This window comes from Streptomyces geranii (assembly GCF_002954775.1).
GTDB classification, from domain to species: domain Bacteria; phylum Actinomycetota; class Actinomycetes; order Streptomycetales; family Streptomycetaceae; genus Streptomyces; species Streptomyces geranii.
The window spans coordinates 1-115343 of record NZ_PJME01000029.1; the positions used below are offsets into that span (position 1 = coordinate 1).

Genomic DNA, 115343 nt, shown 5'->3' on the forward strand with positions numbered 1-115343 from the left:
CTACGAGATCGTCCGCCGCGACACCACCCGCCGCGAACACCACGTGACCACTGAGAACGGCATCGGCCGAATCGCGAGCGACCTCATCATCTGGCTCGCCGCCCGCGACTTCCAAAACACGGCCTAGGCCCGTACGCCTCGGACCGGACCGCCGCCCCGAACCGCCTCGCCGAGCAAAGGACCCACCGCTCTTGCATGAACTCGCAATACCCCCTGCCCTCAACGCCTCTCAGCGCACCGCGACGGCGGTGACCGCACATGGCTGACCGCCTCCTGACCGTCGCCGAGGCCGGCGAAATGCTCGGCACGGGCGAGCGCTTCGTCCGCCGTCTGATCGCCGAACGCCGTATCCGCTACGTCAAACTCGGCCGCCTGGTCCGCATCCCCGAGAGCGCGGTCGCCGAGTACGTAGAGTCGAGCACCGTCGAGCCGGTCCGCCGTGTCCGTGTCCGCTACGGGAAGGCTGCCTGATGGCGGGGCGCAAGCCGCAGCGGCGGCGCGAGTTCGGCACGGTGCGCAGGCTCGCCTCCGGCCGGTGGCAGGCCCGCTACCTCGGACCGGACGGAGAGCGGCACACCGCGCCGGAAACGTTCGAGACCAGGTCCGAGGCCCAGGACTGGCTCAACCTCGTCCGTGCCGACATCGAGCGCAACCACTGGCACGATCCTGACACCGGTACGGTGAACTTCGAGAAGTACGCGCTCCGTTGGATGGAGGAGCGCGGCCTGGCCCCGACCACGCTCGACCGTTACGACGGTCTGCTGCGCCTGCACATCCTGCCGGCCTTCGGTGGCAAGGATCTGGACGAGATCACCCCGTCCTCCGTCCGCACATGGCGAGCCGAGCGGCTGAAGGCGACCGGCGCCACCACGGTCGCCAAGTCGTACCGCCTGCTGAAGGCCATCCTGCAGACGGCGGTCGACGACGACCTCCTGCGCAGCAACCCGTGCCGTATCAAGGGCGCCGGCAAGGAGGAGGCCGACGAGCGCCCCACCGCCACCATCGAGCAGGTCTTCGACCTCGCCGACGCCATGGGTCCGCGCTGGCGCCTGATGGTCCTGCTCGGTGCCTTCGCCTCCCTCCGCCCGGAGGAACTGGCCGAACTGCGCCGTCACAGTGTCGATATCGACGAATGCTCGCTGCGCGTCACGCAGGCTTCCCCAGAGCTGACCAATGGCAGGCGCGTCACGGGCGACCCCAAGACCCGGGCGGGCAAGCGCACCGTCTATCTGCCCGACTTCATGCTCCCGGAGTTGCGCCGCCACCTCCAGTGGTTCGCGGAGAAGGAGCCTGGCGGCCTCCTCTTCGTCGGCGAGAAGGGCGCCCCCTTCCGCCGCTCGACCTTCGGCCGCAAATGGCGCAAGGCGCGTACCAAGGTCGGCATGCCGAAGAACTTCCGTTTCTACGACCTCCGCCACACCGGCAACACCCTCGCTGCCGACACCGGCGCCAAGCTGAAGGACCTCATGGTCCGCGCCGGCCAGTCCTCGGAGCGGGCCCAGCTGATCTACCAGCACTCGACGGCGAAGCATCAGCGCAGGCTCGCCCAGGGCATTGACGCCGAGGTGCGTGCCCAGCTGCGCGAAGCAGAGGCAGTCGAGAGCGTCCGTCAGGTGTAGTGCTCCGCTTTCATCACTGGAACCGGCCGCTCGGCTCGGCCGGTTCCGAGTGTTGACCGAGCGGCTGATTTCAGGGCAATGGGTCCGCTGGCGCCCCGCGCTAAGACGTGAGAGTCCCTGACCAGCCTTATTTCTTGATTTCCAACCTCATATGAGGGAGGATTTCCGGAAGTCGAGGTGGCTCGTCGAGAGGCTGGACATGACTGTCGTGCATGCGGAGGATCTGCGGGCCCGTAACCGACTTGCCGAGCTTGGACTGTCGGTCGAAGGGATCGAAGACGTGCTGCGGCGTGCCGAGGCCGAGCGTAACTTCTGCACGCCGTTGGACCCCGTCTCGTTGCCTGGCAACATCTTCTGGGGCCGGACAATCCGCTTCTTGCGCGAGACGTACATCCCGGACGGATGGACCAGCGCCAGCCCCAGCAACGTACCGCTGCTCGTCGCGCCGTCCGGTGACTTCGCGATCACGGCTTCCAGCGGCAGCCCGGAGACCGGGTACGCAGCGCTCACTCCTTCCACCCGCTACCCGAAGGGCAACGCGGTGATGAAGCGGGTGGAGACCAACCGGCAGCTGTTGCTGTTCGGCGAGCCTGAGGTGCCGCGTGAGCAGCAAGATGCCGGCGACGGTATCCCTACCTGGTTCCTGCTCTACCACCACGCGAAGACTGACCAGGGAACCCGGCTCCACGCGGAGTTGTCCTTCCCGAACGATCCCGGAAACCGTGGCAAGATCAGTAGCTGGCACGAGCGGATCATTCTCCCCTGGATCGACTTCGAGGGCTTCACTCCCTTCGTCGACGACGCCGACGACCAGGGCGGCATCGACATCCCCATCGAACGTCGGGCCTGACCGGCCCGCCCTAACCTCCCCATTGGCTCCTCCCATGACCACCGCATCTCGGCTCGTCCTGGCGCGAAAGCGCCGAGGACTCACCGTCACTCGCCTCGCCCAGCTCGTCAGCCTGACCCCGCGCAGGTTGTCCGACTACGAGAACGGGCGGGCTGCCCCCAGCCAGCCGTCGCTGGATGCGATTGCGGCGGCGCTGGAGTTCCCTCCTTCCTTCTTCAGCGCCGAAGAGGTCGCCGACCTGACGGTCGACTCGGTGAGCTTCCGAGCCCTGAGCAAGATGACCGCATCCCAGCGGGACATCGCCCTCAGTTCTGGGCGGCTGGCGCGTGTGCTGCAGGACTGGATTGGCGCACACTTCCGCCTGCCGACTCCCGACATTCCGTCGCTGACTTCATTCAGTCGGCTCGGCCCGGACGAGGACCAGATCCCGCATCCAGGGGAGGCGGCAGGTACAGACTGGCCCGCGGAGGAAGCCGCCGCACTGGTGCGAGCCCGTTGGGGACTGGGAAACGCCCCCATGCCGAATGTTGTGCACCAGCTTGAGGCACATGGCGTTCGTGTCTTCTCGCTCTCACGGGCCTGCCCGGAGGTCGACGCGTTCTCCTTCTGGGACCGAGGGATCCCCTTCGTGCTGTTGAGCACGGAAAAGACTGCGGAACGCGGGCGCTTCGACGCTGCCCATGAACTCGGGCACTTGGTCCTGCACGGCGAAGAACAGATGCCACACGGGCCCCAGGCCGAAGCCGAGGCCCACAGATTTGCGGCCGCGTTCCTTATGCCGCGTGCCGACGTTCTCGCCTACGCACCACGGGGGGCGAGCACCAACTGGATCCTGCAGGCCAAGCGACGCTGGAAAGTCGCCGCCATGGCCCTTGCCCACCGGTTGCACGAGCTAGGTCTGACCACCGAGTGGCAGTACCGAACCCACTGCGTGGAACTCGGCCGGCTCGGCTACCGCAAGTCGGAGCCCCGGAGTGGGGTTGCCCGCGAGACCTCGCAAGTTTTGGGCAAGGTGTTCACCGCCCTACGCAGCGAAGGCACACGTCCTGTGGACGTGGCCCGACAGCTACATCTACACGCTGCCGATCTCAATGATCTGATCTTCGGCTTGGTGGTCACTGCGCAGGAAGGTGAGGGGCAGCGGGGTACCGAGTCCGAGGTCAGGCCGAGACTCTCTGTAGTCCGCTGACAATTAGCAGCATTGCTGGACGATCTCAACTACGTGGCGCCATAAGGGAAATGGGGTCAGACTTGGGCGGTGCAGACCCCTGAGGCCACAAACGGCGCCGCAATACGCATCAGCCCCGTCAGCCCCCAGAACACCGAGCTTCTGGCTTCCATAGTCGCGCTGGGCGACCGGTTCAGGAGCAAGCTCGGCTTCCTGCCTCCAGCGGTCTACGAACAGGCCGCTGGAGGAGACACTCTGTTGGCTGCCGTAGCAGGCTCAGACCTCGTCGGCTATGCCCTGTACGGGCTCCCAGGACAGCGCATCCGCCTGACTCACCTCTGCGTCGACCCCGGTATGCAGCGCGGCGGAGTGGCCCGACTTCTTGTCGACGAGATCACTCGCCGTCACCAAGACCGTCTCGGCATCATCCTGAGGTGCCGTAAGGACTACGGCTACGAGCAGATGTGGACGCGGCTAGGCTTCGAGCCCCGCGATGAGGTCGACGGCCGCGGCAAGAACCCCAAGCCACTCGTGGTGTGGTGGCGTGACCACGGCCACGCGGATCTGTTCACCGACTTGGAGTCGACGGCCCTCCTGACCGTCGCTATGGACTGCAATGTGTTCGCCGACCTTCACGCGTCGAATAACCGGACTGGTTCGCAGGAGACCCAGGCTCTTGGGGCGGAGTGGCTGACCGGGCTAGTCGATTTGGTCGTCATGCCTGAGCTTGTGGCCGAGATCAACCAGATTCCGCAGCAGACCGAGCGGCGCAGTCAGTTGCGCGTTTCCAGCACATACAAACGACCTAGACCCGACAGACAGCTGGCAGACCAGCTCGTACCCAAATTGATCGCTGCTGCCAAGGAGAAGCTGGGCATCACGCTGCCCGCCAAGCCGAATGATCTCTCGGACCTGAGGTATGTGGCGGAGGCTGGCGCGGCCGGCGTTCCGTACGTTGTCACCCGCGACGACGATTTCCTGCGACTTTCCGAGGTCGCCCAGGCGGTCTGCAACGTCCGCGTCCTGCGGCCCTCAGACGTCGTTTTGCACCTCGACGAGTTGAGGCGTGCGCAGCTGTATCAGCCCGGCCGCCTCCTCGGCACCTCCTACACGACGAGGGCTGTTGCGGCAGGCAGGGAGCAGGAGCAGCTGATTTTTCTGAACAAGCCTGGCGGCGAGCGCCTGAATACCTTCAGAGCGCGACTACGTGAGCTTGCGGCCCAGCCGGGTAGGTGGGATCGCCAGCAGATTGTGGACGACCAGGGACAACTCTTCGCCACGTACTGTCATGGGCAAGGAGAGGAGCAGCTCCAAGTCCCGCTGCTACGCGTCGTCGACGGACATGCGCTGAGCGAGACCATCGCCCGGCAAATCCTTTTCCTGCTGCGTCAACACTGTCGGGCCGTCGGCGCCCAGGTGTTGCGACTGACTGACCCACATCTGCCGTCCACGGTACGTGCCGCGGCACAGGAGGACGGGTTTCAGCCCCTCGGAGACGACCTGATCGCCTTCGTTCTGGACATGGTCACGGACACGGAGAGCGTCGATGAGCATGCGGCTGCCCTTGCTGGCCAACTCGGTCTTGAGCTGCCCCGCCTGCAAGCCCCTCTGCCTGCGGCTGCGGCATCCGCTGTCGAGCGGGCCTGGTGGCCACTGAAGATCACTGACGCGGAGCTGCCGACCTTCCTCGTGCCGATCAAGCCGAAATATGCGTACGACCTCTTCGGCGTTCCTGAGGGACTGCTGGCCCGCAACGACGAGCTAGGACTGAGTCGCGAGCACGTCTACTACCGCGCTGCTCGCTCCAGCGGTGAGAAGGTCCCGTCCCGCATCCTGTGGTACGCCAGCGCCGACCCGACACTCACTCTGTCGTCGGTCATCGCTTGCTCACGGTTCGATGCCACCGTCGTTGATGACATCCCCGAACTCCACCAGCGCTTCAAACACTTGGGCGTGTGGAACCTCGCGGACGTCCTCAAGCATTGCGAAGGCCACGACCAAGCTCGGGCGATTCGCTTCTCCGACACGGAGGTCTTTTCGAACTTCGTTCCGTATAAGCGACTTAAACAGCTAGCCCGCCGCCAGAGTCACACCCTCAACGTACAGTCGGTCTTCAAGATCTCGTCCACCCTGTTCCAAGCCATCTACGAGGAAGGTCGATCCGCACGGTGACCGACTCAGAACGTGCCCTCCTGCTATCCCTGCACCCACGCTTCGCGACCTCCATCCTCGATGGGCGCAAGTCGGTGGAGCTCCGTCGTCAGAGAGTGGCAGTCCCGCCTGGCACGCCGGTCGTCCTCTACGCCACTTCGCCGGTCATGGCGCTGGTCGGTACTGCTCGTGTCGCTCGCGTGGATACCGCCTCGCCTGCCGAGGTGTGGAAGCAGCACCGTGCTGAAACAGGGATCAGTCGCGCTGAGTACGACACCTACATGGACGGCGCAGCCCAGGCATCAGCCCTTTTGCTGGAGTCTCCTGAACGGCTTCAGGAACCGGTGCCGCTGGCCCATCTGCGGGCCGGCGGCACTTTCCACCCACCGCAGAGCTACCGCTACATCGCCGAGGACGTTCTCAGGGACCTGGTCGCTGGGCATGCCATGGCCAACGCACTACTTGATCAACTCTCCGGAACAGCGCCGAGCGCTTCTGCTGCTCCCACGCCACCTGTCGTGGGTGGCGCCGTGCGAGGTTCTCTGCGGTCGACCTCGGGCGGCCCGAATGGACACTCGGTACTCCGCTCCTCTGCACTCCTGGTCGGGCCGGCGTCGTAGAGCGCGGGCTGTCGGGCCCGCGAACTGGGCTTTTGCGTATGCGACTTCACCCGGGGGGTGCCACCCTGTGGCTCAGGTCACATTAAATGCGTCTCGCTATTTGAGATGTTCAGGGTTTGAGGTGCCCAGAGTGGCACCCGGGCGCCCCTGGCGTGGTCGCCCAACTGCGACTTAGGGCACGCGGAGGGCACGACACTCTCGGATTGGACTAGACAACAAGCAAACCCCAGGTCGCTGACCTGGGGTTTCATTCTGGAGCGGGTGACGAGAATCGAACTCGCACTCTCAGCTTGGGAAGCTGATGTTCTACCACTAAACTACACCCGCGTAAGACGCTGCTCTGAATGTCGGCGTCGGAACGCTCAGTCACTCTACCCCATGCCAGGCCCCCGGCGCCGAGCCGTGGGGCCCGCCCCCGTTTCCGGGGGATTCCGGGTGGGTTCCGAGTGTGGGGCGGGTGGGTTTTCGCGGGTCGACCCGGCTGCGGGCGGCCCGAGTTGGGGCGTACGGTGGGGGCGCGGAAGAGGGGTCGGGCGGGATCGGAGTGCCGCCTGGAGAGCCGCCCTTTTCGTCCCGTAATGTGGCGTTCCTCGTTGGTCTCGACAGTGACCGGCGACGGCTCTTGGGGAAGGGACTCTGAGGACTTGATCGAGCGCACCGTCGTCCGTTGTGCCGAAGGGCACGTGTTCAGCACCGCTTCGTTCCCGATGCAGCAGGCCGAGCGGCTCGGCCCCGGTCGGCTGGTCCGGTGTCCCCGCTGCGCGCGGTTGCGCAGTGTGGTGCCGGTGGCGTTGGAGCAGCACCAGCAGCAGCGGAGCGGCAGCAGTCAGTAACTGAAGTACGGGCAGTAGGCGAAGCCGACGCGGAAGCAGTCGCGGGCACGCGGAACCGGCCGATGGTGTCGGGTTCGCGTGCCTTGCGTATCCTCGGGGCGTGCTTCTCTCAGACAAGGACATCCGGGCCGAGATCGATTCCGGGCGAGTACGGATCGATCCCTACGACGAATCCATGGTGCAGCCGTCGAGCGTGGACGTGCGTCTCGACCGCTTCTTCCGGGTGTTCGAGAACCACCGGTATCCGCACATCGATCCGTCGATCGAGCAGGCGGATCTCACCCGGCTCGTCGAGCCCGAGGGGGACGAGCCGTTCATCCTGCATCCCGGGGAGTTTGTGCTCGCCTCCACCTATGAGGTCGTCTCGTTGCCCGACGACCTCGCCTCCCGGCTCGAAGGCAAGAGTTCGCTCGGGCGGCTCGGGCTCGTCACGCACTCCACCGCCGGGTTCATCGACCCGGGGTTCAGCGGGCACGTGACGCTGGAGCTCTCCAACCTTGCCACCCTCCCCATCAAGCTCTGGCCCGGTATGAAGATCGGTCAGCTGTGTCTCTTCCGGCTCAGCTCGCCCGCCGAGTTCCCCTACGGCAGTGACCGGTACGGCTCCCGGTATCAGGGGCAGCGTGGGCCCACCGCCTCCCGGTCCTTCCTCAACTTCCACCGCACGCAGGTCTGAGCGCCATGAGTGACATAGACGTACGGGAGAACCTGACCTACGAGGCGTTCGGCGTCGCCGTTCGTCAGCTCGCGCAGGCCGTCGCCGACGACGGGTACGAGCCCGACGTCGTCCTCAGCATCGCGCGCGGGGGTGTCTTCGTCGCCGGGGGGCTTGCTTATGCCCTTGACTGCAAGAACATTCATCTTGTCAACGTCGAGTTCTATACCGGCGTAGGGACCACCCTCCCCATGCCCGTCATGCTCGCGCCCGTCCCGAACGCCATCGACTTCTCCGAGAAGAAGGTCCTCATCACCGACGACGTCGCCGACACCGGCAAGACGCTCAAGCTGGTGCGGGACTTCTGTCTGGGTGCCGTCGCCGAGGTGCGTTCCGCCGTCATCTACGAGAAGACCCAGTCCCTCGTGAAGTGCGAATACGTGTGGAAGCGCACCGACGACTGGATCAACTTCCCCTGGTCCGTCGAGCCCCCGGTCGTCCGTCGCGCGGGCCAGGTTCTCGACGCCTGACAGCGGACGCAGGTCGGGGGTACGAGGGCTCACGCACGCCCTCGTACCCCCGACCCCACTACTGCTCCTCCTAGAACGTCCCCAGCTTCACGATCGACAGCAGCGCGATCAGCTGGATCGCCGAAGCCCCCAGCGCCTTCGGCCACGGCAGGTCGTGGGAGCGGCGGATCATCAGGGTCAGCAGGACGCCCGCCGCCACCCAGGTCGCCCAGCCCAGGATCTGTACGAAGGGGGCGTCGCCGCCCGCGAACATCGCGACCAGGAGGCGGGGGGCGTCCGTGATGGACATGATCAGCATGGACAGGCCCACCGTCGGCTGCCAGGCGCCGTCGCCGCCCAGTTGGCGGGCCAGGGTGTGGGTGACCACGCCCAGGACGAAGGCGCTCAGGACCATCGCCACGCCCGTCGTCAGCACGATCGGGATCGCGTTATTGAGGGTGGCGTTTATCGTGTCCTCGCGGGTGTCGTCGAACCCGAAGACGGCGATCAGGCCGTACAGGAACGTCACGACGAGGGCGGGCACCCACACCTGGTAGTCGCGCATCTGGAGGAACGTGCGGTCGGGCGATGTGACGATGCCCTTCAGCAGTTCCTTCCAGCGCAGGCGCCGACCGGACGGCGGGGCCGCGGCGGAACCGGCGCGGTAGGTGTCGCCCTGGTTGTACGGGTCGTCGCCGGTCGTGAACGCCTGTGTGTGACCGGGGTTGTTGGCCGCGTACGGGTCCACGGGGCCGGTCGGACGACCCTGGGGGCCGTGTCCGTATCCGTGCCCGTGCTGACCGCCGTGTCCGCCGTGTCCGTCGTCGCCGAAGTACTCCGGCTCGCCGTGTCCCCCGGGTCCGTTGTAACCGCCGCTCGCGGTCGCCTGCGGCGGCCACTGCCGTCCCGCGCCGCCCGGGCCGCCGTACGACGGCTGTCCGCCACCGTACGGCTGCTGCTGAGGCGCGGACGGGTAGCCGTAGGACGGGGCGGAGCCCTGTGGGGGCTGCCCGTCGTACCGCTGCGGGTCTTGTTGCGGTCGCGCTTGCGGGGGGCGGTTGTCCCGGCCGCCGCGTCCGATCCTGAATCCAGCCACGTCATCGAACGTACCTGGTCCTGGCGAGCGGCGTGGGGGGCCCGGGGTTCCGGGCCCCCCTTTGCTGCCGACCTGTGACATCCCCTAGGGGGACCGGAACGGCCTCCCCTACGGGAGCATGCCGTCGATCAGGGTCTCCGGCACCGACGTCACGCCGGTCGTCCTGAGTCCCGTCGCCGAGCCCAGCAGCCGCACCGAACCGTTGCCGCCGGACACGTACAGGTCGGCCTTGCCGTCGCCGTTCCCGTCGCGCAGGCGGAGCTTCGCGCCGAACATGTCGCCGTCGGTGACATTGCCCGGGATGCCCGTCGAGCTGCGGGCCAGCCACTGCGAGCCCGCCGTGGAGAGGCCCCCGGCGCGGCCGTACAGGACGTGGAAGCCGCCCGCGTACGGCTGGCCCGCGATCCGTTCGCCGTACGAGCCGATCGCGAGGTCGCGGTAGCCGTCGCCGTTGATGTCGCCGGCCGCGATGCTCGCGCCGAAGCGGTCGTCCGTCTCCGCGGTGTCCGCGATGCCCGCCGTGTTCTGGGTGAAGCGGGCGGACTTGGCGGGGCCGGCCGCCGCGCCGTACCAGACGCTGACCTCGCCCCGGTAGGACGAGAAGAGGGGCGTGCCGATGGCGATGTCGCCCTTGCCGTCCTTGTCGAAGTCGGCGATGACGCCGTCGCCGCCGCGCTGGCTCTCGCCGCCCGCGCTGTTCTTGCCCTCCAGGCGGAGCGTGCGGCCGGGGACCATCTTGCTGCCGCCCTTGAGGAACCAGGCGTCCGAGCCGATGGAGTTCTCGCCCACGACATCGCCGATGGCGACCAGGTCGGTCTTGTTGTCGCCGGTCACATTGCCCGCGACCAGCGAGGTGACCTCGAAGTAGATGTTGTCCCGGTCGTAGGAGGTGATCGAACCGGCCACGCCCGTACGGGAGATGGTGCCCAGGTAGACCCACGCCTTGCCGCTCGCGACGAGCGCCAGGTCCTTCTTGCCGTCCCCGTTGAAGTCGCCGACCGCGAGGTCCGCGCCCATCCGGCCGTACGAGGTGTGTGTGCGCGAGGGGAGGTCCGTACCGCCGGAGAGGCCGGTGCGGCTGCCCCACAGGATGGTGACCGTGCCCGCGTTGAGGCGGCCGGCCAGGTCCTCGCCGGTGGCGGCGACGGCCAGGTCGCCGTAGCCGTCCGCGTTGAAGTCGGCGGCGGCTCTGACCTCGCCGAAGTTGTCGTCGGCCTCGTCGGAGCCGGGGACGCCGGCGGTGTTCTGGCTGACGTACTGGACCCTCGTGCCCGGCCCGTTCGCCGTGCCGAAGGTGATCTTGACCGCGCCGCCCGGGGCCTCGTACTCGGCGCCGTAGGAGTACTCGGCGTAGTCGCGGTAGCCGTCGCCGTTGAAGTCGTCGGCGTACTTGGCGGCGGCGGCCGTGGCGGGGGTGCTCAGGGCGAGCGGCGCCAGGCCGGTGGCGAGCAGGGCGGTGGCGACGGCCGCGGTCGTGGTGATGCGTCTGCGCATGGGTGAACTCCCCGTTTGGATTGATTTGCCTGGTTCATTTACGCGGTGGTCAGTCCGCGAGTACGGGGGAGACCCGCGGTGATGACCGAAGGTTGTACGGCGGTCACGGAGCTGTTACATGGCCTCAGAGCTGTTACACGACCGAGGAGTTGTCACAGGAACTCCGAGGTGGAGAACGTCACCGACGGCTTCGCCGCCACCAGGCCGCCGTCCTTCGTCCCGGGGTACACGGCCACCTCGTCCCAGGTCTCGCCCCGGTACGTCCGCACCGCCAGGTCCGCCCGTCCGTCGCCGTCGAAGTCGCCGACCGTCAGGACGCGGGTCGTGCCGTGGGTGGGCGGGGCGACGGTGATCATGCCCTTCGCCGTGATGCCCGCCGCCGCGCTCGGTGCGCGGAACACCCTCAACCGCGAGCCGCTGGACACGAGTTCGTCGCGGCCGTCGCCGTCGAAGTCGCCGGTGTCGAGCATCGAGCCGGGGGAGGCGAGGGTGCCGGAGGTCGCGTCGGGGAGGTCGTAGCGCAGTGACGTTTCGCCCATCGCGCCGACCGCCGCGTCCAGGTCCCGTCCCTTGCCGAACCGGCCGAGGGCGACGTCGATGCCCTCGGGCAGCGCCGTCCCGGTGCGGGTCGGGCCGTCCGGGCCGCCGAGGACCACCGCCGACTCGGCGGTGCCGTCCACCGTACGGACGACCAGGTCGTCGTATCCGTCGTGGTTGACGTCGGCCGCCGGGCCCGTCGGGACGTTGCCGGGGGCGGCGATCGGGGCACCGGCCCTGCTCGGGGTGCCCTTGCGGGTGAACGGGCCCCGCAGATAGCTGAGTTGCACGTCGGAGGCGTGCACGACCAGGTCCTGGGCGCCGTCGCCGTCGAAGTCGCCGCACACCGGCTGGTCGGGCCAGTCGTTCCCGGCGCGGGACCCCGCCGGGATCACGAGGGCGACCGCGCGGCCGGTGAGGCCCTGCGGGGAGCCGAAGAGGAGTTGGAGGGGTACCGGGGGCTGCCCCTGGCCGTCGTAGGGCGGGTCGGTCGACACGACCAGGTCGGTGAAGCCGTCGCCGTCGAGGTCGCAGGTCGCCTCCGCGTCGAAGACCGCCGGCAACTGGCCCTTCGTACGCGCCGCTTGGCGGGCCGGGGACAGCAACTGGCGGGCGCCTGGGACGAGTCCGGTCGGGGAGCCGTAGACGATGCCGATACCGGCGTCGTCGGTGTGGAGCTGGTCCTTGACCAGGTCGCCCAGGACCAGGTCGCGGTGGCCGTCGCCGTTGAAGTCGTCGGGGACCTTGCTGCCGTCGCCCTGCGGTATCGGGCGCTGGGCGGGGGCCTGGGCGACCTGGACGGGGGTCGGGTCGGCGGCTCCGCCGTCACTGGAGAGGGGGCCGCAGGCGGTGAGGGCCAGCAGGACGGCGCCGATGGCCGCCGACCCGGCGGTGACCGTCGTACCCGGACCGGCTCTTCGCACCCGCACCCGCACCCGCATCCGCACCCTGCACCTCGTCCGGATCATTGACCCCATCGGCAACGACTGATCAATGATGCACGTGTTCGAGATGCGAAGACACCCCCGTGCCGGTGCGGAACGCGACACAGGGGTGTTCGAGGAGTGCGGTGGCCGGTACGGCGGTCAGTCGGCCAGTTCGGCTGCCATGAACGCCCTTGCGCCCAGGCCCAGTTGGGGGACCGTGAGGGTGCGGGAGCCGGTGCCCGTGGGGCCGGCCGAGGTGCCGGGGAGGAGGTGGAGGCGGCCACCCTCGTTGGCGGTGGCGATCAGCTCGGCGCGGCCGTCGCCGTTGAAGTCGCGCAGGAGGAGGGAGGCGCCGAGCCAGGCGTTGTCGGGGGAGACGTTCGGCAGGCCGGGGGTGGTGCGGTCGTACTGGCGGGAGTTGCGGCCGGTGAGGCCGGTGGAGCCGCCGCGCAGGACGGTGATCGAGCCGTCGGCCCAGTAGCTGGTGCCGATCGCCTCGGTGGGGGCGCCGACGGCCAGGTCGGGGTAGCCGTCGCCGTTGGTGTCGGCCGCCGAGACGTCGTACCCGAAGTTGTCGTTGTCCTCCACGCTGCCGGGGACGCCCGCCGTGTTCTGGGTGAGCGCGAGGAGCCTGCCCGAGGGTCCGGTGGCCGTGCCGGGCAGGACGCGGACCGTGCCGCCCCGGCCCGAGCGGGAGACGCCGATCGCGAGGTCGCCGTAGCCGTCGCGGTTGAAGTCGGCGATCACGGCGCTGGAGCCGCTGAGGTCGGGGGTGGCGGGCAGGGTGCGCTTCCACGGCTTGGCGGGGCCGTTCCTGCCGCCCTTGTAGAACCAGACGCGGTTGCTGTTGGTGTCAACGTCGTAGCCGATGAGCGCGAAGTCGGCGGTGGCGTCCTTGGTGACCTTGCCCGCCACCACCAGCTCGGCCTTGATGTTCTCGCCGTCCCACGGGTCGAGGTTGGTGGCCTTGCCGCGCCCGCCCGCCTTGGTGAACGGGCCGCGCAGGAACCAGACGAAGTCGCCGTCCACGGACACGATGTCCAGTTGGCCGTCGGCGTTGAAGTCGCCGATCGCGGAGTCCAGGCCGAAGGTCTCTGCCTTGCTGCCCGGGGACGCGTAGATGCTGCCCTTCGTCAGGCCCGTCCTGGAGCCCCACAGGACGGTGAGCGTGCCGTGGCGGCCGGCGTGCAGTTCGCCGGGGGAACTGGCGACGATGTCGGCGTAGCCGTCCTTGTTCAGGTCGGCCGAGGTGACCTTCGTGCCGAAGCGGTCGTTCGCCTCGGCCACGCCGTCGATGCCGGGGCTGTTCTGGGTGATCACCGAGCGCTTGGCGGGGTTCGGTCCCGTCGCCGAGCCCCAGATGACGACGACGGCGCCCGCGTTCCGCTTCCCGGCCACGGTGGCGCTCTGGTCGCCGATGAGCAGGTCGGGGTGGCCGTCGCCGTTGAAGTCGTCCACGTACTTCGCCGGTGCGGCCGTGGCCGGGGCGCCGAGGGCGATCGGGCTCAGGGCGGCGGCGAGGAGGGCGGTGGTCAGGAGAGTGGCACGGGAACGCAAGGGGGCTCCAAGGTCGCGGCGATCACCGGGGCGATGAGGAGACTTACGGCAAGTGGCAATGGTTGTACGGGGGTTCGATGAATGTGCGGGTGATGTGCGGTTGATGTGCGGGCGAACGTGAGCGGGGCCGACGCTTTCGGCGCCGGCCCCGCTTCAACAACCTCGCTTCAACAGCCCTGGCCGAGCAGCCCTGTTTGAACAGCTCTGCTCGAACAGCCCCGCTCTCGGGGCTACTTCACCGGCTGCGGCTCCGGCGCGCTCTCCGCCTCGGCCTCGCCCGCCGGGGGCTCGTCCTCGTCCGGGACCGGCGTCTTCACCGACTCCAGGAGCAGCTGGGCGACGTCCACCACCGTGATGGACTCCTTCGCCTTGCCCTCGTTCTTCTTGCCGTTGACCGAGTCGGTCAGCATGACCAGGCAGAAGGGGCAGGCCGTCGACACGATGTCGGGGTTGAGGGAGAGGGCTTCGTCGACACGCTCGTTGTTGATGCGCTTGCCGATCCGCTCCTCCATCCACATCCGCGCGCCACCCGCGCCGCAGCAGAAGCCGCGTTCCTTGTGGCGGTGCATCTCCTGCTGGCGCAGGCCCGGGACGGCCGACATGATCTCGCGCGGGGGCGTGTAGATCTTGTTGTGGCGGCCCAGGTAGCAGGGGTCGTGGTAGGTGATGAGGCCCTCGACCGGGGTCACCGGGAGCAGCCTGCCCTCGTCGATGAGGCGCTGGAGCAGCTGGGTGTGGTGGACGGTCTCGTAGTCGCCGCCGAGCTGCGGGTACTCGTTGCCGATGGTGTTGAGGCAGTGCGGGCAGGTGGCGACGATCTTCTTGGCCGCCCGGGGCTTCTTGGTCGACTCGTCCTCGTCGTCCTCGCCGAAGGCCAGGTTCAGCGCGGCCACGTTCTCCATGCCCAGTTCCTGGAACAGCGGCTCGTTGCCGAGGCGGCGGGCCGAGTCGCCGGTGCACTTCTCGTCGCCGCCCATGATCGCGAACTTGACGCCCGCGATGTGGAGCAGCTCGGCGAACGCCTTGGTCGTCTTCTTCGCGCGGTCCTCCAGGGAGCCCGCGCAGCCGACCCAGTACAGGTACTCGACCTCGCTGAGGTCCTCGATGTCCCTGCCGACGACCGGCACCTCGAAGTCCAGCTCCTTGAGCCACTCCAGGCGCTGCTTCTTCGCCAGGCCCCAGGGGTTGCCCTTCTTCTCCAGGTTCTTGAGCATCGTCCCGGCCTCCGACGGGAACGCGCTCTCGATCATCACCTGGTAGCGCCGCATGTCGACGATGTGGTCGACGTGCTCGATGTCCACCGGGCACTGCTCGACGCAGGCACCGCAGGTGGTGCAGGACCACAGGACGTCCGGGTCGATGACACCGTTCTCTTCGAGGGTGCCGATGAGGGGGCGCTCGGCCTCGGCGAGGGCGGCGGCCGGTACGTCCTTCAGCTGCTCCTCGGACGCCTTCTCGTTGCCCTCCATGTCCTTGCCGCCGCCCGCCAGCAGGTACGGCGCCTTGGCGTGGGCGTGGTCGCGCAGGGACATCATCAGCAGCTTGGGGGAGAGGGGCTTGCCGGTGTTCCAGGCGGGGCACTGCGACTGGCAGCGACCGCACTCCGTACAGGTCGAGAAGTCGAGCAGGCCCTTCCAGGAGAACTGCTCCACCTGGCTGACGCCGAACACGTCGTCGTCGCCCGGGTCGGTGAAGTCGATCGGCTTGCCGCCGGACGTCATCGGCTGCAGGGCGCCCAGGGCGGTGCCGCCGGTGGCCTCGCGCTTGAACCAGATGTTCGGGAAGGCGAGGAAGCGGTGCCAGGCGACACCCATGTTGGTGTTCAGCGAGACGACGATCATCCACACGAACGACGTGCTGATCTTCACCATCGCGGTGAGGTAGATCAGGTTCTGCAGCGTGCCGGTGCTCAGGCCCTTGAAGGCCAGGACGAGCGGGTACGAGGCGAAGTACGCGGCCTCGTAGTGCTCGACGTGGTGGATCGCGCCCTCCAGGCCGCGCAGGGTGTAGATCGCGAGGCCGATGGTGAGGATGACGTACTCGACGAAGTACGCCTGGCCCGCCTTGGAGCCCGCGAACCGGGACTTGCGGCCGGGGCGCGAGGGCAGGTTCAGCAGGCGGATCACGATGAGCACGGCGATGCCGAGGATCGTCATCACGCCGATGAACTCGATGTACAGCTCGAACGGCAGGAAGCCGCCGATGACCGGCAGCGTCCAGTCGGCGGAGAAGAGCTGGCCGAAGGCCTGGGCGAGGGTCGGCGGCAGCGTCAGGAAGCCGACCGCGACGAACCAGTGCGCGAAGCCGACGATGCCCCAGCGGTTCATCCGCGTATGGCCGAGGAACTCCTTCACCAGCGTCACACTGCGCTGGTAGGGGTTGTCCGTCCGGAGGCCGGCCGGGACCGGCTGGCCGAGTTTGAAGTACCGGACGAACTGACCGATGGCGCGTGCGAGCAGCGCGACGCCGATCACGGTCAGGACCAGCGACACGATGATCGCGGCGAGTTGCATGTCGGGGCTCCTCAGGCCTGCGAGCAGTATTACTAAGCGGTAACTTAGGCAGTCTGTCAGAGACTACCCACATCTTCGCTCGCACTGTAGTCAGCGGCGGAGTGATCTGGATCGCTGAGGCTTACCTGAGTCGCAGATCAAATCCCATCATGGCAAATCGTGTTATTCGTACAGAATTGTTACCGTTCCATCTAACGTGAGCCCGTGCTCTACGGGATCCTCGCCGCCGCGTCCGCCCTGCTCCTCGCCGCCGTCCTCACCGCCCTCGCCCGCACCCTCGCCCTGCGCCTCGGCGTCCTCGACCGGCGCCGGGCCCGCCCGACGCCCCTGCTCGGCGGGCTCGCCGTCGTCCTCGCGACCGGGCTGGTCGCGGGGGCGGGCGAGTGGACCGGATACGCCCCTCTGGGGGACGGGGTCGGCGCGCTGCTCCTCGCCGGCGCGGGCGTCGGGGCGCTCGGGCTCGTCGCCGACGCGGGGCGGGTGAAGGCGCGGGTCCTGGTCGCCGGTACGGCCGTCGCCGCCGCGTTCGTCGTGCCGTACGGGGAACTGGGGTTCGGGGCCGGGGCGCTCGCGCTGCTGTGGATCGTGTTCGTCGCCGTGGCCTTTCGGGCCCTCGATCACGCCGACGGGCTGGTGGGGACCGTCGGCGTGCTGACCGCCTTCGGGGTGAGCGCCTGTGCCGCCGTCGAGCTGATGGACGGGCTCGCGGTGCTGCTGAGCGTGCTGGCCGCCGCGCTGACCGGGTTCCTGATGCACAACTGGCATCCCGCGCGGATCGCCCTCGGCGCCTGCGGGTCCCTGTTCACCGGGTTCGTGCTGGCCGCGTCGGCGGTGGTCGTGCGGAGCGGGCACGAACTGGCGCCGAGTGCCGGGGTGTTGTTCGCGCTCACCGCCGTGGCCGGCGCCGATGTGCTGCTCGTGGTCGTGTCGCGGCGGATGGCCGGGCGGCCCCTTTCGCGCGGGGGTCCGGACCATCTCGCGCACCGGCTGCGGCGGTTGGGGCTCACCGCGCGCGGGGCGGCCGTGCTGCTCGGGGCGGGGGCCTTCGGGGCGGTGCTGGTGGGGGTGCTCGCGCACGGCGGATGGGTCGCCGGAGCGGGGCTGTGGTGGGTGGCGGGGGTGGCCCTGATGGTCGTACTGGGACTGCTGAGGGTTCCCGTGTACGGGCCGCGGCGGGCGGCGACCGTACAGTCGGCGCAGGTCAGAGCCGCGTTGCGTGTAAGGAACGGATAAGAGTTGAGTGGGGTCGACTCAGCTCTGTTGACCGGGCGGCGGGAGTGATGCACACTTGAGCCTGTTCCACTCAAGTCGTCGTTGGCATTGCTCCTGGAGGAATTGAAATGGCACGTGCGGTCGGCATCGACCTGGGCACGACTAACTCCGTCGTCAGCGTTCTGGAGGGCGGCGAGCCCACCGTCATCACCAACGCCGAGGGTGCCAGGACCACGCCGTCCGTCGTCGCCTTCGCGAAGAACGGTGAGGTGCTGGTCGGCGAGGTCGCGAAGCGCCAGGCGGTCACCAACGTCGACAGGACCATCCGGTCGGTCAAGCGCCACATGGGCACCGACTGGAAGATCGAGCTCGACGGGAAGAACTTCAACCCGCAGCAGATGAGCGCCTTCATCCTGCAGAAGCTGAAGCGCGACGCCGAGGCTTACCTGGGCGAGAAGGTCACGGACGCGGTCATCACCGTCCCGGCCTACTTCAACGACTCCGAGCGCCAGGCGACGAAGGAGGCCGGCGAGATCGCGGGCCTGAACGTCCTGCGCATCGTGAACGAGCCGACGGCCGCCGCGCTGGCGTACGGCCTCGACAAGGACGACCAGACGATCCTCGTCTTCGACCTCGGTGGCGGCACCTTCGACGTGTCCCTCCTGGAGATCGGCGACGGCGTCGTCGAGGTGAAGGCCACCAACGGTGACAACCACCTCGGTGGTGACGACTGGGACCAGCGCGTCATGGACTACCTGGTGCAGCAGTTCCGCACCGGCCACGGCGTGGACCTCGGCAAGGACAAGATGGCCCTCCAGCGCCTTCGCGAGGCCGCCGAGAAGGCCAAGATCGAGCTGTCCTCGTCCACCGAGACCTCGATCAACCTGCCCTACATCACGGCTTCCGCCGAGGGCCCGCTGCACCTGGACGAGAAGCTCACGCGCGCCCAGTTCCAGCAGCTGACGGCCGACCTCCTTGAGCGCTGCAAGACGCCGTTCCACAACGTCATCAAGGACGCGGGCATCGCGCTGAGCGAGATCGACCACGTCGTCCTCGTCGGTGGCTCGACCCGTATGCCCGCCGTCGCCGAGCTGGTCAAGGAGCTGACCGGCGGCCGGGACGCCAACAAGGGCGTCAACCCGGACGAGGTCGTCGCCATCGGCGCCGCGCTCCAGGCCGGTGTCCTCAAGGGCGAGGTCAAGGACGTACTGCTCCTCGACGTCACCCCGCTGTCCCTCGGCATCGAGACCAAGGGAGGGATCATGACGAAGCTCATCGAGCGCAACACCACGATCCCGACCAAGCGTTCCGAGATCTTCACGACGGCCGAGGACAACCAGCCGTCCGTCCAGATCCAGGTCTACCAGGGCGAGCGCGAGATCGCGGCGTACAACAAGAAGCTCGGGATGTTCGAGCTGACGGGCCTGCCCCCGGCCCCGCGTGGTGTCCCGCAGATCGAGGTCGCCTTCGACATCGACGCCAACGGCATCATGCACGTGACCGCGAAGGACCTGGGCACGGGCAAGGAACAGAAGATGACCGTCACCGGTGGCTCCTCGCTGCCGAAGGACGAGGTCGACCGTATGCGCCAGGAGGCCGAGCAGTACGCGGACGAGGACCACCGTCGCCGCGAGGCCGCCGAGACCCGCAACCAGGGCGAGCAGCTCGTCTACCAGACGGAGAAGTTCCTCAAGGACAACGAGGACAAGGTCCCCGGCGACATCAAGACCGAGGTCGAGGCCTCGATCGAGGAGCTGAAGGCCGCGCTCAAGGGCGAGGACATCGCCGAGATCCGCACCTCCACGGAGAAGGTCGCCGCCGTCTCGCAGAAGCTCGGCCAGGCCATGTACGCGGACGCCCAGGCCGGTCAGGCGGCCGGCGCCGGTGACGCGGCGCCCGGCGCCGACGCCCCGAAGGCCGACGACGACGTCGTCGACGCCGAGATCGTCGACGACGAGCGCACCGACCGCAAGGACGGTGCCGCGTGACGGAGGAGACTCCGGGCTTCGACAAGGAGCCCGACGTCCCTTCCGGCGCCACCCCCGACGACGCCGAGCCGAAGGGAGCCCCCTCCGCGGAGGGGGCGTCCCCGGCCGGGGACGCAGCAGCACAGGTCGCCGGTCTGACGGCACAGCTGGACCAGGTTCGTACGGCCCTCGGTGAGCGCACCGCGGACCTCCAGCGGCTCCAGGCCGAGTATCAGAACTACCGCCGCCGGGTCGAGCGGGACCGGATCACGGTCAAGGAGATCGCCATCGCGAGCCTCCTGTCCGAACTCCTGCCCGTGCTCGACGACATCGGCCGCGCGAGGGAACACGGCGAACTGGTCGGCGGGTTCAAGTCCGTCGCCGAGTCGCTGGAGACCGTCGCCGCGAAGATGGGCCTGCAGCAGTTCGGCAAGGAGGGCGAGCCCTTCGACCCGACGATCCACGAGGCCCTGATGCACTCGTACGCGCCGGACGTCACCGAGACGACCTGCGTGGCGATCCTGCAGCCCGGCTACCGCTTCGGCGAGCGCAACCTGCGCCCCGCCAGGGTCGCGGTGGCCGAGCCCCAGCCCGGGGCGACGCAGACCGGCAACGGCGACTCCCCGGAGTCGGCGGACGGCAAGGAGAACGGTGGCCCGGAAGAGGGCTGACGTGAGCACTGAGGTGGGGAACTCCGGAAAGGAGGGACGTCGGGGATGAGCACCAAGGACTTCATCGAGAAGGACTTCTACAAGGTCCTCGGCGTCCCGAAGGACGCCACCGAGGCCGAGATCAAGAAGGCGTACCGGAAACTCGCCCGCGAGTTCCACCCGGACGCCAACAAGGGCAACGCCAAGGCGGAGGAGCGCTTCAAGGAGATCTCCGAGGCGAACGACGTCCTCGGCGACCCCAAGAAGCGCAAGGAGTACGACGAGGCCCGCGCCCTCTTCGGCAACGGCGGTTTCCGTCCGGGGCCGGGCGCGGGCGGCGGCTCCTTCAACTTCGACCTGGGTGACCTCTTCGGCGGCGGCCCCCAGGGCGGGGCCGGGGCCGGCGGCGGTGCGGGCGGCTTCGGCGGCGGCATCGGGGACGTGTTCGGCGGCCTGTTCAACCGGGGCGGCGGTACGACCCGTACGCAGCCCCGGCGCGGCCAGGACATCGACACCGAGGTCACGCTGAGCTTCACGGAGGCGGTGGACGGCGCGACGGTCCCGTTGCGCATGACCTCGCAGTCCCCGTGCAAGGCGTGCTCAGGGACGGGCGACAAGAACGGCACACCGCGCGTGTGCCCGACGTGCGTGGGCACCGGCCAGGTGGCGAGGGGTTCGGGCGGCGGTTTCTCGCTCACCGACCCCTGCCCGGACTGCAAGGGCCGGGGCCTGATCGCGGAACACGCGTGCCTGGTGTGCAGCGGCAGCGGACGGGCGAAGTCGTCCCGGACGATGCAGGTGCGCATCCCGGCGGGGGTCGCGGACAACCAGCGCATCCGCCTCCGGGGCAAGGGCGCCCCTGGCGAACGGGGCGGCCCGGCAGGCGACCTGTACGTCACCGTCCATGTGGACTCCCACCCGGTCTTCGGCCGCAAGGACGACAACCTGACGGTGACGGTGCCGGTGACGTTCGTCGAGGCGGCACTGGGCGGCGAGGTCAGGGTCCCGACCCTGGGCGGACCGCCGGTCACCCTGAAGCTGCCCCCGGGCACGCCCAACGGGCGCACCATGCGCGCGCGGGGCAAGGGCGCGGTCCGCAAGGACGGCACCCGGGGCGATCTGCTGGTCACCGTCGAGGTGAGTGTCCCGACGGAGCTGACGGGGAAGGCTCGTGAAGCGCTGGAGGCGTATCGCGAGGCGACCGCGGACGAGGATCCGCGGGCGGAGCTGTTCGAGGCAGCGAAGGGAGCTTGACCGAGATGGACGGCCGTCGACGAAACCCGTATGAACTGACCGAGGAGACCCCGGTCTACGTCATCTCGGTGGCGGCCCAGCTCTCGGGCCTGCACCCCCAGACCCTGCGTCAGTACGACCGCCTGGGCCTGGTCTCCCCCGACCGCACCGCCGGCCGGGGTCGCCGCTACTCGGCCCGCGACATCGACCTGCTCCGCACGGTGCAGGCCCTGTCGCAGGACGAGGGCATCAACCTGGCCGGCATCAAGCGGATCATCGAGCTGGAGAACCAGGTGGTGGCGCTGCAGTCCCGGGTCGCGGAGATGGAGGCGGCACTGGACGGCGCCGCGGCTGCGATGCAGCAGCGGGAGGCGGCGGTGCACGCTTCCTATCGGCGGGACTTGGTGCCGTATCAGGAAGTGCAGCAGACGAGTGCGTTGGTGGTCTGGCGGCCTAAGAAGGCGAAGGACTAGCTGGACGCGCGGGTGTGTGAAGGGGCCCGGAGGTTCGTTGAACCTCCGGGCCCCTTTCGTGTGCCCGGGTGTGCTCAGGGCGCCAGTGCCACCCACGCGTCGCCGGGGGCGGACTCGGTGCCGTCGGCGTGCACGGCCGTCACCCAGTAGAAGTGGGTGGTGCCGACGGCGGCCGTGGCGTCGGTGTACGACGTGCCGGTGACCGGGTCGGCGGTCAGGGGCTCGTACGCCGCGGTGGCCGGGTTCCAGCGGGAGACCCGGTACCCGGTGATGTCCGTCCCGTGGTACGAGTTGGACAGGGTCCATGTGAGATCGACCCCGATCGCGCCGTCGGCGACCTGGGCGCTCACACTGACCAGCCAGTCCGCGGGGGTTTCCACGGTGGGCCGCAGGTCGTGCTCGGTGACGGTGGCGGACACCATGGCTTCGGCCGACGAATCATTCGCGTTGCCCGAGGTGTCCACGGCGATCACGTAGTACGTGTGGGTCTCGCCGTCCTGGAGGTTCGCCGAGTCGACGATCCGGGTGGTGCCCGCCTCGGTTCGGCCCACATAGGTGTACTGGGTGCCGTCGTCGACCGTGCTCAGCCGGACGACGTGGTACTCGGCGAGGTCGGCCGCCGGGTTGTCGTCCCAGTCCAGGACCGTGCCGTACTCGGTCGCGGTGGCCGTGAACCCGGTGACGAGGGGCGGGGCGGTGGCGTCCGTGTAGAACCTGCCCATGCTCTGGGAGGGCTTCGACTCGCGTCCGAGGGCGTCGACGGTGGTCACCCAGTACGAGTAATCCGTATTGGGCACCGGGGTGGTGTCGGTGCACAAGTAGGTGTGGCGGAGTCCGTAAGTGGTGTCGATCAGCTCGGGGTCGCAGGACACGAGCTGCGTCCCGGTGGTGTCGTCATGGCGGTACACCCGGAAATCCGCCGGTGCCAACGGCGACATCCACCAGGTCAGATCGACACCACCGCCGTCCTCCGGGCGATTGACGCCGTTGACGAGATAGGGGACAGCGAGTGGCCTGGCGAACGACACCACCGACGAGTACCCGGTGTTGCCTGCCGTGTCGGTCGCCGAGACCTTGTAGTACGAGGTCTCCCCGTACGGGGCGGTCTCATCGAGCGCCGAGTTGCTCGCGCTCTTGAGCACCGTGAACGGCCCGTCGGGCGAACTGGCCCTCATCAGGTGGTACTCCAGCGATCCCTCGCCGGACAACCACGAGAGGAACACCCCGTCCAGGGCGTTCTCCTGGTAGACCTCAAGATCGGTGACGGTCGGCGGGGTCCGGTCGACGGTGGTGACCGTTTGGTCGGCGCTGCCCGCCGACTCGTTGCCCGCCTTGTCCACGGCTCGCACCTCGAAGAGGAAGGTGGTGCCGGACGCACCCACCCACTGAGTGAACGAGGTCCCGGAGAGATCCGCGACACCGCTGATCTTGTGCCAGCCGGTTCCGCCCTTCACCTGCCGGTAGACGCGGTAGCCAGAGAGGTCCATCTCCTTGTTCTTCGCCCAGCTGATCGTCACCTTGTCGGCTGCCTGGTCGTACGTCGCGGACGCTCCCGTGGGCGCGAGCGGCTTGACCTTGTCGACGGTCGCCGAAGTGCGGGGCGTGTAGGTGAAGTTGACGTTGGCGTTGCCGGTGAAGTTGGCGTAGTCGACGCGGAGGGTGTGTTTGCCGGAGGGGATGGTGAGGTTGACGGTCTTCTTCGCCGTCGACGTCACGTTTTTCCACACGTCGACCTTGATCTTGCCGTCGAGGTAGACGCGTATGCCGTCCTGGGCGGCGACGGTGAGGGCGAAGGGCCCGCCGGAGCCGAAGTCGCGGGTCACGGTCCACCGCACGCCGAAGTTGTCTTTCGGAAGACCGGTGGCCGGGGCCTTCGCACCCCAGTTCTCGGCGACGGCGGCGTCGCAGTCCGTCCGCTTCGGCGTACCGGAGAAACCGGTGTTCGCGAAGAACTGCCGTTTGTAGACAGGGGAGTTGCAGGTGGTCGCGGCGGAGGCGGCCGGGGTCGCGGTGCCGAGCAGGGCGCCGGTGGTGGCGAGCACGAGGGCGGTGGCGGCGGTGGCCGTGGCTGTCGTGCGTCTGGCTGGGTTCAATGCGGTCCTTCGGGTCCTGATCGTCAACGGCGAGAAAAGGGCCGTCGACGATCAGGACTCGTGAGGGTGGGGCTTGGTTGTACGGGTGGGGCGAGAGACTCCCGTTGTCGCCGGTCCATGCCCGGAACCAGTCGGTTGTCTCATCGGCGTTCCTCGTTCGATGTCACAGGAACACAGGCTGGCGGCGCGATCTCCCGTAGCTGCCAGGACAGTTGTTCATCGGCCCGGCGCCGGTGGCGCTACGCTGCCCTGTCGTGCGGCAGACGCGTCTCGACCTCGGGCGGATCCGGGCGGCCCGGCAGGTGATCGACCCGGTGTTTCTCGGCAGCCCCCTCTATCGGTGCGAGGCGCTGGAGGCCGTGCTCGGGTGTGCGGTGAGCGTCAAGCTGGAGACGGCCAACCCCGTTCGTAGTTTCAAGGGGCGGGGTACCGAGGTCGTCGTCGCGGGGCTGCCCGGTGGAGTGGGGGCGCGGGCCGTCGTCTGTGCGAGTGCCGGGAATCTGGGGCAGGCTCTCGCGTGGTCCGGGCGTGGGCGAGGGGTCGACGTCACCGTCGTGGCGTCGCGTTTCGCGACCCCGGTCAAGCTGGAGCGGATTCGTGCGCTGGGCGCCGGGCTCGAACTGGTCGACGGCGACCATGAGTTGGCGCGTGCGCGGGCCGCGGAGATCGCGCGGTACGACGGGATCCGGCTGGTCGAGGACAGTCTGGACGTCGAGACCTGCGAGGGAGCCGCGACCATCGGTCTGGAACTGGTCGACGGCGGAGCGGAGTTCGATGTCGTCCTGGTCGCCCTTGGCGGTGGGGCGCTGGCCACCGGGGTCGGGCAGGTGCTGAAGGCCCTGGCGCCCGGGGTCGAGGTGATCTGCGTCCAGCCGCTGGGCGCACCCGCGCTGACGCTCTCCTGGCGTGCGCGGCGCGTCGTCACCACCGAGTCGGCCGACACCATCGCCGACGGAGTCGCCGGCCGCTTTCCCATCCCGGCCGTGCTGGACGACCTGCTCCTGGTCGCCGACGACGCCGTCCTGGTCGAGGAGGCGTCGATCGTCACCGGGATGCGGATGCTCCTCGACCACGCCGGTCTCGTCGTCGAACCCTCCGCCGCGCTCGGCATCGCGGCCGTCCTCGAAGACCGCGAGCGCTTCGCCGGACGGCATGTCGTCACCGTCGTGTGCGGCAGCAATGTCGATCCGGGCCTCTACCGCCGCTGGGTCGGTCGGGGCGGGACACGGTGAAGGGGCCGGGGGTGCATGTCCCCCGGCCCCTTGCGGTCGCGGCCGTCGGTCAGTTCACGGGAGCGTTGACCGCCCAGCCGCCCGCCGGGAGGGACTCCGTGCCGTCGGCCGTCACCGCCCGCACCCAGTAGTAGGACGTCGTGTCGGGCTTCGCGGTCGTGTCGGCGTACGTGGACGCCGTGTTCGCGACGGTGGCGATCCGCTCGTACGCCGAAGTCGTCGCGTTCCACCGGTAGACACGGTAACCACCCGCGGCCTGCGGGGAGTTGGCGTCCAGGCCGGTCCAGAAGAGCTGGTTGGCCCGGCCGCCCTCGGGTGCCGGGGCCGCCGTCAGGTGGAGGGGGGAGCCGGTCGGGGTCGGCACGCTCGGGGTGGTGTTCAGCTCCGTCGCCACGACCGTCGGGGCGGTGCCGGTCTCCGTGTACACGGAGTTGCGGGCCCGGTCGAGGGCGTCGACGAGGAAGCACACCTGCTCGCCGTTCGGGCGGGCCGCGTAGGAGTACGCGGCCTTGTCGGCCTGCACGTACTTCACGACGCTCGCCGAGCACACCTTGCCGCCGGCCTTGTCGTCGACCAACTCGCCCGCGTACACCGCGTACCACGCGATGTCGGCGGCCGGGCTCGCGTCCCAGCGCAGCCGGAAGCCGTACTCGGTCGGGGTGGCCGCGAGGCCGGTCACGGCCGGCGGTGCCGTGGAGTCGTCGTACGCGCTGTCGACGACGGCCGAACCCGCGGACTCGTTGCCCGCCGCGTCGAGCGCCGAGACGCGGTAGCGGTAGGCGATCTGCTCGACGACCGAGGTGTCCAGGAAGGAGACCTGGTTCGTGCGGCCCATCTCGAAGAACCTGCCCTGCGCCCCGATCGCCCGGTACACCCGGTACGACACCGCGCCCTCGACCGCGCCCCAGTTGACCCGCAGCCCGTTCGCCGCCGACTCGTTGACGACCGTCGGCGCCTGCGGCGCGGCCGGCGCCGTGCGGTCGACGGTGACGACGCCCTTGTCCGCCGTACCGCCGGACTCGTTGCCCGCCTTGTCGTAGGCGCGCACCTCGTAGTAGTAACTCGCGCCCGTGAGCGGGAGGTTGGTGTCCGTGTACGACGTCGATGCGGTCGTCGCCAGAGGCGTGCCCGGGAACGAACTCCCGTTCAGGCGGCGGTAGACGCGGTAGCCCGCGAGGTCCAGCTCCTTGTTCTTCGCCCAGCTGAGCTTGGCCTGGCCGGTGGACTTGTCGTACGCCACCGAGGGCGCCGTCGGGACCAGCGGCTTGACCTTGTCCACCGCCGCCGAAGTGCGGGGCGCGTAGGAGAAGTTGACGTTCGCGTTGCCGGTGAAGTTGGCGTAGTCGACGCGCAGGGTGTGCTTGCCGGACGGGATCGTCACGTTGACCGTCTTGGTGCGCGTCGCCGTGACGTTCTTCCACAGGTCGATCTTGCGCTTGCCGTCGAGGTAGACCCGTAGACCGTCCTGGGCGGCTGCCGTGAAGGCGAAGGGGCCGCCGGAGCCGAAGTCGCGGGTCACCGTCCAGCGGACGCCGAAGTTGTCCTTCGGGAGGCCGGGGGCGGGGGCGTTGGCGCCCCAGTTCTCGGCGATCGTGCCGTCGCAGTCGGTCTTCTTCGGGGTGCCGGACAGGGCCGTGTTCGTGAAGAACTGGCGCTTGAAGGAAGGGGAGTTGCACGTCACCGCCGTCGCCGTGGCCGCCGCTGCGGCCGGGGCGGTGACGACGGTGAGGAGACCGCCGGCGGTGGCGAGGACAACGGCCGTCGCGGCCGACGTGGTCGTGCGTCTGGCGAGGTTCATACGCTTCTTCGTCTGCTCTCTCAGTGTCTCGTGCGTCGTCGGTTCACGGGTTCGGTGAGGGTGTGATGTCCAGCTCGGTGGCGACCACGACGTTGGGCGAACGGGTCCACTTGTAGTGCGAGTTCCAGCTCGTATCGACGGCGTCGACGAAGAAGCACCGCTCCTCGCCGTCCGGTTCGGTGGTGTAGGCGAACGACGTGGTGTCGGGGCCCAGCCACTCGAACTCGGAGGCGTAGCAGACCTGTTCCTCCTCGTCGCGCAGGAGTTCGCCGACGTAGACGACGTACCGGTGGAGGTCGGGGGCGGGGTTCGCGTCCCAGGCCAGCTGGAAGCCGTACTCGGTCGGGGTGGCCGTCAGGCCGGTGACGGCGGGCGGCGGGGTGAGGTCCTCGCGCTCGCCGGAGGTGGCCGTGGAACGGGCGGACTCGTTGCCCGCCGGGTCGAGACTCGTCACCCGGTAGTAGTAGGTGACGCGGTCGGCCGCGGAGGCGTCCAGATAGAGGAGTTTGTCCGTGCTGCCCACCCGGGTGTACGTGCCGTTCTCGCTCGCCGCGCGGTAGACGCGGTAGGACGCCGCTCCCGGCACCCCGTTCCAGTCGAGTCGTAGCCCCTCGTAGGTGGAGGCGGCGATCAGGCCCTTGGGCGCGGCCAGGGGGGTCCTGTCGACCGTCGCCACGGTCAGATCGGCGGTACCCGCGGATTCGTTGCCGGCCTTGTCGTGGGCGCGGACCTCGTAGGCGTACGTGTCACCGGTGTTGGGGACCGTCGAGTCCGTGTACGTGGTGGCGGTGGTCGTCGCGAGGGGCGTGCCCGGGAACGAACTCCCGTTCAGGCGGCGGTAGACGCGGTAGCCCGCGAGGTCCAGCTCCTTGTTCTTCGCCCAGGTCAGCTTCGCCTTGCCCGTCGCCTTGTCGTACGTCACCGAGGGCGCCGTCGGGACGAGCGGCTTGACCTTGTCGACGGTCGCCGAAGTCCTGGGCGTATAGGCGAAGTTGACGTTCGCGTTGCCTGTCCAGGACGCGTAGTCGACGCGGAGGGTGTGCTTGCCGGACGGGATCGTGAGGTTGACGGTCTTCTTCGCCGTCGACGTCACGTTCTTCCAGATGTCGACCTTGACCTTGCCGTCGACGTAGACGCGTATCCCGTCCTGGACGGCGACGGTGAGGGCGAAGGGCCCACCGGAGCCGAAGTCGCGGGCCACGGTCCACCGCACGCCGAAGTTGTCCTTCGGAAGACCGGCGGCGGGGGCCTTCGCACCCCAGTTCTCGGCGACGGCGGCGTCGCAGTCCGTCCGCTTCGGCGTACCGGAGAAGCCGGTGTTCGCGAAGAACTGCCGCTGGTAGACGGGCGAGACGCACGTCGTCGCGGCGGAGGCGGCCGGGGTGGCGGTGCCGAGCAGGGCGCCGGTGGTGGCGAGCACGAGGGCGGTGGCGGTGGTGGCCGTGGCTGTCGTGCGTCTGGCTGGGTTCAATGCGGTCCTTCGGGTCCTGATCGTCAACGGCGAGAAAAGGGCCGTTGACGATCAGGACTCGCAAGGATGTGGATTGGTTGTACAAGTCTTGTGATTAATTTTGATTTCTGAGGTGTCAGCCCACCTTGAACCGGATCGTGGCCGACGCCCCCGTCCGGCCCCCGTAGTAGTCCACCGTCCGCACCTCGAAGGTGTACGTCCCCGATGCGGGCGGCGTCCACGTCACCGTCGGGTCCGGCGTCCGCGTGTAGCCCGTGTCGCCGCTGAACCGGTACTCGTACCCCCAGACCAGCCGGTCCGTCGCCGGGGTCAGTGTCACCTTCAGCGCGGTGCCCGAACCGCCGTGCGCCGCACAGTCGTTGGCGGTGCAGGGCGTGTACGGGGCGGACAGCGCGATCGTCGGCGGCAGCGGCGCGGTCGGCGTCGCCGGGGTCCCCCGGTCCACCGTGACCACGCCCGTGGGCGCCGACTCGTTGCCGTACTGGTCGTTCACCGTCACGTAGTACGAGGCGGGTCCTGCCGGGGCCGAGGTGTCGTCGAACGCGAGCGAGGTGTAGTCGTCCTCGCTGATCCTGGTCCAGGCGTCGGACGTACCGATCCGGCGGTAGATCCGGTAGCCGTAGCGGCTGTTGTCGGCCGAGTAGTCCCAGGTCAGCCGGGTGTCGCTGTCACGCAGCGTGCCCGTCAGACCGGTGGGCGCCGCCGACTCGCCGGGCGCGGGCCGGGTCGCCGTGACCGTCTCCGACACCGGCGAGATGTTCCCGTACGCGTCGATCGCCTGGACGCGGTACGCGACCGCCGCGCCCACCTCCGCCGCCATGTCGTTGTACGAGGTCCCCGTCACCAGGTCCGGGCCGTCGGGGTCGGAGGACTGGCCGGTCGGGACCGCCCACACCTCGTAGACCTCGACATCGGCCGAAGAGGCCTGCCAGCGGACCGCGTTGCCCGCCGTGGTGCCCTTCGCCGTCAGGCCCGTGACCTGGTCGGGCGCGGTGGTGTCCGGTTCGCCGGGGTCGACGGTCGCGGACGGCACGGACTCGTTGTCGTACTTGTCGACGGCCGTGACGCGGTAGTACGCGCGCTGCTTGATGTTCGCCGTGACGTCCGTGTAGTAGGTGTCGCCGACCGCCCACACGATCCGGGTGTACGGACCCTGCGGCGCGCTCGCGCGATAGACGCTGTACGAGAACGCGTCGCCGACCGCGTTCCAGTCGAGCCGCAGAGTGGAGGCGCCCACGGTCACCTTGACGCCGGTGACCTGAGCGGGCGGCGTCTTGTCGGCGGTGGTGACGGTGACGTCGGCACTGCCCGCCGACTGGTTTCCGGCCTTGTCGTGGGCGCGGACCTCGTAGGCGTACGTGTCACCGGTGTTGGGGATCGCCGAGTCGGTGTAGGTGGTGGCGGTGGTCGTGGCGAGGGGGGTGCCCGGGAACGAACTCCCGTTCAGGCGGCGGTAGATGCGGTACCCGGCGAGGTCCAGCTCCTGGTTCTTCGCCCAAGTCAGCTTGGCCCGCCCGGTGTTCTTGTCGTACGTCACCGAGGGGGCCGTCGGGACGAGTGGCTTGACCTTGTCGACGCTCGCCGAAGTGCGGGGTGTGTAGGCGAAGTTGACGTTGGCGGAGCCCGTCCAGTTGGCGTAGTCGACGCGGAGGGTGTGCTTGCCGGAGGGGATGGTGAGGTTGACGGTCTTCTTCTGGGTGGTGGTGACGTTCTTCCAGAGGTTGACCTTGGCCTTGCCGTCGAGGTAGACGCGTATGCCGTCCTGGGCGGCGACGGTGAGGGCGAAGGGCCCGCCGGAGCCGAAGTCGCGGGTCACTGTCCACCGCACCCCGAAGTTGTCCTTCGGGAGACCGGTGGCGGGGGCCTTGGCGCCCCAGTTCTCGGCGACGGCGGCATCGCAGTCCGTCTTCTTCGGCGTACCGGAGAAGGCGGTGTTGCCGAAGAACTGCCGCTTGTAGGTGGGGGAGGCGCACGTCACAGTGGCGGCCGAGGCGGGGGTGGCGGCGACCGAGCTGAGCAGTCCACCGGCGGTGGCGAGTACGACGGCGGTCGCCGTGGCGGTCGTACGTCTGGCTGAGATCATGCGGTCCTTCGCATCCGGAGAGGGGCGGAGAGGGGCAGAGGGAGGCGGGGAGGGGCGGAGAGGGCGGAGAAGGGGTCGAGAGGGGCGGAATCGGGCCGCCGATGATCAAGACCCGTGACGCGCGCGCTTGGTTGTACGGGATACTGGTGAAGGATGAGTGACGGCTGTCTGTGCGGGAGTTCTCGACTTCTCCACGTGATCAGCGGAGCGTGATGTTTTGATCTCATTAAGTGATTCCGCTTGACGTCCGGGTGTTCGTCCACGTTGGCTTTCAGCCACATGGGTCGCACTGATGCGGCCCCGTCCGGAAACGCCTGAAGTGAGCACCGAATGCCCAGAACGTCCCGATCGCGCCGCATATCCGTAGCCGTGGCAGCCTCCACGGCGATGGTCTCCCTCGCGGCGGGCTGCGGGGTGCTCGAGTCCGGCGGCGGGGCGACCGAGGCGACGCCGGCCAAGGGCAACGACATCACGGTCGGGCTGCTGCTTCCGGAGACGGAGAACACGCGCTACGACAAGTTCGACTACCCGATCATCAAGAACAAGGTGCGGTCGCTCACCAACGGCCAGGGCCGGGTCGAGTACGCCAACGCGGGGGCCGACGCGGCCAAGCAGGCCAGGCAGCTGCAGCAGATGATCGACGACAAGGTCGACGTCCTCCTCCTCGACGCGGTGGACGCGCACGCCATCGCGAGCGGGGTCAAGAAGGCCAAGGAGGCGGGGATTCCCGTCATCGCGTACGACAGGCTGGCCGAGGGCCCCATCGACGCGTACATCTCCTTCGACAACGAGCTGGTCGGCGAGGTGCAGGGACGTTCCCTCCTGGAGGCGCTCGGCGGTGACGTCGACACCGCCGCGAAGATCGTCATGATGAACGGCTCGGTGACCGACCCGAACGCGGCCCAGTTCAAGGAGGGTGCGCTCTCCGAGCTGAAGGGCAAGGTGACGATCGCGCAGTCCTTCGACACGAAGGACTGGAAGCCGGAGAACGCCAAGTCGAACATGACGAAGGCCATCGCGGCCATCGGCAAGGACAACATCGCCGGTGTCTACTCCGCCAACGACGGCATGGCGGGCGGCATCATCGAGGCCCTGGAGGCGGCGGGCGTCACCAAGCTGCCCCCGATCACCGGCCAGGACGCCGAACTGGCGGCCGTGCAGCGGATCATCTCCGGCGAGCAGTACATGAGCGTCTACAAGTCGTACCCCCAGGAGGCGGAGACGGCGGCGGAGATGGCGGTCTCCCGCATCCAGGGCCGCGACATCCAGTTCGACGCCCTGACCCGCGACAAGGTGGACAGCCCCACCAACGAGGACATCCCGGCCCAGTTGGTGAGCGTGGTCGCGCTGACGACGGCGAACATCAAGAGCACGGTGATCGAGGACGGCATCTACAAGGTGTCGGACATCTGCACGACGAAGTACGAGGCTCAGTGCGAGGCGCTGGGCCTCAAGTAGGCGGGACGGGGCTCGCCTGAGCGGGCGGGCGTGGTCTCTGACTGCTTGCGTCGGCGGGCGGACCGGCTGCCTGCGCGTGGTGGGGGACCTGGGTCGGTTGCTCGGGTAGGGGCGACCTGCTCCGGCGTCCTTTTCTGGCCGCCGGGGCAGGTCGCCTCCTCCTTGGGAGAGACCGAGGCCCTCTCGGGGACTCCGGCCCGCTCGCCCCGGCGCTTCCGCCCGCTCCGGCGGACCCGCGTGCCTCAGCGTGCCGCGTCCGCCCGCGCCGGAGTATCGCCCTGCTCGCCCTGGCGTACCTGCCCGCCTACCCCGGCGGACCGGTGCTCCGAGGGTGCCGGTTCCGCTCGCCCCCGGAGTACGCACCCGCCCCCCGGAACCCCCTGATGGCGGAGCCCCCCTTTCAAGCCACCCTCGTAAACTCCACAGTCACCTCCGGCGGCCCCCCGGCCACCCCCCGGTACACCCCCTTGTGCGGTGTCACGTCGTCGTAGTCGCGTCCCCGGCCCACCACCACGTGGGACTCGTCCGCGCGGGTTCGGTTCGTCGGGTCGTAGCCGCACCAGTCGCCTGCCCAGTACTCCACCCAGGCGTGGGACTGGCCCGCCACCGGGCGGTGCAGTTCCGCCTCCCGCTCCGGGTGCAGGTAGCCGGAGACGTAGCGGGTCGGCAGGCCCAGGCCCCGCAGCAAGGCGATCGTCACGTGGGCTATGTCCTGGCAGACGCCCGCCCCCTGCTCCCACGCCTCCGCCGCCGACGTGTTCACGCCGGTGGCGCCCGGCAGGTACGCCACCCGGTCGGCGACCAGCGACGACACCGCGCTCGCCGTCCCGTGCGGGTCGAGGCCCGCCGCCACCTCCCTCGCCCGGTCCAGCAACTCGGCCGGGATCGTCGTACGGGCCGTCGTGGCCGTGTACTCCAGCAGGCGGGACGTGGCCGTGCGTTCGGTCAGTTCCAGCCATGGTGGCGCCTCCGGCAGCGGGCCCGGCGGCTGTGTCTCGACCAGGCTCGACGCCGTGATCGTCAGGTGGGCGTGCGGGTCCATCAGGTCGAAGCCGGTGACCTGGGTGCCCCAGTAGTCCCAGTACGACCAGGTGGGCGTCGTCGGGTTCACGGTGACCCGCGCGTCCAGCGTCGTCTGGCCGGGCAGCGTCAGCGGGGTCATCCTGACCTCGTTGTGCGAGGACGCGGCGGGCTGGGCGTACGCCACGCTCGTCACGTGCCTGATGCGGAGGCGGCGAATTCCCTTGGTGTTCATGGTGGTTGTGTCGATTGTCGTCATGACTGGTACCTCACGCCCCTTCCCGGGCCCACTCGATCGGTCCCTGGTACGGGAAGAACTTCTCCGCCACCGCCTCCGCCGAGGCCATGCACGCCGTCTGCAAGTCCCTCAGGAGAGAAGGGAGTTGGTCTTCCATCGCCTGTGAGTCCAGGTACTCCAACCTGGTCCGCAGGCGTCCTATCGGGCGGCGGGCCGGGTCCTGGCGCGGGCGGCCCAGCGCCGCGAGGCACTCCTCCGCCGTCGTCAGGGCGTGCAGTGCCGAGCGCGGGAAGTCCCGGTCCAGCAGCAGGAATTCGGCCACTCTCGGGGTGTCGCCGAAACCGCCGTACACCCTCGCGTACGCCTCGTCCGCGCCGGACGCGCTCAGCAGCGTCGGCCAGTCCGGCGCGTGGGCCGCGTCCAACACCCGTACCGACAGCAGCCGTACCGTCATGTCCACCCGCTCCAGGCTCCGCCCCAGCACGACGAACCGCCAGCTGTCGTCCCGGCTCATCGTGGAGTCCGCCAGGCCGAAGAAGAGGGCCGCCCGGCGCCGAACCAGCTCCAAGTAGGCGTACGGGCCCGTGCGTCGGGCCGCGAGGCGCTGGTCGGCGAGGGCGTGCCAGGTGGAGTTGAGGCACTCCCACATCTCCGACGACACCGCCTCGCGGGCGCTGCGGGCGTTCAGCCGCGCCGCACCCAGCGCACCCTCGATCGAGCACGTCGAACGCGCGTCGAAGGCCAGCTGGTCCAACACCTGCTGCATGTCCACGGGTTGGGCACCCGCGTCCACGCCCAGGATGGCGTACAGCGACCGGCACGCCACGTCCTCGTCGCGCCAGGGGTCTTCGAGCAGGCGGTGCAGATAGGCGTCCAGGATGCGGCCCGTGGCATCGGCCCGCTCCACGTAACGGCCCGTCCAGGTCAGGGCCTCGGCTATCCGGGAGAGGATCACGTCGTTCACTGCTGCTGCGCCCCTTCCTGTACGAGCTTGAGGTTGCCGTCGGGGCCGTGCTGGCGCGGGGCGACCTCGGGCGGTGCGCCGGCCGGTCGTACGGGGGCCGGGGTCTCGGCGGGCCCCTCCGCGAGCACCCAGGTGTCCTTCGAGCCGCCGCCCTGGCTGGAGTTGACGATCAGGTTGCCCTCCTGGAGGGCGACCCGGGTCAGCCCGCCCGGCAGGACCCAGACGTCGTTGCCGTCGTTCACCGCGAAGGGGCGCAGGTCGATGTGGCGCGGCGCCATCCGCTCACCGGCGAGGGTGGGGGAGGTGGACAGCGCCACCGGGCGCTGCGCGATCCAGCCCCGGGGATCGGCCGCCACGGCCGCCCGGCACTGCTCCAGGGTCTCCCGGTCCGCCTTGGGCCCGATGACGATGCCCTGGCCGCCGGCGCCGTCGACGGGCTTGATGACCAGCTGGTCGATCTGGTCGAGCACCGCCTCCAACTGCCCCGGCTCGTCCGGACGGAAGGATTCCACGTTCGGAAGAATCGGTTCCTCGGAGAGGTAGTACCGGATCAGATCGGGTACGTACGTGTACAGGAGCTTGTCGTCGGCGATGCCGTTCCCGACCGCGTTCGCGAGCGTGACCGTGCCCGCCTGGGCGGCGCTCAGGATGCCGGGGCAGCCGATCACCGAGTCGGGCCGGAAGTGGAGCGGGTCGAGGAAGTCGTCGTCCAGCCGTCGGTATACGACATGGACGGGTACCTCACCGCGCGTGGTCCGCATCCACACCCGGTTCTTGCGGCACACCAGATCGTGCCCCTCGACCAGCTGCACGCCCATCAGCCGGGCCAGCAGGGCGTGTTCGAAGTAGGCGGCGTTGCTCGGCCCGGGGGTCAGGACGACCACCCGCGGATCGGCGGTCCCGTCGGGCGCGGCGGCGCGCAGGGCGGCCAGCAGGCGTCCCGCGTAGCCGTCGACGGGTACGACGTGCTGCTCGGCGAAGAGCGAGGGGAAGATCCGGGTCATCGCCCGCCGGTTCTCGATGACGTACGACACCCCGGACGGCACCCGGACGTTGTCCTCAAGCACCCTGAAGTCCCCGGCCTCGTCCCGGACGAGGTCGATGCCGGCGACGTGGATGCGTACGCCGCCCGGTGGCTCGATGCCGTGGGCGGCCCGATGGAAATGAGCCGAACTCAGCAGCAGCCGCCAGGGCACGACACCGTCCTCGAAGGCCCGGCAGTGGCCGTAGGCGTCCGCGAGGTAGGCCTCCAGGGCCCGCACCCGCTGGGCCACCCCGCGCTGGATCAGATCCCACTCCAGCGCGTCCAGGATTCGCGGCACGAGGTCCAGTGGCCAGGGCCGTTCCTCGCCCGCGAAGGCGTAGGTCACCCCGCGGTCGGTGAACGCCCGGGCCATCTGGTCGGCGCGGAACCGCAGTTCGGTCGGCTCGATGGGCTGGAGCGCCGCCAGTACCGGCTCATAGGCGGCCCTGACCTCACCCGGCCGCACAAACATCTCGTCCCACGCGTCGGCCAACGCGTACGCGTCAAATATGTCCGCCATGACCTGACGGTAGGGGCGGGACGTAACGGGACGATCTCCGAGTGGTTTCCGGCAGCTTGCGCGAAAGCCGTGGCACGCGCTTTCCCGGCGGTCGCATGGTGCGGGACGGTACGGGGCATGCTGTTGGCCCCGGCCGGATGGGGGCATCCCGCCGGGGCCGCTTCAGGCGTTCCCCCGTGCGCCCCGAGGCGCCCCCGTGTACGCCTGTGGAAGCGCCTTCCACAATGCCCTCTTCGGCAACGCCCCACCACCATCAGCTTGTTGCAGGGACAAGGGCGGAGGAGGGGCGAAAGTCGGACATTGGGGGGAGATCGGAGGCGCGCGGCCTGTCAAGCCGTGTTGCGGACCACGTCCGGGCCGCGCATAGTTGCGCTGCAAACAGGGCTGGACACAGGGGTGGGATGGGCGATGGCCGGGCACGGGACGGACGAGCATCCACACGGTGCTGACCGACTGTGCGGGGCCGGGGATCGCGTGTACTCCGGGGCCGTACGGCGGGGCCGTGTGCGGCGTCGCGACGCCGAGGCGGTGCCCTGCCTGCTCGAACTCGGCCTGCTGCACCCCGATCCCGACGACATGGCCTGGCTGGTGCCGACCTCTCCGCAGGAGGTCATGACCCGGCTGCTGCGCGGTGTGTACGACGAGGTCAGCGTGAGCCAGCGGCGCGTGGGCTCGGCCGTCGCGGCCTTCGAGTGGTACGCCGCCCTGGGCGAGGAGAGCCCCTTCCCGGGCGCCGGGTCCGCGGCCGGCGGCCCCGGCACGGGCGGCGGCGAGGGCACCGCCCTGCGCGTCCTGGACGGCCTCTCCCGCATCCAGACCGCGATGGACGAGGCGACCCAGGCCTGTACGACGGAGGTGCTGACCGTCCAGCCCGGCGGCATCCGGCGCGAGTACGAACTCTCCGAGGGCCTGCACCGGGCGCTGGAGCTGCGAGCCCGGGGCGTACGGATGCGCGGCCTGTACAACCACGTGGCCCGGCACGGCCAGGGCCTGCTCAACTACCTCGACCTGGTCGGCGACGCGGCCGAGGCCCGCACCCTCGACGAGGTGATCGAACGCCTGATCCTCTTCGACCGCACGGTCGCCTTCATCCCCGCGAACGCGGACCGGACGATCGCCCTGGAGATCCGCCACCCGGCCCTGGTGGGCTACCTGGGCACGGTCTTCGACCGCATGTGGCGCCTGGCGATCCCGCTCACGGCCCAGCTCCCCGACACCGGCATCGAGGGCATCTCGCACCGCGAACGCTCGATCGCCGCACTCCTCGCCGAAGGCCACCAGGACGCGGTGGTCGCGGAACGCCTGGGCATCAGCGTACGAACCTGCCGCGCCCACATCGCCCGCCTCGCGGAGACCCTGGGCGCGGCGAGCAGGACCCAGCTGGGCGTACGGATCGCCCAGGCGGGCCTGGACGGCCCCCGGGGCCCGGCGGAGCAGCCAGGCCCCCCGGTCACCCTCCCGGCCCCGCAGCCGCCCCGGGAGCCTGTCCCGACCCCGCCTCCGGCGCCCGCTCAGGCTCCAGAATCCCCGACTGTCCGATGAGATAGCCGAGTTGAGCCCGGCTCTCGCTGCCGAGGGTGGCGGCGAGCTTGGCGATGTGGACCCGGGCGGTACGGATGTTCAGGCCGAGGCGGGTCGCGATGACGGCGTCGGTGTGGCCCTCGACCAGGAGAGTCGCGATGGCTCGCTGGCGGGGGGTGACGCCGTTGAGGGTGGGGGGCTGGACCGCCTCGGGGTACATGGGGGTGGCCAGGCGCCACAGACGGTCGAAGGTGGTGGCGAAGTAGTGCACCAGGACCGGGTGCCGGACCTCCAGGGCGAGGGAACGGTCCTGGCTGGCCGGGATGAAGGCGACGGCCCGGTCGATGACGATGAGCCGGTCGGTGATCTCGTCCAGCGTGCGGGCCTCGGTGTCGCCCCTGAGCTGTTCGTAGCGGGCCCGGACGGCGGGGGAGTGGCGGACCGTGTGCTGGTAGAGGGTGCGGATACGGGCGCCCCGGTCGAGGAGGGCCTGGTCGCGGTCCAGGGTGGTCAGTGTCTTGGTGAGGAGGCCCGCGTGGGGCTGGACGGCCAGGAGTTCACCGGCGGCGTCGGCCATCGTCCGGGAGATGGCCTCGTTGATCCGGTCGAAGCCACTGAGGAGCCTGATCATGGGCGAGTCGGCCACCGTGTCCGGCGCGTCGGCGTCCAGCAGCGGTACGAACGCCTCGGCCAGCAGTGCCTCCCGCCGGCGCAGCCCGGCGACGGCCTCCGCGCTGTCGCGCAGCAGCAGGGGCAGGGCCACCGCCGGGGCCAGCGGGCGCAGCTGGTGCGGGGCCTCCAGGTCGGGCCGGAGCAGCCCGGTGTCGAGCAGACAGGGCACGGTGGCGGCCGTGTCCGCCGGCACCTCGCCCTCGCGCAGGGCGCGGACGTACAGGCCCATGCCCGCCTCGCACAGCTCACCGGAGGCGTGCGGGTGCCCTGCCGCGCTCAACGGTCCTGGTCCAGGAGCCCCGACTGAGCGATGAGATAGCCCAGCTGAGCGCGGCTGCCGCTGCCGAGGGCGGTGGCCAGCTTGGCGATGTGGGCGCGGCAGGTACGGACGTTCATCCCGAGGCGCCGGGCGATGGCCTCGTCGACGTGGCCTTCGATCAGGAGCTTGGCGATGGAGTGCTGGATGTCGGTGATGCCGTCCGGGTCGGTGTCGTACGGGGTGCCCGCCCGCAGGGGTACGGCGCGGCCCCACATGAACTCGAAGACCTTGACCAGGTAGCGGACGAGGCCGGGGTGGCGAAGTTCCAGGGCGACCTGGCGGTCGTCGCTGACGGGGATGAAGGCCACGGTCTCGTCGCAGATGATGAGGCGCTCGACGATTTCGTCGATGGTGCGGTACTCGGCCTTGCTGTCCGCGAACCGGTCCACGTAGGCCAGCCGCTCGGGGCTGTAGCGGGCCGTGTGCTGGTAGAGGGTCCGGATCCGCACTCCGCGTTCGCTCAGCGGTCGGTCGCGGTCCAGCGCCTCCACGAGCCGGTTCTCGGCGCTGCGGTGGCTGATCGGCTGGACTGTGAGCATCTCGGCCTGACACTGGGCGGTCGCCAGGTCGAGTGCCGAATTGATGCGGTCGAGGCCTTCCAACACCGTGATCGAGTGCGTCGGGGAGGTTTCCTGAGCGCTCAGGGCCATGAACGGTTCGAAGAGCTCGGAGAGCGCGATCGACTGCCGCCGCTGCTCGGTGATCTCGCGTTCCAGCGGGTTGAGCCGCTGGGCGAGCGCGATCGATGGTGGAACCGGACGCAACCAGTTGGCGTCGTCGGGGTCGGGGTGCAGGAGGGCGAACTCCAGCAGGCAGGGCGCGGACGCGATGTCCGCGCGCGAGATGCGTCCCGTACGCAGGGCGTTTGCGTAAAGGCGGGTTCCCTCGCCACACAGTTCGGTCACCGCGTGAGGATGTGCCACTTTGGTCCCATTTGATGTCAAATCTTCACCCCCCAGGGTCCTGAACATGCAGGAACATGATGCACCGATCGTGTGGCCATGACGTGCCTGAATGAGCCATGGTCTTATCAGACGGGGGAAGAAGGGGACCTTCAAGTGAGGACGAAGCCGACTATGCGTAACAGAATGCTTCGCTCGGTGCTTGTCGCCGCCTTCTCCGCCGTTGTGGCCTTCGGAGCAGTGGCTGGCCTCTCCGGTGTGAGCAGTGACGCGCACAAGGCGGACGGCATCCAGTATGTGGCCGACGATGCCCTGAGCGACGCGTTGGTCACTCCTGCGGACAGTAAGTGGGACTGATCGCGATGACCACCCCACCCGACGATCGCTCGTTCCGTCGCGAAATGGCCACGGCCTACCGCTCCGGCTGGCACTTCATCGACCTGGTCACCGCCATCCCCCACAGCGGCGACTCGCTGATGGTGACCGTGTTCGGAGAGCCGGTTGTCGTGACGCGGGACGACGACGAGGACGTACGGGCGTACCGGTGTCTGCGGCGGCCTCGGGGGGCGCCGCAGCCCGTGCGGTGTGCCATCCGGTACGGAATGATCTTTGTGAACCTGGACCAGCGCGACCACCGGCTGGACCACCCTGACATCCCGGAGATCCCCGATTTCCAGGACGTGCAGACCATCTCAGCCACCCCCCGCAGTGCCTGACGCGATTCCCCCGTCGCAGTAGATCGCTCAGGTACTTCCCCCCGCAGCGGCGTCACCGTGACCTGAACACGGTGACGCCGCTGCTATTTCCGGTGAAATTTCAGCGTTTACCGTGATCCCTCCGGGCGCCGCGTCCCCCTCGCGCCCCTCCCGCACCCCACGCCTGCTTGGCTGAAAACCGCCCCTCCCGCACCTGCTCCCCGCCGCCCGTCCGTGATTCAGGACGGGCGGTTTTTCCGTCTGTCCGGTCCCCGTCCGCACCTTGAGTGGAATAGACTCAACTTTGTGTACGTTGGCTGTGTCAGTCAGGGAGTGGAGAGGAGACAGCGACCGTGGACGCCGAGCTGACCAACAGGAGCCGGGACGCGATCAACGCGGCCACCAGCAAAGCCGTGGCCGGAGGGCACGCGGATCTCACGCCCGCGCATCTGCTGCTGGCGCTGCTCAGCGGGCAGGACAACGAGAACATCACCGACCTGCTGGCCGCCGTCGAGGCCGACCAGGTCGCCGTGCGGGCGGGAGCCGAGCGCGTACTCGCCTCGCTGCCCAGCGTGACCGGCTCGACTGTCGCTCCCCCACAGCCCAACCGGGAACTTCTTTCGGTCATCGCCGATGCGGCCGAACGGGCGAAGGAGCTGGGTGACGAGTACCTCTCCACCGAGCACCTCCTCGTCGGCATCGCCGCGAAGGGCGGCCCCGCCGGGGACGTACTCTCCCAGCAGGGCGCCGGCGCGAAGAAGCTGCTGGACGCGTTCCAGAAGAGCAGGGGAGGGCGTCGCGTGACCACAGCCGACCCCGAGGGCCAGTACAAGGCCCTGGAGAAGTTCGGTACGGATTTCACGGCCGCCGCGCGGGACGGCAAGCTCGACCCGGTCATCGGCCGCGACCAGGAGATCCGCCGGGTCGTGCAGGTGCTGTCCCGGCGTACGAAGAACAATCCCGTCCTCATCGGTGAGCCGGGCGTCGGCAAGACGGCCGTCGTCGAAGGGCTCGCCCAGCGGATCGTCAAGGGCGATGTGCCCGAGTCCCTGAAGAACAAGCGGCTCGTCTCCCTCGACCTCGGTGCGATGGTCGCGGGCGCGAAGTACCGGGGTGAGTTCGAGGAGCGGCTCAAGACCGTCCTCGCGGAGATCAAGGACTCCGACGGCCAGATCATCACCTTCATCGACGAACTCCACACGGTCGTCGGCGCGGGCGCGGGCGGCGACTCCTCCATGGACGCCGGCAACATGCTGAAGCCGATGCTGGCGCGCGGCGAACTGCGCATGGTCGGCGCGACGACCCTCGACGAGTACCGGGAGCGGATCGAGAAGGACCCGGCGCTGGAGCGCCGCTTCCAGCAGGTTCTCGTCGCGGAGCCGAGTGTCGAGGACACGATCGCCATCCTGCGCGGGCTCAAGGGGCGTTACGAGGCCCATCACAAGGTCGTCATCGCCGACAGTGCGCTGGTCGCCGCCGCCACCCTCTCCGACCGGTACATCACCTCCCGTTTCCTCCCCGACAAGGCGATCGACCTCGTCGACGAGGCGGCGTCGAGGCTCCGGATGGAGATCGACAGCTCTCCGCTCGAGATCGACGAACTCCAGCGCGCCGTGGACCGGTTGAAGATGGAGGAGCTGGCGCTGGAGAAGGAGACCGACCCCGCCTCGCGCGAGCGGCTGGAGCGGCTGCGCCGTGATCTCGCCGACAAGGAGGAGGAGTTGCGCGGGCTGACCGCCCGTTGGGAGAAGGAGAAGCAGTCCCTCAACCGGGTCGGCGAGCTGAAGGAGAAGCTCGACGAACTGCGCGGCCAGGCCGAACGGGCCCAGCGCGACGGCGACTTCGACACCGCCTCCAAGCTCCTCTACGGCGAGATCCCCACCCTGGAACGGGACTTGGAGGAAGCCTCGGAGGAAGAGGAGGAGGCCTCCCGGGACACCATGGTCAAGGAGGAGGTCGGCCCCGACGACATCGCGGACGTCGTCGGCGCGTGGACCGGTATCCCGGCCGGCCGTCTCCTGGAGGGCGAGACCCAGAAACTCCTGCGCATGGAGGAGGAGTTGGGCCGCCGTCTCATCGGCCAGAGCGAGGCCGTACAGGCGGTCTCCGACGCCGTACGGAGGACGAGGGCCGGCATCGCGGACCCGGACCGGCCGACGGGTTCGTTCCTGTTCCTGGGGCCCACGGGCGTCGGCAAGACGGAGTTGGCCAAGGCCCTCGCCGACTTCCTCTTCGACGACGAGCGGGCGATGGTCCGCATCGACATGTCGGAGTACGGCGAGAAGCACAGCGTGGCGCGACTGGTCGGCGCGCCGCCCGGCTACGTCGGCTACGAGGAGGGCGGCCAGCTGACGGAGGCGGTGCGCAGGCGCCCGTACAGCGTGGTGCTGCTCGACGAGGTCGAGAAGGCCCACCCGGAGGTCTTCGACGTCCTCCTCCAGGTGCTGGACGACGGCCGTCTCACGGACGGCCAGGGCCGGACCGTCGACTTCCGCAACGCCATCCTCATCCTCACCTCGAACCTGGGCAGCCAGTTCCTGGTCGAGCCGCTGACGTCGGAGGAGGAGAAGAAGCAGCAGGTGCTGGAGGTGGTGAGGGCGTCCTTCAAGCCGGAGTTCCTGAACCGGCTGGACGACCTGGTGGTCTTCTCGGCGCTCAACAGGGCGGAGCTGGAGCGCATCGCCGCCCTGCAGATCGGCCGCCTGGCCAAGCGCCTGGCCGAGCGCCGCCTCACCCTGGACATCACCCCGGCCGCCCTGGCCTGGCTGGCGGACGAGGGCAACGACCCCGCGTACGGCGCCCGGCCACTGCGTCGCCTGATCCAGACGGCGATCGGCGACCGGCTCGCCAAGGAGATCCTGGCGGGCGAGGTCAAGGACGGCGACACGGTCCGGGTGGACGCGTTCGGGGACGGGCTGATCGTCGGGCCGGCTACCGGGGAAACGGGACCCGGGGCGAGCGGAAAGACGCTCTGAGCTGAATTACGCCAACCATCGGTTAACCGTCGGGGGCGGGGGTTGCCACGCCCCGCCCCGCATGGGAGAGGATGGCGGAATCCGTACGAAGGGAAATTCACGGTGACCATCGACCCGTCCTCGATTCCGAACTTCGGGGGCCAGCCCGAGCCGCAGCCGCAAGGACCGGCGGGCCCCGTCGTCCCGGATCAGGACCTTGTGAAGCAGCTCCTCGAACAGATGGAGCTGAAGTACGTCGTCGACGACGAGGGTGACCTCGCGGCGCCGTGGGAGCAGTTCCGTACGTACTTCATGTTCCGTGGAGAGGGCGACCAGCAGGTCTTCTCGGTGCGGACGTTCTACGACCGCCCCCACCAGATCGAGGCGAAGCCCGCGCTGCTCGAGGCGATCGACGACTGGAACCGCCGGACCCTGTGGCCCAAGGTCTACAGCCACACGCACGACGACGGCACCGTCCGCCTGATCGGCGAGGCGCAGATGCTCATCGGTACGGGCGTCAGCCTGGAGCACTTCGTGTCGTCGACGGTGAGCTGGGTGCGGGCCGCGATCGAGTTCGACAAGTGGCTTGTCGAGCAGCTCGGTCTGGAGGAGGAGATCGACGAGGCGGAGAAGCCCGAGGACGACGAAGAGTAGTCCTGCCGCTACGCCTGTACGCAGAGGAGCCCGGCCGGGAGGCCGGGCTCTCGCCGTTTACGGCCGCTGCCGGGACTGGATCCGGAGCGTCCGGGCGCCCTGTCGCCCGAGTCAGAGGCTGAAGTCCAGGACCCGCACCGGCTGTTCCTTCCAGCTGTGTCGACGATCGCGATGCCGGGCGGGGCCGCGAGATGCTCCGCAGTGCCTGGCCGGGCCCGGTCGGCCTCGACCAGGGCACAGACGGTGGCGTACAGGAACCAACCCGACTCGGCATGGGCGCGATGGATCAGCCGGGAGACCAGGGCGTTGCCTCGTCCAGCGGCCACCATCGCGCTCTCGTCGAGGAGCACATGTACGTCAGGGGTCACGTGACACCCGCCTCGGTCATACGACGGTCGAGCTCGGCGTCCAACTCGGCCTGCTCGTGCTCGTCGGGGTCGTGGCCGTTCCACTCCCGCAGCACTGCCCGTGCCGTCGCAGCCCGCTCGACCCGCTCCGCCGGGGTGACCGGACCCCGGTCGCCGTCCGTCCTACGGGCCACCGGGTCCTTGTCCGCGAGGGTCCGGCGGGCCGCTGACCTCCCCAAAGAACCGGGGGAAAGAACTACCCACCCACCCACCCTCCCCGGCTGGCAGGCCCGCGTCACTCGTACGAGTGACCGGCTTGCGGGCGCGGGATGCAGGCGGTTACGTTCGCCGAAACAACCGCAGACAGATACGGCCCCCGGCCGGGACTGCAATCCCGAACGAGGGCCTGACCAACCAGGAAGAAGCAAGCTTCCCGATGGCTGACCCGCAGTCTAACGCGCGCCTGCGCGCCGACGCCGGAGCTCCCACCTCCGGCGTGATCCACGTACGCACCCGCCTCACCGCCGACTTCACCGTGATCACCAACGCCCTCGCCCAGCGACGCGGCAGCGCGGTCACGATCGGCGTCGCCGCGTACATCTCCTCCCTGCCGGACGGCTCCCCGGTGAGCATCAGTGCCCTGTGCGGCCACTTCGACGAGGGCGAGATCCTCATCTCGCGGGCGCTGCGGGAACTCGAGGACGCCGGATACCTGGAGCGTCGTCGCGAGCGGCTGTCCACCGGGCAGATCCGCACTCGGACGTACTTCTACGACGTCCCGGGCGGGGAGGCCCCTCCGGGTCCACGCCCGGACCCGGAAGGGCCTCCCGGGCCACCGAAGCTGCGGCGTCCCCGAAAGCAGCGCGCCGCTGCAGCGGTCGTGCCCACGTCCGTGCCCATGGAAGAGACCGCCAGCACCGCCACCGTGCCTGTACAGGAGCAGGCGGAGGCACCGGTCCCGCTCGCCGAGGCAGACCCGCAGGCCGTCGCCGTACTCGCCGCCCTGCGCCGGATCGACCCCCGCCTCGTCCTCACCGAACCGGAAGCCGCCCGTCTTGCCCCCGGCGTCACCCGCTGGCTCAAGGCAGGCATTCTGCCCACCCACATCACGGACCACCTCACCGCACGCCTCCCGGACCACTTCCTGACCCGCCCGGCGGGCATCCTCGCCTACCGGCTCAAGGAGACGCCTCTTCCGCTGCCCGCACTGTCCGCAAGCGCGGAGTCCCGCGTACGTCCGACGGTCGCGCGCATGCAGAACTGCGACGGCTGTGACCGGGGATTTCGGGCGGCGGAACCGGGTCGTTGCAGGGACTGCCGGTCCGGGAACCGTCTTCGTGCCGTCGGCTGAGCAGGAGAACCGCGCCGCCTCAGGTGCCACAACCCACAAGCGTCGCCAGGCCGGAGGGGTGCGACAGAGGCAGGGCGCAAGCGGTGGGACCAGCAGGGTCCAGGTGCGGCTGCGCCCGGATGAACTGGCGGACCTGCAACAGGTGGTGCGGACCCTCCAGTTGCACTCGCTCTCCGACGCCTTGCGCGAAGGACTTCGGCTGCTTTCCCGCGAGGCGACCGAGGTTGCCGCCTCGCAGGAGATTCGCGAATTTCACCAATGCGCCCAGGCACCGACTACCGCAGGTGTGCCGGCCGCGACGGAGGCCGAGCTGGCGGCAGCGGACGAGACGGAATGGTGAACATCGCCTCCCAGCGCCTCGATCTTGAGCCCTGTCAGCTCTCGTAGTGGTAGCGGCACTGCGCGATCAGGACACTGTCCTCGGTGGCCTTGTAGATCAGTCGGTGCTCGTCGTTGATGCGGCGCGACCAGTAGCCCTGGAACCCGTGCTTGAGCGGTTCCGGTTTGCCGATGCCCTCGTTGCCGTTCCGGGCGATGTCCGCGATGAGCGTGTTGATGCGCTTCAGGATCTTCCGGTCCTGAAGCTGCCACCACAGGTAGTCCTCCCAGGCGCGGGAGGAGAAGGTGATCTTCAACTCGCGGCCCTCACGCGTCGGAGGCAAGCTCGCGTACGGTACCGCCGCCGTTCTCCAGCTCGTCGATGGACGCGAGCAGGCGCCGGGCGTTGGCCGGGCTTCGCAGCAGGTACGCCGTCTCCTTGAGGGACTCGTAGTCCTCAAGGGAGACGATGACGACCGGCTCGTGCCCGGCCCGGGTGATGACGACCTCTTCGCGGTCGTCGGTGACGGAGTTGAGCACCTCGGCGTACCGGGCGCGCGACTCGGAATACGTCATGGTCTTCACGATCACCCCTCCTTCAACGTACAAGAAACTGTACGTCGCTCTCCGTGGTGCGGCAAGCGCCAGGATCAGCCGACCTTGACCGTCCAGGACGCGGAGTACGTGTTCACCAGCTCGGTGGTGGCCGGGCGGTATACGCGGAGCGTCCAGGTGCCCTTGCGCGGGAAGGTGATCTTCGTCGTGGCGCTGCCGCCCGTGGTGAGGGTGGCCCTGGTGAGGGTCTTCCAGGTGCCGTCCTGCTGGCGGGCCTGGAAGAGCAGCCCGGTCCCCTGGACGTAGGGGGCGCTGAGCGCGGTGTAGGACACGGGCTTGCCGTGGACCGCGGTGGTGGCCGGCTTCCTGACCGTGAGTACGGCCTTGACGCTCGACGTGAGGGTCGGGCTGGTCGAGGACGCCCAGGTCAGGCTCTTCTCCGCGGTCACGGCACGCCAGACGCCGTTGTACCTGGCGGTCGCGGTGTAGGTGGCCTTGCCCGCGCTGTCCGCGGTGACGGTCGCCTGGGTCTTCCAGGCGGTGGTGCCCGTGCGCTTGTACTGGAAGGCGACCTTGGCACCGGCCGCGGCCTTGGCACCGGTCTGGGTCACGGTGGCGGTGAAGGCCGCCTTGCCGCCGTAGACGGTGGTGGCCGGACCGGCCAGCCGGGTCGTCGTGGCGGCCACGACGCGGAGCGACTGGGTGCTGACGGTGGTGTCGCCGTACTGGGAGACGATCGTCAGCGTGACGTCGTGCACCCCGGTGGTCGTGGACTTCCAGGTGCCGGCGGGCCGCGCGGGGTAGCTGCCGGTGGCGAACGTCGTGCCGTCGACGTCGAGGGTCCAGTGCTCGGCGCGACTGTCGCCGTCGGCCGCGGCGGTCGTGGCGGCGAACTTCCTGCTGCCGCCCGCCACGACGAAGTCCTCGAAGCCGGCCGTCCAGGTCGGCGTGACCTCGGACACCACCCTGACCGGCAGGTCCGCCCGGCCGTGCGCGCCGCGGTTGTCGACGGAGTCGAACGTCAGCGTGTGGGCGCCGTACGGGAGCTTGCCGAGGTCGGCGTAGAAGCCGCCGGTGTTGCCCTCGTAGACATAGGCGCCGACCGGTGTCGTCGCCTGCGCCTTGCCGTCGAGCGACACGGTGGTGCCGACCGGGTAGGCGTAGTTCAGGTTCGCCGGGAACGCCTTGTTCAGCGCCGACGGGTAGGCGTACGTCACGTGCACCGGCGTCTCGTACGGGCGGATGACGGTGTCGAGCTTCGGCGTGATCGTGAAGCCGTGGTCGACCAGGGTGTCGGCCCGGACCGGGGAACCCGCGCGGCCGTCCTGGTCGTAGGCCACGACGTAGACGCCGCCCGCGTACAGCCCGGCCGGGACCGCGCTGGTGTCCAGCGTGGTGGTCCAGGTCGCGCCGCTCGCCGGGGCGGTCAGGTCGACGGGGGCGGGCCAGGTGCTGCCGGAGCTGAAGTACCGTACGCGCGAGACGCCGGCGGTGCCGGTCGCGGTGGCGCGCAGGGCCAGTTCGGCGTCGGCGGTCAGGCCCACGGGCTTGTGGTCCGTCCAGGCGTCCGCGCCGGGCAGGTCGGGCAGGGTGACGAACGGCCGGCCGTTGTCGACGGTGACGGCGCTGTCGGCCGTGACGAGCCGCGGGCGGGGGCTGTTCACCTCGACGTGCACGGCGTTCGCGCCGTCGTTCACCAGCGGCGCGGCCACCCCGTTCGCGCCGCCGAACTGCCGGGTGGCGGCGGTGTCCAGGGTCGCGTGCAGGGTGCAGGAGGGCAGGCAGTCGCCCGGCTTCAGGTCGAAGCGCTGTCCGACCGTGCCGGTGCCCTGGTACACACCGCTGCCGGTGATGCTGACGACGGCCGAGGTCGGCTCGTCGGCCGGGTCCGCGTGCACCGTGAAGGTGACATCGGTGGAGCCGGTGACCGTCTGCCCGGCGCTGACCGTGCCGTCGCCCGCGGCGGCCGAGGAGATGCCGTCGAAGGTGACCACGGCACCGGTGTCGTCGGCGACGGCGGCCGACGCGGGTACGACGGCGCACAGCACGACGGCACTCACGGCGACGGCGAGCGATCTGACGGATCGGGATATACCCACGTCTCTCCTTCTGAGCCTGCTCCCTGGCTCAGGAGGAGATGGGGAGTGGGTGGCCGCCGGGGGCGGCGGTGTGAAGATCTTGGACGGGCCCCGATGGGGTGTCAAGAATCTCACCACTTGTCCCAAGGGGTGGAAGTTCGCGGGGGGATGGAGACCCCAAGGGGTGGTACGGGCCTACGGGCCTACCGGCCGACGAACGCCTTGCGGAGCCGCTCCGTCGCGTCCGTGAGCACCTCGGTCCGCTTGCAGAAAGCGAACCGCACGAACGGCGCCCCCTCCTCGCGGTGGTCGTAGAAGACCGCGTTCGGGATCGCCACCACGCCTGCCCGTTCCGGCAGGGAGCGGCAGAAGGCGAAGCCGTCCGTCTCGCCCAGGGGGCGGATGTCCGTGGTGACGAAGTACGTGCCGGCGGGCTTGAAGACCTTGAACCCCGCGTCCGCGAGGCCCGCGGCGAGGAGGTCGCGCTTGGCCCGCATGTCCGCGCGGAACGTCTCGAAGTAGCTGTCGGGCAGGTTCAGGGCCTCCGCCACCGCGTACTGGAACGGGCCCGATGCCACATACGTCAGGAACTGCTTCGCCGAGCGGACCGCCGTCACCAGCTCCGGGGTCGATGTGACCCAGCCCACCTTCCAGCCGGTGAACGAAAACGTCTTCCCGGCGCTCCCGATAGAGACCGTCCGTTCGCGCATGCCAGGGAAGGAGGCCAGCGGCAGATGCCCGGCGTCGTCGAAGACCAGGTGTTCGTACACCTCGTCGGCCACCACCAGCAGGTCGCGCTCCACGGCGAGCTGCGCGATGGCGGTCAGTTCGGCGTGGGTCAGGACCGTGCCGGTGGGGTTGTGCGGGGTGTTGATCAGGAGGAGGCGCGTGCGGGGGGTGACCGCCGACCTCAGCTCGTCCAGGTCCAGGCGGAACGAGCCGTCGTGGGGGCGCAGTGTGACCGGCACGCGCGTGCCGCCCGCCATCGCGATGCAGGCCGCGTAGGAGTCGTAGTAGGGCTCGAAGGCGATCACCTCGTCACCCGGCTCCACAAGCGCCAGCAGGGCCGCCGCGATGGCCTCCGTCGCGCCCGCCGTCACCAGGACCTCGCGGTCGGGGTCGTACGACAGTCCGTACCGCCGCTCCTGGTGCGCGGTGATCGCCGTACGCAGCTCGGGGACGCCCGGGCCCGGCGGGTACTGGTTGCCGCGGCCGTCGCGCAGCGCCTGTACGGCCGCCTCGCGGATCTCCTCCGGACCGTCGGTGTCCGGGAAGCCCTGGCCGAGGTTGATCGAACCGGTGGCGACGGCGAGCGCCGACATCTCGGCGAAGATCGTCGTCCCGAACTCGGCGAGCCGGCGGTTGAGGAGGGGGCGTGCGCTGCTGGTCATGGACGTCATCCTGCGCCGAAGCTCTGGACTTCCTCAACTCTGCTTTGGCAGGTGAGACAGGCGGGCATCCCCACGTCACGCAAGACGACGGGGCGCCCACGGGGGGCCGTCCCGGGGGAACGAAAGGAGGGTGACGTCATGGCCGTAGCCATCATCGCCCTTGTTGCCGTGGTCATCCTGGTGGGCTTCTTCATCGTCGTGGCCGCCACGGCCCGGGCCGCGCGGCGGGCCCGGTATGTCGGCCTGGGCCGGAACCACCGGAACAACCGGAACAGCTGGTGGGCCGGGGGCGCGGCGGGCTCCAGCGGTTCCCACGACTCCGGGAGCAGCGTGTCGTGCGGTACGGGTTCCTCCTGCTCGGGGGGCTCGTCCTGCGGCGGCGGGTCGTCCTGCGGGGGAGGCGGGGGCGGATGCGGTGGAGGCAGCTGACACGGGGCAGCTGAGCTCCGGAAGGGGGAATCGCATCCGGACCGCGGGGTGAGCGCCCGCCGGGACGACGTGGCACATCACGTCGTCCCGGCGGGCGCTCGTACGTTCTGTACGTCACCCTGCTTGTGGGGTTCCTTCGCACGCTCGGGCGTACGCCGCGGTTGAACAGTTGAGCTGTGCAGCCCTCTGAGGGATGGAAACCCCACGAAGTTGGGTAAAAACGCTGTGACGGCGCCACCGTTCATGATTCCCTCTAAAACACCAACACAGCCCCTCGGACCTCCCGGGATACCCCAGGATGTCCCACCTTTACTGGGCTGACCGGGCCGATCTCCCGGTGTCGACCCGTGTCGACCGGAGCGCGCCGGACCCACACCTTGCTCACACTTCTGTTCGTCCACACCTTGTTCGTCCACACCCTCCCTTTGCGTGCTAGCGGAGCCGATCCATGCTCACGACCCTGAACACCGCCTACACCGACACGCGCGCGGCCGACCTCGCCTGGACCCTGGGCCGGGAGCCGCTGCCCGCCCTCGCCACCCTCGATCTCGAACTCGCTGACGCGAAGCTTCAGTTGAGACTCCTCGGCGCCTCCCACCAGGTGCTTCTGGAGGAGGAACAGGGCACCTGTTCGGAGACGGTCGCGTGCATCCCGGGTTCCAGTACCCCCCTCCCGCTCGGCGTGGCCAAACGGGTCGGGGACTGGGAGTACGAGTTCGCGGCCCGGGTGGAGGTCCTGTCGCCCGGTTCGTTCGCCGGACGGGCCCAGGAACTGCTGGCCCTGGTCGCCGACCACCCGAACGGCCTCGCCGGGGTCTTCCCCGGCAGCCCGCACGCCTTCACCGCGATGCTGGCCCAGCGGCACGAGGGGCAGGTGCACTGGCGGACCTGGCACGCCTATCCGCAGGACGGGCAGCTGGTGGCGACCAGGACGCGGGTGGGGGTGCGGGTGGCGGCGGCCCTGTGAGGGGCTGTGGGCGGCCCGGGTGGGCTTCACACCGACTTCCTCCCCGTAAACAAGGACCACACGTGTGGGTGACGAAGCGCACGCGGAGTGTGACGTAGCGTTCCCAGCGTGATCGAACCGCACGTGCCGGCCCCGCCGGGCAGCCCCCCGCCGTGGGCCGCGCCCGCGCGGCTGCCCGTCCGGCCCGGCACCGGCCGGTTCCTGGTCCTCGCCTGTGTCTTCGTCTGTGCGGCCTGCGGACTGGTGTACGAACTCGAACTGGTCGCGCTCGCCTCGTATCTGATCGGCGACTCGGTCACCCAGGCGTCCGTCGTGCTCTCCGTGATGGTCTTCGCGATGGGCATCGGCTCGCTCGCCGCGAAACGCCTGCGCTGCCGGGCCGCCGCCGGCTTCGGCGCGGTCGAGGCGGCGCTCGCGCTGGTCGGCGGCTGCAGCGCGATGGCGCTGTACGCGGTGTTCGCGTGGACCGGCGACTGGGGCGGCCTGTGGGCGCACGGCCCGCGTGTGCTGCTGGTGGCCTTCTCCCTCGCCATCGGCCTGTTGATCGGCGCCGAGGTGCCGCTGCTCATGGAGCTGATCCAGCGCATCCGCCGCCAGGACGCGGGCGGCGCGGTGGCCGACCTGTTCGCCGCGGACTACGTGGGCGCGCTGGTCGGCGGCCTGGCGTTCCCCTTCCTCCTCCTCCCCTGGCTGGGGCAGCTCACGGGCGCGCTGCTCACCGGCACGGTCAACGCGCTGGTCGGCGGGGCCCTCGTCCTCGGCCTGTTCCGCCGGGACCTGACCCGGCGCGGGCGGTGGCTTCTGGTGGTGGCGAACGTGACCGTGATCGGGCTGCTGGCGGCAGCGGCCGTACTCGTCGACGACTTCGAGCGGGCGGCCAGGCAGGCGGTGTACGGCAACGACGTACGGGTGGCGCTGCGGACGGACGTACAGGAGGTCGTACTGACCGGCGGCACGCACGGCCGCCCGCTCGACCTCTTCCTGGACGGCCGGCTCCGGGTCGGCGGACGGGACGAACGGCGCTACCACGAGGCACTCGTCCACCCCGCGATGAACGGCCCGCACGCGCGCGTACTCGTCCTCGGCGGCGGCGACGGGCTGGCGGCGCGGGAGGTGCTGCGGTACCCGGGCGTACGGCGGGTGGACGTCGTCGACCTCGACGCCGGGTTGGTACGGCTGGCCCGCACGGACCCGGCGCTGTCGGCCCTGAACGCGCACGCGTTCGACGACCCGCGCGTCCATGTGACGACGGCGGACCCGTTCGGGCTGCTGCGGGGGGCGCGGGCGGCGTACGACGTGGTGATCTCGGATCTGCCCGATCCGGGGATGACGGCGAGTACGAAGCTGTATTCGCAGGAGTTCTACGGGCTGGCCCGGCAGGTGCTGACGGACGGGGGCCGGCTGGTCGTGCACGGGGGTCCGGTGGCCTCCCGGCCGCGGGTGTTCTGGACGGTCGAGGCGACTGTGCGGGCGGCGGGGTTGCGGGCGGTGCCGTATCGCGTGGGTGGTGGGCGGGATGCGGGGGCGGGGGACTGGGGGTTCGTGCTGGCGACGGCCGGGGGGTCCGCGCCCGAGTTGCGGGTGATCGGGGACGGTGGGCCTCGGTTGCGGACGCTCAGTCAGGCGGAGCTGGAGGCCGATGCGCGGGCCGCTGAGCGCATGCGGGTGGTGGGGTTGCGGGCTTCGACCCTGGTGCATCCGCGGTACTGAGGGCGGGGCATGGGGGGTGGGCCGCGTGGGTGTGGATCGCGGGGGAATCCCCGGATGCGGGGGTGCGGGCGCGGTCGTGCTGGGTACCCTCGGCTGTCATGGAGCATGAGGTGTTCGTTCCGGTTGCGGCAGAACGGCTGAGGGACGTACTCGCCGACCCCGCGCGCGTGGCCCGGGCGGTTCCCGGACTCCAGCAGGACGCCGGCGCCGAGCCCGCCGCGTCCGGGGTCGCGGGGCGGCTGAAGGTGCGGGTCGGGGGGCACACGATCACGTATCGCGGGTCTCTGCGGGTCGTCGCGGGCGACGACGGGCAGCCCGAAGGGGAGTACGCGTACGCCGTGGAGGGCGCGGCCGTCGAGGTGCGGGGCGGCGGAGCCGTGAAGCTGGCGTTGACCCTGCGGGTGCGGGGCGTTGAGGGCGGGGCCGGTTCGGCGTTGGTGTTCGGGGGGACGGTGACGGCGGACGGGCGGGTGGCCGAGCTGCCTGTCGACGCGGTGGCGGGGGCCGGGGTGCGGTTGTTGCAGCGGTTCGGGGAGAACCTGGGGGAGGTCGCGGGGGAGGAGGACGAGGAGGAAGAGGGGGAGAGCGCGGCTGAGGGGCCCGGGGACACCGAGGAGGCGCCGGACGTGCCTGTGGCGCCTGTGATGCCTGTGATGCCTGTGATGCTGGATGTTCCGGTCTCCGACGAGGCGGCCGGTGCGCTGGACGACGACGACATCGTCGACGCGGCCGACCTTGTTCCCGAGGTTGTTCCAGAGCTTGTTCCCGAGGGGTTCGTGGAGTCCCTGGAGTCCGGGGAGCCTCCCGCGGAGGCGGCTCATGCCCGGCGGACGATGATCGGGCGCAGCGCGGAGGAGGTCGACCACGCACCGCCCCGGGGGCGGTACGCGCCGGTGCCGCCGCCCGAGCAGGTGGCGGGGAGCGTGACCTTGCGGTGGGCCGCGCCGGCTGCGGCGTTGGTGGTGGCTTCGGTGATTGTGGTGGGGCGGGTTCTGCGTAAGCGGAGGTGAGGGGGCGGCGGCGGGGGCGACGAAGGGCCGGTGGCCGTGGCCGGTAGGGTCGGGGCGTGAGTAGCGATGACATCACGTTGGCCGTGGGTGACGCGGAAGTAGACGTGCGGCCGGGGAACGGTGGGCGGATCGGCGGGCTGCGGGTCGGGGGTGTCGAGCTGTTGCGGCAGGGGGAGCGGTTCGGGTGCTTCCCGATGGTCCCCTGGTGCGGCCGGACCAGGGACGGGCGTTTCCTCGACGGCGGCACCGTACGCCAACTCCCCCTCAACTCCCCGCCCCACGCCATCCACGGCACCGCCCGCGACGGCGCCTGGCGCGTCGCCCGCACGACCGCCGACGAGGCCGTCATCACGTACGACCTCGTCGAGCCCTGGCCCTATGCCGGGCGCGTTTCGCAGGTCGTCAGGCTGGCCCCGGACAGCCTCACCCTCTCCATGTCCGTGGAGACGTACGCCGACTCGTTCCCCGCCCAGATCGGCTGGCACCCCTGGTTCAACCGGAACCTCGGCGGGGCGGACGTACGCCTCGATTTCGCGGCCGGCTGGCAGGAGGAGCGGGGGGCGGACCACCTGCCCACCGGGGAGCGGACCGACCCGCGGCCCGGGCCCTGGGACGACTGCTTCGGGATGCCCGGCGGCGTCGATGTCACCCTCACCTGGCCGGAGTTCCTGGAGCTGAAGGTGACCAGCCCGGAGGAATGGGTCGTCGTGTACGACGAGCAGGACGCCGCCGTGTGCGTGGAGCCGCAGACCGGGCCGCCCAACGGGCTCAACACCCTCCCGCGCCTCGTCACGCCCATCGAGCCGCTCGAAGCCACCACGACCTGGACCTGGCGCGCGCTCTGAGCCCGTCTAGGCTGACCGGCATGAGTGATGTGGACGTACGCGGCGCGCTGCTGCGGCAGATCAAGGACAAGGCCGTCGTGCACGGCAAGGTGACCCTGTCTTCGGGGATCGAGGCCGACTACTACATCGACCTCCGCCTCGTCACCCTCGACGGCGAGGCCGCGCCGCTGGTCGGGCAGGTGCTGCTCGATCTGGCCGCCGAGGCGGGGTTGGAGTTCGACTCCGTGGGCGGGCTCACCATGGGCGCCGACCCCGTCGGGACGGCCATGCTGCACGCCGCCGCGGCTCGCGGGCGGCACCTCGACTCGTTCGTCGTGCGCAAGACCGCCAAGGCCCACGGGATGCAGAAGCGCGTGGAGGGGCCTTCCATCGCCGGGCGGCGGGTGCTCGTCGTCGAGGACACCTCCACCACCGGTGAGTCGCCGCTCACCGCCGTGGCCGCCGTGCGCGAGGCCGGTGCCGAGGTGGTGGGCGTGGCGACCATCGTCGACCGGGCGACCGGCGCCGCCGAGAAGATCGCGGACGGGGCCGGGGTCCCGTACCTCTTCGCGTACTCGAAGAGCGACCTCGGCCTGGACTGACCACTGCACCGACCACTGCACCGGCCACCGAACTCAGTACCGGGCGAAACGTCTGGAAAGATGAGGGCGACGATGACGTCGCTTCCCAGGTCTCGCAGCCAGGTCTAGGTCAGGGCCGTAGGTACGCAGTACGCCAGATCTCCAGATCGCCAACCCGCACATCACGAGGAGCGGACACATGCCCATCGCAACCCCTGAGGTCTACAGCGAGATGCTCGACCGGGCCAAGGCGGCCAGGTTCGCCTACCCGGCCATCAACGTGACCTCGACCCAGACCCTGCACGCTGCGCTGCGCGGCTTCGCGGAGGCGGAGAGCGACGGGATCATCCAGATCTCGACGGGTGGTGCGGAGTTCCTCGGCGGTCAGTACAGCAAGGACATGGTCACCGGTGCCGTCGCGCTGGCCGAGTTCGCGCACATCGTCGCCGAGAAGTACCCGGTCACCGTCGCCCTGCACACCGACCACTGCCCCAAGGACAAGCTCGACGGGTACGTACGGCCGCTGATCGCCGTCTCCGAGGAGCGCGTGAAGGCCGGGCGCAACCCGCTCTTCCAGTCCCACATGTGGGACGGCTCCGCCGAGACCCTCGCCGACAACCTCTCCATCGCGCAGGAGCTGCTCGCCCGCGCCGTCGCCGCGAAGATCATCCTTGAGGTCGAGATCACGCCGACCGGTGGGGAAGAGGACGGGGTCTCGCACGAGATCAACGACTCCCTCTACACCACCGTCGACGACGCGGTCCGTACGGTCGAGGCGCTCGGCCTCGGCGAGAAGGGGCGTTACCTGCTGGCCGCCTCCTTCGGCAACGTCCACGGCGTCTACAAGCCGGGCAACGTCGTGCTGCGCCCCGACCTCCTCAAGGAGCTGAACGAGGGCGTCGCCGCCAAGTACGGCAAGCCGGCCGGCTCCCAGCCGTTCGACTTCGTCTTCCACGGCGGCTCCGGCTCCTCGGAGGAGGAGATCGCGACCGCGCTGGAGAACGGCGTCGTCAAGATGAACCTCGACACGGACACGCAGTACGCCTTCACGCGTCCCGTCGCCGACCACATGTTCCGCAACTACGACGGCGTCCTCAAGGTCGACGGCGAGGTCGGTTCGAAGTCGACGTACGACCCGCGTACGTGGGGCAAGCTGGCCGAGAAGAGCATGGCCGCGCGTGTCGTCGAGGCCACGCAGAACCTGCGGTCGGCCGGTACGAAGATCAAGTAACCCGTACGGTTCTCCCCGCGAGCCCGGTGTCCGTCCACTGTCGACGGCGCCGGGCTCGCTGTATACCTGGGCCATGGCCGACGTCCGGATCGCCTCACCCCAGGGCAAGTGGATCCTGCTGACCACCGTCCTCGGTTCCAGCATGGCCCTGCTCGACTCGACCGTCGTGAACGTCGCGCTGCCGCGCATCGGCCGCGACCTCGGCGCCGATCTGACCGCCCTGCAGTGGACGGTCAACGCGTACACGCTGACGCTGGCCGGGCTGATCCTGCTGGGCGGTTCGCTCGGCGACCGGTACGGCCGACGGTGGATCTTCGTGATCGGCGTGGTGTGGTTCGCCGTCGCCTCGCTGCTCTGCGGCCTCGCCCTGACCACGGGGGCCCTGGTCGCCTCCCGCGCGCTCCAGGGCATCGGCGGCGCCCTTCTGGTGCCCGGCTCCCTCGCCCTCATCCAGGCCTCCTTCCACCCCGACGACCGGGGACGGGCGGTCGGGCTGTGGTCCGGCTACGGGGGCATCGGCGCGGCCGTGGGGCCGTTTCTCGGCGGCTGGCTCGTGGACGGGCCCGGGTGGCGGTGGGTGTTCCTGCTCAACGTCCCGCTGGCGCTGCTGTGCGCAACCATCGCGGTACGGCACGTCCCCGAATCCGGCGACGGCCGCGCGAAGCACGGGCGCTTCGACGTCCTGGGCGCGGCGCTGGGCGCACTGGCGCTCGCCTTCGTGACGTACGCGCTGATCGAGGCGAGGTCCGGCTCGGTGACCGTCGTGGTGTCGGCGGTGGTCGGGGTCGCGGCGGGGGTGGCCTTCGTGTACGTCGAGCGGCGGCGGGCCGAGGACGCGATGATGCCGCTGGACATCTTCGCCTCACGCCAGTTCACGGCCGTCAACCTGGTCACCCTGTGCGTCTACGCGGCCTTCGGCGGCTTCTTCTTCCTCTCCGCCCTCCAGCTCCAGGTGGTCGCCGGTTACTCGGCCCTCGGCGCCGGTACGGCCCTGCTGCCGACCACCGCCCTGATGCTGCTGCTGTCGGCCCGCTCCGGAGAACTGGCCGAGCGGATCGGACCGCGCCTGCCCCTGACGGTCGGCCCGCTGGTGTGCGCGGCCGGGATGCTGCTGATGCTGCGGGTGGGCGCCGGGGCGTCGTACGTCACGGACGTACTGCCCGCCGTCCTGGTGCTCGGGGTGGGCATGGTGACCCTCGTCGCACCGCTCACGGCGACCGTGCTGGCGTCGGTGGGGACGGAACGGGCGGGACTGGCGAGCGGCGTCAACAACGCGGCGGCACGGGCGGCGGGGCTGGTGGCGGTGGCGGCGTTGCCGCTGGTGACGGGGATGGGGGAGGAGGCGTACCGGTCGGGGGCGGTGTTCGACGGGGCGTTTCGGCGGGCGATGGTGGTGTGTGCGGGGGTGTTGGTGGCGGGGGCGGTGGTCGCGTTCGCGACGGTGCGGAGGCCGGTGCCGGGGTGCCGGCGCCCGGAGTGCCGTACGCACGGCTCGGTGATGTCTCCGCCGCTGGAGGGTGAGCGCCTTTGATCTCGCCCCCACCCGTCCCTCCCCCAGACCCCCGCCGCGGCCCTGAACGGGCCTCGTCCTCAAACTCCCCCAGAGGGGGCACCCCCAACGGGCTGAAGGACCAGGGAGCGGGGGTTCGGCGGCGATGCAGCAGACTGGCAGCATGACCCTTCACGAAAACCTCCTCGGCGGCCCGCCCCCCACCCACCTCCCCGACTACCCCGAGCCCCGCGACCTCCTCGCGGACGGCACCGCCCCCGCCGAAGTCGCCGCGAAGTACCCCACCTCCTCCCTCGCCTGGGCCCAGCTCGCCGACGACGCGTTCGAGCGCGGGAGCGTCGTCGAGTCGTACGCCTACGCCCGCACCGGATACCACCGCGGACTCGACTCGCTGCGCCGCGCCGGGTGGAAGGGGCACGGGCCGGTGCCGTGGGAGCACGAGCCGAACCGTGGGTTCCTGCGGGCGCTGCACGCCCTCGCCCGGGCCGCAGGCTCGATCGGGGAGAAGGAGGAGTACGAGCGCTGCACCCAGTTCCTCCAGGACTCCTCCCCGACGGCCGCCCAGACTCTCGGCTAGTCCCTCCCGTGTCACCGGGGTCCGCCTGTCACTGTGATCAGGCGGGCCTTGCGGATTCGGGGCACGATTGTGTTGAATGCCCCGGGGACCGGGGCCCCCGTGTCGGAATTCGGCAGGGGCGGACCGCTACCCGGAGCACAACAGGAGACAGCGATGTCCCTCCAGGCTCAGCCCCCCGAGGCTTCGGAGCCCGAGACCCCGCATCTCGACTTCGCCGGTACGACCCCCTACGAGGACTACGTCCAGGCAGACGTCCTCACCCACCTCCAGCACACCCTCTCCGACGACCCCGGAGAGATGGTCTTCCTGGTCACCACCCAGGTCATGGAGTTGTGGTTCACCGTCATCGTGCACGAATGGGAGACCGCCGCCGGTGCGCTGCGCGGGGATGACGTTCCCACCGCCGTCGCCGCCCTCAAGCGGTCCGTGCGGGAGTTGGACGCCCTCAACGCGTCCTGGCGGCCCCTCGCACAGCTCACCCCCGCCCAGTTCAACTCCTACCGTGCCGCCCTCGGTGAGGGCTCCGGGTTCCAGTCCGCGATGTACCGGCGGATGGAGTTCCTGCTCGGTGAGAAGTCCGCGTCCATGCTCGTGCCCCATCGCGCCGCACCCCGCGTGCACGCCGAGCTGGAGAAGGCCCTGCACGAACCCAGCCTGTACGACGAGGTGTTGAGGCTTCTAGCGCGGCGCGGGTATGCCGTCCCGGACGCCGTTCTGTCGCGTGACGTCTCCCTTCGTTATGAGCCCTCCGCCGAGGTCGAGGCCGCCTGGACCCTCCTCTACTCCGGTGACCCGGACGCCGAACTCGCCCGGCTCGGCGAGGCGTTGACCGACGTCGCCGAGCTGGTGTGGCGCTGGCGCAACGACCATCTCGTCGCCACCCGGCGGGCCATGGGTGCCAAGCCCGGTACCGGCGGCTCCGCCGGGGTCGCCTGGCTGGAGAAGCGTGCCCAGAAGAACGTGTTCCCCGAGCTGTGGACGGCGAGGTCCCATGTCTGAGCTGCTGCCCGCCAAGGACGACCAGGCCCGGGAACTCGACTCGCGTGACGAACTCGCCAAGGTGCGGGCGCAGTTCGTGCTCGACGACGGCGTCACCTACCTGGACGGGAACTCGCTCGGCGCGTTGCCCGCCGCCGTCCCGGAGCGGCTCGACGACGTCGTGCGCCGCGAGTGGGGCGAGCTGCGTATCCGGTCCTGGGACGAGAGCGGGTGGTGGACCGCGCCCGAGCGGATCGGTGACCGCATCGCTCCGCTGGTGGGCGCGGGCGACGGCCAGGTCGTCGTCGGGGACTCCACAAGTGTCAATGTCTTCAAGGCGCTTGTGGGGGCCGTGCGGCTCGCCGGGTCCGGGTCCGGGAACGGGCGCGATGAGATTCTTGTCGACGCCACCACCTTTCCCACCGACGGCTACCTCGCCGAGTCCGCCGCCCGCATGACCGGCTGCACCCTGCGCGCCCTCGAACCCGGCGCCGTACCGGGGGAGTTGAGCGACCGTACCGCCGCCGTGCTGCTCAACCACGTCGACTACCGCACCGGCCGTCTGCACGACCTGCCCGCCCTCACGGCGGCGATCCACGCGTCCGGTGCCCTGGCCGTCTGGGACCTGTGCCACAGCGCGGGTGCCCTGCCCGTCGGGCTCGACGAGCACGGGGTGGACCTCGCCGTCGGCTGCACCTACAAGTACCTGAACGGCGGCCCCGGTTCGCCCGCCTACCTGTACGTGAACCGTGCGCACCAGGAGCGGTTCGACTCCCCCCTGCCCGGCTGGACCTCGCACGCCGACCCCTTCGGCATGCGGCCCGAGTACGCGCCCGCCCCGGGTGCCACGCGCGGGCGGGTCGGTACGCCGGACATCCTCTCGATGCTCGCCCTGGAGGCGGCCCTCGGCGTCTGGGACGGGGTCGGCATCGACGCCGTACGCGCCAAGTCCCTCGCCCTGACCGACTTCTTCCTGGAGTGCGTCGACGAGTACGTCCCGGAGGGGCGGGTGGAGTCGGTCACCCCCGTCGCCCATGCCGAGCGCGGCAGTCAGGTCGCGTTGCGTTGCGACGACGCGGGGGACGTGATGGCGCGGCTCGTCGAGCGTGGGGTCGTGGGCGACTTCCGGCGGCCCGACGTCCTGCGCTTCGGGTTCACGCCGCTGTACGTCGGCTTCGCGGACGTCGAGCGGGCGGCCCGGGTGCTCGGCGAGGTCGTGGCCGGCTGACGGACCCGGCCGGCGGACCCGGCCGCCCGAGGCGTGATCCACCCTCGCCGGGTTCGGTGCCCCACCCCCGCTGATTTCTGTGCCCCAGCCGTACAACGTCTGTGCTTCGGCGTGAGTCTGACGGGGCGGAACGGGCTTGAGAAACACAATGGGGGTGGGACGCGTGGGACGTACGAGTCTGCGCACGGTGTCGAGAAGGAGACGGGCCAGGGGTGGGGCGGTCTCGGCTGCGGCGGCCCTGGCCGTGGTGGCCGGGCTGCTGCAGTTCACGTCCCCGGTGGCCGTCGCGGCCGTCGCCGGGGACATGCCGACCGTCACCCTGCCCGGCGCGCAGCGGACGGCGCCACGGGTGGGGTTCCTGACCGCCGCCGACGCCTCCGGGTACCTGGCCGCACCGGGCATCCCCGGGGCTCCCCTCTCCCCGGCGGCGGCGTGGAGAGGGCGCGACGGCTCGACCAAGTGGATAGCGGAACGGCCGAACACGATCGCCTACAACGGCGGCCTCGGGCTGACCAGGGTCCCGGCGACCCCGCAGACGAGGAACGTCTACGAGATCCGGCGCTTCGCCACCGACAAGGTGACCCGGTTCTCCCTGCCGGTCGCCGACCGGGGCACCGCCGTCTTCGCCGAGAACCGGCTGCTGGTCGCCCGCAAGGTCGGCGGCAAGTGGACGCTCCACCTGCTGGAGACACCGGCGGGCGGCGGGAAGCCGGTCGAGCGGCCGGTGACCGGACTGGCGGACGACTTCAGCGGGTCGGTCACCTACGCGACGTCGGACAAGCGGGGAGCCGCGTTCGGGTACACGACGGACGACGGCAAGTACACCAGGCGCAACCTGCTCCTCGACTTCGGCACCGCCACGGCGACCTATGTGCCGAGCGACGACTTCTACGACCTCTCGTCCCCCCACCTCGCCGGTGACACGGTGAGCTACCTGGGCTACAGCAGGCAGACCGCGGACACCCGCCTGTACGTCATCGACCGCGCGCGTCCGGAGGTCCCCGGCCGCCTTCTCGACACTCCGCGAGGCGACCTCCTGGCCACCCGCGTGATCGGGGGCTGGGTGCTGTACCCCGGCGGCGCCAACAACGGCATCGTCGCCGTTCCGGTGACCGGCGGCCCGGCGCGGACTCTGCTGCCCGCCTCGTACCAGCAGTTCGTCGACGGCGACGACGGCAGTTTCTTCATCGAGGGCGGTACGGACGCCAAGCACTGGGCGGTCCAGCGGGTCACCCTCGGCTCGGACGGGGTCCCGGTCTTCAAGCCGGTGGGGGCGCCGCTGCCCCCGGTCTCGGTGTACGAGGCCGGTGGCGTCGCCGTCGACCAGGGGCGGGTGCTGCTCGGCACCGAGCGCAAGAACGGGTTCTACCCGTATCCCGGCACCGATCTCACCGCCTTCGCGCTCTCCCTGACGGCCGACGGTACGTTGAGCGCCGCCCCGCCGCAGAGCCTGGGCAGCCTCGGGTACACGGAGTCCAACCCCTCGTACGACGTCCACTGCTACGCCGACTGCCTGCGCTTCACCAGCAACGGGGAGGGCGGCATCCCGCACCCGGAGCAGTGGGTGACGGGCGTCGTGGCCGCGTCCGCCTCGTACCGGGTGCAGAGGGACGGGCTGGGGCTCAGCAAGCGGGTGTTCGACGGGGAGAAGACGCTGGCCGTCGATTCCTGGCCGGCCGCCGCCCTGTGGGGGAGCACCCTGTGGACCGCCCGGACCGTCTCGGGCAGGCCGACGTTCGAGACGTACGCGCTGCCGTCCATGCGGAAGCTGGGCAGCCAGGTGCTCGCCTCCTGCCTGCCGACGGATCTGCAGGTGGTGGGCCGGTACGTCTACTGGTCCTGTGGCCCGGACAAGGCGGCGGTCGTCTACGACCAGAAGACCCGCTCGACGCAGAGCGTGCCGCGGGGTTACGCGAAGCTCGCCGACGGCTACCTGGTCTCGCAGGACAACAAGGCGGGCAAGCTGCTGATCACCTATCTGAAGGGCGCGGTCCCGGCCGCCAGGGTCGGTACGAAGGAGCTGGGTCCGCTGCCGTCCCCGCCGTTCGCTCCGGTGGACCGGCGTGGGCGGTTCTGGAACGTGGACCGGTTCGGCGGTCCGGTCGCCTACCTGACGGCGTCCGGTGCCGTGACGGTGAAGTGGCCGCAGGTGACCGTCTCGCCGCTCGCGGCGACCGACGCCTCCGTCCCCACCTCCATCGATCCGCGCGAGGGGGGCGGTGACTTCGAGGGCGTCTGGCACCTGAACAGACCGGTCGCGACCTGGAAGCTGACCGTCACCGACTCGGCGGGCGCCGTCGTGCGGACCCTCAGCGGCGGCCGGGTCCACGGGAAGATCGCCGTGACCTGGGACGGGCGTACTGCGAACGGGGCTCTGGTCCGCGCGGGCACCTACCGGGTGACCCTGACCGCCCGTACCGCGAACGGCACACCCAGGAACGCGGTGGTCCACGACAAGCCGCTGACCGTTCGGTAGGCGGGCCGCCTCCGCTTCCGCCTCCGCCTGCTGCTGACTGCCGGGCCCGGCCGTGACTCCTCACGGCCGGGCCCGGTCGTATTCGCTCGTGTTCGTCCAGGTCGGACGGGTCGGGGACGAACACGGCAGAACCGTTCAGCCCTCCCCGACCGCGACATCCGTGTGTCGGCGGGCCTCACCGGGCCTGATAGCGTCCCGGCAACGGCCGTGTTTCCCTCCGGCCCACCAAATCCGTTTCGTCGGTGAGAGGTTGGAGCATGCCGGACGATGCCGTGGCCGTGCGCGCGGCGGAAGAGGAGCGGTCCGCCTTCTCGCACCCGCCCGTCGACCCCGACGTCACCGCCGCGTACGGCGACCACCCCGACCAGGTGATCGACTTCTACGCCCCGCAGGGTCCCGAGCCCCGCTCCGCCGACGGTTCCGTGCCGCTCGTCGTCGTGCTGCACGGGGGTGCCTGGCGGGCGCCGTACGACCGCCGGCACATCACGCCGTTCGCCGCCTTCCTGGCCCGGCGCGGGTTCGCCGTGGCCAACGTGGAGTACCGGCGGGGCGGCGACGATGCCGCCGTCGCCGGGCGCTGGCCCGACACCTTCGACGACGTCGCGGCGGCGCTGGACGCCCTGCCCGCGCTCGTACGGGCCCACCTCCCGCAGGCCGACCCGCGCCGCATGGTCGTCACCGGGCACTCGGCCGGCGGGCACCTCGCCCTCTGGGTCGCCGCCCGGCACCTGCTGCCCGCCGACGCCCCCTGGTTCACGGCCCGCCCGGCACCCCTGCGCGGTGTCGTCGCCCTCGCCCCGATCGCCGACTTCGCCGTCGCCGTGAAGCTGGACGTCTGCTCCGACGCCGCCCGTCAACTCCTCGGCGGAGACGGCCACTTCGTCGAGCGCCAGCCCTACGCCGACCCGGCGCTGCTGCTTCCCACCGGCATCGCGACCACCCTCGTACAGGGGCGGGCCGATCTCGACGTACCGCAGCTCGTGGCCGAGTCGTACGCCGACGCGGCGGCGAAGGCCGGTGAGGTGGTCGGGCTGACGCTCCTGGAGGACGTCGGGCACTTCCCGCTGATCGACCCGGTGGCCGACGCGTGCGCGGTGGTCGCGGAGGAGATCGCCCAGCTCGCGTGGTGAGCCTGGTGCGCGGGGGATACGTGCTGGTCGTACCCCTACCGGACTCGTAGTCGTCGCGTAGTACCTGAGAGGGATGCCCGAGAACCCACCTCACTGCTGACGACCGCCGCCCGCCCGCCGCCTACCGTGCTGTATGTGACTGAGACGACCCACACGCAGACGAATCCCAGGCCGAGGCGGGGAGACGACGCTTTGTTCAACAGCCCCGAGTTCCGGCTGGCCATGGACGCGCTGGCGGGACTGCGCGCGGACCTGTTCCACGACGCCTTCGCCTACCGGGAGCTGCCCCCGCGGGACCGGCCCGGCCGGATCGCCCGGGTGCTGCCGAAGCGGCTGCGCCCGTACGCGGTCTGGGAGCGGCACGCCCTGGTGGGCGCGGCCGGGATGCTGGCCGTGCTCGTCACCTTCGCGAGCAGCGGAGGGGGACTGATCGAACCACTGCTGATCAGCGTCTTCACGCTGGGGCCGATCCTGCTGACGCTGGTCCGGCCGGTCGGGGCCTTCTGGTTCTCCCTGGTCTCGATCCCGGTCGTCTCCGTGCTCGGCCAGAACTGGGGCGGTGACTACGGGAGCGGTAACTACCCCTTCCAGCCCCCGAGTTTCCTCGCCCACCTGGTGGTGCTGACGGTCGTCGCCGCCCGGACCCGGCCGCGTACGGCGGCCTGGATGTGGGCGCTGACGGCGGTGTACGCCATGGGCGCCGAGAGCCTCTTCGGCAACCGTTACTTCAACAGCAACGCCGTGCCCTTCCTCTTCCTCGCCGCGCTGTCGCTGCTCGCCGTGAGCCTGCTGCTGGTGCGCCGGGCCGCCGAGCAGGAGGTGACCGCGCAGCTGACGGTGACCGCGCACGAGCGGTCCAAGCGCACCCTGCTGGAGGAGCGCACGACCATCGCCCGCGAGCTGCACGACGTCGTCGCGCACCACATGTCGGTGGTCGCCATCCAGGCGGAGGCGGCGCCCTACCGGGTGGAGAACCCGCCCGAGGAACTGACCAAGGCCTTCGCGACGATCCGCGAGAACGCGGTGGCCGCGCTCACCGAACTCCGCCGGGTCCTGGGCGTCGTACGGGCGGAGGACTACGAGGCCCCCGACGCCCCGCAGCCGACCCTGGCCGACCTCGACGCGCTGCTCGCCAACGTGCGGGAAGCGGGGTTGAGTGTGGAGAAGGTGGTGACCGGTGCGGTACGTGAACTCCCGCAGGGCGTCGAGCTGTCGGCGTACCGGATCGTGCAGGAGGCGCTGAGCAACACGCTGCGGCACGCGCCGGGGGCGGGTGCGAGAGTCGAGATCGGTTATGTGCTGGGCGGGTTGGGGCTGCGGATCGTCAACGGGTCGGTGCCCGAGGTGTCGTTCGTGAAGCAGACGCCTACGGAAGGCGCGGGGCACGGGCTCACCGGGATGCGGGAACGCGTCTCCATGCTGGGCGGCGAGATGACCACGGCCCCGACGGCCGACGGCGGTTACGAGGTCACCGTCTTCCTCCCGGTGGCCACCGTCACGGACGCCGACGCGGACACGGGCGCGGGCGGGGAGGGGGCATGAGCGCCCGGACGATCCGCGTACTGATCGTGGACGACCAGATGATGGTCCGCGAGGGCTTCTCCGTGCTGCTGAACGCGATGCCCGACATCGAGGTCGTCGGCGAGGCGGTGAACGGCCGCGAGGCGGTCGAGCGGGTGCGTGAACTCACCCCGGACGTCGTCCTGATGGACATCCGGATGCCCGAACTGAACGGCATCGAGGCGACCCGCGAGATCGTCGCGGCGGACGGCACGGCGAAGGTCCTGGTGCTGACGACCTTCGACCTCGACGAGTACGTGTACCAGGCGCTGCGGGCGGGCGCCTCGGGCTTCCTGCTCAAGGACGCGTCGGCACGCCAACTCGCCGACGGGGTACGGGTGGTGGCGGCCGGCGAGGCCCTGCTGGCGCCCTCTGTCACCCGGCGCCTGATCACCGAGTTCTCGAAGCTCTCCGAGGTACCGCGGCCGATGGCGGGCGCGCAGTCGGCGTACGGCGAACTGACCGACCGCGAGACCGAGGTGCTGGTGCTGATCGCGCAGGGGCTGTCGAACGTGGAGATCGCCGGGCAGTTGGTGGTCGCCGAGTCGACGATCAAGACGCACGTCAGCCGCATCCTGGTGAAACTCGGGCTGCGGGACCGTACGCAGGCGGCGGTGTTCGCGTACGAGGCCCGGCTGGTCACTCCGGGATGACGGGATGACGGGATGAGGTGACCATGCGGCTACGGTGACCGCATGGAGCAGCGCATCACCCTGATCACGCTGGGCGTCGCCGATCTGGCCCGGGCCAGGGCCTTCTACGAGGCGCTGGGCTGGCGGGGGCAGGAGGTCGAGGACACCGTCTTCTTCCAGGCGGGCGGGCTGGGGTTCGTCCTGTGGGGCCGGGACGAGCTGGCCGTGGACTGCGGTCTGGAGCCACCGGGACCGGCGGCGGAGCCCGGCCGGTTCGGCGGGATCGCCCTCGCCCACAACGTCCGCTCCGACGCGGAGGCCGACGCACTTCTCGCGGCGGCGGAAGAGGCCGGCGGGACCGTCACCAGGCCGGCGGCCGTCAACTCGATCGGCTTCTACTCCGGGGCCTTCGTCGACCCGGACGGCCACCCGTGGGAGGTCGCGCACAACCCGGGGTTCGCGCTCGCGGCGGACGGGTCGGTGACGATCCCCGACTTCGGCACCGGTCAACTCCCTTAGCGGCGAACGAGACAGACACCTAGCGGCGTCCGAGATAGACACCCAGCGCCCGCTGCAGCATCCTCCCCTGGCTGCCCACCGGCAGTTCCCACTCCCCGAGGTACTCCACGGCCCGGCCGCCGGCGCCCGTCTTGAAGTGGAGGCGGCCGAGGAGGCGGTCGTCGGTGAGGGCGGGGGTGATGGAGCGCAGGTCGTAGGTCTCGGCGCCGGCCGCCTGCGCGTCGCACAGCATCCGCCACAACAGGGCGCTGCTGGGCCGCAGTTGGCGTCCCCGGGAGCCGGAGGCGGCGTACGAGTGCCAGACCCGGGTGCCGACGTTGATCATGAGGGCTCCGGAGAGGACCTCGCTCTCGTACTCGGCGACGTACAGGCGCAGCCGGTCCTCGTCCTCGGCGTTGAGGGCCTGCCACATCCGCCGGAAGTAGTCGAGCGGGCGGGCCTTGAAGCCGTCGTGGGCGGCGGTCGCGGTGTACAGGCGGTGGAACTCGGGCAGGTCGTCGTCCGAGACCCAGGAGACCTGGACGCCCGCCGACTCGGCCGTACGCAGGGCCTGTTCCCAGTGCGGGGCGAGGGCCCCGCGCAGGTCGTCGACCGAGCGTCCGGCGAGCGGGATGTGGCAGCCGTAGCGCGGCTGCCCGAGGCCGAAGCCGTTGCCGTCGCCCTCCGCGCACGGCCGCCACCCGAGCCGCCGCAGCCGCTCGGCGGCGTCGAGGGCGTACCCGTCGATCCCGGCCGGTGGCAGCTCGCGCAGATGCCGTACGGCGGGGTCGGCGAGGCCCGCCGCCACGGTGGCCGGGTCCCAGTGCCGTACGACGAGGGGCGGCCCGATCCGGACCGAGAAAGCCCCGATGCGCTCCAGATGGGCGACGAGCGGGTCGAGCCAGCGCTCCAGCCGAGGGGCCCGCCAGTCGATCGCGGGCCCGTCGGGGACGTACGCGAGATAGCGCCGCGTGCCGGGCAGCGGCCGGTAGAGCACGAGCGCCGCCGCGACCAGTCCCCCGTCCTCGAACCAGCCGACGCTCTCCGGCAGCCAGTCGGGCTTCACGGCGCCCCACTCGGGGATCTGGAGATGGCTGGCGTCGGGGGCGAGCCGCAGGTGGGCCAGATGCTCCTCGCGCGTGATCTCCCGCACGTGCAGGCTGGTCATGGGTGGGGTACTCCTGTTCGGGGGCGGCCACCGTAAGCCGGGGATCACCCGGTGGGTCAAGGGTTCAGGGGAGAAGGTTCACCGACGGGAACCCGAACACCTCGCTGGTCAGGTGGGGGCGGCTCGGGCTAGCGTCCGGTCATGGCAGCTGCATCCGACCTCGCTCCCGACCCCGTCTTCGACCCGTGGGACCCGGCGTTCCTCGCGGACCCGTATCCCGCGTACGCGCGACTGCGGTCCCTCGGCAGGGTCGTGCGCTACGAGCCCACGAACCAGTGGCTGGTCCCGCACCACGCCGACGTCTCGGCGCTCCTGCGCGACCGCCGCCTCGGCCGCACCTACCAACACCGCTTCACCCACGAGGACTTCGGCCGCACGGCACCCCCGCCGGAACACGAGCCGTTCCATACGTTGAACGACCACGGCATGCTCGACCTGGAACCGCCGGACCACACCCGTATCCGCCGTCTGGTGTCGAAGGCGTTCACGCCGCGGACGGTGGAGGGCCTGAAGCCGTACGTGGAGCGGCTGGCGGCGGACCTGGTGGCCGACCTGGTGAAGGCGGGCGGCGGCGACCTCCTGACGGACGTGGCCGAGCCGCTCCCGGTCGCGGTGATCGCGGAGATGCTGGGCATCCCGGAGGCCGACAGGGCCCCGCTGCGCCCCTGGTCGGCGGACATCTGCGGCATGTACGAGCTGAGCCCGTCCGAGGAGACGGCGGCGCGGGCGGTACGGGCGTCGGAGGAGTTCACGGAGTACCTGCGCCACCTGATCGCGGCCCGCCGCGCCGAACCCGGCGACGACCTGATCTCGGGCCTGATCGCCGCGCACGACGAGGGCGACCGGCTGACGGAACAGGAAATGATCTCGACCTGCGTCCTGCTCCTGAACGCGGGCCACGAGGCCACGGTCAACGCGACGGTGAACGGCTGGTGGGCCCTGTTCCGCAACCCCGCCGAGCTGGAGCGGCTGCGCGCGGACCACTCCCTGATCCCCTCCGCCGTGGAGGAGCTGATGCGCTACGACACCCCGCTCCAGCTCTTCGAACGCTGGGTGCTGGACGACATCGAGATCGACGGGACGACGATCTCGAGGGGCAGCGAGGTGGCCCTCCTCTTCGGCGCGGCCAACCACGACCCGGCGGTCTTCACCGACCCGGCCCGCCTCGACCTGACCCGCACGGACAACCCGCACATCTCCTTCAGCGCGGGCATCCACTACTGCATCGGCGCACCCCTGGCCCGGCTCGAACTGGCGGCGTCGATGGGGGCGTTGCTGCGGGGGGCGCCGACGCTGGGGTTGGTGGCGGAGCCGGTGCGCAAGCCGAACTTCGTGATCAGGGGGCTGGAGGGGCTGCGCGTCGAGACCTGAGTCGGGTGGTGAAGCCCCGTCCGACGGCCCAGACGGCCAGGCCGGTGGCGGTCCCGGCGAGGGTCAGCAACGGCAGCTCGGCGTAGAAGACACTCCAGTCGGGGCCCTGCTCGAAGCGGCGGACCCGGCCTTGGGCCCTGGCGGCCCACACCGCCAGTCCGGCGCTCACCCCGAGGGCGACGGTCAGACATCCTGCGGCGGCCTGTGCGCGTTGTCCCATGACTTCGAGGGACGCGGTCGGGCGGTCGGAGGTTCCGGGGTTCAGTTCCCCGACGGCTCGTTCTGCCGGAGGGCGCGGAGGACGTCGTAGCCGACGAACTCGAACATGCGGGTGCCGGCGTGGAGGGGGCGAGGGGTTCCGGTGAAGCGGTGTACACCGACCCCTTGGCGCACGGCCGGGTCCGACAGCCACCGGAGTTCGAAGTCCTGCCCGGCGAACCAGTCGCAGATCAGCGGTACGTGGTCGGGCGCGGCACGGTGCCGGGTCCAGATGACCGTGCCGCCGGTGTCGCACAGCCCGCCACAGGCGCCGATGGTGCGCTCGATGTCGGCGTCCGTGATGTTTCCGAACACTCCGCAGACCAGGACGAGATCCGCTGGGGCCAGGTCCTGGTACCGGTCGACGAGGGAAGCGTCGCCTGTCACCACCTCGACCCGGTCCAGCCCTGCCCGGCGGGCGGTTTCCGAAGCCGCGGCCGTGTTGCGGGGGTCCAGTTCGACGAGCCTTGCCCGTACGTCGTCGCGGCGCGGGTGATCGGCGAGGACGTGGAGGATGTCCCTGCCGTCACCGGCGCACAGGCTGATCACGTTCAGTGGCCCGGTCGGGGCCTCGTCCAGGGCGTGTCGGATCTGCTCCCGAACGGTGTGCAGCCGCCGCGCCAACCGGGAGTCGACCGTGTCGTACTGGTCGTGCCAGGCGTTCCAGTCCATCGCCGAACCCTACGGGGCCAACGAGTCACGGACCATTCGATTCCCTTCGGTTCGGGCTCGGCCGACGGTTGTGCCTCATGTGCTCAGGTCTCGCCGCCGCAGCCCGGCCAGCCCCGCCGAGACCAGCCCCACCGCCGCCCCCGTGAGCACCAGCACGGGCGGCCAGGTCATCTCGCCGCCCGGCAGCTTCGGGAGGTGGCCGAAGGGGGACAGGTCCAGCACCGCCTGCGGTACGTCCAGGGCCGGGCCGATCCAGCCCAGCAGCAGGGCGAAACCGGCAACTCCCCAGGCGCCGGGGGTCAGTTGGGGTGAGAGGCCGTACAGCAGGACCGCGAGGCCGCCCAGTACCCACACCGCCGGGAGCTGGGTCAGGCTCGCGGCCAGCAGGGGGCCCAGCTCCCGGCCGTAGCCGAGGGCCAGGCCCAGGCCGCTCAGCAGGAGGATCAGGGCCGCGCCCGCGAAGGCGATCAGCAGGTGGCCCGCGGCCCAGCGGAGGCGGCCCACCGCGTTCGCCAGGAGGGGTTCCGCTCGCCCCGAGGTCTCCTCCGCGTGCAGGCGGAGCACCGACGACACGATGTACAGCGCCGCCACCATGCCGAACATGCCGGTCATCGTGGCGAGGAAGGCGTCCTCGATGCCCGACTGGCCGCCCATCCGCTCGATGATCTCCCTGGTCTTGGCGTTGTCGCCGACCAGGTCCGCCGCGCCCTTCGTCAGCCCGCCGAAGGCGACCCCCGCCGCGAGGAAGCCGACGCTCCAGCCGAGGACCGACCCTCGCTGCAGCCGCCAGGCCAGTGCGCCCGCCGTGCCCAGGCGGCCGGTCGCCGGGCCCGGGCGGGTCGCGACGAAGCTCATTCCCACGTCCCTGCGGCCCGCCAACTCGTAGGCCAGACAGCCCTGTACGGCCACTGCCACCGCGAACAGGCCCAGCACCCACCACCGTTCGGCCGCGAAGGGCCGGAGGTTCTCCAGCCAGCCGATCGGGGACAGCCAGGTCAGCGGCGAGGAGGCGTCGTTCGTCGCTGAGTCGCCCGCCGCGCGCAGGACGAACGCCAGCCCCACCAGCCCGCCCGTCAGGCCCTTCGCCAGCCGCGCGCTCTCCGTGAACTGCGCGACGATCGCCGCGAGCGTCGCGAACACCGCCCCCACTCCGCCGATGCCCAGGCCCAACGCCACTGCGCCCGGGGCGCCTTGGGGCGACAGTCCGGCCGTGATCAGCAGGGCCAGTACGGCGTTCGCCACCAGGGCGGTGAGCAGGGCCGCTGTGAGTGGTGCCCGGCGGCCCACCATCGCCGACGAGATCAGCTCCTGGCGTCCGCTCTCCTCCTCGTCACGGGTGTGCCGTACGACGACGAGCAGGCTCATGACGGCGGCGAGGATCGCCGCGTAACCGCCGACGCGCCAGGCCGTGAGCCCGCCGATCGAGTCGCTGAACACCGGGCCGTACGTGGCCCGCAGTGAGCTGTTGCCCAGCAACTGGCGGGCGATGTCGGCGCGTTCGGCGGGGGTGGAGTACACGCTCTCCAATGAGCCGGGCAGGGAGAGCACCATGAGGGCCGTCACCGCCACCCAGATGGGGATCATCAGGCGGTCGCGGCGCAGGTTGAAGCGCAACAGGGCGCCGGTGCCCGCCAGTTGGCGCGAGCCGGTGGTCCTGCGTGCGGCTGGGGCCGACGTGACGGCGGTCATCGGGTCACCGTCGAGTTCTGCTCGTCCTGCTCGTTCTGCGCGCCCGTCTCACCCTGCTCGTCCTGGTAGTGGCGCAGGAACAGCTCCTCCAGCGTCGGTGGCGTCGACCGCAGGGACCGTACGCCCGACTCCGTGAGCGAGCGCAGTACGGCGTCCAGCTTGTCGGTGTCGACCTGGAGTCGGACCCGGCTTCCCTGTACGTCGAGGTCGTGGACGCCGGGGAGACGGGTCAAGCCGTTGGGGGCGCCCGCGAGTTCGGCGGTGATGCTCGTCCTCGTGAGGTGGCGCAGGTCGGCCAGTGAGCCCGTCTCGACCGTGCGGCCCTTGCGGATGATGCTGACCCGGTCGCACAACTCCTCGACCTCGCTGAGGATGTGGGAGGAGAGCAGGACCGTACGGCCCCTGTCCCGTTCCTCCTCCACGCAGCGCTGGAAGACCTCCTCCATCAACGGGTCCAGGCCGGAGGTCGGTTCGTCGAGGATCAGCAGGTCCACGTCCGACGCGAACGCCGCCACCAGCGCCACCTTCTGGCGGTTGCCCTTCGAGTACGTGCGGCCCTTCTTCGTCGGGTCCAGCTCGAACCGTTCGATCAGATCGGCCCGGCGCCCCTTGTCGAGACCGCCGCCGCGCAGTCGGCCGTACAGGTCGATGACCTCGCCGCCGGAGAGGTTGCGCCACAGGGTGACGTCGCCGGGGACGTACGCGATCCTGCGGTGCACCTCCACCGCGTCCGCCCAGGGGTCGCGGCCGAGGATGCGGGCGGTGCCGGAGTCGGCGCGCAGGAGGCCGAGGAGGACGCGGATGGTCGTCGACTTCCCGGCGCCGTTGGGGCCCAGGAAGCCGTGCACCTCGCCGGTCTCCACGGTGAGGTCGAGACCGTCCAGGGCGTGGGTGCGGCCGAACGACTTGTGGAGTCCGGATACCTCGACAGCGGGGCTGGCCTTCGTCATGTTTCCGAACGTACGCTGTCTTCAGAAATTTGTGAAGTTAAGGAAGCGTATGAATGGCGGATACAGTTGGGGGAGGCGTGCGACCAGGGGAGATGAGCTGCGGATGGCGGAACCGGGTGCGGCGGGGCGGGACCCCGAGGCTGTGTCGAGGTTCGTCGAGAGCTTCGCCGCCCAGCTCGTCGACGCCGGGATGCAGCGCATGGCCGCCCGGGTCTTCGCCGCGCTGCTCTCCTCCGACGCCGGCGCCCTGACCTCCGCCGAACTCGGCGAACAACTCCAGGTCAGCCCGGCCGCGGTGTCCGGCGCCGTGCGCTATCTGTCCCAGGTCCACATGGTGTCGCGGGAGCGCGAACCGGGCTCGCGGCGCGAGCGGTACCGGGTGCACAGTGACCAGTGGTACGAGGCGATCACCAACCGCGACGCCGTCCTCAAGCGCTGGGAGCAGACCCTGCGCGCGGGCGTCGACAGCCTCGGCGCCGAGAGCCCCGGGGGGCGGCGGATGGCGGAGACGCTCGCCTTCTTCGAGTTCCTGGAGGGCGAGCTGACCAAGCTGATGGAACGGTGGCGGGTGGAACGGGCCAGGACCTTCGGCGGGGCCTAGCGGCAACGCGCCCCAAAGGGGCGCGGGGAACTGCGCGCCCAGCCACGGACGACCCGCAGTTCCCCAACGACAGTTACTCCGAAGGCAGTTCTTCGGCGGCCCCCCCCCGAGCGGAGCGCTACCGCTCCTTCGTCTCCTCCAGCACCGTCCGCCCCAGCAGCGCGTACCGCTCCGGCGCGCGGCGCTTCAGATAGGTGGCGTAGCCGATGCCGCCCGCCGCGATCAGGGCGACCAGCCAGGGGGTGGCCCTGAGGACCAGGGAGTCCGACTCCGGGCCCGCCGCGACGCCCATGTTGGACACCAGCAGCACCACCACCGCGAGCATCGCGAGGCCGCCGACCAGCGGTGCCGTGAACGTCCGGAACCAGTGCCTGCTCTCCGGGTGGTTCTTGCGGAAGTACGCCAGCACCGCGAAGGAGCAGACGGCCTGGACGACGAGGATCGCCATCGTGCCGAGGATCGCCAGCAGGACGTACGTACCGGTGTACGGGTCCTTGCCCGCGAGTGCGAACGCGGCCAGCAGGACGCCGCTGATGACCGTCTGGACCAGGCCCGCGATGTGCGGGGAGCCGTGGGAGGCGTGGGTGCGGCCGATGGTGTTCTTGAGGGAGGGGAGTACGCCCTCGCGGCCCAGGGCGTACATGTAGCGGGCGGCGCAGTTGTGGAAGGCCATGCCGCAGGCGAGCGAGCCGGTGATCATCAGCCACTGCATGACGACGACCGCCCAGTGGCCGACGTACTGCTCGGTGGGGTTGAAGAACAGGGCGAGGGGGTTCGCGGAGGAGGCCGCCTTGACGGCCGCGTCCTCGCCGTTGCCGATGATGGCCATCCAGGAGACGAAGACGTAGAAGACGCCGACGCCCAGGACGCTGATCATCGTCGCCTTGGGGATGATCTTCTTCGGGTCGCGGGACTCCTCGCCGTACATCGCCGTCGACTCGAAGCCGACCCACGACCAGAAGGCGAAGAAGAGGCCGAGGCCCGCGCTGGTGCCCTGGAAGGCGTTGACCGGGTTCACGGGGCCGAAGGTGAAGCCGTTCGGGCCGCCGCCGTGGAAGGCGACCGAGATGGCCATCGCGGCGAGGATCGTCACCTCGGTGGCGAGCAGGACGACCAGTAGCTTTTCGGCCACCGAGACGCCGAACCAGGTGCCCGTCGCGTTGATCGCGAGCATCAGGATCGCGAACAGCCACCAGGGGATGTCGGTGCCCGTCTGGTCCTTGATGGTCTCGGTCGCGAAGGTCGAGAAGATGCCGATCAGGGCCGGCTCGAAGACGACGTACGCGAAGGTGGCGAGCAGTCCTGACGCGAGGCCGACCGTGCGGCCGAGGCCGTAGGAGATGAAGCCGTAGAAGGCGCCGGTGGAGGTGATGTGCTTCGCCATCGAGGTGAAGCCGACGGCAAAGATTGCCAGGACGACCATTGCGACGAGGTAGCTCGCCGGGGCGCCGATGCCGTTGCCCGCCGACACCATGAAGGGCACGTTGCCCGTCATCGCGGTGATCGGCGCGGCCGTGGCGACGGCCATGAAGACCACGCCGAGCAAACCGATCGCGTTCGGCTTCAGCCGGTGAACCGTGCCTTCGTCGCCGGTTCCGGTGTCTGTCGCCGGGGCTACGCCCTCGTCTACTGCCATCGGGTGGCCCCTTCCTGTTCGTACTGCCGACGAGGTGGAACTCTGTAGCCCAAATGAGTCGGTCAAGGGTGGCGGGATGTTAAATACTTGTCAACCAGACCTTTAGAAATCTGACCGCAACACGTGGCTCGTACGGTCGTCGCCATGAGCGCCATGAGTACGTACACCTCCACCCTCGGCGGCCACAGCTACCGCTTCGACTCCCTGGCGCGGCTGCTCGCCGCCGCGAGCCCCGAGCGCTCCGGCGACCGGCTGGCGGGCCTGGCGGCGGACTCGGCGCGGGAACGGGTCGCGGCGCGCTGGGCGTTGGCGGACGTCCCGCTGGCTCGTTTTCTCGCCGAGCCGGTGGTCCCGTACGAGGACGACGACGTGACCCGGCTGATCCTGGACACCCACGACCTGGCCGCCTTCGCGCCGGTGGCCGGGCTGACGGTGGGCGGCTTCCGGGAGTGGCTGCTGTCGGCGGAGGCGGACGCGGAGACCCTGGCGGCGGTGGAGCCCGGGCTGACGCCCGAGATGGTGGCCGCCGTCTCCAAGCTGATGGGGAACGCGGACCTGGTCGCGGTGGCGAGGAAGGTGCGGGTCGTCACGTCGTTCCGCTCGACGATCGGCCTGCCGGGGCGCCTGGCCACCCGCCTCCAGCCCAACCACCCGACGGACGACCCGGCGGGCGTGGCGGCGGCGCTGCTGGACGGCCTGCTGCTGGGCTCGGGCGACGCGGTGATCGGCATCAACCCGGCGACGGACAGCCCGAAGGCGGTGCGGGACCTGCTGGAGCTGCTGGACGAGGTCATCCAGCGGTACCGGATCCCGACCCAGTCGTGTGTCCTGTGCCATGTCACGACGAGCGTGGACCTGATGGAGCGCGGGGCGCCGGTGGACCTGGTGTTCCAGTCGATCGCGGGTACGCAGGCGGCGAACGCGTCCTTCGGGGTGACCCTGGGCCTGCTGGACGAGGCGTACGAGGCGGCGGGGAAGCTGAACCGGGGGACGGTGGGGCGCAACGCCCTCTACTTCGAGACCGGGCAGGGCAGCGCGCTGTCCGCCGACGCGCACCACGGGGTGGACCAGCAGACGGTGGAGGCACGGGCGTACGCGGTGGCCCGCCGCTACGACCCGCTGCTGGTGAACACGGTGGTGGGCTTCATAGGCCCGGAGTACCTGTACGACGGCCGGCAGATCCTCCGCGCGGCCCTGGAGGACCACTTCTGCGGCAAGCTGCTCGGCCTGCCCATGGGCCTGGACATCTGCTACACGAACCACGCCGACGCGGATGACGACGACGTGGCGACGATGCTGACGATGCTGGGGGTGGCGGGGGCGTCGTTCGTGATCTGCACCCCGGGCGGCGACGACATCATGCTCAACTACCAATCCGCCTCGTACCACGACGCGTTGTATCTCCGCGAGGTCCTCGGGCTGCGCCCGGCACCGGAGTTCGAGGCGTGGCTGGAGGGGATCGGTCTGCTGGACGAACGGGGCGCGATCAGAGACGTGTCGGGGACGGCACACCCGCTGACGGCGATCGGAAAGGAGCTGGCGGCATGACGGAAGGTCAAGTGGCCTTGTCCTCGGACGACTTGACGATGTGGGCGGCTCTGCGTCGGCACACGCAGGCCCGTATCGGCCTCGGGCGCGCGGGCTCGGCGCTGCCGACCCACCACCGCCTGGAACTGCAGGCCGCGCACGCTGCGGCGAGGGACGCGGTGCACTCGCCGTTCGCTCCGGAGGTGGTCGCCGCGGCCCTGCCGGGCATGCCGACGGTACGGGTACGCAGCGCGGCCGGTGACAGGCTGACGTACCTCCAGCGCCCCGACCTGGGGCGCCGTCTGGACGACATCGACCGCGCCCACCTGCCCGGCGGTGACTGGGACGTGGTGTTCGTCGTGGCGGACGGGCTGTCCAGCCGGGCTGTGCACGAGCATGCGGCGCCGGTGGTGCGGGCGACTGTGGAGCGGCTGGGGGTGGGGGTGCGGGTGGCGCCGGTGATCCTCGCGGAACAGGCGAGGGTGGCTCTGGGCGACGACGTCGCCCACGCGATGGGCGCGACGATGGTGGTCGTCCTGATCGGCGAACGCCCCGGCATGTCGGCGGCGGACTCACTGGGCGCGTATCTGACGTACGCCCCGCTTCCCGGGACGACCACGGACGCGGACCGGAACTGTCTGTCCAACATCAGGCCGCCGTTGGGGTTGGGGTACGAGGTGGCGGCGGGGAAGTTGGTGGGGCTGATGGGGCGGGCGCGGGAGTTGGGGCTGACGGGGGTGGGACTGAAGGACGAGCTGGACTCGCCCCCGTCGCCCCTACCCGCCCCTCCCCCAGAGGGGGGACCTCCAACGGGCTGAAACACCACCCCCCTCACCCCGGCAACGTCAACCCCCAAGCCCCCTCCCGCACCACCCACGTCCGCCTCCGCACCGGCCCGCTCACCAGCCCCGCGTCCGCGCGGTAGCGGAAATCCGCCCCCGACACCGTCACCCTCCGCCCCACCACCCCCAGCGGAGACGCCTCCGCGCCCACCGACGCCGGCCGTACCTCCACCCGGGCGCCGCCGGCCGCCCCGGGGGTCAGTGTCACCGCCTCCACCGGCTGGTCCAGGTCCACCAGGGTCACGCCGTCCACCTCGACCCGGAGCCGGGAAGGGCCGGGGCCGCCCGGGGGCGCGGTCACCCTGGCGGACCGCGCCCCTCGGACGGGGCGGGTCGCCAGGGTGCGTACCAGGGACTGGCAGGTCCGCAGCCAGTGGTGCGCCGGGTCCGGCACCCCCGTACCGCCGTGGGAGTCGGCGGCCGGGCCGATGTCGATGCCGCCGCCGGGACCCCGTACCGCCGGGATTCGTACCGCGCCCACCACCACCCCGTCGCTGTCGTCGACCAACAGGTCCAGGCGGCGTTCCGCGCCCTCCAGGACCGCGCGGGCCGCCGCCACCGCGCCCGTGGGGATGCCCAGGGAGCGGGTCAGGGCCAGGACGCCGGTCGCGCCCACCGGGACGACCGACAGTGCGCATCCGGCCAGTTCGCGTTGCCGGTGCAGGAGGGCCACCGTGCGCAGGAGCGCCCGGTCGTCGCCGATCACCACGGGCCTTCGGGAGCCCCTCCTGGACAGGGCCCGGGCGAATTCCTCGGGGCTGTCCGGGAGGCACACCTTTGTGGTCGCACCCGCGCTGAGCACGTCTTTCGCGATTCGTACAGACTCGCCGTCCGTCCGCCGGGCGACCGGGTCGATGACCACGAAGAGCTGGTCGGAAGTCGCCACCTCGGTCATGCCTCGCTTCCTCGGGTAGCATCTTTGTGCAAGAGCCCCTTGCGCTATTGCGCCAGGGGCTTGGTCTATTCCGGGGCATCCGGGTCCGACGGGTTGCGGCCGACGAGGGTCGCCGGTGTACGAGGCATGAGCCGACAGCTCAGTCACGTACGCCCCTGGCCTTGGACATGCCCCGCCCGGAAGGGGTGTACGCGCGTGCCCGCACTTGTGCTGCTCGGTGCTCAGTGGGGTGACGAAGGTAAAGGGAAGGCCACGGACCTGCTCGGCGGGTCTGTGGACTATGTGGTGCGCTACCAGGGCGGCAACAACGCCGGCCACACGGTGGTCGTGGGCGATCAGAAGTACGCCCTGCACCTGCTCCCTTCCGGAATCCTCACACCTGAATGCACACCCGTCATCGGCAACGGCGTCGTCGTCGACCCGTCGGTCCTGTTCTCCGAGCTGAACGGGCTGAACGAGCGAGGCGTCGACACGTCCAAGCTCCTGATCAGCGGTAACGCTCACATCATCACGCCGTACAACGTCACCGTCGACAAGGTGACGGAACGCTTCCTCGGGAAGCGGAAGATCGGGACCACCGGGCGTGGCATCGGTCCGACGTACGCCGACAAGATCAACCGCGTCGGTATCCGCGTCCAGGACCTCTACGACGAGTCGATCCTCACCCAGAAGGTCGAGGCGGCGCTGGACGGCAAGAACCAGCTCCTGACCAAGGTCTTCAACCGGCGGGCGATCGAGGTGGAGCAGATCGTCGAGGAGCTGCTGACCTACGCGGACCGGCTCAAGCCGTACGTCGCCGACACCGTCCTGGTCCTCAACCAGGCGCTCGACGACGACAAGGTGGTCCTCTTCGAGGGCGGCCAGGGCACGCTCCTGGACATCGACCACGGGACGTACCCCTTCGTCACGTCGTCCAACCCCACCGCGGGCGGCGCGTGCACGGGCTCGGGCGTGGGCCCGACGAAGATCAGCCGGGTCATCGGCATCCTCAAGGCGTACACGACCCGCGTCGGCGCCGGCCCCTTCCCGACCGAACTCTTCGACGCGGACGGCGACGCCCTGCGCCGCATCGGTGGCGAGCGGGGTGTGACGACCGGCCGTGACCGCCGCTGCGGCTGGTTCGACGCGGTCATCGCGCGGTACGCGACCCGGGTCAACGGCCTGACCGACTTCTTCCTCACCAAGCTCGACGTCCTGACGGGCTGGGAGGAGATCCCGGTCTGCGTGGCGTACGAGATCGACGGCAAGCGCGTCGAGGAACTCCCGTACTCCCAGACCGACTTCCACCACGCGAAGCCGATCTACGAGAACCTCCCTGGTTGGTCCGAGGACATCACCAAGGCGAAGACCTTCGCGGACCTCCCGAAGAACGCCCAGGCGTACGTGAAGGCGCTGGAGGAGATGTCCGGGGCACCGATCTCGGCGATCGGGGTCGGGCCGGGGCGGACGGAGACGATCGAGGTCAACTCGTTCATCTAGGACGGAAGAACAGAAGAACGGCTGAGGGGCACCCTGTCCTGCGGGGTGCCCCTCGGGCGTTCGGTCGTCTTCGGGGTCAGTCCTCGTCCGGAGGGGCCTGGAACCCCGCGGTGTCGAGTTCGCAGCCGAAGGGGTCGGGGATGTAGAGCTTCTCGCCGAACGGCTTGGTGAGCCGGGACTTGTAGCCGTGCTCGTACGGGTCCAGGTGCAGGCTGGCCTCTTCCTCCTGCATGTCGAGGACCAGGTAGACGGGGACGCCCGCCTTCCCGTAGACCTCGACCTTGTCGGTCAGGTCGTCGATCCGGGTGGAGGGGGAGGTCAGCTCGGCGACGAAGGAGAGACCTTCGCCGTCGAGGCGGTTGCTGTCGGTCTCCAGCGTCCGCTCGTGCGCGGCGTAGATGTCCGGTCCGTAGGCACGCTCGACGCCGGGGAAGACGAACAGAAGGGGTGACGAATCGATGAGGTGGCCTTCGGGGAGGAAGTCCTCAAGCTGTCGGCGCACCAGTTTCATGACGCGGGAGTAGTACCCCTTCGACCACGGCGACACGACGATCTTCCCCTCGATGATCTCGGCCCTGTAGCCGTCCGGCAGGCCGAGCTGGTCGAGGGCGTCCAGCAAGCCCTCGAAGCTGGGGGACTCCGTGCCGCGTATCGTGATCGGTCGCTCTGTCATCAACGTCATGATGCGCCCTTCTCCTGAGACAGGCCAGCTGCCACTCAGCGTAGTCACGCGCACACTGAGCGGCAGCCATTCCTCCCGATCTCTCAGGGCCTCACCTCACTTGGTGAAGATGAAGTACTTCCAACCCCCGTGCGTCGTCGTGTTCACGTTGTCCCCCGATGCCCCGTCGATGTACGACGAGCGGATGCGGAAGCGGTAGCCGATGTCGTGCGTGCCGCCCAACTCGACGCGGGAGACGCCCGCCGAGTCGAGGGCGAAGTACTGCGAGCCGCCGTCGTACCAGGCGCCCTCGTAGAAGTACTCGATCTGCAGGCGCTGTTCGCGGTTCGGGTACGCCGTCATGGACGTCGTGAACAGCGGGTTCGTCGCCTGGTGGAAGTAGGCGTAGGTCTGGCCGTACGCCTGCTGGTTCTTGTACTGGCGGCTGATCGTCGTCGACACCTTGACCCTGGTGTAGACCGTGCTGGCCACCGACTTGGGCGCGTAGCGGGCGTCGCCCGTGAAACGGGCCGTCAGGCGGGTGTCGCGGGTGAGCTTGTACGTGGCCGCGAAGTCGCCGTTGGCGTTCACCGTGCCGGCCTTGACCAGCTTGTTGGGCGCCGAGCCGTACGGGTCGGCCCAGATCTCGACCTTGCGGTTCTTGTACGTCTTGCCGAGGTGCGCCGTGAACTTGACGCTCTTCGCGTAGTCGTACGTCTTCTTGTTGTTGGAGAGGCTGATCGTCGTCGCCGCGCGTGAGACGTCCACCGCGTCCGAGCCCGACGAAGCCAGGTGGTTCGCGTCGCCCGCGTACGACAGCGTGTACGTCACCCTGCCGCCGGCCGGCGGGCTGTTGGTGAAGGTGAACGTGCCGTTCGACGCGACCGTGGCCGTGCCGATCTTGCGGCCGTTCGGGGTCTCCAGGTCCTTGCGGGTGATCGTCAGCTTGCTGCCTGCGGGCACCTTCACCTTGCTGGTGATCTTGCCCGTCACCGTCAGCTTCTTCGCCCGCGCGGACTTGGTGGGCGCGCTGACGGAGACGGCCGTGACCGCCTTCGTCGGGGTGTTCAGGACGCGCAGGTCGTACCTGCTGTCCCCGGCGGACGTCACCGCGAACAGCCGGGACCGGTCCGGTGCCCAGCCGAGGCCGGCGGCGGCGAGCCTGCCCGTGCTGCCGTCGCCGATGAAGTCGTAGTCCCGGACGGAGGTCGTGCCGCCCGGCTTGTAGACGTTCAGGCCCTGGCCGTACGTCGTGTCGTTGCCAGCCGCGACCGTGCCGTCGGGGGCGACGGCCACCGCGTTGGCGTACCCCTGGGTGTTGGCGTACTTGCCGGCCGCCGTGAGGTCGGCGGTCTTGTACACCACGTGGTTGTACGGGGTCTGGGCGGCGACGACGACCCGCTGGCCGTCCGGCGTGACCGCGAGGTCCTTCAGCTGCTCGCCCGCGACGGTCGTGCGCGCGGTGGCGGTCGGGGTGCCCGACGAGACGTCGTACACGCCGAGTTCGGTCGAACTGCGGCGCGGCAGGCCGGCCACCAGCGTGTTCGAGCCCGGCGCCGCGTCCAGCAGCGGAGCGGCGGTCCAGGGCTTCGCGGCGTCGCCGTCGAGGGTGACCTTGTGCTCCGGGTCGGTCAGGTCGACGGAGCCGATGTTGCCGGTGCCGAGGTCGCCGTAGCCGAACCACAGCTTGCCGCCCGCGAGGGCCACGGACTGCGGGTTCACGTCCCCCGTGGGGTACTGCGCCGACACCGTGGTCGTGGCGGTGTCGACGGCGACGATCGCGTCGGCGGTTCCGCCCAGGTTGTCGGGCACGGCGGCGTAGAGGGTGCCCGAGTCGGCGGACAGCTCCAGGCCCCGGACACCGCGCAGGTTGGAGATCTCCCTGACGAAGTTGCCCCGGAAGTCCGTGGCGACGATCCGGTCGCTGTCCGGATCGCTGACGAAGACCCGCTGGTGGACGCCGTCCACGACGATGTCGCCGAAGGAGACGATGCCCAGGTCCCGCTGGTCGTCCGCCATGGCGGTGCCCGCGACGCCGGTCGTGAGCGCGACGGAACCGAATGTGAGTGCGACCGCGAGCGCGGTCGACAGAGTGCGTCTGTGCACGGTGATTTCGAACCCCCCGGTACGAAAGCGCCCCGAGAGCGGGGCCGCCCGGCTCCTGTGTGGAGCTGGTGAAGGAAGAGAGTAGGTCACCGCACTGACAACAGGTTCACAGGGGGTTAACGGTGCTCCTGGGAACGGTGCTTATCGCTGGAATTGGCCGGGACATGGGCTGTCATGGCCTGTTCTTGGTTCAAGGAGGCCCTGCGCACGGCCACGCTCTACGCGTGTAGCAATCAACTGCTCAGGAGCCCGGGAGTCCTCGCATGCCCATCTCGCCCATGAACCGCCGTGAGTTCGTGCAGAAGTCGGCCGTCACCGGCGCGGCCGTCGCCGTCGCGGGAGCGGCCGGTACCGGCACCGCCGAGGCCGCCCAGCCCGGGCCCGCCGGGCACAAGCCCCCCAAGTGCCCGAAGACCTGGACGTTCTCCATCCTGGGCACCACCGACCTGCACAGCCATGTCTTCGACTGGGACTACTACCTGGACAAGGCCTATTCCGACGCGAAGGGCAACTCCGTCGGTGTCGCCCGGGTCGCCACCCTCATCAAGCAGCAGCGGAAGGCGAAGGGGGAGGAGCACGTCCTGCTCGTCGACGCCGGCGACATCATCCAGGGCACCTCCCTCGCCTACTACTTCGCGCGCGTGCAGTCCATCACCGACAAGGGCGGCCCGAAGCACCCGATGGCCGTCGCGATGAACCACATGCGGTACGACGCCGCCGCCCTCGGCAACCACGAGTTCAACTACGGCATCGAGCTGCTCAGGAAGTTCGAGAGCCAGTGCCGCTTCCCACTGCTCGGCGCCAACGCGCTGGACGCGAAGACGCTGAAGCCCGCCTTCCAGCCGTACACCGTGAAGCACATCCGGGTGCCGGGCGCCCCCGACATCAAGGTCGGCATCCTCGGCCTCACCAACCCGGGCATCGCCATCTGGGACAAGGACAACGTCGGCGGCAAGATGGTCTTCCCGGGGCTGGTCGAGCAGGCGAAGAAGTACGTGCCCCGGCTGCGCGCGCTCGGCTGCGACGTCGTCTTCCTCACCGACCACTCCGGGCTCGACGGTTCCTCGTCCTACGGCGACTCGCTGCCGTACGTCGAGAACGCCTCGAACCTCGTCGCCCAGCAGGTCCCCGGCATCGACGCCATCCTGGTCGGCCACACCCACGTCGAGGTGCCCTCGTACACCGTGAAGAACGACGAGACCGGCGCGGACGTCCTCCTCTCCGAGCCGTACTGCTGGGGCTACCGGCTCAGCGTCTTCGACTTCGAGCTGGAACTCGTGCGCGGGCAGTGGAAGGTCACCAAGAAGACCGCGCAGACCCTCAACCCCAGCACGGTGGACGAGGACCCGGAGATCAGGAAGCTCCTGGAGGCCGACCACGAGCTGGTCGTGAAGTACGTCAACACGGCCGTGGGCACCTGCACTCAGGATCTCTCCGCCGCCGAGTCCTGCTGGAAGGACGTCCCGATCATGGACTTCATCCACCAGGTGCAGATGGACACGGTCAAGGCGGGGTTGTCAGCCTCCGATGCGGCCCTGCCGCTCATCTCCGTCGCCGCGCCCTTCTCGCGTACGGCCGACATCCCGGCCGGCAGCGTCACCATCAAGGACATCGCCGGGCTCTACATCTACGACAACACGCTGTACGGCAAGAAGTTGACGGGTGCTCAGCTGAAGGACTATCTGGAGTTCGCGGCGAAGTACTACCACCAGGTGCCATCCGGTACGGCAGTTGACACGGCCACCCTCACCAACGCCAACAGCTTCTGGGACTACATGTACGACACCGCCGCCGGGGTCGACTACGAGATCGACATCGCGGCGGCGGAGGGTTCGCGGATCAAGAACCTTTCGTACCAGGGCAGTTCGGTCGCCGACGACCAGGTCTTCGTCGTCGCGGTGAACAACTACCGTGCCAACGGCGGCAGCGGCTACCCGCACATCGCCACCGCCGACATCGCGTACAGCTCCACCAACGAGATACGTCAGCTGATGATCGACTACGTGACGTCGAAGGGGAGCCTGAACCCCGCCGACTTCGCCGTCACCAACTGGAAGCTGACGCAGGGCGGGACGGCGGTGTTCACCGGCTGACCCTTCCGTCTCTGCCTATCTCTGTCTGCCTGTCTCTGCCTGTCTCTGTCTGTCTCTGCCTACGCGCGGCGGCGCAGCCGGACGTAGGCGGCCAGGGAGCCGCCCGCGAAGACCAGCGCGGCGCCGCCGACGGACAGCGCGAGCGTGCCGCCGTCGCCGCCGGTGCTCGCCAACTCCGTACCCGTGGTGGGTGTGGGGGTGGCGGGCGCCGTGGTGGGCGTGGCGGTTGGTGTCGCGGAGGCGGAGGCGGAGGCCGACGGTGTCGAGGTCGGGGTCGGGTCTGTGGTCCGGGTCGGGCTCGGGGACGCCGACTGGCCGCCGGTCACGGTGACCTGGACGGACATGGCACCGACGTACGTGCCCCGGAACGGGACCGACCCCTCGTTGACGATGACGCTCTGGGTGAGGACGGACTTGCCGAGCGGGGCGCCGTCCTTCCAAGTGACCCGTACCGGGACCGAGTTGGTGCTGCCCACCGGGAGCGTGTGGTCGCGCTTGCCCAGATAGTGGCCGACCCGGCCCGGATCGTCGGCGGCCACCGGCGGCAGGGTGACCCAGGCGCCGTCCCGCCGCACCTGCACGGTCGCGTCCTTGTCGGTGAACAGGACGCTGTTGAGGTTGACGTACTCGGAGGGCGTCGGGTTGGTGACCGTCGCCCTGAACTCGACCGGCACCCCGCGCACGACCGTCGCGAGCACGCCGGTGAGGGCGGCGGACAGGCCCTGGACCGGGATCGTACGGACGTCACGCGCCTGGAGGACCCACGAACCGTCGGCCGCCCCGACGGACGACGTCAACTGGACTGTTCTCGCACCGCCGTTGCTGTCGCCGTTGTGCGGTTCGCCCATGGGCAGCCCGAGGCGCAGGTGGAGGACCCGGTTCTCGCCCGGGCCGAGCGTGATGGTGATCGGCAGCGCGCCCTGGAACGAGCCGCCGCTGTACTCCATCGCCACCTGCTCCCAGGCCCCGGCGTCCGTGCGGTAGTACATCGCCAGGCCGTTCTTCGGCAGGCCGGCGCCGGCGTCCGCGACCAGGTTGAGGAAGAGCTTCTGGGTCTCGGTGGCGGAGGTGTTGGTGATCTTCTCGGTGAACTCCACCGGCTGCCCCGCCAGACCCACGGCGGCGGGCCCGTCGACGGAGAGCGTGGTGTCGCAGCAGGTCTGCGAGGGCCCGGCCGACGGGGTGGTCGGCGCCCCCGGCTCGGCCATGGCGGCGGGCGCGACGGCGACCGCGCCCAGCGACAGCAGCAGACCGGCCGCGCCCAAGGTCAGTGGACGGCCTGCACGAACGGTGCGAAACATGAATCCCCCCGGATTCGCTGGTTGTGCTTGTAAGACGGTGTGGCGACCGGATGGTTGTGGGGTGAATGGACCTTTTATCCGGACCCCGCGAGTCCGTCACCAGCGGCTACTCCCCGACGCCTTCCGAACCCACTAAAGAAACGCTTGCGTTTCGATCGTGATCGTCGTAGCTTGTCGGTACGAAACCGTTTCGTATCGATGGAAGGGCTGGCGACGATGAACTCTCCGGTGCTGCTGGCCCTCGCCCTCTCCCTCGTCTCCGCGCTCTGCTACGCCACGGCCGCCGTGGTCCAGGAGCGCACGGCGGCCGGAACGCCGGGGCTGCGCGGCGCGCTCGTCCGGCCCTCGTGGTGGTGGGCGGTGCTCCTCAACGCGGCGGGCGCCCTGCTGCACGTGGTCGCCCTGCGCTACGGCCCCCTGAGCCTGGTGCAGCCGCTCGGCGTACTGACCCTGGTGGTCGCGGTGCCCCTCGGCTCGCTGGTGGCCCGCCGCCGCACCTCGGGCACGCAGTGGCGCGGCATGGCCCTCACCCTCGCGGGCCTGACCGCCCTCCTGACGGTCACCGCCTCGGGCGGTACGTCGGACAGCGCGCTCGGCACGAACGAGGTCCTGCTGGTCGCACTGGCCGCGGCGGCGGTCGTCGCGGTGCTGGTGAGCATCGCCGCGGGCCGCTCGCCCCGCGCGGGCCTCGCCTACGCGACGGCCTCCGGCATCGCCTCCGCGGTCGGCTCGACGCTGGCCCAGAAACTGGCGGTGGACCCGACGCTGTCGTGGAGCGCGGCGACGGCAGCGGTCCTGACGGTGGCCTTCGCGGCGGGCGGCCTGCTCCTGGCGCAGAAGGCGTACGGCAGCGGCCTCGGCGGCCCCCTGGCCACCCTCACCCTGGTGAACCCGGTCACGGCAGCGGCCATCGGCGTCACGCTGCTGGGCGAGGGCTTCCAGTACGGGGGGACCGGCGCCGCCCTCGCGATCGCGGGCGCGCTGGCGGCGTCCCGGGGCGTGGTGCTGCTGAGCGCCCCCCAGCGCCAGGAGCCCGCACCCGAGCCCGGCCCGGAGGCGAGGGTGTCCCGCTTCCCCCGCCCCACCCCCCGAATCCTGACCGGCGCGAGCCGAGCGGCCTGACCCCCCCCCAAGAAAGATGGAGCCCAGCAAGATGACGACGATGACGATGCCCCCGCTGCACTCGCTGAACTCGCGCACCGGGACGACCGTACGAGCGGCGGAACTGGTGGACGTACCGGCGGTGGTCCGCATGATCGCGGCGCCGGCGCCCTCGGACGACTGGGAGCAGAAGCAGAGCGCGATGCGTCTCGTACTGGCCCATTACGCCCTGGAGGAGGGCCGCATCTGGGTGGCCGAGCGCGCGGAGGGCGGCCTCCTGGCAGCGGCCGTCTGGCTGCCGCCCGGCGTCGGCTCGGAGCCCCCCGACACCCGCTTCAGCAGCCTCCTGGCCCGCGAACTGGCCACCGGCCCCCAGGACTTGCCGATCTGGCCGATGTGGCTCAAGGACGCGGGCCCGGAGATCCCGCACTGGAAGGTGGTCATCGTCGGAGCCCTGGACGACACGACGTCCTGGGACCACACGGTCGCCGCCGACCTGCTGACCCCGGGCCTGCGAGCGGTCGACGAGGAGACGGCGACATCGATAGCGATCACGATGTCACCGCGCCACGGGGACCAGTTGCGTCCGCTGGGGTTCAGGGGGCCGCGGGAGGTGCATTTCATGCCGGGGACGAGCGCTTGGCTGACTACTCGGGGGCCGGTGGCGGCCATGGCCAGGGCGATGGCCGCTTAGGTCTCCGGCTGGGTGGCTGCTGCTGCCGCCGCCACCTCCGATCGCCTCGCCTCCGCCACGGTGTCGTGGAAGGCCGAGAGCAGCCGAAGAGCCTCGCGGCGCCGGTCCTGTGCCTCCTGCGGAACTCCCTGCCGGGTCAGTGCCGTGGCGAGGCGGGCCAGGGAGAGTGCCAGGGACCAGCGGTCGTCCCTGGCGCGGAACGCCGAGGACGCCTGCCGGTGGAACCCGACGGCGTCCTCGACCCGTCCGAGCAGGAGATACGCCTCGCCGGTCGTGTCCCACGCGGCGGCCTGGAGGTCGGGGCGACCGATGCGCTGGAACAGGGCGGCGGCCTGCTGGAGATGGACGAGGGCTTCGGCGCCCTCCTCCCGTGCCAGGGCGGTGCGGCCCAGTTCGAGGAGGGCGAGGGACTCGAAGAGCTTGCCGTCGGCCTCGCCCGCGATGGCCAGGGCCTGCTCGGCCGTGTCGTTCGCCGGGGCGAACCGTCCCGCTCGCCGGTGGACGGCCGACAGCAGGGTCAGTGCCTCGGCCTGCTCAAGGGGTTCTTCGGCGTCGGCCAGAATGCCGGCCGCGCGGTTCAGCAATTCCTCCGCCCGGTCGAGTTCGTCGCATTCGAGGAGCGCCCAGCCGAGATTCCGGGTGAAGGCGCCGGTGTAGAGAAGATCGTCGAGTTCGCCCGCCTGCTCCAGCGCCTGCTGGAAACAGGTGGTGGCGTCCTCCACCCGGTGCGCGAACATATGGGTCACACCAAGGCCGTTGGCGGCCCGGGCCACTCCGAAAACGTCCCCGAGTTCCTGGAAGGTGCCGAGCGCGGCACTGAAGTATTCCTCGGCCTCGGGCAGCCGGAAGAGATGCCGGTGGGCGATGCCGAGATTGTCGAGAGTGATCGCCTGCCCGTACCGGTCGCCTGCCCGGAGAGCCGATTCGAGGGCCGTCCGCTGGGCGGGCAGCCAGGTGTCGGCGGGCTCCCGGTCCGCGATGACCATCGTCAGGACGGCGGGGATCTGCCAGGCGATCCGGTCCAGACCGGCGGCACCGGCGACCCGGACCGCGGCGGTCAGGTTGTCGCGCTCGGTCTCGTACCAGGCGATGGCGCCCTTTCCGTCGGCTTCGCCGCTGCTGTCGGAGCCGTTGGTGCCGACGGTGTCACCGGTGCCCTCGGCTCGGGCGCCGAAGGACATCGGTACGACGTGTTCGTCCACCGGTTCCAGGTCCAGCGGCATGGTGTACGAGGACGAGCCCGCCCGTGCGGCGGCGGCAGCGGAGTGCAGATACCAGCCGAGGACACGGCCGAGCGCGGCCCGCCGGTCCTCCGGGGACTCCTCGCGCTGGGCCTGGTCGACGGCGTAGGCGCGCAGCAGGTCGTGGAACTGGTAGCGGTCGTGACCGCACTCCTCCAGCAGATGCGCGGCGGCCAGGCCGTCGAGGTGCCGGCGGGCGCGGACCGCGCTGGTGGCCGCGAGGGCGGCGGCGGCCTCCACCCTGAACTCGGGTCCCGGATGCAGTCCCAGCAGCCGGAACATCCGGGCGCTCTGCGGGCTGAGTGTGCGGTACGACCAGGCGAACACCGTGCGCACCGCGTCCGCTTCCTCGGCCTCGCCCTCTCCGGTCACCGAGAGCGCGTCCCACAGCCCGGACTCGTCGCGCAGTTCCGCGATCAGGTCCCGCAACGGCATACGTGGCCGTGCCGCGGCCCGTTCGGCCACGATCCGGAGGGCCAGTGGCAGCCGGGCGCACAATCGCGCCAACTCGGCCAGCTCTTCTTCGTCGTCACCGGTGCGGTATCCGGCGAAGACGGTGCGCAGCAACTGCACGGACTCGGATTGAGACAGCGTTTCCACACCCACTCGATGTGCCCCTTCTCGTACCACCAGACCCGACATGCGGGTACGGCTCGTGATCGCCACCAGGCAGCTTGAGGAGCCGGGCAGGAGTGGCCGGATCTGGCCGGCGGTGGCGGCGTTGTCCAGGACGATGAGCACGCGGCGCCCGGCCGTCACCGACCGGAACAGCTCCGCGCGTGGCTCCTCGCCGGTGGGTATGTGCTCCAACGGCACGTCCAGCGCACGGAGGAAACGGCCCAGGACATCCGTGACGATCACCGGCGGGCCCGGGTCGTAGCCGTGCAGGTTGACGTACAGCTGTCCGTCGGGAAAGTGCTCTTTGATCCGGTGTGCCCAGCGGACGGTGAGCGATGTCTTGCCCACTCCGGCCGTGCCGACGACGACGGCGATGAGCAACGCCCCCGAATCCGGCTGGATTCCGGGAAGCGGAATCTCCAACAGGGCGTGCAGCAAACACAGTTCATCGACCCGATTGACGAAGCCGCCCACATCACCGGGCAGTTGGGCAGGGCGGGGTGCCGCCGTGGACGTCGCACCGTGGAAATGCACACCGCCCCGGACCTCACGGGCCTGAACGACGTTGCCGGCCGTGCCCGCGAGGTCGTCCATCTTTGGCTTGTTCTCTCCGTCTTGGTCAAGGGGTACTGGATTTGTCCCGCATAAGAGTGCCATGATCGGCTAAAGGTGACATTCGCTGCGATTGTACCGGGACGAGGAAAGTGGCGACTTCATTGTGCAGGGCTATTTGATCGGCGACCCGGCTGATCTGGCGCAGCTGAAGATACCGGACGGGGAAACAGTCGTCCGAGTGCCCGCGTCACTGTTCTCCTATCTGCCGAAGGACGAAGGATGATGTGAATGGAGTCTCTCGACGCAGAAGGCTGGGCCCGGCTTTTCCATTCCTGTCGTGAATCCGCCTGGCATCTGGAAATGCGGGATCACTATGCCGTGGCGGAGGAACAGGCGGACATCAAGAGGTGGCGGGCCGGTGACTGGGGACCCGAGGCCGACGCCGCGAGCAAGGCAGGCTGGCTCGACCTGATGCGGGCCACCGCCGCACGGGGTGTCCAGCTCCGCCGGGCCCGGATCGTCTCCGAACCGGTCACCGAGTACATCCGGTTCGAGCACGAGGGCACCCCGCAGAACATCGCCGCCGGTGAGGACGTGCGCTGGCTGCCGCGGACCCGAGCCTCCGGCCTGGCGCTGCCGGGCAACGACTGCTGGATCTTCGACAGGTCCACCGTCCTGTTCAACCACTTCACCGGCGACGGCGGCTGGGTCGGCAACGAACTGAGCAGCGATCCCCACGTGGTGGACGTGTGTGCCGGCGCCTTCGAATCGGTCTGGAAGCTGGGCATTCCGCACGGCCAGTACAGCCTGGCCTGAGGAACGAGGAACAGGGAAGATGCCGACCCCTCTGCGAATCGGTGTGATCTCTTCCGGGCCCGCCGAGTTCTTCACCATCCATACGGCGTGCACCGACGCCGGTCATCTCCCGGTGGCGTATTTCTATGGCCGTTCCCTGCGCTCCGGCGGCCCGAATCTCGGCGACGCCGGTGAAACAACCTCGGCGATTCTCGGTGCGATTCCACCGGGGATGGATTTGCTGCTCCCCGGCAGTGTCGAAGGACTCGGTCTCATGCTGGAGAGTTACCGGCCCGATCTGCTGATCGTGTTCGGATTCGCCTGGAAGCTGCCGCCTTCCTTATTGGCGATTCCGAGGCTCGGTGCGCTCAACATCCATGTCTCCATGCTGCCGAAGTATCGAGGTCCGGCGCCGCTGCTGTGGGCCATTCGCAATGGTGACCCGATCGGCGGTGTCACCGTGCACCGAATGGACGACGACTTCGACACCGGGAATGTTCTCGCTCAGCGGGACGGAATTCCCCTGGCCGACGACATCGACTGGGCGACCTACTACACCGAGGCGATGCCGGTCGTTCGCGATTTGCTGCGCACGGCACTGGACCGGGCGGCGGCCGGTCACGCCGGCGAGCCCCAGGACGACTCGGCGGCCAGCTACGCGGGATTCATGGAGGCCGAGTTCTCCGTCATCCGCTGGTCGGACAGCGCCCGCACGATCCACGACCAGGTCAGGACACATCGCTTCATGCGCTCACCGGACCGCCCCCTTGCCCAGGTGGGCGACATCTGGCTCCATGTGAAGCGCACCAGCCTTGAACCGGCCGAGGGGGTCCTCATGACGTGCGGCGACGGAAAGCCCCTGTGGATCACGGAGTCCGAAGAGGTTCCGGAGGGGAAGGGCGTCCGTGGACCCCATCGCACCTGAGCTGCTCATGGCTCTCGCCGGAGGTACGGCGGGGGCGGCGGGACAGCAGATCTGGGCCTCGTTGCGGGATCTGGTCCGGCGTCGGTCGCCGGTCGGGGAGCCGCGTGGCGAGGGCGAGTTGACGTCCCTGGGGGAGGCGGCCGACAGTCCGACGCGGGCCCGAGAGCTGGCGGAGGTACTTGCCCTCCGGGCCCGGCAGGACCCCGCCTTCGCGCAGGCCCTCGACACCTGGCGCCGGGAGGCGGAGGCGCTGGACGGTACGCGCACGGGCTCGGGTGACGTGCGCAACGAGATCTCCGGGGGCACGGTCCAGGGGCCGGTGGTCCAGGCCCGGGACATCAACGGGCCGCTGCACTTCGGGGGTTAGGGCGCGCTTCAGGGTCTCCCCTGGACTCTCCTGGTTCCGGCAATGATTCGGGAAAGATCATTGACGCTCACTCCCGGCCGGGATGGGATCGGGCCGCTGAGGAGGGCACATTGAGAACCACGGTTTCCCGAAGAACGGTTTCACGAAGAGCGGCGCTCGTCGTCGCGGCCGGTGTCATGGGTACGGCGTCCTACGCCGCTCCGGCTCAGGCCGCCACGGCCGCGTACGCCTGCCGGTACGGAGCGGTGACGGCCTCCGACCTCGCCGGTACGGTGACCCCCACCGCACATCGCGCGGGACTGGCCCTGCACGCGCGTCTGCGGGTGCGCAACACGGAGAACGCGAAGCTGACCAGGGCGACGTACGTCTTCGCCATCGGCAACCTGATGAAGAACCGTGGCCCGGCACCCCTCGTGCAGTGGCGCATCGGAACCGGCCACTGGCACAAGGCGACCCTCCACTGGAACAGCAGGACCAACGGGTCCCTGCCGCTGTGGAACTCCGCCACTCTGTCGCTGGGCACGATCCCGGCGCGGGGCAGTGTCGTGACCGAACTGTCGGTGACCTTCCCCAAGAAGTCCATCAAAGCCACGAACTACGACTTCCTGGACTTCCACAGCGCCGCCTGCGGCACCAGCCGCCTGGGCTGGTACGTCGGCAACGGCTTCGAGTACGAGCCGTGGACGGGCACGGAGGGCCAGCCGGTGTAGGGCCGCCTCAGCGGGTACGGGAGACGAACGCGCCCCAGGCATCCCCGGAGACCGTGAGGTTCGGGCCGGTCGGGTTCTTGGAGTCGCGGATGTGTATCGCGGGGGTGGGGGTGTGGGGGCAGGGGGCTATCTCTACGCAGTTGCCGCCGCCGTCGTCGCTGTACGTCGACTTGCGCCAGGCGTAGGCGACTTCGACGCAGTCGCCGCCACCGCTGTCGCTGTAGCTGGACTTGAACCACCGCAGTGCACCGGTGTCGCTCATGGTTCCTCTCCTGCCGATTCCGCCAACCGCTCGATGAGGCTGAGTGAGTCGTCGGGACTCAGGGCCTGTGATCGGATCTTCGCATAGCGGTGCGCGAGTTGGGCCACCTCGGGTGGATCACTGATGAGGATGCCCTGGTCCTCGATCTCCAAGTAGACGACGTGGTCGTGGTCCTCGGTGACGAGGAGTTTCATGGGGCCCCGGTCACCGGCGTGCGAGCCGCGCAGCCCGCGGTCCGTCGGGAGGACTTGCAGGCATACGTTCTCCCGCTGGGCGTCCTCCGCGAGCGAGCGCATCTGCTCGCGCATGATCTCCCAGGTGCCGAACGGTCGCCGCAGCACGCCCTCTTCGAGGATCAGCTCGATCATCGGGGCGGAGTCACGCTCGAAGAGAGCACGCCGGGCGAGCCGTGCCTCGACGAGTTCCTCCCGCTTCTGGTCGGAGACGGCTGGAAAGCCGCCTCGGATGAGTGCCTGGGCGTACGGCTCGGTCTGGAAGATTCCGTCGACGACGAAGGTCGCGTACGAGGAGATCGTGACCGCGCCCCGCTCCAGCCCCGCGACCCCCCTGAACCGAGCCGGATACTTCTCCAGCAGCATCCACTTCCGGGCCTTCTCGAAGACACCGAGCCCGTTCCCCAGCACCTCCTCCAACTTCATCAGCATCTTGTCGCTGGCGGGCTGCGCGCACGTCTCCATCGCGCTGATCGCCGAGGCCGTGTAGCCGATCAGCTTGCCCAACTCCTCCTGTGTGAGCCCCGCTTGCTCACGCAGTGCCTTCGCGAGGGCGGCGACCATACGTGCCGTACCGCCCGCTTCCATCCTGTTCTCCGAACTCGCCATCCGGTCACTCCCGAACTCAACCGAACTCAACTGGTCACCATCGGCCCGCGTCGAATTCCTACGGTTACCCACCCTCGACGCTGAGTCATGGAAGAAGCTAGCCCCAGCTGCCGAAACTGTCTGTATGAATACGGAAAGTGACGAGATGGGGGTCCCCGACTGGGTACCCTCCACCGGCATCCAACTCCGCAAGGCGGGCGTCCAGTTCGACGCGATCCGGGTGGACGGCGACGAGGGCAGGGCGGTCGCGGACCGGCTGGCGTGGATGACCGGCGGGCGGCCGGGGCCGGTCGTGGAGGAGGCGAGTGGGAGCCGTGCCGTGTACTTCCTCGTGCCCGTGGGCGCGACGGAGCGGCGGTTCTGGCCGCCCGGGGTCATCAGCCTCGCGTCCGGCCCGAGCTGCGTCGCGTTCATCCCCGTACCCGCCCTCAACGGGCAGACGTGGCCGCTGACTTGGCGTTATCGGCCGACGGGGAGAGATCACCTCGTACACGCGTTGCTCTTGAAGGCGGCGCTTCACCCCGAAGAGTGAAGAACGCGAACTTCCGCCCGGGAAAAGCCCGTTCGGCTTGCGTTCGTCGCTCTGCGTGCCCTTAGAGTCACGGCAACAGAACGCCCCCGCGGTGCGCCAACACCCGGGGGCTTGGCATCAAGAGCAATTGCTGAGGAACTCTCAATGCGGATTCATCGTACGACGCCCACGCGCGCCTTTTCAGTCTTCTCCAACGCCCTTCTCCGCGACCGGAGTCTCTCCTGGTGTGCGGTAGGCGTACTGACGTACCTCATCAGCCTCCCGAACGGCGCCCGCGCCACCATCCGTACCCTTGCCGAGCAACGCAAGGAAGGGCGGGCCCGGATCGCCTCCGCCCTGCATGAGCTGGAGAAATCCCGGTATCTGCGGCGGGTGGTGAGCAAGGACGAGGAGTCCGGGCAATTCTCCACCGTGTACGAGGTGTTCGACACTCCGTACGAGGACGAGCCCCCTGCGGGTGAATCCGAAGAAGTTCAGAACCTGGCCTCCGGTGAGTCGGAATCCGGGGCTTCGGGCGCTCTTCCTTCGGAAGAAAAGACCAGGGAACAAGAACCTCCCTCCCCGCCGCCGTCCGGCGAGGCGGCGGCCGAGGTGGCGGCCGAGACCGAGGAGCCGCTGAGCGAACGCACCGCGCTCGCGGTGCGGTTGCTCGGGTCGCTGGCCCGTACCGAGCCACGGCTCGAACTCGGCGCCGACGACGCGTTGGCGTTGGCGCCGCTCGTCGAGGAGTGGTGGGCCGCCGGGGCGAGCAGCGCACAGGTGCGCGCTGCCGTGACTCAGGGGCTGCCCCGGCGGATGTACTCGCCGCGCGCCATCGTCGAGAACCGGCTGGCCCGCAAGCGCCCGGTCGCGCCGCCCGCCGCTGAACCGGCCGGGCCCGTCACGACCGTCGAGATCCGCAAGCCGGGTCCGTCCGGCGGCTACCGCGAGGCCGCGCGACGCGGTGGCGCAGAGGTGCGCGCACTGCTGATGCAGAGGCGGCGGCCCGCGTCCGCGTAGGCGCACAGACTCCTGGCATGCGTCCGCGTGCCAGGCCCTTCGCAAGAAACGGAGTGTCGATGACCATCACACTCGAACGCCCGGAGACGGTATACCGCCGGTATACTCTGCTCATGCCTGACACCACGATCAAGGTCGACCCCGCCGTCCGGGACCGTCTGCAGGAGCTGGCGCGGGAGCGCGGGATCAGCATGCGGGACCTGGTGGCGGAGCTGGCCGGGGCCACGCCCACCAAGGAAGAGCTGCGCAAGCGGTACGAGGAGACGCGGGCGTATGTCGAGGAGCACTTCCTCGGCAGGCCCTACACCGAGGAGGACGAGAAGGCCGGCGAGAAGCTGTGGGCCGACCTTGAGGCCGGGCGGATCGGAGAGGTTCAGTGACCGAGGGGAAGTCGTACCCGCTGCCGCGTGCCGTCATCTTCGACGACACCGCCGCGCTCGCGCTCGGCGCGGGCAACAGCATGGCCTCCCGGCTGGTCGTCGAGGCCGAGAAGGACCCCGCGCTGCGGGTCTATGTCCCGGCGCTCAGCCTGGCCGCCGCCGAGCTTGAGCGGGCTGGGGTCGCCGAGCATGTCGGCGCGCTGCCGTCCGTCAACGTCGAGGCGCTCGAATTCGCCGGGGCGACCGCCGTCGGCAAGCGGCTGCGGACGGCCGCCTCGGGCGAGGGGGAGCAAGGGGAGCAGGGGAGTGGCAAAGGGGAGCCTGACTGGAGCGGTGCCCATGTGCTCCATCTCGCTCTGCCCACCGTCGAGTGGCCTCGCGGGCGGCCCGTCCTGACCCGGACTCCCACGCGCTACCGCGGCACCGGCGTTCGTACGATCCGGATCGTCGAGCAGGGCTGACGGTCATCTCGTCGTCGGCCGGGGCGGGCCGCTCCCGTGCGTGGGATCGGTCCCACCCCGGCCGACGAACGCGTGTGCGCGCCAACTTCCCTCGACGGGCATAGGGTGGAATCGCGACAAAAACGCCCAAAGTCTCACCCTTCGAGAAGGTGAACGTCATGCGCGTCATGATCAAGGCGCAGTTCGACACCGAGCGGGCCAACGAGGCCATACGCAGTGGCAAGTTGCCGGAGTTGATGAAGGAGACCCTCGACCATCTCAAGCCGGAGGCCGCCTACTTCGGGCCCGAGGACGGGTGCCGGACCTGTTGGCTGGTCGTCGACATGCAGGACAGCTCCGAGATTCCGGCCACCGCCGAGCCGTTCTTCACGCAGTTCAACGCCAAGCTGACGTTCACGCCCATCATGAACGCCGAGGATCTGCAGAAGGGGCTCTCCCAGATCCGGTGAATCCCATGAATCCCGTGGGCGTGCTCAGCTGAAGATGATCATCGAGCCCTGCGCCAGGCTCCTCGTCGCCGCCGCGTTCAGGCCCAGCCACACGTGCCGTTCCCGCGCGAACGGGCTCGCGTCGAAGGGTGCCGGTGCCGCCGGTTCCTCCAGGGACGTGGGGACGAGCGGCGGGGTCGGGGCCACCGGGGGGTTCGAGGGGTCGATGCCGATCGACGGGGCCACCAGTTCCAGCTCCCGGAGCAGGGACTGGGACGAGCCCAACGGGCCGCCGCCTTCCAGGAGTTCGTCGCTGGAGAGCGGGTGCGGGAAGTCGACCGGGACGTACGCGCCCGCGTGGTCGTAGTGCCAGACCAGGTGCGACTGCTGGGCCGTCGCCTCGAACATCTCCAGCAACTGCTCGTAGTCCCCGCCCAGTTCGCCCACCGGCGTCACCGGCAGCCCGCACACCTGGAGGAGGTAGGCCCGGCGCAGGAAGTGCAGCGCGTCGTAGTCGAAGCCCGCGATGGGGGCCACGTCGCCGGACAGGCCCGGCATGTACGAGTACACCGGCACCGGAGGCAGTCCCGCCTCGCTCAGCACCTTGTCGTAGAGGGCCAGTTCCTCGGCGAAGGGATTGTCCGGGGTGTGGCACAGCACGTCGACGAGTGGGACCAGCCACAGGTCACAGGCCAAAGCAGCACTCCTCGTGTCGTCATAGGCGTCAAAGAAGCGTAGTGGGTCCGTGGTGCGTCGTGGTGGGGTGTGGCGGGTTGTAGTCGGTCGGTGGGCTGTCCGGTGGGGTGTCGGTTGGGGCGTCGGTTGGGGTGTCGGTGGGTTATCCGGTCATGCCCCGTCGTGCAGGTCCCACACCCACACCCCGCCCGTCCACTTGCCCGGCTTCCCCGTCAGCTTCTCCAGCGTCTCGCGCAGCACCCCGTCGTTGCCCTGCGGGGCCAGCACCAGCACGCCCGCCTTCCAGTAGGCGAAGTCCTTCTTCGCCTGCTCCCGCCAGTTGTCGCCGATCGTCGGCGCGACGCCGTTGTAGCGGACGTCCCGCAGCATGTTGGAGGTGAAGCGGGGCGCGGCGCCGTAGATGCCGACGCGCTCCTCGCCGTAGGGGCCGTTGAAGTAGCCGCCCGGCAGCTTGAAGCCGAGGCCCGCCACCGTCTGCCAGTGCAGCGCCTCCGCGTTGCCGGGGTCGGGCAGCGGCACGGGGACCAGCGACTCGCCCTTGCCGACGTACGACTTCCACATGCCGTCCGCGATGAACGGCGGCACCTCCACGCGCTCCACCGACTTCAGCGGGGCCGGGACGATCGGCAGTACCGCGAGGACGACCGCCAGGGTGCCGAAGTACTGCACGGAGAGGCGGCGGGTGGCCGCCAGGCGTTCCACCGCCACCGCCAGGAGCATGCCCAGCGCGGGTGCGCAGATCATCGCGACCCGGCCCTCGATCACCGACTCGAACAGCGGCTGCTTGGCCAGCAGCGCCCACGGGCCCGGCAGCACCGTGTCGCTCAGCGGGAGGCGGAACTTGGGGCCCAGGGAGAGGAAGGCGGCGGCCACCGTCGTGAACGCCAGCGCCTTCACCACCGGGCGCTCCCACAGCCGTACGACGATCGCGAAGGCGAGGGCGGCCAGCGGCCAGCCGTAGAAGGCGTTCTGCTCGGTCGGGTTGAGGGAGAGGGCGTTCGCGCGGTCCGCGTCGCCCGCGATCAGGGAGCGTTCGGCGAAGGAGATCAGCGCCAGCGGGCTGTTGCCCGCGTTGTCGCCGTGCAGCACGCTGTGGTAGCTCTGCGGGCCGAAGAACTGCCAGTACAACGGCACCGCGACGATCGGGAGGCAGACCGCCGCCCCCGTCAGCAGGCCGCGGAGCAACGGGCGCCAGGCCGTCCTCGCCACGTCCCTGCGGACCGCCGCGTACGCGAGGGCGAAGAGCACCATTCCCATCGCCGCCAGGAGCAGCGGCTCCTCGCCGAGGAAGATCTGGTACGCCGCCATCAGGCCGAGGATCACGCCGTTGCGGCGGACCCGCTCGCCCTCGCACAGCCTCAGGGCGCGGTCGATGATCAGCGGCATCATGAAGAGGATGACGAAGTTCGGGTGCGCGTTGGCGTGGCTGATCATCGGGGGTGCGAAGGCCGCCAGGGCCGCTCCGGCGAAGGCCGCGCCCCGCTGCCGTACGACCCTCTTCACGATCAGCCAGTACCAGGCCGCCGCCGTCGCCGCGAGGCCCAGGGTCATCGCCAGGGCCAGGGAGATCGCCGGGCCCGCGAGGAGCGTGATCGGCGTGAAGGGGACCGACAGGCCCAGCATGACCGTGTTGGCCATGAGGTTCACGCCGTCGGGGAAGCCCTGGAGGTCGGTGAAGAGGGGGTTCTGGAAGTGGCTGACGTTGTGCGCCGTGACGTCGAAGAACCACTCCCACTGGTTCTGGTCCTGGAGCGAGTCGGGGAGGTAGCGGCCGGCCGGGTCGGCCCAGCGGCCCGCGTACAGCGCGACGGCCATGAGGAGGAAGAGGGTGACCGCGAGGAGGTCGGCCGGGCGGACCGAGCGGGCCTTGAGGGCCGTCAGCTCGGCGAGGACCCGGGCGTAGTCCAGCGGGCGGACCTTCGATCCCGACTGGTGGGCCCAGCGGACCGGTATCTCGGCGACCGGCCAGTCCGCGCGGCGGAAGTGCTGCAGCACCTCGACGTCTATGCCCCAGCCGTTGAGCCGGGACGCGGCGAACGCCGTACGGGCGCGGTCGCCGTCGAACAGTTTGAAGCCGCACTGGGTGTCCCGTATGCCGGGCACCGCGATCCCGCGTATCAGGAAGTTGCCCGCCCGGCCCAGGAGTTCGCGCACCTTGTGCTGGTGGTGCTCGATCGTCGAGCCGGGCACGGAACGCGAGCCGATCGCCGCCGCGTGCCCTTCGCCGAGCGCCTTGTCCAGGACCTCCAGCTCCTCTATCGGAGCCGCCAGATCGGCGTCCGTGACCAGCACGCGGGCGCCGCGCGAGGCGGCGACGCCGAGGCGCAGGGCGTGGCCCTTGCCCCGGTTGCGCGGGCTGGTGACGAGATGGACGCGGGGGTCGGCGAGCGCGGTGACGAGGGCGCCGGTGCCGTCGGTGGAGCCGTCGTCGACGACCACGACCTCCCAGTCGCCCCAGCGGCCCTCGTTCTCCCGGAGGTGGCCGGTGACGGCGGCGAGGGTGGGCCCGAGCCGGGCCTCCTCGTTGTACGCGGGGACGACGACGGTCAGGTCGAGGGTGGCGGTCGTGCTGGTGTCGCGCGTGGGGGCGCTCATTCTGCGGTGTCCCCCTTCTTCCCCTCGTGTTCCTTCTCGTCGTCACCCTCGGTGGTGAGGACGGTGTTTTCGGCCCGGAGGTTCGCCAGGCCCTCGATGAGTGCGAGGGAGTGGGTGTCGTACGTGTCCACTATCCGGTGCGCGTCGGCGAGATCGCGGCGGGTCAGCGCGTCGACGACCTCGGTGTGGTCGGACCACAGCCGGCCGCGCAGATCGCCCAGCCGGCTCAGGTGCTGCACCGCGCACACCCAGGACTGCACGCGCAGCCGGTGCAGGAAGTCGGTGAGGTACTGATTGCCGAACAGGGCGCCCAGCTCGCGCCAGAACCGCAGGTCGTAGCCGATCAGGATGTTCAGCTCACCGGCGGTCGCGGCCCGCCGGGCCTCCTCGCCCCGGCGGCGGACCCCGGCGAGGGCGGCGGCGGCCCGCGGGTCCCCGGCGCGGACGAAGAAGCCGCGCGGGCCGGGGCTGTCGGCGGTGAAGCCGCTCAGAGCGGTCCTCGCGGTACTGCTCTCACTGCCCGCGGTGCTGCCCTCCGGGACCAGCGGCAGCCCCTTCGCGAGGCCGTGGAACATGCCGTCGGTGACCAGGCCGCGGGCCTCGACCATGCCCCGGAAGTCGGCGAGCGAGTACTCGTGCACCCGGAAGCCGCGATGCTGGTCGGCCTCCAGCAGGCCCTGCGCCGACAGATCGACCAGGGCCTCGCGCACGGGCGTCGCGGAGACGCCGTACTGCTCGGCGATCTCCTTGACCGTGAACTCCTGGCCAGGCTGGAGACGGCCGGCCAGCACCTCGTCGCGGAGCGCGTCCGCGATCTGCTGCCGCAGGGTGCTGCGGGTCACGGCGCCGTTGCCGCTGCTGGCAGGCATGGTCGGGGCCCTCCCCCTTCGCGCGTGTGGATGACGTACTCGCATATGTCTACGAGCACGTCACCTTACGCGTTCGGTTTCGGGCGGGAGTTTCCCGTGCGCTTACCTGCCGTGCCCCTACCGGGTGTACATCTAGGCGCCCTCTGTGTACTCGTCGGCGACCGACAGGGCGGCGTCCAGTGCGGCGAGCCCTTCCTTGGCCTCGGCCTCGGTGACGTTGCAGGGCGGGACGACGTGCGTCCGGTTCATGTTGACGAAGGGCCACAGCCCGTTCGCCTTCGCGGCGGCGGCGAAGGCGGCCATCGGCGCGTTGGCCTCGCCGGCCGCGTTGTACGGCACCAGCGGCTCGCGGGTCTCCCGGTTCCGTACGAGGTCCAGGGCCCAGAACACCCCCGTACCGCGCACTTCGCCGACGCTCGGGTGCCGGGCCGCCAGCTCTCGCAGTGCCGGTCCGATGATCTGCTCGCCGGTGCGGGCGGCCTGCCCGACGACGTCCTCCTCCGCCATCACCGTGAGCGTGGCGACGGCGGCGGCGCAGGCGAGGGGGTGCCCGGAGTAGGTGAGGCCGCCGGGGTAGGGGCGAGTGGCGAACGTCTCGGCGATCGCGCCGGAGATCGCGACGCCGCCGAGGGGGACGTAGCCGGAGTTGACGCCCTTGGCGAAGGTCATCAGGTCGGGCACGACGTCGAACAGGTCGGCGGCGAACCACTCACCGGTCCGCCCGAACCCGGCCATCACCTCGTCCAGGACGAAGACGATCCCGTACCGGTCGCAGAGCGCGCGCACTCCGGCGAGATAGCCGGGCGGCGGGATCATGATGCCGGCGGTGCCGGGGACGGTTTCGAGGATGATCGCCGCGATGGTGGCGGGGCCCTCGAAGGTGATGGTGTCCTCAAGGTGCTGGAGCGCCCGCGCGCACTCCTGCTCCTCGGTCTCGGCGTAGAAACGGGACCGGTAGAGGAAGGGCGCCCAGAAGCGGACGACACCGGCGGTGCCGTTGTCGGAGGGCCAGCGGCGGGGGTCGCCGGTGAGGTTCACGGCCTGCTGGGTGCCGCCGTGGTAGGAGCGGTAGGCGGAGAGCACCTTGGGCCGGCCGGTGTGCAGGCGGGCCATGCGGACGGCGTGCTCGACGGCGTCGGCGCCGCCGTTGGTGAAGAAGATCTTGTCGAGGTCGCCGGGGGTGCGCTCGGCGATGAGCCGGGCCGCCTCCGAGCGGGCCTCGACGGCGAAGGCGGGCGCGAAGGTGGTCATCCGCCCGGCCTGCTCCTGAATGGCGGCGACGACCTTGGGATGCTGGTAGCCGATGTTGGTGAAGACCAGCCCGCTGGTGAAGTCCAGGTACCGTCGGCCGTCGTAGTCCCAGAAGTACGCCCCTTCGGCACCGGCGACCGCGAGCGGATCGATCAGCTCCTGGGCGGACCAGGAGTGGAACACGTGCGCACGGTCCGCGGCCTTCACGGCCGCGCCGGCCTGGGGGTTGGGCTGAGGGGTCATGCGAGGGAGCGTAGGACTTCCGGGCGACGGCGGGACATCGGCGTCCTGTCTGCCGTCCGGCGCTTTACACGACAGGTTGTCGCGTGTCCCCATAGGGATCGACGGGGTGCGGGACGCGCGGGACGCGTGATACGGCGGGACGGATGGGGAGGCGGGGCGGTCATGGAGCGGCTCGGGGGCGGGGATCCGGCGCGGATGGGGTCGTACCGGCTGATCGCCCGGCTCGGTACGGGCGGGATGGGGCAGGTGTTCCTCGCCCGCTCCGAGCGGGGGCGCACGGTCGCCGTCAAGGTCGTCCGGCCCGACCTCGCCGAGCAGGAGGAGTTCCGGGACCGGTTCCGGGCCGAGGTCGCCGCCGCGCGCCGGGTCGGCGGGCGCTGGACGGCACCCGTGCTCGACGCCGACACGGAGGCCGCCGTGCCGTGGATCGCCACGGGGTACGTCGCCGGGCCGAGCCTGAGTCAGGTCGTCGGGCGCGACCACGGGCCGCTGCCCGAGCGCTCGGTGCGCATCCTGGCCGCCGGGCTCGCGCACGCCCTCCAGGACATCCACGGCGCCGGGATCGTGCACCGCGACCTGAAGCCGTCCAACGTCCTGGTCACCATCGACGGGCCCCGCGTCATCGACTTCGGCATCGCCCGCGCCCTGGAGACGGTCACCGACGGCGGGCTCACCCAGGCGGGCGCGCTCGTCGGCTCGCCCGGCTTCATGGCACCCGAGCAGGTACGCGGTGACCGCGTGACGGCCGCCGCGGACGTCTTCTGCCTCGGCTCCGTACTCGCGTACGCCGCCACGGGTGCCCAGCCGTTCGGCGCGGTGGGCAGCGGGGCGCACGCCATGATGTTCCGCATAGCCCAGGAGGAACCCGACCTGACGGACGTCCCGGCCGGCCTGACCGACCTCCTCCGAGCCTGCCTCCGCAAGAACCCGTCCGAGCGCCCGACCCCGGACCAGATCCTCGAACACACGGGAGTATCGGCGGACGCGATCGCCGACGGCTACGAACGGGACACCTGGCTACCGGGCACGCTGGTCGCCCAACTGGGGCGCCATGCGGTGCGGTTGCTGGAGTTCGAGGAGGGGGAGGGGGCGGGGGAGGTTTTGGGGGTGCCGGGCAGGCCAGGCACGCCGGGGGCAGCCGGGGTGCCGGGGGCGGCGAGGGTGCCCTGGGTGCCGGGAGAGCCAGGCACGTCGGGGGTGTCGGGAGCGCCGGGAGCGGCAGGGATTCCGGGAGCGCCGGGGATGCAGAGCACGCCGGGAGCGCCGGGTACGGCAGGGACGTCGGGGATGCCGGGGGCGCCAAGCACGTCGGGCACGCCGGGTACGCCCTGGGCGCAGGGGACGGCGGGTTTGCCGGGAGCGCCAGGCATGCCGGGGGTGGCGGGAACGGCAGGGACGGCAGAGGTGCCGGGGACGTCGGGAGCGCCAAGCACGTCGGGCACGTCGGGCACGCCAAGCACTCCGGGCATCCCGGGGGCGGCGGGAGCGCCGGGGGCAGCGGGTACGGCGGGGGCACCGGGGGTGCCGGGCCCGTCGGGCGCGCCCTGGGCGCCGGGGATGCAGAGCACGCCGGGAGCGCCAGGCATGCCGGGGGTGGCGGGAGCGGCAGGCCCGGTAGGGGTGTCGGGCACGCCGGGAGCGTCGGGGATTCCCGGGGTCGGCGACGGCCCCCCGACTCGGGTCGTGGCCGAGCATGCTCCCTCCGACGGGGTGGTCGCTCAGCCTGCGCACGGGCATCCGCAGCAGCAGCCCCGGCAGCATCCGCAGCCCTTTGCCGCGGCGCCGAGTGACAGTCAGCGGCCTCCCGTCTGGCCCGGGGATCCGGCGCTGGAAGCGTCCGAGGTGCCGGCCGCGTGGAGTGTGAGTTTCAATCCCGGTTCCCGGTCCGGCGGTGGGTGGAACGCGCACGCGCCGGCTCCCCTCAAGCGGTCCCGGATGACGCTGGCGCTCGGTGCCGCCGCGCTGGTCGTCGCGCTCGCGGCGGGCGCCTCCGTCGTCGCCCGGATGAACGGCGACGACGACACGCCCTCGCAGCAGCTGACCCCGACCCCGACGCCAACCTCGTCCGGTGGCTCGGCGTCGCCGGACGCGGGCGCCGTGCCGTCCGGGTACCTCGGCACCTGGACCGCGTCGATCGACAACTCCACCGGCCACAACACCCGTCGGCTGACCATCACCCAGGGCCGGGCGGGCGACCAGGTGCTGACACTGGTCGCCGACGGCCCCACAGGCTCGGGGAGCAGCTCCTATCACTGCGTCTTCGAGGCCGGCCTCGCCCAACAGCCCACCGCCGACGCCCCGTTGAGCATCGGCCCGTCGAAGGTCACCACCGCCGAACCGGCCTCCTACTGCACCCCGGGCGGCGCCACCACCCTCACCCTCCTCCCGGACGGCACCCTGCGGCGCGCGACCGCCTCGGGTGGCGAGCAGCTGACGTACACGAAGGAGAGCTGAACGTCCGGCGAACTTCCTTTGCCCGTACGGGACTTGCGGTGCCGCTGATCGTAAAGTGACCCCACCATCCGGCTCCGGGGCTTGCGGGGGCACCCACATGGAGTGGCTGAGCGCAGAGAACGTCGTGGCCGTGGCGACCGCCGGTGTCGGCATCGTCGCGTCGGCGGTCATGGTCTGGTACGAGCGCCGGGTGCCGCGCCGGAAACGGGTCGGGTACCGCGTACAGATGGACAACCCGATAGGCGACGGCGCCCAGTCGGGCCGGGCCAACGTCCGGCTCGGGCTGTTCGACGAGGCGCCCGGGATGCACCGGGCCACGCTGGTGCTGCTGCGCATCGAGAACGACGGTTCGCAGGGCATCGCCCACGAGGACTACACGAGCCGTGAACTGCACGGCCTCACCGTGGAGTTCACCGACCGGGCCATCCACGGCGTGTCGGTCACCCAACCACCGGGCACCGACCACCTGATGAGCCACTTCACCCCGCACGCCGGCTTCGGCTACGACACCGGCGGCAACACCCTGCGCATCCCGCGCGTCCCGCTCAACCGGGGCGAGCACTTCAAGCTGCTGGTGCTGCTGTCGGGCGGCGACGTGGGCTGCGACATCCGGCTCGTCGGCGGCATCCGGGACGGCGAGGTGCACCCCAACCGCAGTGCCACGCCCGACGACAAGCCGCCCCTGTTCAGCCGCGCGGCCCGGCTGATCACCATCATCCTCACGGCGTCCGTGGTGACCCTCGCGAGCATCGTCGTCGTCCGGGACGACAACCCGCCCCCGCTCGGCTGCGAGAAGGGCACGCTGACGGTGGTCGGTTCGACCGCCTTCGCGCTGGTCGCGCAGGGGCTGGCGAAGGAGTACGAGAAGGACTGCGAGGGCTCCGACATCAGGGTCGAGGCGCGGGGCAGCACCGCGGGCGTGGCCGAACTCGCCGCCATGCAGGGCGAGTCGAGGGCGAAACGGGCCTCGGTGATCGCGTTCTCGGACGGCCGCGACAAGGGCGCCGACGCCGCGCTGCGGGCCGAGCCGGTCGCCCTGTCGGTGTTCACGCTGGTCGCCGACAAGGGGCTGAACCTCGACCAGGGGCTGACCCTGGCACAGGTCAGGCGCCTCTACTCCGGGGCCGTCCACCACTGGGACGACCTGGACCCGGCCCTGCCGCACTGGCGGGTCGTGCTGGTCAGCCGGGACGCCGACTCCGGTACCCGGCAGGTGTTCCAGGACCGGGTGCTCGACGGCGCGTGGGAGGGCGTACCCAGCACCTCACTGGGCTGCGATCCGCAGACGGACACCGCAGCCCCCGTACGCTGCGAACTCGGCTCCACGGCCGACGTGTTGAAGAAGGTCGCCACGACGAAGGGGGCCATCGGCTACAGCGAACTCGGCCAGGCGAGGCAGCACGGGACCACGGTGGACCGGATCGCCCTCGACGGCGCCGCCGCCGACGTGGACGCCATCGAGTACGACGGCAGCCGCTACCCGTACCGGGGCGTGGAGAACGCCTACACCTACGCCGACCTGCCCGCCGGCTCCCTCGCGGGCAGCTTCCTCAACTACGTGCGCAGCCACGGCCAGGCGGCCATCCGGAACAACGGGCACATCCCGTGCACGGCGACGGCGGGGGAGCGGCTGTGCGACGAATAGCCGTACCGGGGGCGGGGGTTCGAGAGGCGCGCGGACGAATAGCCGTACCGGGGGCGGAGGTTCGAGAGGCGCACACACGAACAGCCCTACCGGCGGAGCGGGTTCAGGACGCGCACGGCGGCCCCTGGCGTTCGCTCGACTCGTCCTGTCGGTACGCGCCGCAGGCCACCATCGCCCTTGGCCCGTCCGCCAGTTGGCGCAGCAGGACGAGTGTCTTGTCGACGGGCGGCGCGTTGCTGCCCTCGGCGTAGGAGACGGAACCGGTCGCCCCGTCGAAGCGGACGCCGTTGCGCAGTTCGATGAGGACGGAGTTGCGGGTGATGTCGGGGTCGCTCTGGTAGGCCTCGGACACCGCCTGGCTGAGGGCGTGGAAGGCGTCGTAGGAGACCGCCGAGTGGCCGTCCTGGCGCCAGGGGTCGGTGCCCTCGGTGGTGTCGGCCACGAAGGTCTCGTACTCCCCGACGAACTGCTGGGTCTTGACGCTCGCTCCGGAGGCGACGGTGCCGCCGGCCGGCATCCGGTGCGCGGAGTAGTACAGGCGCAGCCAGGTCTTGTTGCGGAAGACGCCGGTCTGGGCGACGTTCGTCAGTTCGTTGCCGCCTAGGACGGTGATGTCCTGGCCGAGGCAAGTCCCTTCCAGATCCATGGAGTTGACGAACGCCCTGAAGTCCTTGGCCCGAGCCGACCAGTACACGACCGACCTCGGCCGCTCGGAGAGCGTGTCGCAGATCATGCGCGCGAGGATGTCGGCGCTGACCAGATTGGCCTTGGCGTCCGGGTCCGGGGGGTCGAAGTCGCCCTCCTGGTTGAAGTTGAACACGGTCTCGTCGGCGGGGAAGTCGGCCCGGAAGCGGGCGGCGAGACTGCGGCTGTAGAGGTCCGTGGAGCTCTCGACCACGATGGCGTGCTCGGCGGGGGCGCACGCGTCCTCGCTGTCGGGCAGGGCGACGATGTTCTCCCGGTCGGCGAAGGCCGCCTCGATCCGGGCCTCGCGTGAATTGGCGGGCGTGAACGGCCAGTAGCTGAAGCTCGCGTCGCCCTGCGCCATCTCGTCGGCGGTCGCGGTGGTGCCGATGGTCGGGATGCGGGCCCGCCCGAGCACCTGGAGCGCGGCCCTGGTCTCGTCCCGGCTCTGCGCGTACCCGAGCACCCCGACGATCCGTCCCTGCTCGGGCCGCCCGCGCTCGGCGCGCACCTCGCGGACGAGCGCCTCGGCCATGGCCTCGGCGTTGCGGAACCCCAGACCGGTCTCGCGCACGTCGACGTGCAGCGGTACGAGGGTGGAGTTGGAGGCGGCGGCCTCGTTCAGCGTGCGCTGCCACATGGCGATGCCGCGCAGTTCGGGGATGGTGCCGTCGAACCGGGTCTGGTCCTCGGTCTCCGGAATCTGGGCGATGAACACGACGACGGTCCGCACCTCCCGCCCGGTCTCCGCGTACTCGGCGACCCGGGCGTTCTCGGCCTTGATGGCGTCCGTGGCCGCCTTGTACCAGGCCACGGCCTGTACGGGGATCTCCTCGGCGGGCCCGGAGTCGGCCACCGAGTCGGTGCCGCCGAGACAGTCGGTGGGCGCCCCGATGACCCGCGGCACGATCAGCACCGCGGCGAGCACGGCGAGGACGGCGGCCCCGGCCATGACCGAGGTCGGCACGTACCGGTGGAAGGTGAACGTCCGCGGCCTGAGCCGCCCGACATAGGTTCCGTCCCCCTCGAACTCGCTCTCCTCAAGGGACACCAGCACCGGCGGCCCACCGTCGTCACCGAGCCGCCCGGCGGCCTCGGGAAAGGTGTGCTCGACGAGTCGTACGGCGGTGGTGGGGGTGTCGGGGGAAGCGGAGGCGGTAGCGGTGCCGGCGCCGAGATCCCTGAGCAGGGCGTCGGAGGGTGCCCCGACGGCCAGGACGAGCGGGCCGGGTGGCCGGGCGGTGGCTCGGGCGCCGTGGCGGCAGTGGTGCAGGGCGCGCAGGAAGCGTTCGGCGGCGCGGGCGCCGGGAGCGCCGGGCGGCGGGATCTCGACGATGATCACGGGCCGGGCGGTACGGCGCCGCCGCCCGGGCCGGAACCGGCCGACCGGCGGCCGGCTCAGATCCTCCAGCAGGGCGCGCAGCACGAACGCGTCGAGTTCGCGCAGCGCGCCCGCGTGCTCGGGGTGGTGCGGATTGCGCAGGTGAGGGGCGCGTTCGGCGCCCACGTCGTCCATCACCTTGAAGAGGTTCTGCCCGCTCGCGGCGGGCTGCTCCCGGCCGAGCCAGCCCCGCATCACCCGGCGCGAGATCCACGCCGACCACACCCGGCGGGGCCCGCGCTGCACGAACGACAGCCAGGACAGCCGCGTCAGCAGCCCGGCCACCCCGCCGAGCACGACACCCACATCCGGGGCGTCCATCCGCGTGAACGCCAGCAACCCGCCACGCCTGGCCCGCCGTTCACCGGCGTGGCTCCGTAACTCCTTCTCCCAGGAACCCTGCGCCCAGCGCCCGGGATTGTCCTTGATGAACAGGACGAGATCCCGCACGACATGGAAGTACGGGAACCGGTCGGGCGTGAGATGCCCGGTCGCACCCCGGCTCAACTCCGTCCCGGCGTCGACGGCGAGGAGGTCCTGGTCGCCCGCGGTGGTGAGATGGGCGTAGGGGACCCGGCGCGAGTTGTCGGTGCGCATGGCGTCGATCAGCGGGTCGACGATGCGCTGGACCCCGGTGCGGTACGTGGCTTCCGGCACGCGGAGCACGAACAGGGGCGGGCTGGTGTCGAGGCTCGCGCGACTGCCGTGATCGGGGACGACGGCCGACCGGAACTCACGGATGAAGTCGATGGCACGGTCGCCGGGAAAGTTGCGGTCGGGTCTGTCGCCGGATGACGGCATGCGGACTCCCGCGCTGTCAACTGTGCGTGTCCGAAAGGGAGTTGAAGGTTACTCGGGGAACTGTGGTGACCACAACGAGTTGCGCGGAGAGTGTGGACTCCGGTGCCCTCTTGTTACCGGGTGGCGTGGCCTGGAAGATCCGTGAGGCCAAGAAGCAGTCGAAGCTGCCGGGGCTGGACACCCGGACAGGGTCCCCCGACCCGGCGGCGGTGCGAACAGGCCCGAGGCCAGGACGAAGACGGCCAACTGGGCGCGGACGTAAGGAAACTGCTCGCCTCCGGCCTCCCGGAGGAGGTCCTGTACAGGGTGTGGCTCGCCGCCGCCCGCGGAGGGGGACCTGCGGGCGGCGGTGCTGCGGGAGATCGGTTCGACGGCGGACGCCCTGACCCGTGCCGTTCCGGTGCCGCACTTCGTCCCGGCCCTGGAAGCCGTCGTGACCGGGGCGGACGCCGACCTCGGACTCCGTCTGCTCCTGAGGGTGTTGAAGGCGCACGCGGTACCGGTGGAGAAGGAACAGTACGACCGGCTGCCGGCGCTCGGTGACCTCCTGGCCCACCCCGGGAGGGCCGTGTTCGAAGGACTTCACGTACGGTGGCCGCCGCTCGACCCTGGCCGGCGCGACTTCGTGTTCGACTTCGGGCTGTCGGCCCTCGCCTCGCTGTTCTCGGGCCCATGGGGGTACGAGGGCACCGTGCGGGAGAACATCGAGCGGCTGGTTCTCGCGGACGCGGGTCTGGCTCCCGGCTCGCAGGCGGCGGTTCTCCTCGACGACGTACTCCGGCTGCGGGAGTCTCCGCTGTCCGCCGACACGATCACCACGCTGTGGCTGGCCGCGTCGAACGGCGATCCGGGCGGGGGCGTCGACGTGGAGGGCCGGGACTGGCTCGGGCGGATCGCGGACGTGTGCCGGGAACGGCTGCGTGAGGTCGCACCCGGATACGAGGCCGCTCCTGTCGTGCCGCGTGCCCACCCCGCCGGTCTGACGGAAGAGGTGCGTGGTGAACTCCGGGAGATGGCGCCCGCGTTGGCGACGCGCACGGTGAACTCGCACGGCCACGAGGTCACCGGTTCCGCCGCGACGAACGCCCTGGAGCAGGTCGTCGGCCTGGTCGATCCCGACCTGGGGTTCCGGCTGTTCCTCCGGGTCCTGGACGGGTTGTCGGTGCCGCTCACGCGGGAGCGGCGAGGGCGGTACGTTTCGATCGGGGAGAGGTTCGGGTACGGGGAGTATCTCGTCAGCCGGTGAGATTCCCCCGGCACGGCTCGGGCCGCCGTGGACACGGCCTTCGCGAGGGGGCCTCCCGACGCTGCCTCACCGCGCCTCCGGAGGCCGCTGCCGAGGCATGTTCGGCCGGGCCCCCGGGGCCGCGATCCCGAAGCGGCCCTGGTGGACCGTCGCGTCCTGCCTGGGTACCCCCGCCCCCGCCGACTGCATCCCCAACGGCACGCCCCCCGACCGGAACTCCACCATCCAGTCCGCCGTCTCCGCCCGCACCAGCTCCGTCACGTCCTCCGAGAAACGCCGCAGCACGCCCAGGCACCGGTCCGCCGCCTCGCTCGCCGTGCCCTCCGTCGGGCCCAGCACCTCCCGTACGCTCTCCGACGCCCACTCGAACTGCAGCACCTGAAGGCGCCGCTGCACCGCCTGCGCGGTCGCCACGTCCCTTATCCAGCCCGAGGTGACCCCGAAGTACCGGTCCGCGCCCACGCACGCGACCGCGAGCAGCAGGGCCAGATAGCCCCAGGGGGCGACCCCGCCCAGCACCCCGGTGAGGTCCAGCAGCGGCAGTGCGGCGCCGGCGACCGCGCCGAGGGCGGCGCCCGTACGGAGGACGCGGGCGCCCCGGCGCTTCCACACGCGGTCCGTGAGGTACCAGGCCGCCGTCTCCAGGGCCCCCTGCTCCACCCACCGGTACAGCTCGTCCAGGCGCGGTGCGGGCTCGCCCCAGTCTCCGAGGGGGAAGGGCCGGCCGGCGAGGTCCCCGGGCCGCAGCCCGGTGAAACCGAGCCCGGCGGGACCGGGGCCCGCGGGACCCTCGCTCCGCCCGTCGTGCGGCGGTCTCTGGGACGGCCCCTCGGGCTGCATCTCCGGCTGGCTCACCCGGCACTCCTTCAATCACGGTGCGTGACACCGTACGGGTGTCCGCGTGACGTCTGATGCGGTTGGTAAAGCTGTCGTGCCGCCCCATTCCTACCGCCCAATGGGTGGCGATGGCCGGGCTTTCGTTTCTTTTCCGCTCGGAAGACGTCCTTGATCAGGTATGGCACCGCTTCCGGCTCACTCGAAAGAGTGCTGGAGCGACGGCCACCCCGACCACGTAGGCTCGTGCCGAACGCCGAAAGCGCAAGTCTCGTGAGTTTCGTGAGTGAGGAGCTGATCGTGATCCCCGGTGGTGGCCAGCCCAACATGCAGCAGCTGCTCCAGCAGGCCCAGAAGATGCAGCAGGACCTGGCGAACGCGCAGGAGGAACTCGCGCGGACCGAGGTCGACGGGCAGGCGGGCGGTGGCCTGGTCAAGGCGACCGTGACGGGCGCCGGTGAACTGCGCGCCCTCAAGATCGACCCGAAGGCCGTCGACCCGGACGACACCGAGACCCTCGCCGACCTGGTCGTGGCCGCCGTACAGGCGGCGAACGAGAACGCGCAGCAACTCCAGCAGCAGAAGCTGGGCCCGCTGGCGCAGGGCCTGGGCGGCGGCGGAAGCGGCATCCCGGGCCTGCCGTTCTGACGTTCGCACCGCGCGCTCCGCGTCCCGCCTTCCTCAGGCGGCCGGAGGCCAACTACGGTACGTACAACAGACTCGAAGCCCGCACGACATTCGGAACCAGACCGGGAACCAGACCCGGAACCAGAACCAGAACCAGGAAAGGCAGTCCGTGTACGAAGGCGTGGTCCAGGACCTCATCGACGAACTGGGGCGGCTCCCCGGCGTCGGTCCCAAGAGCGCGCAGCGGATCGCCTTCCACATCCTCCAGGCGGAGCCGACGGACGTACGGCGCCTCGCGCACGCCCTCCTCGAAGTGAAGGCGAAGGTCCGCTTCTGCGCGACCTGCGGGAACGTGGCGCAGGAGGAGCTGTGCAACATCTGCCGCGACCCGCGCCGCGACATCACGGTGATCTGTGTCGTCGAGGAGCCCAAGGACGTCGTCGCGGTCGAACGCACCCGCGAGTTCCGGGGCAAGTACCACGTCCTGGGCGGCGCGATCAGCCCGATCGAGGGCGTCGGCCCGGACGACCTGCGCATAAGGGAACTCCTGGCGCGCCTGGCCGACGGCGCGGTGACCGAGCTGATCCTCGCCACGGACCCCAATCTCGAAGGCGAGGCGACCGCCACCTACCTCGCCCGCATGATCAAGCCCATGGGCCTCAAGGTCACCCGCCTGGCCAGCGGCCTCCCTGTGGGTGGCGACCTGGAATACGCGGACGAGGTGACCCTTGGCCGCGCCTTCGAGGGGAGACGACTCCTAGATGTCTGACGCCACGCTGCACTACACGACGCAGGACCCCGACGACTTCGCGGTCCAGATCGCCGACCAGGTCGAGAGCTTCCTGGTGGCCGTCACCGAGATCGCCAAGGGCGAGGACCCCGACTCGGCGGTCCCCTTCCTCCTCCTGGAGGTCTCCCAGCTCCTGCTGGCCGGCGGACGCCTCGGCGCGCACGAGGACATCGTCCCCGACGAGCGCTACGAGCCCGACCTGGGCCCCGAGCCGGACGTGGACGACATCCGCGAACGCCTCGCGGTGATGCTGGAGCCGGTCGACGTCTACTCGGAGGTCTTCGACCCGTACGAGCCCCGCAAGCCCCCGGTCCCGGCCCGTATCTCCGACGACCTGGCCGACGTCCTCGCCGACCTCCGCCACGGCATGGCCCACTACCGCGCGGGCCGCACCACGGAGGCCCTGTGGTGGTGGCAGTTCTCCTACTTCTCCAACTGGGGCTCGACGGCCTCGGCCACTCTCCGCGCCCTCCAGTCCCTGGTGGCCCACGTCCGCCTGAACCAGCCCCTGGAGGAACTGGACGGCCTGGACACGGACCAGGACCTCGGCGACGAGACCCTGGCGGAGGAGGCGGGCAAGGTGATGGCGGAGGAGATCGCGGAGCCGCTGGGGCTGCGGACGGTGAAGTGACGGTCAAGTAGCGCACTACCGGCCGAGGACGACGCCGAGCACCGCCTCCGCCACCGCCCCCACCGACCGCCCGTCCCCCGCGTCCACGACGCGGGCGGCCGTGTCCGGTCCCGGCCCGGCGATCTCGGCCCGCATGAGGCACTGGTAACGCGCGCCGCGGGCAAGGAACTTGTCCATCAGGTGCCGTTCCTCGGCCGTCGCCCGCGCGTAGTCGCCCGCCCTGTGCACCCGTTCGCGTACGACGCTGTCCTCGGCCGTGAGCCATACGGCGGCCACGGCTGTCGTGCCGGGGGCGGTCAGGGGCGCGACCCGGGTCGGCCGGAGGGCCGAGCCCTCCAGGACCAGGCCCGTTCCCGACTCCCGTTGTCCGTCCGCGTGTTGGGCGATCAGTTCCTCGATGCGGGGCCACAGGCGTTCGTAGTGGTCCAGGACCGAGGAGACCAACTCCTCGACGGTGAGCGTGCGGTAGTGCTCGGCGACGTGTTCCGGCACCTCCCATCCCGGTGTGCGCCACGGGCGCCCCGGATGTCGCGCCAGTCCGTCCGTCGAGCGGTACGTGAAGCCCAGCCGTTCCGCGACCACTTGGGCGACGGCCGACTTGCCTACGTTCGACGTGCCCCCGATCAGCACCACCCGCGGCCCGGCCACCATGGTGCTACTGCGAGTCCACGAGCTTGTACCTGCTCGCGATCACCGAGGGCTTGCCCGTCTTCGGGAGGGTGGCCAGGGCCGTGCCCTGGTAGGTGTTCACCACCGTGTCGCGGTCGCGGATGTTGAAGACCTCCTCCACTTTCGTCGGGGTGATGTTGTAGTTCTCGCGGTACGACGCCTTCAGCGCGTACTGGGAGGCGTACGCGGTCGGTACGGTGGCCAGGGCGCCGCCGTCCTTGAGGCGCAGGGCGTACACCGTGTCGAACTCGGCGGGCGTGGAGACGTACGTCGTGGTCGCGTACCCCGCGCTCTTGCCGGTGTCGCGCTTCGTGTACGTCTCGATCGCGTCCTTCGCCGCCTCGGTGGTCTGCGAGATGCCCGTGCCGGCCTTCTTGCCGCCGGTCGCGAACAGGTCCTCGAACGCCGCCGGGATCTGGTTCGGGGCGAGCGTGCCGACGCGGGTGTCGGCGTCGACGGCGGTGGCGAGGCCCGCGTCGTCGGTGGCGATCTCGGGAAGGGGGGCTGCCGAGTAGACCGACGACATCAGCTTCCAGTCGTCGTACTGCTTGCCGAAGACCAGCAGCGCCTCGCTCTTCGAGTCGCTCGCCTTCGTCGTCACCGCGAACCAGTCCTCGCCCGCCGGGATCCAGTACTTCCGGCCGGTGTACCGGAACGGCTTCTTGTACGCGGCCTGTTCCTCCTTCGACTTGGTCGCGAAGACGCG

Annotated in this window: 103 protein-coding genes and 1 tRNA gene (1 of these 104 running past the window's edge); 62 read left to right on the top strand and 42 right to left on the bottom strand. The window is 70.2% G+C overall.

Features of this window, described 5'->3' with window-relative positions:
* Nucleotides 1-258: 258 nt before the first annotated feature.
* From CW359_RS28215 to CW359_RS28240, 6 genes are all read left to right on the top strand, one after another.
* The gene (locus CW359_RS28215) at nucleotides 259-471 is read left to right on the top strand and encodes a helix-turn-helix domain-containing protein (protein WP_105972984.1); all 213 of its coding nucleotides are present in this window, start codon (nucleotides 259-261) and stop codon (nucleotides 469-471) included.
* The gene (locus CW359_RS28220) at nucleotides 471-1619 is read left to right on the top strand and encodes a tyrosine-type recombinase/integrase (protein ID WP_105972985.1); all 1149 of its coding nucleotides are present in this window, start codon (nucleotides 471-473) and stop codon (nucleotides 1617-1619) included. Before CW359_RS28215 ends, CW359_RS28220 begins: the two co-directional genes overlap by 1 nt.
* A 199-nt stretch (nucleotides 1620-1818) precedes the next feature.
* Complete coding sequence (locus CW359_RS28225; protein WP_105972986.1) at nucleotides 1819-2469, top strand: hypothetical protein; 651 nt, start codon at nucleotides 1819-1821, stop codon at nucleotides 2467-2469.
* A 34-nt stretch (nucleotides 2470-2503) separates the two neighbouring features.
* A complete protein-coding gene (locus CW359_RS28230) occupies nucleotides 2504-3658 on the top strand; it encodes a helix-turn-helix domain-containing protein (protein WP_105972987.1) in 1155 nt (384 codons plus the stop codon).
* Nucleotides 3659-3727: 69 nt separating this feature from the next.
* On the top strand, nucleotides 3728-5809 hold the full coding sequence (locus tag CW359_RS28235; RefSeq protein ID WP_232838640.1) for a GNAT family N-acetyltransferase: 2082 nt from the start codon (nucleotides 3728-3730) through the stop codon (nucleotides 5807-5809).
* A 74-nt stretch (nucleotides 5810-5883) separates the two neighbouring features.
* A complete protein-coding gene (locus tag CW359_RS28240) occupies nucleotides 5884-6408 on the top strand; it encodes an ASCH domain-containing protein (protein ID WP_232838648.1) in 525 nt (174 codons plus the stop codon).
* 253 nt (nucleotides 6409-6661) lie between these two features.
* On the opposite strand, the gene CW359_RS28245 is transcribed toward CW359_RS28240, so the two are convergent.
* Nucleotides 6662-6735: transfer RNA gene (locus CW359_RS28245), tRNA-Gly, on the bottom strand.
* A 317-nt stretch (nucleotides 6736-7052) separates the two neighbouring features.
* Here CW359_RS28245 and CW359_RS28250 point away from each other — a divergent pair.
* From CW359_RS28250 to CW359_RS28260, 3 genes are all read left to right on the top strand, one after another.
* Nucleotides 7053-7241, top strand: coding sequence for a hypothetical protein (locus CW359_RS28250; RefSeq protein WP_232838641.1), 189 nt, complete (start codon nucleotides 7053-7055; stop codon nucleotides 7239-7241).
* A gap of 100 nt (nucleotides 7242-7341) precedes the next feature.
* The gene (gene dcd, locus CW359_RS28255; RefSeq protein WP_105972989.1) at nucleotides 7342-7917 is read left to right on the top strand and encodes a dCTP deaminase; all 576 of its coding nucleotides are present in this window, start codon (nucleotides 7342-7344) and stop codon (nucleotides 7915-7917) included.
* A 5-nt stretch (nucleotides 7918-7922) separates the two neighbouring features.
* Nucleotides 7923-8426 carry a phosphoribosyltransferase gene (locus tag CW359_RS28260; protein WP_105972990.1) on the top strand — a complete coding sequence of 168 codons (504 nt, stop codon included), beginning with the start codon at nucleotides 7923-7925 and terminating at the stop codon, nucleotides 8424-8426.
* 70 nt (nucleotides 8427-8496) lie between these two features.
* Here the strand turns inward: CW359_RS28260 and CW359_RS28265 are convergent, their stop codons facing one another.
* The 5 genes from CW359_RS28265 to CW359_RS28285 form a co-directional block, all read right to left on the bottom strand.
* On the bottom strand, nucleotides 8497-9582 hold the full coding sequence (locus tag CW359_RS28265) for a Yip1 family protein (protein WP_105972991.1): 1086 nt from the start codon (nucleotides 9580-9582) through the stop codon (nucleotides 8497-8499).
* A 27-nt stretch (nucleotides 9583-9609) separates the two neighbouring features.
* Complete coding sequence (locus tag CW359_RS28270; RefSeq protein ID WP_105972992.1) at nucleotides 9610-10995, bottom strand: FG-GAP and VCBS repeat-containing protein; 1386 nt, start codon at nucleotides 10993-10995, stop codon at nucleotides 9610-9612.
* 152 nt (nucleotides 10996-11147) lie between these two features.
* Entirely contained in the window at nucleotides 11148-12500 is a 1353-nt protein-coding gene (locus CW359_RS28275; RefSeq protein ID WP_408647528.1) for an FG-GAP repeat domain-containing protein, read from the bottom strand.
* 117 nt (nucleotides 12501-12617) lie between these two features.
* Entirely contained in the window at nucleotides 12618-14015 is a 1398-nt protein-coding gene (locus tag CW359_RS28280; protein ID WP_105972994.1) for an FG-GAP and VCBS repeat-containing protein, read from the bottom strand.
* A gap of 230 nt (nucleotides 14016-14245) precedes the next feature.
* Entirely contained in the window at nucleotides 14246-16528 is a 2283-nt protein-coding gene (locus tag CW359_RS28285) for a heterodisulfide reductase-related iron-sulfur binding cluster (RefSeq protein ID WP_105972995.1), read from the bottom strand.
* A gap of 204 nt (nucleotides 16529-16732) precedes the next feature.
* Between CW359_RS28285 and CW359_RS28290 the strand changes: the two genes are divergently transcribed.
* From CW359_RS28290 to CW359_RS28310, 5 genes are all read left to right on the top strand, one after another.
* Entirely contained in the window at nucleotides 16733-17761 is a 1029-nt protein-coding gene (locus CW359_RS28290; RefSeq protein ID WP_105972996.1) for an MraY family glycosyltransferase, read from the top strand.
* 107 nt (nucleotides 17762-17868) lie between these two features.
* Complete coding sequence (gene dnaK, locus CW359_RS28295) at nucleotides 17869-19728, top strand: molecular chaperone DnaK (RefSeq protein WP_105972997.1); 1860 nt, start codon at nucleotides 17869-17871, stop codon at nucleotides 19726-19728.
* On the top strand, nucleotides 19725-20378 hold the full coding sequence (gene grpE, locus CW359_RS28300; RefSeq protein ID WP_105972998.1) for a nucleotide exchange factor GrpE: 654 nt from the start codon (nucleotides 19725-19727) through the stop codon (nucleotides 20376-20378). Before dnaK ends, grpE begins: the two co-directional genes overlap by 4 nt.
* A gap of 45 nt (nucleotides 20379-20423) precedes the next feature.
* Entirely contained in the window at nucleotides 20424-21611 is a 1188-nt protein-coding gene (gene dnaJ, locus CW359_RS28305; protein WP_105972999.1) for a molecular chaperone DnaJ, read from the top strand.
* A gap of 5 nt (nucleotides 21612-21616) precedes the next feature.
* The gene (locus tag CW359_RS28310) at nucleotides 21617-22063 is read left to right on the top strand and encodes a heat shock protein transcriptional repressor HspR (RefSeq protein WP_105973000.1); all 447 of its coding nucleotides are present in this window, start codon (nucleotides 21617-21619) and stop codon (nucleotides 22061-22063) included.
* A 74-nt stretch (nucleotides 22064-22137) separates the two neighbouring features.
* Here CW359_RS28310 and CW359_RS28315 read toward each other — a convergent pair whose 3' ends face one another.
* On the bottom strand, nucleotides 22138-24156 hold the full coding sequence (locus CW359_RS28315) for a fibronectin type III domain-containing protein (RefSeq protein ID WP_157968649.1): 2019 nt from the start codon (nucleotides 24154-24156) through the stop codon (nucleotides 22138-22140).
* Nucleotides 24157-24410: 254 nt separating this feature from the next.
* Here CW359_RS28315 and CW359_RS28320 point away from each other — a divergent pair, with 254 nt between their 5' ends.
* On the top strand, nucleotides 24411-25388 hold the full coding sequence (locus tag CW359_RS28320) for a threonine ammonia-lyase (RefSeq protein WP_105973085.1): 978 nt from the start codon (nucleotides 24411-24413) through the stop codon (nucleotides 25386-25388).
* 49 nt (nucleotides 25389-25437) lie between these two features.
* On the opposite strand, the gene CW359_RS28325 is transcribed toward CW359_RS28320, so the two are convergent.
* From CW359_RS28325 to CW359_RS28335, 3 genes are all read right to left on the bottom strand, one after another.
* Nucleotides 25438-27186 carry a fibronectin type III domain-containing protein gene (locus CW359_RS28325; RefSeq protein WP_105973002.1) on the bottom strand — a complete coding sequence of 583 codons (1749 nt, stop codon included), beginning with the start codon at nucleotides 27184-27186 and terminating at the stop codon, nucleotides 25438-25440.
* Between the two features lie 43 nt (nucleotides 27187-27229).
* Nucleotides 27230-28657 (bottom strand): PA14 domain-containing protein, encoded by a 1428-nt coding sequence (locus tag CW359_RS28330; protein WP_105973003.1) that lies wholly within the window; start codon nucleotides 28655-28657, stop codon nucleotides 27230-27232.
* A gap of 115 nt (nucleotides 28658-28772) precedes the next feature.
* Entirely contained in the window at nucleotides 28773-30740 is a 1968-nt protein-coding gene (locus tag CW359_RS28335; protein WP_105973004.1) for a PA14 domain-containing protein, read from the bottom strand.
* Nucleotides 30741-31070: 330 nt separating this feature from the next.
* Here CW359_RS28335 and CW359_RS28340 point away from each other — a divergent pair, with 330 nt between their 5' ends.
* Nucleotides 31071-32198, top strand: coding sequence for a sugar ABC transporter substrate-binding protein (locus CW359_RS28340; RefSeq protein WP_105973005.1), 1128 nt, complete (start codon nucleotides 31071-31073; stop codon nucleotides 32196-32198).
* Nucleotides 32199-32598: 400 nt separating this feature from the next.
* Here the strand turns inward: CW359_RS28340 and CW359_RS28345 are convergent, their stop codons facing one another.
* The 3 genes from CW359_RS28345 to CW359_RS28355 are packed head-to-tail and all read right to left on the bottom strand — an operon-like array spanning nucleotide 32599 to nucleotide 35964.
* Nucleotides 32599-33477 carry a transglutaminase family protein gene (locus tag CW359_RS28345; RefSeq protein ID WP_232838642.1) on the bottom strand — a complete coding sequence of 293 codons (879 nt, stop codon included), beginning with the start codon at nucleotides 33475-33477 and terminating at the stop codon, nucleotides 32599-32601.
* Nucleotides 33478-33487: 10 nt separating this feature from the next.
* Complete coding sequence (locus CW359_RS28350) at nucleotides 33488-34420, bottom strand: alpha-E domain-containing protein (RefSeq protein ID WP_105973006.1); 933 nt, start codon at nucleotides 34418-34420, stop codon at nucleotides 33488-33490.
* Nucleotides 34417-35964 carry a circularly permuted type 2 ATP-grasp protein gene (locus tag CW359_RS28355; RefSeq protein WP_105973007.1) on the bottom strand — a complete coding sequence of 516 codons (1548 nt, stop codon included), beginning with the start codon at nucleotides 35962-35964 and terminating at the stop codon, nucleotides 34417-34419. Before CW359_RS28355 ends, CW359_RS28350 begins: the two co-directional genes overlap by 4 nt.
* A 408-nt stretch (nucleotides 35965-36372) precedes the next feature.
* On the opposite strand from CW359_RS28355, the gene CW359_RS28360 reads away from it, so the two are divergent.
* Nucleotides 36373-37506, top strand: a complete 1134-nt coding sequence (locus tag CW359_RS28360) for a helix-turn-helix transcriptional regulator (RefSeq protein ID WP_105973008.1) — start codon at nucleotides 36373-36375, stop codon at nucleotides 37504-37506.
* Here CW359_RS28360 and CW359_RS28365 read toward each other — a convergent pair.
* A complete protein-coding gene (locus CW359_RS28365) occupies nucleotides 37415-38437 on the bottom strand; it encodes a helix-turn-helix domain-containing protein (protein WP_232838643.1) in 1023 nt (340 codons plus the stop codon). The genes CW359_RS28360 and CW359_RS28365 overlap by 92 nt on opposite strands.
* Complete coding sequence (locus CW359_RS28370; protein WP_232838644.1) at nucleotides 38434-39447, bottom strand: helix-turn-helix transcriptional regulator; 1014 nt, start codon at nucleotides 39445-39447, stop codon at nucleotides 38434-38436. The genes CW359_RS28365 and CW359_RS28370 overlap by 4 nt, the downstream gene beginning before the upstream one ends.
* A gap of 87 nt (nucleotides 39448-39534) precedes the next feature.
* Here CW359_RS28370 and CW359_RS28375 point away from each other — a divergent pair, with 87 nt between their 5' ends.
* The 4 genes from CW359_RS28375 to CW359_RS28390 all read left to right on the top strand — a co-directional run bounded on the left by CW359_RS28375 (nucleotide 39535) and on the right by CW359_RS28390 (nucleotide 43681).
* Nucleotides 39535-39735 carry a hypothetical protein gene (locus CW359_RS28375; RefSeq protein WP_157968650.1) on the top strand — a complete coding sequence of 67 codons (201 nt, stop codon included), beginning with the start codon at nucleotides 39535-39537 and terminating at the stop codon, nucleotides 39733-39735.
* Nucleotides 39736-39740: 5 nt separating this feature from the next.
* A complete protein-coding gene (locus CW359_RS28380) occupies nucleotides 39741-40094 on the top strand; it encodes a Rieske (2Fe-2S) protein (RefSeq protein ID WP_105973087.1) in 354 nt (117 codons plus the stop codon).
* Nucleotides 40095-40426: 332 nt separating this feature from the next.
* A complete protein-coding gene (gene clpB, locus CW359_RS28385) occupies nucleotides 40427-43048 on the top strand; it encodes an ATP-dependent chaperone ClpB (RefSeq protein ID WP_105973012.1) in 2622 nt (873 codons plus the stop codon).
* A gap of 102 nt (nucleotides 43049-43150) precedes the next feature.
* The gene (locus CW359_RS28390) at nucleotides 43151-43681 is read left to right on the top strand and encodes a YbjN domain-containing protein (RefSeq protein ID WP_105973013.1); all 531 of its coding nucleotides are present in this window, start codon (nucleotides 43151-43153) and stop codon (nucleotides 43679-43681) included.
* Nucleotides 43682-43689: 8 nt separating this feature from the next.
* Here the strand turns inward: CW359_RS28390 and CW359_RS46730 are convergent, their stop codons facing one another.
* Nucleotides 43690-44010, bottom strand: a complete 321-nt coding sequence (locus tag CW359_RS46730; RefSeq protein WP_408647529.1) for a hypothetical protein — start codon at nucleotides 44008-44010, stop codon at nucleotides 43690-43692.
* A 35-nt stretch (nucleotides 44011-44045) separates the two neighbouring features.
* The gene (locus tag CW359_RS45460) at nucleotides 44046-44222 is read right to left on the bottom strand and encodes a hypothetical protein (RefSeq protein ID WP_157968652.1); all 177 of its coding nucleotides are present in this window, start codon (nucleotides 44220-44222) and stop codon (nucleotides 44046-44048) included.
* A gap of 242 nt (nucleotides 44223-44464) precedes the next feature.
* Between CW359_RS45460 and CW359_RS28400 the strand changes: the two genes are divergently transcribed.
* Nucleotides 44465-45379, top strand: a complete 915-nt coding sequence (locus tag CW359_RS28400) for a hypothetical protein (RefSeq protein WP_198655417.1) — start codon at nucleotides 44465-44467, stop codon at nucleotides 45377-45379.
* A 103-nt stretch (nucleotides 45380-45482) separates the two neighbouring features.
* Complete coding sequence (locus CW359_RS28405; protein ID WP_232838645.1) at nucleotides 45483-45719, top strand: hypothetical protein; 237 nt, start codon at nucleotides 45483-45485, stop codon at nucleotides 45717-45719.
* A 34-nt stretch (nucleotides 45720-45753) separates the two neighbouring features.
* Here CW359_RS28405 and CW359_RS28410 read toward each other — a convergent pair whose 3' ends face one another.
* The 4 genes from CW359_RS28410 to CW359_RS28425 form a co-directional block, all read right to left on the bottom strand.
* The gene (locus CW359_RS28410; protein WP_105973016.1) at nucleotides 45754-46014 is read right to left on the bottom strand and encodes a Txe/YoeB family addiction module toxin; all 261 of its coding nucleotides are present in this window, start codon (nucleotides 46012-46014) and stop codon (nucleotides 45754-45756) included.
* Nucleotides 46015-46024: 10 nt separating this feature from the next.
* Nucleotides 46025-46282, bottom strand: a complete 258-nt coding sequence (locus tag CW359_RS28415; protein WP_105973089.1) for a type II toxin-antitoxin system Phd/YefM family antitoxin — start codon at nucleotides 46280-46282, stop codon at nucleotides 46025-46027.
* Nucleotides 46283-46347: 65 nt separating this feature from the next.
* Nucleotides 46348-48351, bottom strand: a complete 2004-nt coding sequence (locus CW359_RS28420; RefSeq protein WP_105973017.1) for a hypothetical protein — start codon at nucleotides 48349-48351, stop codon at nucleotides 46348-46350.
* 182 nt (nucleotides 48352-48533) lie between these two features.
* Nucleotides 48534-49730, bottom strand: coding sequence for a pyridoxal phosphate-dependent aminotransferase (locus CW359_RS28425; RefSeq protein WP_105973018.1), 1197 nt, complete (start codon nucleotides 49728-49730; stop codon nucleotides 48534-48536).
* A 129-nt stretch (nucleotides 49731-49859) separates the two neighbouring features.
* Between CW359_RS28425 and CW359_RS28430 the strand changes: the two genes are divergently transcribed.
* From CW359_RS28430 to CW359_RS28505, 16 genes are all read left to right on the top strand, one after another.
* Nucleotides 49860-50150, top strand: coding sequence for a hypothetical protein (locus CW359_RS28430; protein ID WP_198655418.1), 291 nt, complete (start codon nucleotides 49860-49862; stop codon nucleotides 50148-50150).
* A gap of 448 nt (nucleotides 50151-50598) precedes the next feature.
* Nucleotides 50599-51117 (top strand): DUF2617 family protein, encoded by a 519-nt coding sequence (locus CW359_RS28435; protein ID WP_105973020.1) that lies wholly within the window; start codon nucleotides 50599-50601, stop codon nucleotides 51115-51117.
* Between the two features lie 108 nt (nucleotides 51118-51225).
* Nucleotides 51226-52827: a polyamine aminopropyltransferase gene (locus CW359_RS28440; protein ID WP_105973021.1), complete on the top strand. Its 1602-nt coding sequence runs from the start codon at nucleotides 51226-51228 to the stop codon at nucleotides 52825-52827.
* 98 nt (nucleotides 52828-52925) lie between these two features.
* On the top strand, nucleotides 52926-53837 hold the full coding sequence (locus tag CW359_RS28445) for an SRPBCC family protein (protein ID WP_198655419.1): 912 nt from the start codon (nucleotides 52926-52928) through the stop codon (nucleotides 53835-53837).
* 56 nt (nucleotides 53838-53893) lie between these two features.
* Entirely contained in the window at nucleotides 53894-54682 is a 789-nt protein-coding gene (locus tag CW359_RS28450) for an aldose epimerase family protein (protein WP_105973022.1), read from the top strand.
* A 20-nt stretch (nucleotides 54683-54702) separates the two neighbouring features.
* Nucleotides 54703-55263: an orotate phosphoribosyltransferase gene (pyrE, locus tag CW359_RS28455; protein WP_105973023.1), complete on the top strand. Its 561-nt coding sequence runs from the start codon at nucleotides 54703-54705 to the stop codon at nucleotides 55261-55263.
* A 178-nt stretch (nucleotides 55264-55441) separates the two neighbouring features.
* Nucleotides 55442-56473, top strand: coding sequence for a class II fructose-bisphosphate aldolase (gene fbaA / locus CW359_RS28460; RefSeq protein ID WP_105973024.1), 1032 nt, complete (start codon nucleotides 55442-55444; stop codon nucleotides 56471-56473).
* Between the two features lie 73 nt (nucleotides 56474-56546).
* Nucleotides 56547-58004, top strand: a complete 1458-nt coding sequence (locus tag CW359_RS28465; protein ID WP_105973025.1) for an MFS transporter — start codon at nucleotides 56547-56549, stop codon at nucleotides 58002-58004.
* 142 nt (nucleotides 58005-58146) lie between these two features.
* Nucleotides 58147-58560, top strand: a complete 414-nt coding sequence (locus CW359_RS28470) for a DUF3151 domain-containing protein (RefSeq protein WP_105973091.1) — start codon at nucleotides 58147-58149, stop codon at nucleotides 58558-58560.
* A 153-nt stretch (nucleotides 58561-58713) separates the two neighbouring features.
* Nucleotides 58714-59559 carry a tryptophan 2,3-dioxygenase family protein gene (locus tag CW359_RS28475; protein ID WP_105973026.1) on the top strand — a complete coding sequence of 282 codons (846 nt, stop codon included), beginning with the start codon at nucleotides 58714-58716 and terminating at the stop codon, nucleotides 59557-59559.
* Nucleotides 59552-60766 (top strand): kynureninase, encoded by a 1215-nt coding sequence (gene kynU / locus CW359_RS28480; protein ID WP_105973027.1) that lies wholly within the window; start codon nucleotides 59552-59554, stop codon nucleotides 60764-60766. The genes CW359_RS28475 and kynU overlap by 8 nt, the downstream gene beginning before the upstream one ends.
* A gap of 163 nt (nucleotides 60767-60929) precedes the next feature.
* Entirely contained in the window at nucleotides 60930-63242 is a 2313-nt protein-coding gene (locus CW359_RS28485) for a FlgD immunoglobulin-like domain containing protein (protein WP_157968653.1), read from the top strand.
* A 257-nt stretch (nucleotides 63243-63499) separates the two neighbouring features.
* On the top strand, nucleotides 63500-64372 hold the full coding sequence (locus CW359_RS28490) for an alpha/beta hydrolase (protein ID WP_105973029.1): 873 nt from the start codon (nucleotides 63500-63502) through the stop codon (nucleotides 64370-64372).
* Nucleotides 64373-64507: 135 nt separating this feature from the next.
* Nucleotides 64508-65914, top strand: a complete 1407-nt coding sequence (locus CW359_RS28495) for a sensor histidine kinase (RefSeq protein WP_105973092.1) — start codon at nucleotides 64508-64510, stop codon at nucleotides 65912-65914.
* Nucleotides 65911-66585: a response regulator gene (locus CW359_RS28500; protein ID WP_105973030.1), complete on the top strand. Its 675-nt coding sequence runs from the start codon at nucleotides 65911-65913 to the stop codon at nucleotides 66583-66585. Before CW359_RS28495 ends, CW359_RS28500 begins: the two co-directional genes overlap by 4 nt.
* A gap of 42 nt (nucleotides 66586-66627) precedes the next feature.
* A complete protein-coding gene (locus CW359_RS28505) occupies nucleotides 66628-67083 on the top strand; it encodes a VOC family protein (RefSeq protein ID WP_105973031.1) in 456 nt (151 codons plus the stop codon).
* A 19-nt stretch (nucleotides 67084-67102) separates the two neighbouring features.
* Here the strand turns inward: CW359_RS28505 and CW359_RS28510 are convergent, their stop codons facing one another.
* Nucleotides 67103-68230, bottom strand: a complete 1128-nt coding sequence (locus CW359_RS28510; protein ID WP_105973032.1) for a lipid II:glycine glycyltransferase FemX — start codon at nucleotides 68228-68230, stop codon at nucleotides 67103-67105.
* Between the two features lie 141 nt (nucleotides 68231-68371).
* On the opposite strand from CW359_RS28510, the gene CW359_RS28515 reads away from it, so the two are divergent.
* Nucleotides 68372-69601, top strand: coding sequence for a cytochrome P450 (locus CW359_RS28515; protein WP_105973033.1), 1230 nt, complete (start codon nucleotides 68372-68374; stop codon nucleotides 69599-69601).
* On the opposite strand, the gene CW359_RS28520 is transcribed toward CW359_RS28515, so the two are convergent.
* The 4 genes from CW359_RS28520 to CW359_RS28535 form a co-directional block, all read right to left on the bottom strand.
* Entirely contained in the window at nucleotides 69567-69821 is a 255-nt protein-coding gene (locus tag CW359_RS28520) for a hypothetical protein (RefSeq protein ID WP_105973034.1), read from the bottom strand. The two genes, CW359_RS28515 and CW359_RS28520, sit on opposite strands and share 35 nt — an antisense overlap.
* Before the next feature lie 41 nt (nucleotides 69822-69862).
* Nucleotides 69863-70531, bottom strand: coding sequence for a class I SAM-dependent methyltransferase (locus tag CW359_RS28525; RefSeq protein WP_105973035.1), 669 nt, complete (start codon nucleotides 70529-70531; stop codon nucleotides 69863-69865).
* Between the two features lie 75 nt (nucleotides 70532-70606).
* The gene (locus CW359_RS28530; RefSeq protein ID WP_105973036.1) at nucleotides 70607-72220 is read right to left on the bottom strand and encodes an ABC transporter permease; all 1614 of its coding nucleotides are present in this window, start codon (nucleotides 72218-72220) and stop codon (nucleotides 70607-70609) included.
* Nucleotides 72217-73170, bottom strand: coding sequence for an ABC transporter ATP-binding protein (locus tag CW359_RS28535; RefSeq protein ID WP_105973037.1), 954 nt, complete (start codon nucleotides 73168-73170; stop codon nucleotides 72217-72219). Before CW359_RS28535 ends, CW359_RS28530 begins: the two co-directional genes overlap by 4 nt.
* Before the next feature lie 103 nt (nucleotides 73171-73273).
* Here CW359_RS28535 and CW359_RS28540 point away from each other — a divergent pair, with 103 nt between their 5' ends.
* Complete coding sequence (locus CW359_RS28540) at nucleotides 73274-73771, top strand: GbsR/MarR family transcriptional regulator (RefSeq protein ID WP_105973038.1); 498 nt, start codon at nucleotides 73274-73276, stop codon at nucleotides 73769-73771.
* Nucleotides 73772-73889: 118 nt separating this feature from the next.
* On the opposite strand, the gene CW359_RS28545 is transcribed toward CW359_RS28540, so the two are convergent.
* A complete protein-coding gene (locus CW359_RS28545; RefSeq protein WP_105973039.1) occupies nucleotides 73890-75407 on the bottom strand; it encodes an APC family permease in 1518 nt (505 codons plus the stop codon).
* A 153-nt stretch (nucleotides 75408-75560) separates the two neighbouring features.
* Between CW359_RS28545 and CW359_RS28550 the strand changes: the two genes are divergently transcribed.
* Nucleotides 75561-76955 (top strand): ethanolamine ammonia-lyase subunit EutB, encoded by a 1395-nt coding sequence (locus tag CW359_RS28550; RefSeq protein ID WP_105973040.1) that lies wholly within the window; start codon nucleotides 75561-75563, stop codon nucleotides 76953-76955.
* Nucleotides 76952-77752, top strand: a complete 801-nt coding sequence (gene eutC / locus CW359_RS28555) for an ethanolamine ammonia-lyase subunit EutC (protein WP_105973041.1) — start codon at nucleotides 76952-76954, stop codon at nucleotides 77750-77752. The genes CW359_RS28550 and eutC overlap by 4 nt, the downstream gene beginning before the upstream one ends.
* Before the next feature lie 13 nt (nucleotides 77753-77765).
* Here eutC and CW359_RS28560 read toward each other — a convergent pair whose 3' ends face one another.
* Complete coding sequence (locus tag CW359_RS28560; RefSeq protein WP_105973042.1) at nucleotides 77766-78671, bottom strand: diacylglycerol kinase family protein; 906 nt, start codon at nucleotides 78669-78671, stop codon at nucleotides 77766-77768.
* Nucleotides 78672-78866: 195 nt separating this feature from the next.
* On the opposite strand from CW359_RS28560, the gene CW359_RS28565 reads away from it, so the two are divergent.
* The gene (locus CW359_RS28565) at nucleotides 78867-80150 is read left to right on the top strand and encodes an adenylosuccinate synthase (protein WP_105973043.1); all 1284 of its coding nucleotides are present in this window, start codon (nucleotides 78867-78869) and stop codon (nucleotides 80148-80150) included.
* Between the two features lie 76 nt (nucleotides 80151-80226).
* Here CW359_RS28565 and CW359_RS28570 read toward each other — a convergent pair whose 3' ends face one another.
* Nucleotides 80227-80832 (bottom strand): Uma2 family endonuclease, encoded by a 606-nt coding sequence (locus CW359_RS28570; protein WP_105973044.1) that lies wholly within the window; start codon nucleotides 80830-80832, stop codon nucleotides 80227-80229.
* Between the two features lie 96 nt (nucleotides 80833-80928).
* On the bottom strand, nucleotides 80929-82917 hold the full coding sequence (locus CW359_RS28575; protein WP_105973045.1) for a hypothetical protein: 1989 nt from the start codon (nucleotides 82915-82917) through the stop codon (nucleotides 80929-80931).
* Between the two features lie 263 nt (nucleotides 82918-83180).
* Here CW359_RS28575 and CW359_RS28580 point away from each other — a divergent pair, with 263 nt between their 5' ends.
* Complete coding sequence (locus tag CW359_RS28580) at nucleotides 83181-85010, top strand: bifunctional metallophosphatase/5'-nucleotidase (protein WP_105973046.1); 1830 nt, start codon at nucleotides 83181-83183, stop codon at nucleotides 85008-85010.
* A gap of 59 nt (nucleotides 85011-85069) precedes the next feature.
* Here the strand turns inward: CW359_RS28580 and CW359_RS28585 are convergent, their stop codons facing one another.
* Nucleotides 85070-86311 (bottom strand): hypothetical protein, encoded by a 1242-nt coding sequence (locus CW359_RS28585; RefSeq protein ID WP_157968654.1) that lies wholly within the window; start codon nucleotides 86309-86311, stop codon nucleotides 85070-85072.
* A gap of 216 nt (nucleotides 86312-86527) precedes the next feature.
* Here CW359_RS28585 and CW359_RS28590 point away from each other — a divergent pair, with 216 nt between their 5' ends.
* Nucleotides 86528-87433: a DMT family protein gene (locus CW359_RS28590; protein WP_105973048.1), complete on the top strand. Its 906-nt coding sequence runs from the start codon at nucleotides 86528-86530 to the stop codon at nucleotides 87431-87433.
* Between the two features lie 31 nt (nucleotides 87434-87464).
* Nucleotides 87465-88106 (top strand): hypothetical protein, encoded by a 642-nt coding sequence (locus CW359_RS28595; protein WP_105973049.1) that lies wholly within the window; start codon nucleotides 87465-87467, stop codon nucleotides 88104-88106.
* Here CW359_RS28595 and CW359_RS28600 read toward each other — a convergent pair.
* Entirely contained in the window at nucleotides 88103-90559 is a 2457-nt protein-coding gene (locus tag CW359_RS28600; RefSeq protein WP_232838646.1) for an ATP-binding protein, read from the bottom strand. The genes CW359_RS28595 and CW359_RS28600 overlap by 4 nt on opposite strands.
* Nucleotides 90560-90808: 249 nt before the next feature.
* On the opposite strand from CW359_RS28600, the gene CW359_RS28605 reads away from it, so the two are divergent.
* From CW359_RS28605 to CW359_RS28620, 4 genes are all read left to right on the top strand, one after another.
* Entirely contained in the window at nucleotides 90809-91336 is a 528-nt protein-coding gene (locus CW359_RS28605) for a DUF6879 family protein (RefSeq protein WP_105973051.1), read from the top strand.
* Nucleotides 91337-91355: 19 nt separating this feature from the next.
* A complete protein-coding gene (locus CW359_RS28610) occupies nucleotides 91356-92240 on the top strand; it encodes a methionyl-tRNA formyltransferase (protein ID WP_105973052.1) in 885 nt (294 codons plus the stop codon).
* A complete protein-coding gene (locus tag CW359_RS28615; protein WP_105973053.1) occupies nucleotides 92221-92607 on the top strand; it encodes a hypothetical protein in 387 nt (128 codons plus the stop codon). Before CW359_RS28610 ends, CW359_RS28615 begins: the two co-directional genes overlap by 20 nt.
* Nucleotides 92608-92717: 110 nt before the next feature.
* Nucleotides 92718-93317, top strand: coding sequence for a hypothetical protein (locus CW359_RS28620; protein ID WP_157968655.1), 600 nt, complete (start codon nucleotides 92718-92720; stop codon nucleotides 93315-93317).
* Nucleotides 93318-93324: 7 nt separating this feature from the next.
* Here CW359_RS28620 and CW359_RS28625 read toward each other — a convergent pair whose 3' ends face one another.
* Both CW359_RS28625 and CW359_RS28630 read right to left on the bottom strand, forming a co-directional pair.
* Nucleotides 93325-93579: a DUF397 domain-containing protein gene (locus CW359_RS28625; RefSeq protein ID WP_105973055.1), complete on the bottom strand. Its 255-nt coding sequence runs from the start codon at nucleotides 93577-93579 to the stop codon at nucleotides 93325-93327.
* Nucleotides 93576-94421 carry a helix-turn-helix domain-containing protein gene (locus tag CW359_RS28630; protein WP_105973056.1) on the bottom strand — a complete coding sequence of 282 codons (846 nt, stop codon included), beginning with the start codon at nucleotides 94419-94421 and terminating at the stop codon, nucleotides 93576-93578. Before CW359_RS28630 ends, CW359_RS28625 begins: the two co-directional genes overlap by 4 nt.
* 124 nt (nucleotides 94422-94545) lie before the next feature.
* Here CW359_RS28630 and CW359_RS28635 point away from each other — a divergent pair, with 124 nt between their 5' ends.
* The 5 genes from CW359_RS28635 (at nucleotide 94546) to CW359_RS28655 (ending at nucleotide 97242) form a co-directional block, all read left to right on the top strand.
* Nucleotides 94546-94953: a hypothetical protein gene (locus CW359_RS28635; RefSeq protein WP_105973057.1), complete on the top strand. Its 408-nt coding sequence runs from the start codon at nucleotides 94546-94548 to the stop codon at nucleotides 94951-94953.
* A 144-nt stretch (nucleotides 94954-95097) separates the two neighbouring features.
* On the top strand, nucleotides 95098-95952 hold the full coding sequence (locus CW359_RS28640; protein WP_105973058.1) for a hypothetical protein: 855 nt from the start codon (nucleotides 95098-95100) through the stop codon (nucleotides 95950-95952).
* 113 nt (nucleotides 95953-96065) lie between these two features.
* On the top strand, nucleotides 96066-96332 hold the full coding sequence (locus CW359_RS28645) for a cupin domain-containing protein (RefSeq protein ID WP_232838647.1): 267 nt from the start codon (nucleotides 96066-96068) through the stop codon (nucleotides 96330-96332).
* Nucleotides 96329-96793 carry a PIN domain-containing protein gene (locus tag CW359_RS28650; protein WP_105973060.1) on the top strand — a complete coding sequence of 155 codons (465 nt, stop codon included), beginning with the start codon at nucleotides 96329-96331 and terminating at the stop codon, nucleotides 96791-96793. Before CW359_RS28645 ends, CW359_RS28650 begins: the two co-directional genes overlap by 4 nt.
* 158 nt (nucleotides 96794-96951) lie before the next feature.
* Nucleotides 96952-97242, top strand: coding sequence for a DUF3303 family protein (locus CW359_RS28655; RefSeq protein ID WP_105973061.1), 291 nt, complete (start codon nucleotides 96952-96954; stop codon nucleotides 97240-97242).
* A gap of 24 nt (nucleotides 97243-97266) precedes the next feature.
* Here the strand turns inward: CW359_RS28655 and CW359_RS28660 are convergent, their stop codons facing one another.
* From CW359_RS28660 to CW359_RS28675, 4 genes are all read right to left on the bottom strand, one after another.
* Entirely contained in the window at nucleotides 97267-97917 is a 651-nt protein-coding gene (locus tag CW359_RS28660; protein WP_105973062.1) for a hypothetical protein, read from the bottom strand.
* Between the two features lie 150 nt (nucleotides 97918-98067).
* Nucleotides 98068-100512 (bottom strand): dolichyl-phosphate beta-glucosyltransferase, encoded by a 2445-nt coding sequence (locus CW359_RS28665; protein ID WP_105973063.1) that lies wholly within the window; start codon nucleotides 100510-100512, stop codon nucleotides 98068-98070.
* Nucleotides 100509-101381 (bottom strand): GntR family transcriptional regulator, encoded by an 873-nt coding sequence (locus CW359_RS28670; protein WP_105973064.1) that lies wholly within the window; start codon nucleotides 101379-101381, stop codon nucleotides 100509-100511. Before CW359_RS28670 ends, CW359_RS28665 begins: the two co-directional genes overlap by 4 nt.
* Before the next feature lie 132 nt (nucleotides 101382-101513).
* Nucleotides 101514-102875 (bottom strand): aspartate aminotransferase family protein, encoded by a 1362-nt coding sequence (locus CW359_RS28675; protein ID WP_105973065.1) that lies wholly within the window; start codon nucleotides 102873-102875, stop codon nucleotides 101514-101516.
* 162 nt (nucleotides 102876-103037) lie between these two features.
* Between CW359_RS28675 and CW359_RS28680 the strand changes: the two genes are divergently transcribed.
* Together CW359_RS28680 and CW359_RS28685 are read left to right on the top strand one after the other, a co-directional pair.
* A complete protein-coding gene (locus CW359_RS28680; protein ID WP_105973066.1) occupies nucleotides 103038-105329 on the top strand; it encodes a serine/threonine-protein kinase in 2292 nt (763 codons plus the stop codon).
* 97 nt (nucleotides 105330-105426) lie between these two features.
* Entirely contained in the window at nucleotides 105427-106974 is a 1548-nt protein-coding gene (locus CW359_RS28685; protein WP_105973067.1) for a PstS family phosphate ABC transporter substrate-binding protein, read from the top strand.
* A 103-nt stretch (nucleotides 106975-107077) separates the two neighbouring features.
* On the opposite strand, the gene CW359_RS28690 is transcribed toward CW359_RS28685, so the two are convergent.
* A complete protein-coding gene (locus CW359_RS28690; RefSeq protein ID WP_105973068.1) occupies nucleotides 107078-109840 on the bottom strand; it encodes a type 1 periplasmic-binding domain-containing protein in 2763 nt (920 codons plus the stop codon).
* Between the two features lie 349 nt (nucleotides 109841-110189).
* Here CW359_RS28690 and CW359_RS28695 point away from each other — a divergent pair, with 349 nt between their 5' ends.
* Nucleotides 110190-111086 carry a hypothetical protein gene (locus tag CW359_RS28695; RefSeq protein ID WP_105973069.1) on the top strand — a complete coding sequence of 299 codons (897 nt, stop codon included), beginning with the start codon at nucleotides 110190-110192 and terminating at the stop codon, nucleotides 111084-111086.
* 66 nt (nucleotides 111087-111152) lie between these two features.
* On the opposite strand, the gene CW359_RS28700 is transcribed toward CW359_RS28695, so the two are convergent.
* Nucleotides 111153-111941, bottom strand: coding sequence for an SLATT domain-containing protein (locus CW359_RS28700; protein WP_105973070.1), 789 nt, complete (start codon nucleotides 111939-111941; stop codon nucleotides 111153-111155).
* Nucleotides 111942-112220: 279 nt separating this feature from the next.
* Between CW359_RS28700 and CW359_RS28705 the strand changes: the two genes are divergently transcribed.
* From CW359_RS28705 to CW359_RS28715, 3 genes are all read left to right on the top strand, one after another.
* Nucleotides 112221-112568 carry a YbaB/EbfC family nucleoid-associated protein gene (locus tag CW359_RS28705; protein WP_105973093.1) on the top strand — a complete coding sequence of 116 codons (348 nt, stop codon included), beginning with the start codon at nucleotides 112221-112223 and terminating at the stop codon, nucleotides 112566-112568.
* A gap of 148 nt (nucleotides 112569-112716) precedes the next feature.
* Nucleotides 112717-113316 (top strand): recombination mediator RecR, encoded by a 600-nt coding sequence (gene recR / locus CW359_RS28710; RefSeq protein ID WP_105973071.1) that lies wholly within the window; start codon nucleotides 112717-112719, stop codon nucleotides 113314-113316.
* Nucleotides 113309-113968 (top strand): DUF5063 domain-containing protein, encoded by a 660-nt coding sequence (locus CW359_RS28715; RefSeq protein WP_105973072.1) that lies wholly within the window; start codon nucleotides 113309-113311, stop codon nucleotides 113966-113968. Before recR ends, CW359_RS28715 begins: the two co-directional genes overlap by 8 nt.
* 15 nt (nucleotides 113969-113983) lie before the next feature.
* Here CW359_RS28715 and CW359_RS28720 read toward each other — a convergent pair whose 3' ends face one another.
* Nucleotides 113984-114619, bottom strand: coding sequence for an AAA family ATPase (locus tag CW359_RS28720; protein WP_105973073.1), 636 nt, complete (start codon nucleotides 114617-114619; stop codon nucleotides 113984-113986).
* A 4-nt stretch (nucleotides 114620-114623) separates the two neighbouring features.
* Nucleotides 114624-115343, bottom strand: the 3' portion of a protein-coding gene (locus CW359_RS28725; protein WP_105973074.1) for a DUF8094 domain-containing protein. The gene runs 258 nt beyond the window's last position; only the last 720 of its 978 coding nucleotides appear in the window; the start codon falls outside the window, past its right edge — the gene reads right to left on this strand; its stop codon occupies nucleotides 114624-114626.

Coding starts and splice junctions, on each gene's coding strand:
- CW359_RS28275 (WP_408647528.1), bottom strand. CDS start 12,500: ATGATCCGGACGAGGTGCAGGGTGCGGATGCGGGTGCGGGTGCGGGTG.
- CW359_RS28220 (WP_105972985.1), top strand. CDS start 471: ATGGCGGGGCGCAAGCCGCAGCGGCGGCGCGAGTTCGGCACGGTGCGC.
- CW359_RS28670 (WP_105973064.1), bottom strand. CDS start 101,381: ATGCCTGCCAGCAGCGGCAACGGCGCCGTGACCCGCAGCACCCTGCGG.
- CW359_RS28585 (WP_157968654.1), bottom strand. CDS start 86,311: ATGTTTCGCACCGTTCGTGCAGGCCGTCCACTGACCTTGGGCGCGGCC.
- CW359_RS28535 (WP_105973037.1), bottom strand. CDS start 73,170: ATGACGAAGGCCAGCCCCGCTGTCGAGGTATCCGGACTCCACAAGTCG.
- CW359_RS28600 (WP_232838646.1), bottom strand. CDS start 90,559: ATGGACGACCTCGCGGGCACGGCCGGCAACGTCGTTCAGGCCCGTGAG.
- CW359_RS28605 (WP_105973051.1), top strand. CDS start 90,809: ATGGAGTCTCTCGACGCAGAAGGCTGGGCCCGGCTTTTCCATTCCTGT.
- CW359_RS28580 (WP_105973046.1), top strand. CDS start 83,181: ATGCCCATCTCGCCCATGAACCGCCGTGAGTTCGTGCAGAAGTCGGCC.
- kynU (WP_105973027.1), top strand. CDS start 59,552: ATGTCTGAGCTGCTGCCCGCCAAGGACGACCAGGCCCGGGAACTCGAC.
- CW359_RS28500 (WP_105973030.1), top strand. CDS start 65,911: ATGAGCGCCCGGACGATCCGCGTACTGATCGTGGACGACCAGATGATG.
- CW359_RS28530 (WP_105973036.1), bottom strand. CDS start 72,220: ATGACCGCCGTCACGTCGGCCCCAGCCGCACGCAGGACCACCGGCTCG.
- CW359_RS28270 (WP_105972992.1), bottom strand. CDS start 10,995: ATGCGCAGACGCATCACCACGACCGCGGCCGTCGCCACCGCCCTGCTC.
- CW359_RS28285 (WP_105972995.1), bottom strand. CDS start 16,528: ATGCAACTCGCCGCGATCATCGTGTCGCTGGTCCTGACCGTGATCGGC.
- CW359_RS28400 (WP_198655417.1), top strand. CDS start 44,465: ATGGCTGACCCGCAGTCTAACGCGCGCCTGCGCGCCGACGCCGGAGCT.
- CW359_RS28435 (WP_105973020.1), top strand. CDS start 50,599: ATGCTCACGACCCTGAACACCGCCTACACCGACACGCGCGCGGCCGAC.
- CW359_RS28655 (WP_105973061.1), top strand. CDS start 96,952: ATGCGCGTCATGATCAAGGCGCAGTTCGACACCGAGCGGGCCAACGAG.
- CW359_RS28520 (WP_105973034.1), bottom strand. CDS start 69,821: ATGGGACAACGCGCACAGGCCGCCGCAGGATGTCTGACCGTCGCCCTC.
- CW359_RS28370 (WP_232838644.1), bottom strand. CDS start 39,447: ATGTTCAGGACCCTGGGGGGTGAAGATTTGACATCAAATGGGACCAAA.
- CW359_RS28720 (WP_105973073.1), bottom strand. CDS start 114,619: ATGGTGGCCGGGCCGCGGGTGGTGCTGATCGGGGGCACGTCGAACGTA.
- CW359_RS28515 (WP_105973033.1), top strand. CDS start 68,372: ATGGCAGCTGCATCCGACCTCGCTCCCGACCCCGTCTTCGACCCGTGG.
- CW359_RS28540 (WP_105973038.1), top strand. CDS start 73,274: ATGGCGGAACCGGGTGCGGCGGGGCGGGACCCCGAGGCTGTGTCGAGG.
- fbaA (WP_105973024.1), top strand. CDS start 55,442: ATGCCCATCGCAACCCCTGAGGTCTACAGCGAGATGCTCGACCGGGCC.
- CW359_RS46730 (WP_408647529.1), bottom strand. CDS start 44,010: ATGGTGGCCGCTGGACGAGGCAACGCCCTGGTCTCCCGGCTGATCCAT.
- CW359_RS28625 (WP_105973055.1), bottom strand. CDS start 93,579: ATGAGCGACACCGGTGCACTGCGGTGGTTCAAGTCCAGCTACAGCGAC.
- dnaK (WP_105972997.1), top strand. CDS start 17,869: ATGGCACGTGCGGTCGGCATCGACCTGGGCACGACTAACTCCGTCGTC.
- CW359_RS28550 (WP_105973040.1), top strand. CDS start 75,561: ATGAGTACGTACACCTCCACCCTCGGCGGCCACAGCTACCGCTTCGAC.
- CW359_RS28610 (WP_105973052.1), top strand. CDS start 91,356: ATGCCGACCCCTCTGCGAATCGGTGTGATCTCTTCCGGGCCCGCCGAG.
- CW359_RS28560 (WP_105973042.1), bottom strand. CDS start 78,671: ATGACCGAGGTGGCGACTTCCGACCAGCTCTTCGTGGTCATCGACCCG.
- CW359_RS28325 (WP_105973002.1), bottom strand. CDS start 27,186: ATGAACCTCGCCAGACGCACGACCACGTCGGCCGCGACGGCCGTTGTC.
- CW359_RS28425 (WP_105973018.1), bottom strand. CDS start 49,730: ATGACGTCCATGACCAGCAGCGCACGCCCCCTCCTCAACCGCCGGCTC.
- CW359_RS28265 (WP_105972991.1), bottom strand. CDS start 9,582: ATGTCACAGGTCGGCAGCAAAGGGGGGCCCGGAACCCCGGGCCCCCCA.
- CW359_RS28355 (WP_105973007.1), bottom strand. CDS start 35,964: ATGGCGGACATATTTGACGCGTACGCGTTGGCCGACGCGTGGGACGAG.
- CW359_RS28490 (WP_105973029.1), top strand. CDS start 63,500: ATGCCGGACGATGCCGTGGCCGTGCGCGCGGCGGAAGAGGAGCGGTCC.
- CW359_RS28640 (WP_105973058.1), top strand. CDS start 95,098: ATGCGGATTCATCGTACGACGCCCACGCGCGCCTTTTCAGTCTTCTCC.
- CW359_RS28340 (WP_105973005.1), top strand. CDS start 31,071: ATGCCCAGAACGTCCCGATCGCGCCGCATATCCGTAGCCGTGGCAGCC.
- CW359_RS28570 (WP_105973044.1), bottom strand. CDS start 80,832: ATGACGTTGATGACAGAGCGACCGATCACGATACGCGGCACGGAGTCC.
- CW359_RS28630 (WP_105973056.1), bottom strand. CDS start 94,421: ATGGCGAGTTCGGAGAACAGGATGGAAGCGGGCGGTACGGCACGTATG.
- CW359_RS28465 (WP_105973025.1), top strand. CDS start 56,547: ATGGCCGACGTCCGGATCGCCTCACCCCAGGGCAAGTGGATCCTGCTG.
- CW359_RS28470 (WP_105973091.1), top strand. CDS start 58,147: ATGACCCTTCACGAAAACCTCCTCGGCGGCCCGCCCCCCACCCACCTC.
- CW359_RS28475 (WP_105973026.1), top strand. CDS start 58,714: ATGTCCCTCCAGGCTCAGCCCCCCGAGGCTTCGGAGCCCGAGACCCCG.
- CW359_RS28345 (WP_232838642.1), bottom strand. CDS start 33,477: ATGACGACAATCGACACAACCACCATGAACACCAAGGGAATTCGCCGC.
- dnaJ (WP_105972999.1), top strand. CDS start 20,424: ATGAGCACCAAGGACTTCATCGAGAAGGACTTCTACAAGGTCCTCGGC.
- CW359_RS28715 (WP_105973072.1), top strand. CDS start 113,309: ATGTCTGACGCCACGCTGCACTACACGACGCAGGACCCCGACGACTTC.
- CW359_RS28635 (WP_105973057.1), top strand. CDS start 94,546: ATGAATACGGAAAGTGACGAGATGGGGGTCCCCGACTGGGTACCCTCC.
- CW359_RS28335 (WP_105973004.1), bottom strand. CDS start 30,740: ATGATCTCAGCCAGACGTACGACCGCCACGGCGACCGCCGTCGTACTC.
- CW359_RS28310 (WP_105973000.1), top strand. CDS start 21,617: ATGGACGGCCGTCGACGAAACCCGTATGAACTGACCGAGGAGACCCCG.
- CW359_RS28445 (WP_198655419.1), top strand. CDS start 52,926: ATGGAGCATGAGGTGTTCGTTCCGGTTGCGGCAGAACGGCTGAGGGAC.
- CW359_RS28360 (WP_105973008.1), top strand. CDS start 36,373: ATGGCCGGGCACGGGACGGACGAGCATCCACACGGTGCTGACCGACTG.
- eutC (WP_105973041.1), top strand. CDS start 76,952: ATGACGGAAGGTCAAGTGGCCTTGTCCTCGGACGACTTGACGATGTGG.
- CW359_RS28230 (WP_105972987.1), top strand. CDS start 2,504: ATGACCACCGCATCTCGGCTCGTCCTGGCGCGAAAGCGCCGAGGACTC.
- CW359_RS28665 (WP_105973063.1), bottom strand. CDS start 100,512: ATGAGCGCCCCCACGCGCGACACCAGCACGACCGCCACCCTCGACCTG.
- CW359_RS28645 (WP_232838647.1), top strand. CDS start 96,066: ATGCCTGACACCACGATCAAGGTCGACCCCGCCGTCCGGGACCGTCTG.
- CW359_RS28680 (WP_105973066.1), top strand. CDS start 103,038: ATGGAGCGGCTCGGGGGCGGGGATCCGGCGCGGATGGGGTCGTACCGG.
- CW359_RS28545 (WP_105973039.1), bottom strand. CDS start 75,407: ATGGCAGTAGACGAGGGCGTAGCCCCGGCGACAGACACCGGAACCGGC.
- CW359_RS28510 (WP_105973032.1), bottom strand. CDS start 68,230: ATGACCAGCCTGCACGTGCGGGAGATCACGCGCGAGGAGCATCTGGCC.
- CW359_RS28430 (WP_198655418.1), top strand. CDS start 49,860: ATGGCCGTAGCCATCATCGCCCTTGTTGCCGTGGTCATCCTGGTGGGC.
- CW359_RS28260 (WP_105972990.1), top strand. CDS start 7,923: ATGAGTGACATAGACGTACGGGAGAACCTGACCTACGAGGCGTTCGGC.
- CW359_RS28595 (WP_105973049.1), top strand. CDS start 87,465: ATGACGACGATGACGATGCCCCCGCTGCACTCGCTGAACTCGCGCACC.
- CW359_RS28505 (WP_105973031.1), top strand. CDS start 66,628: ATGGAGCAGCGCATCACCCTGATCACGCTGGGCGTCGCCGATCTGGCC.
- CW359_RS28690 (WP_105973068.1), bottom strand. CDS start 109,840: ATGCCGTCATCCGGCGACAGACCCGACCGCAACTTTCCCGGCGACCGT.
- CW359_RS28590 (WP_105973048.1), top strand. CDS start 86,528: ATGAACTCTCCGGTGCTGCTGGCCCTCGCCCTCTCCCTCGTCTCCGCG.
- CW359_RS28215 (WP_105972984.1), top strand. CDS start 259: ATGGCTGACCGCCTCCTGACCGTCGCCGAGGCCGGCGAAATGCTCGGC.
- CW359_RS28380 (WP_105973087.1), top strand. CDS start 39,741: ATGACCACCCCACCCGACGATCGCTCGTTCCGTCGCGAAATGGCCACG.
- CW359_RS28675 (WP_105973065.1), bottom strand. CDS start 102,875: ATGACCCCTCAGCCCAACCCCCAGGCCGGCGCGGCCGTGAAGGCCGCG.
- pyrE (WP_105973023.1), top strand. CDS start 54,703: ATGAGTGATGTGGACGTACGCGGCGCGCTGCTGCGGCAGATCAAGGAC.
- CW359_RS28685 (WP_105973067.1), top strand. CDS start 105,427: ATGGAGTGGCTGAGCGCAGAGAACGTCGTGGCCGTGGCGACCGCCGGT.
- CW359_RS28525 (WP_105973035.1), bottom strand. CDS start 70,531: ATGGACTGGAACGCCTGGCACGACCAGTACGACACGGTCGACTCCCGG.
- CW359_RS28225 (WP_105972986.1), top strand. CDS start 1,819: ATGACTGTCGTGCATGCGGAGGATCTGCGGGCCCGTAACCGACTTGCC.